General features: G+C 47.6%; 96 protein-coding genes and 1 pseudogene (2 of these 97 cut by a window edge). 46 read left to right on the forward strand and 51 right to left on the reverse strand.

Annotated elements, in window-relative coordinates; all coding sequences use genetic code 11:
- From M0L20_RS10565 to secA, 4 genes are all read right to left on the reverse strand, one after another.
- Positions 1-8 carry the start of a 3-oxoacyl-ACP synthase III family protein gene (locus tag M0L20_RS10565; protein WP_232560868.1) on the reverse strand. 931 nt of this gene lie to the left of the window's left edge, so 8 of the gene's 939 nt are visible here — the first part of the coding sequence; the start codon lies at positions 6-8; the stop codon falls past the left edge of the window.
- A 124-nt stretch (positions 9-132) separates the two neighbouring features.
- On the reverse strand, positions 133-1,281 hold the full coding sequence (locus tag M0L20_RS10570) for a glycosyltransferase (RefSeq protein ID WP_248476887.1): 1,149 nt from the start codon (positions 1,279-1,281) through the stop codon (positions 133-135).
- A 63-nt stretch (positions 1,282-1,344) separates the two neighbouring features.
- Complete coding sequence (locus tag M0L20_RS10575; protein WP_232560870.1) at positions 1,345-2,427, reverse strand: hypothetical protein; 1,083 nt, start codon at positions 2,425-2,427, stop codon at positions 1,345-1,347.
- 102 nt (positions 2,428-2,529) lie between these two features.
- The gene (gene secA / locus M0L20_RS10580; protein WP_248476888.1) at positions 2,530-5,919 is read right to left on the reverse strand and encodes a preprotein translocase subunit SecA; all 3,390 of its coding nucleotides are present in this window, start codon (positions 5,917-5,919) and stop codon (positions 2,530-2,532) included.
- A 218-nt stretch (positions 5,920-6,137) separates the two neighbouring features.
- Here secA and M0L20_RS10585 point away from each other — a divergent pair, with 218 nt between their 5' ends.
- From M0L20_RS10585 to M0L20_RS10610, 6 genes are all read left to right on the forward strand, one after another.
- The gene (locus M0L20_RS10585; RefSeq protein ID WP_248476889.1) at positions 6,138-8,522 is read left to right on the forward strand and encodes an SLBB domain-containing protein; all 2,385 of its coding nucleotides are present in this window, start codon (positions 6,138-6,140) and stop codon (positions 8,520-8,522) included.
- 13 nt (positions 8,523-8,535) lie between these two features.
- Entirely contained in the window at positions 8,536-9,618 is a 1,083-nt protein-coding gene (locus M0L20_RS10590; protein WP_248476890.1) for a Wzz/FepE/Etk N-terminal domain-containing protein, read from the forward strand.
- A 7-nt stretch (positions 9,619-9,625) separates the two neighbouring features.
- A complete protein-coding gene (locus tag M0L20_RS10595) occupies positions 9,626-10,609 on the forward strand; it encodes a GDP-mannose 4,6-dehydratase (RefSeq protein ID WP_248476891.1) in 984 nt (327 codons plus the stop codon).
- Complete coding sequence (locus tag M0L20_RS10600; protein WP_248476892.1) at positions 10,606-11,970, forward strand: oligosaccharide flippase family protein; 1,365 nt, start codon at positions 10,606-10,608, stop codon at positions 11,968-11,970. Before M0L20_RS10595 ends, M0L20_RS10600 begins: the two co-directional genes overlap by 4 nt.
- A 242-nt stretch (positions 11,971-12,212) precedes the next feature.
- Positions 12,213-13,313 carry a glycosyltransferase family 4 protein gene (locus M0L20_RS10605; protein WP_248476894.1) on the forward strand — a complete coding sequence of 367 codons (1,101 nt, stop codon included), beginning with the start codon at positions 12,213-12,215 and terminating at the stop codon, positions 13,311-13,313.
- A gap of 74 nt (positions 13,314-13,387) precedes the next feature.
- Positions 13,388-14,134 (forward strand): glycosyltransferase family 2 protein, encoded by a 747-nt coding sequence (locus tag M0L20_RS10610; protein WP_248476896.1) that lies wholly within the window; start codon positions 13,388-13,390, stop codon positions 14,132-14,134.
- A 993-nt stretch (positions 14,135-15,127) separates the two neighbouring features.
- Here the strand turns inward: M0L20_RS10610 and M0L20_RS30475 are convergent.
- Positions 15,128-15,265 (reverse strand): annotated as a pseudogene (locus M0L20_RS30475) (IS3 family transposase); the annotation flags it as partial.
- Between the two features lie 335 nt (positions 15,266-15,600).
- Here M0L20_RS30475 and M0L20_RS10615 point away from each other — a divergent pair.
- Genes M0L20_RS10615 through M0L20_RS10635 form a run of 5 tightly spaced genes read left to right on the forward strand, consistent with a single transcriptional unit; the run spans position 15,601 to position 20,322 of the window.
- Positions 15,601-16,707: a glycosyltransferase family 4 protein gene (locus M0L20_RS10615; protein ID WP_248476898.1), complete on the forward strand. Its 1,107-nt coding sequence runs from the start codon at positions 15,601-15,603 to the stop codon at positions 16,705-16,707.
- A gap of 9 nt (positions 16,708-16,716) precedes the next feature.
- Entirely contained in the window at positions 16,717-17,439 is a 723-nt protein-coding gene (locus tag M0L20_RS10620; protein ID WP_248476899.1) for a glycosyltransferase family 2 protein, read from the forward strand.
- Positions 17,440-17,461: 22 nt separating this feature from the next.
- A complete protein-coding gene (locus tag M0L20_RS10625) occupies positions 17,462-18,706 on the forward strand; it encodes a hypothetical protein (protein ID WP_248476901.1) in 1,245 nt (414 codons plus the stop codon).
- Positions 18,703-19,407, forward strand: a complete 705-nt coding sequence (locus M0L20_RS10630; protein ID WP_248476903.1) for a glycosyltransferase family 2 protein — start codon at positions 18,703-18,705, stop codon at positions 19,405-19,407. The genes M0L20_RS10625 and M0L20_RS10630 overlap by 4 nt, the downstream gene beginning before the upstream one ends.
- Positions 19,408-19,416: 9 nt before the next feature.
- Positions 19,417-20,322, forward strand: a complete 906-nt coding sequence (locus M0L20_RS10635; RefSeq protein ID WP_248476904.1) for a glycosyltransferase family 2 protein — start codon at positions 19,417-19,419, stop codon at positions 20,320-20,322.
- Between the two features lie 3 nt (positions 20,323-20,325).
- Here M0L20_RS10635 and M0L20_RS10640 read toward each other — a convergent pair whose 3' ends face one another.
- Positions 20,326-21,954: a glycosyl hydrolase family 28-related protein gene (locus M0L20_RS10640; protein ID WP_248476905.1), complete on the reverse strand. Its 1,629-nt coding sequence runs from the start codon at positions 21,952-21,954 to the stop codon at positions 20,326-20,328.
- 345 nt (positions 21,955-22,299) lie between these two features.
- On the opposite strand from M0L20_RS10640, the gene M0L20_RS10645 reads away from it, so the two are divergent.
- Positions 22,300-23,547, forward strand: a complete 1,248-nt coding sequence (locus M0L20_RS10645; protein WP_248476906.1) for an autotransporter outer membrane beta-barrel domain-containing protein — start codon at positions 22,300-22,302, stop codon at positions 23,545-23,547.
- 933 nt (positions 23,548-24,480) lie between these two features.
- On the opposite strand, the gene M0L20_RS10650 is transcribed toward M0L20_RS10645, so the two are convergent.
- A complete protein-coding gene (locus tag M0L20_RS10650) occupies positions 24,481-25,974 on the reverse strand; it encodes a glycosyl hydrolase family 28-related protein (RefSeq protein WP_248476907.1) in 1,494 nt (497 codons plus the stop codon).
- 896 nt (positions 25,975-26,870) lie between these two features.
- On the opposite strand from M0L20_RS10650, the gene M0L20_RS10655 reads away from it, so the two are divergent.
- The 7 genes from M0L20_RS10655 (at position 26,871) to M0L20_RS10685 (ending at position 35,706) form a co-directional block, all read left to right on the forward strand.
- Positions 26,871-27,935: a bZIP transcription factor gene (locus M0L20_RS10655; protein WP_248476908.1), complete on the forward strand. Its 1,065-nt coding sequence runs from the start codon at positions 26,871-26,873 to the stop codon at positions 27,933-27,935.
- 1 nt (position 27,936) lies between these two features.
- Positions 27,937-28,470: a T9SS type A sorting domain-containing protein gene (locus M0L20_RS10660; protein WP_248476909.1), complete on the forward strand. Its 534-nt coding sequence runs from the start codon at positions 27,937-27,939 to the stop codon at positions 28,468-28,470.
- Positions 28,471-28,521: 51 nt separating this feature from the next.
- Positions 28,522-30,174: a capsule assembly Wzi family protein gene (locus tag M0L20_RS10665; protein ID WP_248476910.1), complete on the forward strand. Its 1,653-nt coding sequence runs from the start codon at positions 28,522-28,524 to the stop codon at positions 30,172-30,174.
- Positions 30,175-30,363: 189 nt separating this feature from the next.
- The gene (locus tag M0L20_RS10670; protein WP_248476912.1) at positions 30,364-31,743 is read left to right on the forward strand and encodes a sugar transferase; all 1,380 of its coding nucleotides are present in this window, start codon (positions 30,364-30,366) and stop codon (positions 31,741-31,743) included.
- Between the two features lie 41 nt (positions 31,744-31,784).
- Positions 31,785-33,344, forward strand: coding sequence for a capsule assembly Wzi family protein (locus tag M0L20_RS10675; protein ID WP_248476914.1), 1,560 nt, complete (start codon positions 31,785-31,787; stop codon positions 33,342-33,344).
- Positions 33,345-33,568: 224 nt separating this feature from the next.
- Positions 33,569-34,708 (forward strand): serine hydrolase domain-containing protein, encoded by a 1,140-nt coding sequence (locus M0L20_RS10680; RefSeq protein ID WP_248476916.1) that lies wholly within the window; start codon positions 33,569-33,571, stop codon positions 34,706-34,708.
- Positions 34,709-34,779: 71 nt separating this feature from the next.
- Positions 34,780-35,706, forward strand: a complete 927-nt coding sequence (locus M0L20_RS10685; protein ID WP_248478070.1) for an alpha/beta hydrolase — start codon at positions 34,780-34,782, stop codon at positions 35,704-35,706.
- Between the two features lie 189 nt (positions 35,707-35,895).
- Here M0L20_RS10685 and M0L20_RS10690 read toward each other — a convergent pair whose 3' ends face one another.
- Positions 35,896-36,336: a DUF1573 domain-containing protein gene (locus M0L20_RS10690; protein WP_232560893.1), complete on the reverse strand. Its 441-nt coding sequence runs from the start codon at positions 36,334-36,336 to the stop codon at positions 35,896-35,898.
- A gap of 242 nt (positions 36,337-36,578) precedes the next feature.
- Here M0L20_RS10690 and M0L20_RS10695 point away from each other — a divergent pair, with 242 nt between their 5' ends.
- From M0L20_RS10695 to M0L20_RS10705, 3 genes are read left to right on the forward strand one after another with little or no spacing between them, the layout of a single operon-like run.
- Positions 36,579-38,987, forward strand: coding sequence for an alpha-ketoacid dehydrogenase subunit alpha/beta (locus M0L20_RS10695; RefSeq protein ID WP_248476918.1), 2,409 nt, complete (start codon positions 36,579-36,581; stop codon positions 38,985-38,987).
- 54 nt (positions 38,988-39,041) lie between these two features.
- The gene (locus tag M0L20_RS10700) at positions 39,042-40,781 is read left to right on the forward strand and encodes a 4Fe-4S dicluster domain-containing protein (protein ID WP_248476920.1); all 1,740 of its coding nucleotides are present in this window, start codon (positions 39,042-39,044) and stop codon (positions 40,779-40,781) included.
- 19 nt (positions 40,782-40,800) lie between these two features.
- Positions 40,801-41,358, forward strand: coding sequence for an NADH-quinone oxidoreductase subunit J family protein (locus tag M0L20_RS10705; RefSeq protein ID WP_232560896.1), 558 nt, complete (start codon positions 40,801-40,803; stop codon positions 41,356-41,358).
- On the opposite strand, the gene M0L20_RS10710 is transcribed toward M0L20_RS10705, so the two are convergent.
- From M0L20_RS10710 to M0L20_RS10730, 5 genes are all read right to left on the reverse strand, one after another.
- Positions 41,355-42,212 carry a TPM domain-containing protein gene (locus tag M0L20_RS10710; protein WP_435531827.1) on the reverse strand — a complete coding sequence of 286 codons (858 nt, stop codon included), beginning with the start codon at positions 42,210-42,212 and terminating at the stop codon, positions 41,355-41,357. The genes M0L20_RS10705 and M0L20_RS10710 overlap by 4 nt on opposite strands.
- The gene (locus M0L20_RS10715; RefSeq protein WP_248476922.1) at positions 42,193-42,669 is read right to left on the reverse strand and encodes a TPM domain-containing protein; all 477 of its coding nucleotides are present in this window, start codon (positions 42,667-42,669) and stop codon (positions 42,193-42,195) included. The genes M0L20_RS10710 and M0L20_RS10715 overlap by 20 nt, the downstream gene beginning before the upstream one ends.
- A 23-nt stretch (positions 42,670-42,692) precedes the next feature.
- Positions 42,693-43,274, reverse strand: a complete 582-nt coding sequence (locus tag M0L20_RS10720) for a LemA family protein (RefSeq protein ID WP_248476924.1) — start codon at positions 43,272-43,274, stop codon at positions 42,693-42,695.
- A gap of 74 nt (positions 43,275-43,348) precedes the next feature.
- Positions 43,349-44,806 (reverse strand): DASH family cryptochrome, encoded by a 1,458-nt coding sequence (locus tag M0L20_RS10725; RefSeq protein WP_248476925.1) that lies wholly within the window; start codon positions 44,804-44,806, stop codon positions 43,349-43,351.
- A gap of 82 nt (positions 44,807-44,888) precedes the next feature.
- Positions 44,889-45,695: a DUF547 domain-containing protein gene (locus M0L20_RS10730; RefSeq protein WP_248476926.1), complete on the reverse strand. Its 807-nt coding sequence runs from the start codon at positions 45,693-45,695 to the stop codon at positions 44,889-44,891.
- Between the two features lie 88 nt (positions 45,696-45,783).
- On the opposite strand from M0L20_RS10730, the gene M0L20_RS10735 reads away from it, so the two are divergent.
- Complete coding sequence (locus M0L20_RS10735) at positions 45,784-46,572, forward strand: SDR family oxidoreductase (protein ID WP_248476927.1); 789 nt, start codon at positions 45,784-45,786, stop codon at positions 46,570-46,572.
- Positions 46,573-46,631: 59 nt separating this feature from the next.
- On the opposite strand, the gene M0L20_RS10740 is transcribed toward M0L20_RS10735, so the two are convergent.
- The 13 genes from M0L20_RS10740 to galE all read right to left on the reverse strand — a co-directional run bounded on the left by M0L20_RS10740 (position 46,632) and on the right by galE (position 62,690).
- Positions 46,632-47,291 carry a response regulator transcription factor gene (locus M0L20_RS10740; RefSeq protein ID WP_232560902.1) on the reverse strand — a complete coding sequence of 220 codons (660 nt, stop codon included), beginning with the start codon at positions 47,289-47,291 and terminating at the stop codon, positions 46,632-46,634.
- A 115-nt stretch (positions 47,292-47,406) separates the two neighbouring features.
- A complete protein-coding gene (locus M0L20_RS10745; RefSeq protein ID WP_232560903.1) occupies positions 47,407-48,216 on the reverse strand; it encodes a sensor histidine kinase in 810 nt (269 codons plus the stop codon).
- Between the two features lie 149 nt (positions 48,217-48,365).
- Positions 48,366-49,040, reverse strand: coding sequence for a hypothetical protein (locus tag M0L20_RS10750; protein ID WP_248476928.1), 675 nt, complete (start codon positions 49,038-49,040; stop codon positions 48,366-48,368).
- A 14-nt stretch (positions 49,041-49,054) separates the two neighbouring features.
- Positions 49,055-49,465 carry a hypothetical protein gene (locus M0L20_RS10755; RefSeq protein ID WP_248476929.1) on the reverse strand — a complete coding sequence of 137 codons (411 nt, stop codon included), beginning with the start codon at positions 49,463-49,465 and terminating at the stop codon, positions 49,055-49,057.
- A 371-nt stretch (positions 49,466-49,836) separates the two neighbouring features.
- Entirely contained in the window at positions 49,837-51,831 is a 1,995-nt protein-coding gene (locus M0L20_RS10760; RefSeq protein WP_248476930.1) for a heavy metal translocating P-type ATPase, read from the reverse strand.
- 8 nt (positions 51,832-51,839) lie between these two features.
- Positions 51,840-52,466, reverse strand: coding sequence for a hypothetical protein (locus M0L20_RS10765; protein WP_232560968.1), 627 nt, complete (start codon positions 52,464-52,466; stop codon positions 51,840-51,842).
- Between the two features lie 71 nt (positions 52,467-52,537).
- Positions 52,538-53,803, reverse strand: a complete 1,266-nt coding sequence (locus M0L20_RS10770) for an efflux RND transporter periplasmic adaptor subunit (protein WP_248476932.1) — start codon at positions 53,801-53,803, stop codon at positions 52,538-52,540.
- A 10-nt stretch (positions 53,804-53,813) separates the two neighbouring features.
- The gene (locus tag M0L20_RS10775; RefSeq protein WP_248476934.1) at positions 53,814-58,238 is read right to left on the reverse strand and encodes a CusA/CzcA family heavy metal efflux RND transporter; all 4,425 of its coding nucleotides are present in this window, start codon (positions 58,236-58,238) and stop codon (positions 53,814-53,816) included.
- Between the two features lie 98 nt (positions 58,239-58,336).
- Positions 58,337-58,684: a hypothetical protein gene (locus M0L20_RS10780; protein WP_232560971.1), complete on the reverse strand. Its 348-nt coding sequence runs from the start codon at positions 58,682-58,684 to the stop codon at positions 58,337-58,339.
- Positions 58,685-58,939: 255 nt separating this feature from the next.
- On the reverse strand, positions 58,940-59,236 hold the full coding sequence (locus M0L20_RS10785) for a hypothetical protein (RefSeq protein WP_232560972.1): 297 nt from the start codon (positions 59,234-59,236) through the stop codon (positions 58,940-58,942).
- Between the two features lie 380 nt (positions 59,237-59,616).
- Positions 59,617-60,477: a glucose-1-phosphate thymidylyltransferase RfbA gene (gene rfbA, locus M0L20_RS10790; RefSeq protein WP_248476935.1), complete on the reverse strand. Its 861-nt coding sequence runs from the start codon at positions 60,475-60,477 to the stop codon at positions 59,617-59,619.
- Between the two features lie 57 nt (positions 60,478-60,534).
- A complete protein-coding gene (gene rfbB, locus M0L20_RS10795) occupies positions 60,535-61,596 on the reverse strand; it encodes a dTDP-glucose 4,6-dehydratase (protein ID WP_248476936.1) in 1,062 nt (353 codons plus the stop codon).
- A 62-nt stretch (positions 61,597-61,658) separates the two neighbouring features.
- The gene (gene galE / locus M0L20_RS10800; RefSeq protein WP_232560975.1) at positions 61,659-62,690 is read right to left on the reverse strand and encodes a UDP-glucose 4-epimerase GalE; all 1,032 of its coding nucleotides are present in this window, start codon (positions 62,688-62,690) and stop codon (positions 61,659-61,661) included.
- Between the two features lie 130 nt (positions 62,691-62,820).
- Here galE and M0L20_RS10805 point away from each other — a divergent pair, with 130 nt between their 5' ends.
- Positions 62,821-63,696, forward strand: coding sequence for a transglutaminase-like domain-containing protein (locus M0L20_RS10805; RefSeq protein ID WP_232560976.1), 876 nt, complete (start codon positions 62,821-62,823; stop codon positions 63,694-63,696).
- 4 nt (positions 63,697-63,700) lie between these two features.
- Here M0L20_RS10805 and M0L20_RS10810 read toward each other — a convergent pair whose 3' ends face one another.
- Positions 63,701-64,327: a 4'-phosphopantetheinyl transferase family protein gene (locus M0L20_RS10810; protein WP_435531828.1), complete on the reverse strand. Its 627-nt coding sequence runs from the start codon at positions 64,325-64,327 to the stop codon at positions 63,701-63,703.
- 76 nt (positions 64,328-64,403) lie between these two features.
- Here M0L20_RS10810 and M0L20_RS10815 point away from each other — a divergent pair, with 76 nt between their 5' ends.
- The 3 genes from M0L20_RS10815 (at position 64,404) to folB (ending at position 66,741) form a co-directional block, all read left to right on the forward strand.
- Complete coding sequence (locus tag M0L20_RS10815) at positions 64,404-65,303, forward strand: WD40 repeat domain-containing protein (protein WP_248476937.1); 900 nt, start codon at positions 64,404-64,406, stop codon at positions 65,301-65,303.
- Between the two features lie 119 nt (positions 65,304-65,422).
- Positions 65,423-66,328 carry a DivIVA domain-containing protein gene (locus tag M0L20_RS10820; RefSeq protein WP_248476938.1) on the forward strand — a complete coding sequence of 302 codons (906 nt, stop codon included), beginning with the start codon at positions 65,423-65,425 and terminating at the stop codon, positions 66,326-66,328.
- 62 nt (positions 66,329-66,390) lie between these two features.
- Positions 66,391-66,741: a dihydroneopterin aldolase gene (folB, locus tag M0L20_RS10825; protein ID WP_232560979.1), complete on the forward strand. Its 351-nt coding sequence runs from the start codon at positions 66,391-66,393 to the stop codon at positions 66,739-66,741.
- Between the two features lie 58 nt (positions 66,742-66,799).
- Here folB and ytxJ read toward each other — a convergent pair whose 3' ends face one another.
- The gene (ytxJ, locus tag M0L20_RS10830; RefSeq protein WP_232560980.1) at positions 66,800-67,129 is read right to left on the reverse strand and encodes a bacillithiol system redox-active protein YtxJ; all 330 of its coding nucleotides are present in this window, start codon (positions 67,127-67,129) and stop codon (positions 66,800-66,802) included.
- Between the two features lie 54 nt (positions 67,130-67,183).
- Positions 67,184-67,492 (reverse strand): phosphoribosylpyrophosphate synthetase, encoded by a 309-nt coding sequence (locus tag M0L20_RS10835; RefSeq protein ID WP_248476939.1) that lies wholly within the window; start codon positions 67,490-67,492, stop codon positions 67,184-67,186.
- Positions 67,493-67,555: 63 nt separating this feature from the next.
- Here M0L20_RS10835 and M0L20_RS10840 point away from each other — a divergent pair, with 63 nt between their 5' ends.
- Positions 67,556-68,821 carry a 3-deoxy-D-manno-octulosonic acid transferase gene (locus tag M0L20_RS10840; RefSeq protein ID WP_248476940.1) on the forward strand — a complete coding sequence of 422 codons (1,266 nt, stop codon included), beginning with the start codon at positions 67,556-67,558 and terminating at the stop codon, positions 68,819-68,821.
- A gap of 59 nt (positions 68,822-68,880) precedes the next feature.
- On the forward strand, positions 68,881-69,807 hold the full coding sequence (gene rsgA, locus M0L20_RS10845) for a ribosome small subunit-dependent GTPase A (protein ID WP_248476941.1): 927 nt from the start codon (positions 68,881-68,883) through the stop codon (positions 69,805-69,807).
- Positions 69,808-69,871: 64 nt separating this feature from the next.
- On the opposite strand, the gene M0L20_RS10850 is transcribed toward rsgA, so the two are convergent.
- Entirely contained in the window at positions 69,872-71,248 is a 1,377-nt protein-coding gene (locus M0L20_RS10850; protein WP_248476943.1) for a cystathionine beta-synthase, read from the reverse strand.
- 353 nt (positions 71,249-71,601) lie between these two features.
- On the opposite strand from M0L20_RS10850, the gene M0L20_RS10855 reads away from it, so the two are divergent.
- A complete protein-coding gene (locus M0L20_RS10855) occupies positions 71,602-72,006 on the forward strand; it encodes a hypothetical protein (RefSeq protein WP_248476945.1) in 405 nt (134 codons plus the stop codon).
- A gap of 65 nt (positions 72,007-72,071) precedes the next feature.
- On the opposite strand, the gene M0L20_RS10860 is transcribed toward M0L20_RS10855, so the two are convergent.
- The 6 genes from M0L20_RS10860 to hemC form a co-directional block, all read right to left on the reverse strand.
- Positions 72,072-72,647: a hypothetical protein gene (locus tag M0L20_RS10860; RefSeq protein WP_248476947.1), complete on the reverse strand. Its 576-nt coding sequence runs from the start codon at positions 72,645-72,647 to the stop codon at positions 72,072-72,074.
- Positions 72,644-73,744, reverse strand: a complete 1,101-nt coding sequence (locus M0L20_RS10865) for an AAA family ATPase (RefSeq protein ID WP_248476948.1) — start codon at positions 73,742-73,744, stop codon at positions 72,644-72,646. The genes M0L20_RS10860 and M0L20_RS10865 overlap by 4 nt, the downstream gene beginning before the upstream one ends.
- A gap of 50 nt (positions 73,745-73,794) precedes the next feature.
- Positions 73,795-75,447 (reverse strand): M1 family metallopeptidase, encoded by a 1,653-nt coding sequence (locus tag M0L20_RS10870; protein ID WP_248476949.1) that lies wholly within the window; start codon positions 75,445-75,447, stop codon positions 73,795-73,797.
- Positions 75,448-75,613: 166 nt separating this feature from the next.
- Positions 75,614-76,843 (reverse strand): ABC transporter permease, encoded by a 1,230-nt coding sequence (locus M0L20_RS10875; RefSeq protein WP_248476950.1) that lies wholly within the window; start codon positions 76,841-76,843, stop codon positions 75,614-75,616.
- Positions 76,844-76,903: 60 nt separating this feature from the next.
- The gene (locus M0L20_RS10880; RefSeq protein WP_248476951.1) at positions 76,904-77,344 is read right to left on the reverse strand and encodes a GNAT family N-acetyltransferase; all 441 of its coding nucleotides are present in this window, start codon (positions 77,342-77,344) and stop codon (positions 76,904-76,906) included.
- Positions 77,341-78,267 (reverse strand): hydroxymethylbilane synthase, encoded by a 927-nt coding sequence (hemC, locus tag M0L20_RS10885; RefSeq protein ID WP_232560991.1) that lies wholly within the window; start codon positions 78,265-78,267, stop codon positions 77,341-77,343. Before hemC ends, M0L20_RS10880 begins: the two co-directional genes overlap by 4 nt.
- A gap of 323 nt (positions 78,268-78,590) precedes the next feature.
- Here hemC and M0L20_RS10890 point away from each other — a divergent pair, with 323 nt between their 5' ends.
- Complete coding sequence (locus M0L20_RS10890) at positions 78,591-78,998, forward strand: Hsp20/alpha crystallin family protein (protein ID WP_232560992.1); 408 nt, start codon at positions 78,591-78,593, stop codon at positions 78,996-78,998.
- Positions 78,999-79,365: 367 nt separating this feature from the next.
- A complete protein-coding gene (locus M0L20_RS10895; RefSeq protein ID WP_232560993.1) occupies positions 79,366-80,415 on the forward strand; it encodes a ribonucleotide-diphosphate reductase subunit beta in 1,050 nt (349 codons plus the stop codon).
- A 93-nt stretch (positions 80,416-80,508) separates the two neighbouring features.
- Here M0L20_RS10895 and M0L20_RS10900 read toward each other — a convergent pair whose 3' ends face one another.
- The 4 genes from M0L20_RS10900 to M0L20_RS10915 form a co-directional block, all read right to left on the reverse strand.
- Positions 80,509-80,967 carry a regulatory protein RecX gene (locus M0L20_RS10900; protein ID WP_232560994.1) on the reverse strand — a complete coding sequence of 153 codons (459 nt, stop codon included), beginning with the start codon at positions 80,965-80,967 and terminating at the stop codon, positions 80,509-80,511.
- Positions 80,968-81,128: 161 nt separating this feature from the next.
- Positions 81,129-83,069 carry a hypothetical protein gene (locus M0L20_RS10905; RefSeq protein ID WP_248476952.1) on the reverse strand — a complete coding sequence of 647 codons (1,941 nt, stop codon included), beginning with the start codon at positions 83,067-83,069 and terminating at the stop codon, positions 81,129-81,131.
- A 287-nt stretch (positions 83,070-83,356) separates the two neighbouring features.
- A complete protein-coding gene (locus M0L20_RS10910) occupies positions 83,357-84,289 on the reverse strand; it encodes an RraA family protein (protein WP_232560996.1) in 933 nt (310 codons plus the stop codon).
- Between the two features lie 16 nt (positions 84,290-84,305).
- The gene (locus M0L20_RS10915) at positions 84,306-85,244 is read right to left on the reverse strand and encodes an RraA family protein (RefSeq protein WP_248476953.1); all 939 of its coding nucleotides are present in this window, start codon (positions 85,242-85,244) and stop codon (positions 84,306-84,308) included.
- Positions 85,245-85,474: 230 nt separating this feature from the next.
- Here M0L20_RS10915 and M0L20_RS10920 point away from each other — a divergent pair, with 230 nt between their 5' ends.
- Complete coding sequence (locus M0L20_RS10920) at positions 85,475-86,911, forward strand: mandelate racemase/muconate lactonizing enzyme family protein (RefSeq protein WP_248476955.1); 1,437 nt, start codon at positions 85,475-85,477, stop codon at positions 86,909-86,911.
- A 111-nt stretch (positions 86,912-87,022) separates the two neighbouring features.
- Here M0L20_RS10920 and M0L20_RS10925 read toward each other — a convergent pair whose 3' ends face one another.
- The 6 genes from M0L20_RS10925 to M0L20_RS10950 form a co-directional block, all read right to left on the reverse strand.
- Positions 87,023-87,934, reverse strand: coding sequence for a TIGR01777 family oxidoreductase (locus M0L20_RS10925; protein WP_248476957.1), 912 nt, complete (start codon positions 87,932-87,934; stop codon positions 87,023-87,025).
- Positions 87,935-88,037: 103 nt separating this feature from the next.
- Positions 88,038-88,592, reverse strand: a complete 555-nt coding sequence (locus tag M0L20_RS10930) for a hypothetical protein (protein ID WP_248476959.1) — start codon at positions 88,590-88,592, stop codon at positions 88,038-88,040.
- Between the two features lie 43 nt (positions 88,593-88,635).
- Positions 88,636-89,544, reverse strand: coding sequence for a 30S ribosomal protein S6--L-glutamate ligase (gene rimK, locus M0L20_RS10935; RefSeq protein WP_232561001.1), 909 nt, complete (start codon positions 89,542-89,544; stop codon positions 88,636-88,638).
- Positions 89,545-89,603: 59 nt separating this feature from the next.
- A complete protein-coding gene (locus M0L20_RS10940; protein ID WP_248476961.1) occupies positions 89,604-90,095 on the reverse strand; it encodes an ATP-dependent zinc protease family protein in 492 nt (163 codons plus the stop codon).
- Between the two features lie 69 nt (positions 90,096-90,164).
- A complete protein-coding gene (locus M0L20_RS10945; protein WP_248476963.1) occupies positions 90,165-91,304 on the reverse strand; it encodes a DNA polymerase III subunit in 1,140 nt (379 codons plus the stop codon).
- Positions 91,305-91,363: 59 nt separating this feature from the next.
- On the reverse strand, positions 91,364-92,590 hold the full coding sequence (locus M0L20_RS10950; protein ID WP_248476965.1) for a GlmU family protein: 1,227 nt from the start codon (positions 92,588-92,590) through the stop codon (positions 91,364-91,366).
- A gap of 147 nt (positions 92,591-92,737) precedes the next feature.
- On the opposite strand from M0L20_RS10950, the gene M0L20_RS10955 reads away from it, so the two are divergent.
- Entirely contained in the window at positions 92,738-93,802 is a 1,065-nt protein-coding gene (locus tag M0L20_RS10955) for a hypothetical protein (protein WP_248476966.1), read from the forward strand.
- A gap of 42 nt (positions 93,803-93,844) precedes the next feature.
- On the opposite strand, the gene M0L20_RS10960 is transcribed toward M0L20_RS10955, so the two are convergent.
- On the reverse strand, positions 93,845-94,753 hold the full coding sequence (locus M0L20_RS10960) for a ChaN family lipoprotein (RefSeq protein WP_248476968.1): 909 nt from the start codon (positions 94,751-94,753) through the stop codon (positions 93,845-93,847).
- A 158-nt stretch (positions 94,754-94,911) separates the two neighbouring features.
- On the opposite strand from M0L20_RS10960, the gene M0L20_RS10965 reads away from it, so the two are divergent.
- The 8 genes from M0L20_RS10965 (at position 94,912) to M0L20_RS11000 (ending at position 102,326) form a co-directional block, all read left to right on the forward strand.
- Complete coding sequence (locus tag M0L20_RS10965; RefSeq protein ID WP_248476970.1) at positions 94,912-96,309, forward strand: ATP-binding protein; 1,398 nt, start codon at positions 94,912-94,914, stop codon at positions 96,307-96,309.
- Between the two features lie 42 nt (positions 96,310-96,351).
- Complete coding sequence (locus M0L20_RS10970) at positions 96,352-98,013, forward strand: NAD(P)/FAD-dependent oxidoreductase (RefSeq protein WP_232561008.1); 1,662 nt, start codon at positions 96,352-96,354, stop codon at positions 98,011-98,013.
- A gap of 169 nt (positions 98,014-98,182) precedes the next feature.
- On the forward strand, positions 98,183-98,455 hold the full coding sequence (locus M0L20_RS10975) for a UBP-type zinc finger domain-containing protein (RefSeq protein WP_232561009.1): 273 nt from the start codon (positions 98,183-98,185) through the stop codon (positions 98,453-98,455).
- A gap of 88 nt (positions 98,456-98,543) precedes the next feature.
- On the forward strand, positions 98,544-99,785 hold the full coding sequence (egtB, locus tag M0L20_RS10980; RefSeq protein ID WP_248476972.1) for an ergothioneine biosynthesis protein EgtB: 1,242 nt from the start codon (positions 98,544-98,546) through the stop codon (positions 99,783-99,785).
- Positions 99,752-100,744 (forward strand): L-histidine N(alpha)-methyltransferase, encoded by a 993-nt coding sequence (gene egtD, locus M0L20_RS10985; RefSeq protein ID WP_248476973.1) that lies wholly within the window; start codon positions 99,752-99,754, stop codon positions 100,742-100,744. The genes egtB and egtD overlap by 34 nt, the downstream gene beginning before the upstream one ends.
- Before the next feature lie 205 nt (positions 100,745-100,949).
- Positions 100,950-101,573 (forward strand): RNA polymerase sigma factor, encoded by a 624-nt coding sequence (locus M0L20_RS10990; RefSeq protein ID WP_232561012.1) that lies wholly within the window; start codon positions 100,950-100,952, stop codon positions 101,571-101,573.
- Positions 101,574-101,587: 14 nt separating this feature from the next.
- Positions 101,588-101,908 carry a hypothetical protein gene (locus M0L20_RS10995; protein ID WP_248476975.1) on the forward strand — a complete coding sequence of 107 codons (321 nt, stop codon included), beginning with the start codon at positions 101,588-101,590 and terminating at the stop codon, positions 101,906-101,908.
- 25 nt (positions 101,909-101,933) lie between these two features.
- Positions 101,934-102,326 (forward strand): hypothetical protein, encoded by a 393-nt coding sequence (locus M0L20_RS11000; protein WP_248476977.1) that lies wholly within the window; start codon positions 101,934-101,936, stop codon positions 102,324-102,326.
- A 74-nt stretch (positions 102,327-102,400) separates the two neighbouring features.
- Here M0L20_RS11000 and M0L20_RS11005 read toward each other — a convergent pair whose 3' ends face one another.
- From M0L20_RS11005 to M0L20_RS11020, 4 genes are all read right to left on the reverse strand, one after another.
- Positions 102,401-103,933, reverse strand: coding sequence for a SusD/RagB family nutrient-binding outer membrane lipoprotein (locus M0L20_RS11005; RefSeq protein ID WP_248476979.1), 1,533 nt, complete (start codon positions 103,931-103,933; stop codon positions 102,401-102,403).
- A gap of 45 nt (positions 103,934-103,978) precedes the next feature.
- A complete protein-coding gene (locus M0L20_RS11010; RefSeq protein ID WP_232561016.1) occupies positions 103,979-107,203 on the reverse strand; it encodes a SusC/RagA family TonB-linked outer membrane protein in 3,225 nt (1,074 codons plus the stop codon).
- 232 nt (positions 107,204-107,435) lie between these two features.
- Entirely contained in the window at positions 107,436-109,469 is a 2,034-nt protein-coding gene (locus tag M0L20_RS11015; protein ID WP_248476981.1) for a c-type cytochrome, read from the reverse strand.
- 77 nt (positions 109,470-109,546) lie between these two features.
- Positions 109,547-111,448, reverse strand: a complete 1,902-nt coding sequence (locus M0L20_RS11020) for a 3-keto-alpha-glucoside-1,2-lyase-like domain-containing protein (protein ID WP_248476983.1) — start codon at positions 111,446-111,448, stop codon at positions 109,547-109,549.
- Positions 111,449-111,566: 118 nt separating this feature from the next.
- Between M0L20_RS11020 and M0L20_RS11025 the strand changes: the two genes are divergently transcribed.
- From M0L20_RS11025 to M0L20_RS11040, 4 genes are all read left to right on the forward strand, one after another.
- Positions 111,567-112,373 carry a 3-keto-disaccharide hydrolase gene (locus tag M0L20_RS11025; protein WP_232561019.1) on the forward strand — a complete coding sequence of 269 codons (807 nt, stop codon included), beginning with the start codon at positions 111,567-111,569 and terminating at the stop codon, positions 112,371-112,373.
- A 98-nt stretch (positions 112,374-112,471) separates the two neighbouring features.
- The gene (locus tag M0L20_RS11030; protein WP_248476985.1) at positions 112,472-112,978 is read left to right on the forward strand and encodes a SixA phosphatase family protein; all 507 of its coding nucleotides are present in this window, start codon (positions 112,472-112,474) and stop codon (positions 112,976-112,978) included.
- A 189-nt stretch (positions 112,979-113,167) separates the two neighbouring features.
- Positions 113,168-113,656, forward strand: a complete 489-nt coding sequence (locus M0L20_RS11035) for an FAD-binding oxidoreductase (RefSeq protein ID WP_248476987.1) — start codon at positions 113,168-113,170, stop codon at positions 113,654-113,656.
- 99 nt (positions 113,657-113,755) lie between these two features.
- Positions 113,756-115,343 carry the beginning of a M4 family metallopeptidase gene (locus tag M0L20_RS11040; RefSeq protein WP_248476989.1) on the forward strand. Its footprint extends 1,703 nt past the window's final position, so 1,588 of the gene's 3,291 nt are visible here — the first part of the coding sequence; the start codon lies at positions 113,756-113,758; the stop codon falls past the right edge of the window.

Genomic DNA, 115,343 nt, shown 5'->3' on the forward strand with positions numbered 1-115,343 from the left:
ATATACATCAGGTCAATAAAGTAAGGCTAATCCGAGTAAAACCTGAATTAACGCCGAAAGTTAAATCCTTCCGTGAAAGCGTAGTATCAAACATTGGAACAATACTATAAATAAGTGGAAATGTATAATTATTTATGCCCGAATCTTTGTTTGCTTGCCTTCTCGAAAAACAAGTTCATAAAAGCGTAACAGCTTATGGGCTTCGCTTTTCCAGTTATATTCTGTTTCTACCGCCCGGCGTCCCCGCTGGCTCATGTTGTAGCTTTGCGCTGGGTTCTCGATAAGAAAGGTCAACGCATCAGCCAGTTGTACCGGATCGGTAGGATCAACGCACAAGCCACATTGGTGACGCTCTACAACGTGGCGGTAAAGAGGAAAATTTGAGGTTATGACCGGTAAACCTAAGGCCATGTATTCAAACATCTTGGTTGTGTAGGAGTCGGGGTAGTCACCAACGGCTTTGAGCAAAGCCAGGCCAGCTGTACATTGGGATGTATACGAGAGCGCTTTCTTTTGATCTGCATAGCCGTGAAAATGCAGATTATTTTGAACATACGCAAAACCGGGTAGCTCCTTGAGCTGCTCATCTGTACAAGTCCGTTCCCCGAATAAATGAACCTGGAAAAGAGGGTGGCGTTTTTTCAAAAGAACCAGGCCTGCAACTAACGTGTCGATAGCGCGCTCAAAACTTATCCAGCCGATGTAAAAAAAGATTGGCTCTTGCTGATTGGGTGTGTAGGGACTACGAAAAACATCCAGAAAAGACAACCGCGGATAATTATAAATGATGGTGTATGGTTTCGCCAGGTTTGTATAGGTGTCAAGGTAGCGGTGTTCCGTAAAAATGAGGTGAAACCGGCGTTGCGCCATCGCGTCGAACAAAAAGAACAGCCACATGAAAACAGCCCCCTGATTGGTCGCTTTCTCGTGCTTCTTTTTGTGCAGATTCTCGTGAACTTCGTACAAGACCGGGATACTTAGCGCCAGCTGAATAAGACGGGCTAACGGGAGAAGTTCAGGATCGTATATGTGAAGCAGTTGAGGACGCAGTCGAAAGGCGTACCAAAGCACGAAAGGCTGGCTGACCAGAACGCGGAACAACAGACGCCTAAATTTGGGAAGCCAGCGGTAATCGACTCCGTTTCTGTAGCCTGTTGACACATGAGGTAAGGCCGCCGTTAGGTCGTAGTGCGGTGCCAGACTCGGAATTACCCGGTAGGCTAATCGCGGGTCTTGGCATGGGTGGGCTGTGCTAACGTGCAGAATACGGACTTTGTTCATCCTAAAGAGTGAGAGCTAGATGGATGTGCCTATCAGGTCGCCGGAGGCAGGTTGGCAGCCGATTTATTTCTTTACACCAAAAGCGCGCAGTTCTGCATCTAATTTTTGGTTCCAGCGTTCCTGCGCTGCCTGATTGATTCCGTGATTGGTTTCACTGTCGTACTGCTCCTGCATGTGGTTCATCTCCCGAAAAGATTCGATGAATTTGTACTGAATAATGCTGTTGTAATCCTCCAGCGTCAGGCTGTCCGGCTGAATTTTACGCTTGAACCGCTCGACAATTATTTTGGCAACGTCAAAATGGCGCTGTTCGTGGTTTAAAGCGTAGTCGTTTTTGGCCTCGGGTCTTCCCCAGGAGGAATTTTTAAGCATGTATCCTTTTACTGTCAGGTTGACATTAATAATGCCATCTTTTACGCTGCTCTTGCCCTCGTAGGCAAAACTGGTGAATACTTCCGCGGCATAATGACTACCCCGGCGTGGTTCGGCCCGAAAATCGGCCCATGTTAATTTGCGAGCTGGATTGTAGTGTACCGTGTCATCGTCAGTAATGCGATTGTCATCAATGATCGTAACCTTAAGATCTTTCGCCAGCCTTTCATTTTTACCGCTTTCCCGATTCATATAATCGTTCAAATTACGCAATGAAGCCACAAGCGCTTGCCGAATGGTTGGCTCAACAACAGCAGTCTGGCCGAGCGGTCGGGTGTAGTTCGCGCTGCCCTGATACTCGGTCAATCGGGTGCTCGTCTCAGTTCCCGTATCATCTTTGCCCAATAATTCAAAAGCAGCGCTAAACGTAAAATGACCGGTTACTCGACTGCCACTGGCTGTCTCCGTTATTTTGCACTGGCGGATACGCATCGCAATCGGCCGTAACGACCGATTCTGCTTCATGTTCTGATTGATAAATTGCCGTATGTGCGTAGCAACGCCGTCCTCCAAATCAACAGGTTGCACAGGCTGGTTAAGCACTAGCGCCAGGCGGGCAACGGGACCTCGTTCGGGCCGCTGATCAGTAACGGTCGCTATGTAGAATTCTTTAGGCGTAAAGGGCAGCGATTGAGAACTAAGTCGGATAGGGGTAGCCGGGGGGGCAAACGAGAGCAGCCCAACTAAAATCAATCCAAAGAATACGTTGTTCATTTGCCTTGAAAGGGCTCAGTATTGGTAATAGACGTTTCGTATATCAACAAAAACGCCCCCCGAATATACAAATCGGGGGGCGTTTTGACAAGTATGCTCAGGTTATTCGATGAGCATCGCTTTTCCACTTACGACATCATTTTCAACCGTCTTGAATTTAACGTCGCGTTTGATCGAACCATCGGCATACTGAACGTTAACACGGGCATTCCGGTCCATCTTAGCCACCCGTGCTGGTAGCTGGGGAGGCATTGGCGGAGCGCCTGCTCCCATCGCGTTATTTTCAGCCATCCGACGAGCGTATTCTTCAGGACCGGTCGCCAGATGGTCGTCATCAAAGTCCTCTATGTTTGTGTGCAATTCTGGCTGCGGTTCTGGCCGACGCTGGGCTGGTGCCTGCCGAATTTCCTGCTGTACTTCTTCGGCTTCCTGGGCTGGAATATCTGCTTTGGTCAGGAAGCTGATTGTGTCGAAGTTTACTTTGGTCAGGAATCGCTTAAATAACTCTACCGACTCAAACTTGTACACCAGCAAGGGGTCTTTCTGCTCGAAAACGGCATTTTGCACCGATTGCTTCAGATCGTCCATTTCGCGAAGGTGTTCCTTCCACTCCTGGTCAATGACTGACAGCGTAACCGCTTTTTCCATCTCGGTCACGATTTCACGGCTGTTCGACTCGACCGATTTCTGCAAATCAGCAACGACCGTCAATTCGTGAAGTCCATCGGAGAAAGGCACGACAATATTTTTGATCTGATGACCCTGTTCGTTCCAGACCTGGGTTAATACCGGCAATGCTTTCTCGGCAATAGCTTCGTTTTTCGCCTGATAATGGGCTTCTGCCTCGTCGTACAAACGCCGGGTCAACTCAGGTTTCTTCAACCGGTTAAACTCTTCGTTTGTCACTTCTGGCGTAAAGCCGAGCGTTGTCAGCAGCTGAAGTTTTACCTCTTCAAAATTGCCCTCCGCATTGTTGACGGTTTCTTCGACAACGTCATACATCGTATTGGCAATATCGAGTGGTAAGCGATCGCCGAAGAGCGCGTTCCGACGCCGTTTGTAAATCGCTTCCCGCTGGTAGTTCATCACGTCATCGTATTCCAGCAGCCGTTTCCGAATGCCGAAGTTGTTTTCTTCGACTTTCTTCTGCGCGCGTTCAATCGACTTGGTGATCATGGAATGCTGAATGACTTCACCTTCTTCCAGACCCATACGGTCCATCACTTTGGCGATTCGCTCAGAACCAAACAAACGCATCAGGCTATCTTCGAGCGATACAAAGAACTGCGACGTACCGGGGTCACCCTGACGACCCGAACGACCGCGTAACTGCCGGTCAACCCGGCGCGATTCGTGACGCTCGGTACCAATGATGGCCAGACCACCAGCCGACCGCGATTCGGGCGTCAGTTTAATGTCAGTACCACGACCAGCCATGTTAGTAGCAATCGTCACCGTACCCGGCAGACCCGCAGTCGCAACAATCTCGGCTTCGCGCTGGTGATACTTCGCGTTCAGAACCTGGTGTTGAATCTTACGAAGCGTGAGCAAACGGCTCAGCAGCTCAGAGTTTTCAACCGAAGTTGTACCAACCAGAACAGGACGACCTTTTTCGACCAGACTCGTAATCTCATCGACAACGGCGTTGTACTTCTCGCGTACCGAACGATAAACTTTATCTTCCTCATCTTTCCGGCTGATAGAACGGTTGGTTGGAATAACCACGACGTCCATTTTGTAAATTTGCCAGAATTCAGAGGCCTCCGTTTCAGCGGTACCTGTCATACCCGCCCGCTTGTGGTACATCCGGAAGTAATTCTGTAGCGTAACCGTAGCGTAGGTTTGGGTAGCGTCTTCAACTTTCACGTTTTCTTTCGCTTCCACCGCCTGGTGCAGCCCATCCGACCACCGGCGGCCTTCCATGATACGACCCGTCTGCTCATCCACGATTTTTACCTTGCCGTCCATAATGACGTATTCGGTATCTTTTTCGAACAAGCAATATGCTTTCAGTAACTGATTAACCGTGTTGATGCGCTGCGTTTTGACGGCGTAGTCGCGTACTACAGCTTCTTTATGCAGAATTTTTTCCGGCTCCGAGAAATCACTGTCTTTATCAATCGCATTCAGATCGATCGACAGATCCGGCAGGATAAAGAAGTTTGGATCTTCGCCCGATCCGGTGATAAAATCAATACCTTTTTCGGTTAGATCGATGCTATTGTGCCGCTCGTCGATTGTGAAATACAACGGTGCGTCCGCTTCCGGCATTAATTTCTGGTTCTCGGCCAGATAAATAGACTCCGTTCTTTGTAACAAGGCTTTGTTCCCTGTTTCACTCAAGAACTTGATGAGCGGTTTATGCTTTGGCAAACCACGATAGGCACGGAACAGCGACAAACCGCCTTCCTTTTCGTCGCCAGCCGCAATTTTCTTTTTGGCGTCGTTGAGGTAATCGTAGACCAGTTTCCGTTGGGCTTCAACTACCCGAGATACCCGAGGCTTTAACTCAATATAATCCTGCTCATCACCACGGGGTACAGGTCCGCTAATGATCAGCGGAGTCCGGGCATCGTCAATCAATACTGAGTCCACTTCATCCACCATTGCGTAGTGGTGCTTCCGCTGAACCAGTTCACCCGTTTCACGGGCCATATTGTCACGCAGGTAATCGAAGCCAAATTCGTTATTTGTTCCGTACGTAATGTCGGCCAGATAAGCCTGCTTACGGGCGGGGGAGTTAGGCTGGTGTTTGTCGATGCAATCCACCCGCATTCCATGGAATTCAAAAAGAGGAGCCATCCACTCCGAGTCACGCTTCGCCAGGTAATCGTTGACGGTTACGATGTGTACACCGCGACCGGCCAATCCGTTCAGGAAAGCGGGGAACGTTGCTACAAGCGTTTTACCTTCACCGGTAGCCATCTCCGCGATTTTCCCCTGGTGAAGTACAACACCACCGATAATCTGAACGTTGTAGTGGACCATATCCCACTTAATGGGTGACCCAGCCGCGTCCCAGCGATTAGCCCAGTGAGCTTGTTCGCCATCGATGGTAACGTTCTTTTTGCGGGAAGCAATTTCACGATCGAAATCGGTAACTGTAACCGTTAATTGATCATTTTCGGTAAACCGCCGGGCTGTTTCCTTAACCACCGCAAAGGCGCGGGGAAGAATGTCCATCAGCACCCGTTCCAGTTCAATGTTTCGCTCTGCTTCCAGTTTATCGATCTGGTTGAATAGACGCTCTTTTTCATTAACGTCTACTTCGGGATGGTTTACCGACTCATTGAGTTCCGCAAGCTGGTTATCGATACCGCCAAGTTCATCCGCGATCTGGGCTTTCAATTCAGCTGACACCCGACGCAATTCATCGTTGGACAGGTCTTTTAACCGGGCAAATTCGGCATTCACCTTCTCAACGTAAGGAAGCAACTCCTTGATATCTCGTTGCGACTTAGTGCCGAAGAACTTTGCTATCAGATTAATCATTTCGTTTAGTCGTTACTCGTCCGCTGTCTAAATCAATTCCGCTCTTTAGGAACTAATTACTGATGACGAACGACTTATTTTTCTACAAATTTAGTGCATTAGGATGGGACTACAAGGTAAGTATTACCTATGTTAGGCTCAGCTTAGTATGTGGGAACAATGTTTTAAGAGTATTCTATTACTTTTGCGAATCAAATATTGGCCCAAAGCCACTGTTCATGCGTACCACCGACAAATTGTCACGTTATAGTCAGTTTATAAACCCGTTTTATCTTGGTTTGGTGCTATTGTTGCTAACGGGAATACAGCAAGCTTCAGCTCAGAGACCACGTTCTCGCGTTGATCAATTAAGTGACGAAGATGTACAGAACTTTTATCGGAGAGCTCAGGCCAGCGGTCTCAGTGAAGCCCAAATTGAGCAAGCGGCTATGTCACAAGGCTATACATTAGATGATATAGCTAAGATGCGGAAACGTATTAATGAGATTCGTACATTGACCTCGTTACCGCAAAACCAAACAGCAAACTCAACAGGACGTACGCTTCCCTACGATCTTTCGAGTCGAGTGGATTCTGTACCAGGAAGAAATGTTCGAAAAGATACTAGCCGTGGCTTACCTGTTTTTGGTGCTTCTCTTTTTGAAAACGCCAATCTCTCTTTCGAGCCAAATTTACGTATAGCCACTCCTCGTAATTACGTTGTTGGACCTGACGACGAAATAAGAATTGATATTTCCGGAGCGTCAACTGGCGAGTTTCAGTTAAAAGTAACACCCGATGGTACTGTAAAAGTACCCAACCTACCGCCCATTTTTGTCGCAGGGCTTACGATTGAGCAAGCAGAGCAACGTATTATCGCTCGTTTGCGCCAAGGAGGCTATCAGGGGCTTGGACAAGCGGGCAGTGGTACTACTGCTAACGTCACACTAACCAATATCCGTAGCATCCGTGTTACTCTTGTTGGAGAAGTGGTTCACCCCGGTACGTATACAATATCGTCATTAGGCACTGCCTTCAACGCCCTTTATTTGGCTGGTGGACCGAACCCTGAAACAGGATCATTTCGGAAAATCAATATTATACGAGGTAACCGCGTTATACGTACGATTGACTTGTACGATTTCATTTTACGTGCTGATCAGCGCGATAACATTCGTCTGCAGGATCAGGATGTTATTCGGGTCGCTGATTACGAGACACGGGTTGAATTAACTGGGCAGGTTAGAAGGCCAGCCATCTTTGAAGTGTTACCGGGTGAAACACTCAAGAATGTTCTTGCGTTTGCTGGCGGTTTTGGTGACGATGCCTATCGAGCTTCTATCACGCTTCGACGTAACACAACTCGTGAACGGCGGATTGTTACCATTACAGAAGAGCAAGTAGCTAGCTTTGTGCCACAACGAGGTGACAAATTTATAGTTGGAAAAATCTTAGAGCGTTACGAAAACAGAATCCAGATAGCAGGGGCTGTTATGCGCCCAGGTGATTATGCCCTAGAGCCCGGTCTGGAAACTGTTAAACAACTGATAGCTCGAGCGGATGGGCTGCGCAAAGATGCGTTTACCAATCGGGCTACCATTCTAAGGGAACGGGCTGATATGGATCAAGAGAACCTTTCATTTGATCTAGGTAAACTCATGCGGGGAGAAATTGCCGATATACCTCTTCAGCGCCAAGACAGCTTGACGGTGTTGTCGATACGGGATTTACGTGAGCGGTATTATGTAACTATCGAAGGAGCTGTTAACAATCCTGACACTGTCGATTATATAAATAATATGACGGTAGCTGATTTAATTGCCCAAGCGGGTGGGTTTCAAGAAGGCGCTAAACCAAACTTGGTTGAAGTGGCCCGTCGCATTCGACAGGACTCATCGGGAGTACGCACAACGATACTAGAAACGTATCGTTTTTCAATAGATCGAAATCTTCAGATAACTTCTTTAGAAAGTAATTCGCCCGAGTTTCGGCTTCAACCTTTCGATATAGTTTATGTAAGGACTTCAATTAATTATGAAGCCCAGAAGCAAGTAACTATTCTAGGAGAAATTATGCAACCTGGTAATTACGCTATTTACAGTCGAGAGGAGCGTATTAGCGACTTAATTAAACGAGCGGGAGGGATAAAGCCCGAAGCGTATATTTCTGGAGCCCAGCTTCGACGTCAGGGACAACTGATAGGTAACGACCTAAGGAATGCATTAAACGATCCTAGTGCTGAAGAAAATTTATTGATTCAAAATGGCGACACTCTACTGATTCCTCGTCGGTCTGAAATTGTTACGGTACAAGGTGGAGTCCTAAATCCATCATCTGTTAGCTTTAAATCTGAATACAACTTTAACGATTATATTAGTGAAGCTGGAGGATTTACTGAGAATGCAAGGAAAAACAAGGCATACGTGATCTATCCGAATGGTCGTAAAGACAGAACGCACAAGTTTCTTTTTTTTAATTCAAGACCCCAAGTAGAGCCTGGCTCGACGGTAGTTGTGCCATTCAAACCTTTAGACACAAATCGCTTGACCGCTGCTGAACGGATTGGCATTTTTTCTCTTTTAGCAACGGTGTCTATCGCTTTAGTTAATGTCTTAGTTCGCTAATCTTCTTATGGATATGTCAACTACAGAGAATAGAAGAGAAGTGAGCTTTGAGGATGATCGAATAGAAATTCGGCTAAGCGATATATTGAAGTTTCTAAGAGCTAGTCGACGCTGGATACTATGGGGCGCTTCAATTGGCTTTGTGATAGGTACTTTGTATGCATTCTCTAAGCCTAATATTTATACCTCACAAGTTACAGTGATGCCTGAAATACAAGCTAAAGGTGCAGCAAATTTAGGTGGGTTAGGATCTTTAGCCGGTTTGGCAGGAATTGATATTGGTAGCGCACAAGGATCGGGTATGGATGCAATTCGTCCGGACATTTACCCTGACGTACTAAAGAGTATACCTTTTGCTCTTCATATATTAGATCAGAAAGTCTACTCTGATTTTTTACGAAGAGATACATCATTGCGCACTCTCTTTGAAGAACAAGATAAAAAGTCATTAATAACGAAATTGCTTTCCTCAAAAAATAGTCAAGAAGAGAATTCGTCAACTGTACATAAAAAGGGTTTAAAAGCTTTACAGCTTACTAAGAGGCAAGAAGCAGATGTGAAAGCTGTTCATAATGCTGTTTCATCAGTATATGATAAGAAAACTGGTATTATTACTGTATCAGCTAAGTTATCAGATCCAATAGCAGCCGCTGATGTTGCACGTTTATCCTTAGAATACCTAACAAATTATATAACAAGTTATCGCACTGAAAAGGCGCGCAACCAGGTTCAATTCTTAACTCGTCAAGTAAATGAAGCTAGACGAAGATATCAAGAAACTGAGCTAGCGTTATCTATTTACAAAGACAGGAATCGAGGTGTCTTTTTAAATACCGCTAAAATCGAAGAGCAGAGGTTGCAAGGAGATTTTTTGCTTGCGCAAAGTGTATACAACGATTTATCAAAGCAACTTGAGCAGGCAAAAATCAAAGTGTCAGAAGAGTCACCTATTTTTAAAACACTTGAACCTGCATCCATACCATTGCGTAAAAGCGGACCGAACCGCGCAGCAATCTTGCTAGGATTTATTATTGTCGGTGCTATTAGTGGGAGCGTTATCTATGGAATACGCCTATTGAAATTACACTTAAAATAACTGTTTTGTGAAAAAAGCACTAATATGCGGTGTATCAGGACAAGACGGGTCCTATCTGGCTGATTTTTTACTGAAAAAAGGTTATACAGTATTTGGTGGTTCACGAGATGCTCAGATGACTTCGTCAAAAAACCTTAAGCTATTAGGTATCCAACAGGACGTACAGTTAGTATCTATTAGCATTAATGATTTTCGGAGTGTATTACAAACTCTACTAAAAGTAAAGCCAGACGAGGTATATAATTTAGCGGGACAAAGCTCAGTCGGTTTATCTTTTGATCAACCTGTTGAAACACTTGAAAGTATTAGTGTTGGCACGTTAAACCTGTTGGAGGCAATACGATTTACAAATCTTCCAATTAGGTTTTATAACGCCGGCTCCAGCGAGTGCTTTGGCGATACAGGTAGCTTAGCAGCTGATGAGACTACGCCGTTCAGACCACGAAGTCCATACGGAGTAGCTAAGGCAGCTGCTTTCTGGCAAGTCGCGAACTATCGAGAAGCGTATCAATTATACGCAAGCACGGGTATTTTGTTTAACCACGAATCTCCATTACGGCCAGAGCGTTTTGTTACACAAAAAATTGTAGCCGCTGCTTGTCGTATTGCTAACGGCAGCAAAGAAATATTGTCCTTAGGGAATATAGACATTGCTAGGGATTGGGGTTGGGCGCCTGATTACGTTGAAGCTATGTGGCTTATGCTTCAACAAAATAATGCAGACGATTACGTAATTGCTACGGGTAAGACGCACAAATTGAGTGAATTTATTCGTATCGTTTTCAATACGCTTAACCTTGATTGGCACAATTACGTCCGCACGGATTCTTCTTTTTTTCGTCCAACGGATATAGTAGAAGGGCATGCAAATCCAAGTAAGGCTAAACATCAATTAGGATGGGAAGCCCGTTTTAAAATGGAAGATGTCGGCCGGTTAATGGTTGAAAATCGATTTGAAATCGAGAAAAACATAGCACAAAGTATATTATGAGAGTTAGTTCATTGCATTATTTAAGAGGAAAGATACGAAATATTCACCCACGTACTCGTAAGATTCAACTAAATACTATGGTTGGTCTATTTGTTAGAGGAGTAGGTATGCTTATTTCCTTGGTATTAGTGCCAATGACAATCGATTATTTATCGAATGAAGTATATGGTGCTTGGCTTACAATAAGTTCAATTGTTACAATGATTAGCTTTTTCGATATAGGAATAGGAAACGGATTACGAAATAAACTATCTGAAGCAATCTCCAAGCAAGAGGTAGAATTAGCTCGTACATATATAAGTACGGCATACTTCATATTTGGAATGATACAAATAGGCCTAGTTTTACTCTTCTTCTCAGTATTGCGCTTTTTACCTTGGCAGACTATATTAAACACTAATGTTAATAATGAACAGTTATATTCTATTGTTTTAATAATGGCTGCAGCAGTAGCCATCAAATTAGTACTTGATATACTATCTTATGTTCTTCTTGCAATTCAGGAATCTGGCCAAGTTAGTTTAATAAACTTAATATCTAATGTGCTTATATTATGCGGAACCTATACATTAACTTATTTTACCACTGGAAACTTAGTTTATATAGCATTAGTTACTGCTTTTAGTCCAATAGTTGTTCTCGTAGCTTTTAGCTATGTACTTTACAAATCTAGCTTGAAAATATATACTCCTGCAATTAGATTTATTAACCTTAGATATGCAAAAGAACTATTGTCTCTAGGGTATAAATTCTTTGTGATTCAAATGGCAGTAATAATATTATTCTATACGGATAATATTATCATTAGCCAGTTATTTGGCGCATCTGAGGTGACGACTTACAATATAGCCTTTAAATATTTCAATTCTATAAATATTATATTTACTATTATAATAGCTCCATATTGGTCAGCATTCACAGAAGCATTTGCTAAAAATGATAGTAAGTGGATGAGTGAGACATACCGTAAATTAAAAATTATTTGGATAGGTTTAACTCTTGTGGTTGTCGTTATGGTTACTCTGTCTGATCAGGTATATTCAATCTGGATTGGTCAGCGGGTAATTATACCCCAACGCTTAAGTATTTTTATGGGTATCTTTATTATAATCAGTTCTTGGAATTCAATTACTGTAACTGTCTCTAACGGATTAGGTAAGGTACGACTACAACTATTGTACGCATCATTTTCTGCTATTATAAATATACCTTTAGCTATATTATTTGGTAAAACTATGAATATGGGAAGTGCAGGTGTAATTTTGGCCACAAGCGTCTCATTATTAATTGGTTCTGTGTTAGGGGAAATACAAGCTCAAAGATTGTTGTCTGGTAATAAACAAGGAATTTGGGCTAAATAGTTTGCTTATAGATACGTAAATAGGTTAGTAATATTCGTATCTAATCAGATTGCTGATTTACAGTTTATTACAGCTGCATTAATATACGTATACTCGCGTGTCATAATTTAAGGTATAGAGTAATATTTCAGCATACAAACATAGCTTAAACAACCTAAATAGTATTTGAAGTGCTAACTAAGGTTTGAGAGAAGACAAAAAGATTTGTATAATTGTGATATAAATCTTTAGCTTTATCTACAATGAAAATATTTTTTGATCATCAAACCTTTTCTAACCAGTTATATGGGGGTATATCGAGGTATATATGTGAACTAGTTAATGGTATTAATATTCAAAGTGAACACACAGCTCATTTGTCGGTACTTTGGTCGAATAATATTCACTTAAAAGAGTATAACATAAAAAAGTATTCGTACCCATTCTCAAAAAGACATCGATTGTTAGTGAAATCTAACGAATTATTTAATAAGATAGACTTTAAAATAGGTAATTATAACATTTATCACGCAACATATTTTAGTGATTTTTTAGTAAACTCAGCCGCATCAGTACCAATACCAATTGTGACTACTTTCTATGATATGAATTATGAGTTACTTGCTGATAGGTTCGCAGAACTAGCTAAAGATTCTACCATTACATTAAGAAAAAAGGCAATAGCTCAACGTTCTACCCATATAATAGCAATATCAGAAAGTACGAAAAAAGACTTAGTAAACATATTAGATATAAATCCTAGTAAAATAAGTGTAATTCACTTAGCAAGTTCTTTTAAATTAAATACGGATTCTATTTTAAAAGAAGCTAGACAGCCATATCTATTATATGTCGGGAATAGAGACGGTTACAAAAACTTTGTCCCATTCTTACAATCAATAGCCCATATTCTGAAAAAATATAAAGTAAAGTTAGTTTGTGCGGGAGGAGGGCATTTTAATAGAGCCGAAGCTAGCTTATTAACTTTGTTAGAAATAAAAGATCTAGTAGATTATGCAACGATAAATGACAAATCTCTACAAAATTTATATTATAACGCTACAGCCTTTATCTTCCCCTCTCTATATGAAGGCTTTGGGATACCTGTCTTGGAGGCCTTTGCTTGCGATTGTCCTTGTATCGTTAGCAATCGTAGTTCATTACCAGAAGTAGCTGGCGATGCTGCGTTGTACATTGACCCTGAAGATCCTGAATCCATATCCAGTGCGGTAGAAAAGCTAATTTTAGACGATACATTAAGAGACAATCTTATCGAAAAAGGACGTTTGCGCTTAAAAATGTTCACATGGGAAAAAACTGTGAGGAAAACATTAGACTTGTACTCCGATTTGCTGCAGAATTGAACTAAATTAGTTAATTACTAGTTAGTTTAAGCTCTAGAAAAGTGGGATACTAGCGATTAAAGACAAATTATAAGATGAATTCAGTTCTAGTTTCAATTATTACAGTTTGTTTTAATAGCGAGAAATATATCGAGCAAACAATAAAATCGGTTGTTAGCCAAACATATGGTAATATAGAGTATATAATTGTTGATGGTAAATCAACAGATTCTACATTGGAGATAATAGAAAGGTACTCAAATAAGTATCCGCATGTTATAAAGTATATTTCTGAAGCAGATACGGGAATATATAATGCGATGAACAAAGGTATATCAATGAGTACTGGTGAGCTAATAGGAATTATAAACAGCGACGACTGGTATGAACAAACAGCGATTGAACAAATAATTAATGCATATTGCCTTCATGGTCCTGCTGTATATCATGGGATTCAACGTACATATAGTAATGATATGTTAGTTGAGTTACAGTGTACAAATTCGACTCAACTTGTAGTGAAAATGATTGAGCATCCTACATGTTTTTTACATAAATCTTTGTATTTAGAGTATGGTGTGTTTGATGAATCTTACCACTATGTGGGGGATTACGAATTAATGTTAAGGTTACGGAAGTTTGGGGTACCTTTCATTATAATAGAGAGTGTTATAGCCAATTTTAGGCAAGGAGGAGCTTCTCATACAGCTAAAGCTATATGGGAAAATTATCGCTTATGGCTCGATTTAGGATTACTATCTCGAAGCGATTACGTATATAGGTCAGTAATGGATAGAATTAGGTTGTTTATGAAACGTGGTCAGTATAAAATAAAAAAATAAAAATATTAGTAAAACCGTTTCGGTTAAAGATTGAGGGTCGAACGTTTATTTGTTCTTATTATTAGCTAGATTCAGTTCCGCAGCAACAACTGCAACAGAATTGACCAATTCGAAGAGCGATTAAAATCCATAACCAAAGCCCTCGGTAAACTGTTGCAATGTTGACTTAGTTGAGTCGTTAGGCTCGGGTCTTTATCACTTATTGAACTGTGAGTAGACTTGTAATATTTGTAGCTTGCCATAACAAACGCAAGCTACAAATATTACAAGTCTACTCACAGTTCAATAAAGTCTGTTTACAGACTTATTCATTACTCGCTATCTTACCTATGGGAACGCTATTTCAAATTTCTATTCAAGGCTGAAGTAGCAAATCCAAGCGAGTTGAATCGGCCTATAGGACGTAAATTTGACTGGAGACTGTAGGGAAGTCGACATGGTTGTCTGTTTGGTAAGCTGGCTAAATCTTAGTTTCTTAGCAGCCTACACATAATAGTCGGAGCGATGCACATTTTTTAGGCATTTGTCTCTGATACTGTCATTAAAACACCACGCTGTCGGTCCAGTAACTAAAAGGATCATCTTTGAGTTTACCAAGTGTTGAGAAGTCTAAAATTATCCCGTTGGTATACGCCCGCAGTGGTGGCTGTCCTCTCATAAACTGAGCGATTTTGAGCGGTCTGCTATTACGAATAAACCTATTATTAGTGTCGACCACCGGGCCGGGCGACCCCGTCGAATTCATTTGAGTACAGTCAAATATATAAATGCACAGATGATAGTCTCTTGATTGATTCATTCATTATTGCCACTACGTCTTCCCCTTTCAATGACTAGCCAACATGAATCGCCAGACACTTGCAGCAATAATTAACAATTATTGCTAACCCTTAGATCTTCTGTCTGTCAAATAACTGACCAATAACAAAATCTATGCTGCTATGGCGGGCTGTTCCAGCATTGGTGAATACCAGAGGATTGTTACCCTTATAAGCGATGGGCAGCAGCTCGGTTACGACAAGGACGCTTGCTTCTGAGACACAATCTTTCTTCACAACATACCTTATGTACCCTTTTATGATTGTCAAGCCAGCCTTCTCGTTGTAGTAATATATAAATCAGCTGATAACCTTTCCAAGCCTTTACTTGGGTAATTTCATACGTATCCGTTTCCGGATCAATGGTGGGGTTGCCTGAGCAACCGTCTCGCCGGAGAGACTTATATTGCAAGCAGAATCGACGCAACTAAATAACAGGCATGCACGACGAACACAAATCCGCGGGGTGGCCCATGCCATAGATTGCCATTAAATCTGAGGCCAGTTTTCTTTGCTGAACCGCCGGATGGCCCTATATGATAAGTCTACTTACGGACTGGCAATGTTTGAGCCAACTGCGGATCATGCTTACTTTTTGAAAATTAAACGTAATTTTGTAATTATTAGCTGATAAGGTCCAAACATTATATGAAAATTTTTTTTGACCATCAAACTTTTTCATTACAAGACTATGGTGGTATATCTAGATACTTTGTTGAACTAATAGACGGCATAAACCAGACATCAACCAACGAGGCATACCTATCACTGCTATTTACAGATAATGTATATATATCTGAGAAGCAAGGTAAAAAGAGGTCATTGATAAAAGAATCGGATTTTTATAGAAAGAAATCAATACAATACCGATTAAACAAAATATACTGTTACTATGAATTGGCAAGGACAAAATTTGATGTTTTTCATGCAACATACTATGATCCATATTTCACTGATGTAATTAAGGATAAACCCTTTGTAGTGACATTTCTAGACATGATCCATGAGCGTCTAGCAAATAAATTTGTTGACTTATCAGGTGATAATAAGATTACAAAAAGAAAGAGAAATATAGCTGAAAAAGCTTCGGCTATCATTGCAATATCAGAAAGTACAAAAAATGATATTGTGGAATTATTCGATATTAACCCCAATAAAATATCTGTTATACATTTAGGTAGTTCATTGAAATTAGATAGCTTAGATAACATTGATCATGAAATGCCATATCATAAGGATTTCTTATTATTCGTTGGTAATCGTGGTCATTATAAAAATTTCATATGGTTTCTAAAAGCTGTAACACCAGTTCTAATCAAGTATAAATTAAAGCTTATCTGTGCTGGCGGTGGGCCTTTTTCGTTGCAAGAAAATAAGCTGATAGATTCATTGCGCATCAAGGATTTGGTCTTGCAGCAACCTATTACTGATAGAATACTTATTAATTTATATTATAACGCTACAGCCTTTATCTTCCCCTCTCTATATGAAGGCTTTGGGATACCTGTCTTGGAGGCCTTTGCTTGCGATTGTCCTTGTATCGTTAGCAATCGTAGTTCATTACCAGAAGTAGCTGGCGATGCTGCGTTGTACATTGATCCTGAAGATCCTGAATCACTGATCGACGTATTAGAGAGTATACTAACCGATTCTTTGCTTCGAGAAACATTAGTTATTAAAGGTAGAGAAAGGTTAATGAAGTTTTCTTGGACTAATACCGTACAAGAAACGTTGGATCTTTACAGTAAAATTTGAGTACCCATAATGGAAAAGAATCCACTCGTTAGTATAATTATTGTGACATATAATAGTATAAAATATATACGCAATGCTATCGAAAGCGTAATAAACCAAGACGGTGATTACGAACTGATAGTTATCGATGGGGCAAGTAATGACGGAACACTGCAAATAATAAAGGAGTATGAACCTCGATTAGGGTATTACATAAGCGAACACGATAAGGGTATATATGACGCTATGAACAAAGGTGTCAGAAATGCAAGAGGAGAATGGATCTATTTTTTAGGTTCTGATGACGTATTAATGCCAAATATACTTAGACAAATTCAACCTTTAATGATAAATACCAAATCTGTTTTGCTATATGGTGATGTAGTATATGAAGATGGTCAGTTATTTGTTTCAAAAATGAATTCAAAAATATTACTTCATAATACTATACACCATCAATCCGCATTTTATAAACGGTTTTTATTTGATAAATTTAATTACAATTCTACTTTAAGAATTATTTCTGATTACGAGCTAAACTTGAAAATTTATAGTGAAAAATTATTGTCTGAGAAATTTAATATAAGAGTGGCGAAATGCTTAAAGGGTGGAAGTAGTTATGATATAGATTTATCGTTAACAGAGACAAACCTTGTTAGAGGTAATTATCTAAGTGTAAATGCTAACAAATTTGTTAGCAAATTGTTGTCGATTAAATATTTCATAAGATATGTATTACTACGAAAAATATAACGCTTTTGTTCTATTTCTATCGATGGCAGTTCTTTCAATATCCTTGATATACTTTTTGAGAGACAAAATATCATCTTTAATCGATCCACTACTTATTCATTTGATATGGTGTGCTAGTGGTATGGCGTTACTTATAGGATATTTTTTTACTAATGGGCTTAGCTTAGATGGATTGTCTTTTATTTCAGTATACATAATATACGTCATAGGTCTATTTAGATTTTTGAATAACACTTCACAATCATATGAAACACTAAGAAAGTCTTTGTATGATGATAGAAACTTTAAGCTATTTGTTGTCAGTTTAATATTGAATATTGTAAGCCGCTATGAGTTCTTTACATACGCTATTTCTCACCCAGCTGTTATAGAGTGGTTTTTGTACAAGTTCAAGCAAACAGAAGAACGCAGTTTTGCACAATATATATTACAGATAGGAGCTAGACCTTTTTTTATTTACTACACATTTATTTTGCTGAAGACTAAACCAAAGTGGCGAGTCGTAATCGTAGTTATATTGTTGGGTAATGTGTTGTTGGACGTTTTCGCTGGAGGACGATCAGCTATAATCGGTTTGATAGTTGCATATGGCTATTTTGTTCATAGATTTCGCCCTTTCTTTTCTGAATACAAACTTAAAAAGCTGAACAGATACAGCATAATTTTCATTGCTTCTGCTTTGGTTATTGGATCTGTAGTGACGTCCTTTTACAGTAAAGAAGCGACAATAAAAGAAGGAATGATGAGTATGGTTAATCGGTTGTTAGCCGCAGGAGATGGCTTAGAGATGTATTTGGCTAACAATGCTTCTGAACATATAGAGTCTGGAGTTGGAGAATATATAAAATCGGCTTTCGGAATTTTTATTAAAAGAGTTGTGGATATTCAAACTCAAAGCGTTGGGTGGAAACTCTACGAATTAGAAAATGGTGTAATATCATCTATTGCTGTTGGTCCTAATTATATTTTACCCCTTCAAGCCCTTGTTTTAGGGAAAATATTTATACCAATTTATCCTTTATTAATTAGTTTTATCGTTGCTTTTCTGAGGGGAAACAGGTACTCCAGAAAGCTCTCAATAAGTCAAGATTTATCTTTTGTGTTAGGGCTAATAAGTTTTGAGCCAGCTCTTGACGTAGAGCTATTTGTATTGGTTCTAGCTGCATGTTTAAGTATCTACTTAATTTTTATCTACCCTGTTAGAAAAATTAAGTTTTTATTAGATTGGCATAACATTATATCTTTCCCCAAACATGTAAATGCATGAAAAATGTAAGTGTATGCATGGCTACGTATAATGGAGAAAAGTACATTGGCCGCCAACTGAGATCCATTTTAAATCAATTAAGTTTAGATGACGAAGTTATAATTTCTGATGATCATTCCACGGATAGAACAAAAGAAATTGTTGAGAGTTTTGATGATAATAGGATTGTTTTCGTAGAAAATACAGAAAAAAGAGGTCCTATCGGAAATTTTGAAAATGCGCTAAAACTTTCTACAAAAGAATATATTTTTCTCTCGGATCAAGATGATGTATGGTTACCTAATAAAGTAAGCACAGTTGTTAGTTTACTGGAGAAGTTCGATTTGATACTTAGCGACTGTACAGTCGTTGATAAAGATTTAAATGAATTATACCCGTCTTATTTTTCATTACGTAGAAGTCATAATGGAATTTTAAGGAATATATACAAAAATTCATATATGGGATGTTGTATTGCATTTAGGAGTAGTGTTTTGACTTATGCTTTACCATTTCCTACTAATATTCACATGCATGATTGGTGGTTAGGTCTAATTACAGAAATAAAAGGAACTGTCTTTTTTTACGAAAGTCCCTTAATCTTGTACGTTCGTCATGGAGAAAATGTTTCTCCAACAGGAGAGACATCACATGGTTGGTTTAGTAAAATTTCGAACAGAATTACACTGGTGTTTTCTTTATTAACGCGTGTAATAAGCTAAATTCGCAGTATGGTATCTGTTATTATTCCGACATATAATGCTGCTGATTATATTCCTGTATTACTGAAGAGTATTCGCCAGCAAACACTTACTCATGAGTTGATTATAATTGACTCTGAATCAAATGATGAGACGCGTACTCTTCTCACAGAAAATGGAATTCCTGTTGTTACTATACCTAAAGAAGATTTTAACCATGGAACAACTAGAAACTATGGAGTATCTATAGCAAAATATGATATTGTTATTTTTCTGACCCAAGACGCTTTGCCTGCTCGTCCAGATGCTTTCGAACGATTAGTTGAGGCATTGACAGTCCGTGAAGATATAGCCATAGCCTATGGAAGACAGCTACCGTATCCTGATGCGGATGTACTTAGCCAGTTTGCAAGGACAAGTAATTACCCTAACCAAAGTGTAATTAAGAGTAAGGTAGATATTCCTAGGATGGGAATTAAAACTTGTCACTGTTCAAACTCTTTTGCGGCTTATCGGAAGAAAGACTTTCTTGATGTAGGAGGCTTTCCTTCTGATACTATTCTTGGTGAGGATGTAAGTGTTGCGGCTAGACTAATTTTGGATGGTAAAGCCGTCGCTTATACCGCAGAAGCTGAAGTTTTTCATTCCCATAATTATACCTTAACAGAGGAATTTAAACGATATTTTGATATAGGAGCTTTTCATAAACAGCAACAAAAAGTGCTTCAGCCTTTTACTAAGGCTGAAGCGGAAGGATTAAAATATGTTATAAATGAATGGACTTATTTGAAAAAAACTAAAAATCTTAAGCTGATTCCTAAACAACTAATACGGACGGCTGCCAAATATGTGGGGTATCGAGTAGGTTATTGGCATGAGGTACTACCAATAAGCTTTAAACGCATAATAAGTATGCATCGCTCATTTTGGAAATGATCTCTAAGTCAACGGAAATGGATCGTTAATGAAAAAATCACTTTGGAATTCTACAAAGCCTTCATAATAAACAGGTTCTCCAGTACCATTTCCTAATACTCTTGGTAAAAGAGTAATGCTACCAATGTTATTGGTAAATGTAAGGTTCGCCACTATCCCACTAATACTTAAGTAACTCGGGTCAGTGGAACTCTGATCAAGCGTAATTACAGTACTAGAAAAAGGATCTAAAACTCCATCATATCTTTGATTGACAATAATTTGTGCTTGAAATGATAGAGATGCCGCTTTACCTGAACCATATCCTCCTGCTTTTATAGTGCCATCGATCCAAAATCGGTAGTGTCCACTATTGTTGTTTACATTTGTTAGCCTTGCTTCTCTAAACTGTAAAATACTAGCTGAAGTAATTGACCCTACCGTTCCAAATGAGACACGAGAGTTTGTTAGCTGCCTGATACGCCCACTTCTTTTCTCAAAGGGGATCAACGTATTAAACAAGACGTTGGTTGAGCGCTTAAGCAAATTTGCTGAAATGATAAATTCGTTGCTAGGTACAGCTGAGCATGTAATTTCACTATTTGTTATCGATCCTACAGCTTGTTGAGTGTTGTTCGCGACTGGAGCATGATATATTACGATACGATTACGCTCAGATGAAACTGGTTGAGATACTGATAATCTCAATCCTGACACAAAGCAGTTTGTAACATCTACTAACTCTGTATTTGGGGTTGTAGAATTAGCAACCACTAAGTTTAGATCACAGTTCTCAAGTGCACTATTTAAAACTTGTACAGCTCGCGAAAAAGACTCAATAGTAGCATGTACTCTTAGGTTTGTTGTATAGGTAGCGCATAAAATAGCTGTTTCATTTGATCCACTTCCTGAAGAAAGAAGCCTACTGAGGTAACCTTGAAAGTTTATAGTGTTTGTACCAAGTAGAATCATGGCAGGCAAACGCTTTTCAATGGCTTGCAATGAAGTGCCAGTGATGTCAGTCACTCCCATAGAACCTGTACCACCTAAAAGAGCCTGATAAGAGCTTGATGCCGTGTAGTTGACCCCTATAACAGCAATATTAGATGTATAGCTTAAAATGAGTGGTGCGTTAGCTCTAATGACGCATTCATGAATATAAAATTCTTCGCTACGAATGTTCAATAACCCTATGGAGCCTAGGCCTCCGTTGGCAGACGCATTGTCTGCCATTTGAAAATAACACTTTTTAATGCCACAGTTCAGGCCTCCATTGTTAGTACGTGCAAACTGAACACCTATAGTAGAGGAATTAGATGCATTACCGGCTGGTAAGAAAGTAAAGTTTTCACAGCCTGAGTATGACGAGCCGCTGAAATCAAACATAGGCTGGTTACCTGTAATACCTAAAATAACTGTGTTTAGGTATGAACCGCCATCTCCAACAAGCCAGATTCCAGTTGCGTTTGTTAAATTTATCGGACTACCAACTAAATAATACCCCGCAGGAAAGTATACTGTAGTGAGATACGGTGCATATGGGTTTGCGCTTCTTGTCTTTGCGAAATCAATTGCTTTTTGAATAGCAGCGGCATCGTCTTTCGAGCCGTCACCAACTGCACCAAACTGAGAGTCTTTAACATTAATAGGCATAAAAAGTCATTGGTATGCAGACTAGTGTACTGTATGATTATCTGTCGGGTCCAAATAGTAATATCTTGCTACAAAGGTAGTATTCTGTTCTATATTATAATTAGATCATTTTGCTCTATTGGTAAAGATTTGATAGCTTGTAGGTTATAATTTTGCGAAAAATAATTTAAAGCAGTTGCTCATTAGTATATTTAGAGTAAAAAACGGACTCTGACATCTCATCAGATTAACTCTGTTAGGTCGCAAACCCCAATGTCTGTATCAAAAGCTTGAATGAGCTATGGAATAATAGATTACTTAACTCTATTAGTTTTAGTGCTTAAAGTATAAAATTTCAATTGTAATATGTTGAATCAAAAAGCTTTTTTTGTCGTCCTCATAAGCGTAGTAGTTAGTAAAAGTTGGGCACAAAATAATATTTCTTTTATTAACGGCAATACATTTCTGGGCTATCAGGCAGGCCGCAACAACCAATCGGGCAGTGCCAACGTGTTCATCGGCAGCACCGCTGGTTACAACAACAGCAACGGTATTGCCAACCTTTTCCTGGGACAACGAGCCGGCTACAACAACTCCGTAGGCGCTTACAACACGTTCATCGGCAGCTCCTCGGGCGAAAACAACTCCGTAGGGGCCAACAACAATTTTATCGGTAACGGAGCGGGTCTGGCCAACACAGAAGGCAACTTCAACGTCTTCATTGGCTCGGAGGCAGGAGCCAAAAACAAGCGCGGAGGCTCGAATGTCCACATAGGAAGCTATGCTGGCCGGGAGAATCTGGAGGGTAGCGCTAACACGTTCATTGGCCACAATGCTGGTGTACCGGCTGGTGCCACCTTGAACAACGTGACGGTGCTAGGCTACAACGCCCTGGCCACTGCCAGTAACAGTGTAATTTTGGGCAGCAATGCCAACGTAGGGATTGGTACATCCGCGCCGAATGCCAAGCTGGAGATTACTCAGGGCACTGCGGGTAGCAGCGGTTTACGGTTTACTAATCTAACCTCTTCCTCGACGGCAACAGCGCTCAATCAAACCAAGTTTTTGACGGTCAATGCTCAGGGTGACGTAGTGCTTGGTAGCCTCAGCGGATCGGGCCGTCTGGCAGCTGAAGAAGGGCAGTGGAAGGCGTCAGGCGACAATCTGGTGAACACCAACGCTGGGGGGGTAGTGATCGGTCCTGGCGTAAGCAATACTCCCGCTGGCTACCGGTTGTATGTAGCTGATGGGGTATTGACCGAGAAGGTGAAGGTGGCGGTGAAGAGTACTACCGACTGGTCGGACCGGGTGTTCGAGAGCGGCTACAGGCTGCGGGGCTTGAAAGAGGTGGAGAGGTACATCAACCGGGAGAAGCACTTGCCAGGTGTTCCATCTGCGGAAGAGGTGGTGAAGGAAGGGAATGATTTACATCGGACTGACGCCCTTCTATTAGAGAAGATTGAGGAATTGACTTTGTACACTATTCAGTTGCAGAAGAGCAATGTATCATTGCAAAAAAAAGTATATGATCTTGTTAATGTTCAAAAAAACCAGCGTAAAAAGTTAGCCATGCTAGAGGAGGTGTTATTTAAAAAGCACAATAAAAGACGGTGAGATCCGCTTCGGCTCTGATCCGGAAATTAAGTTATGGCCGTTAATTTGTAGTTGGTGTGTCGGTGCCTATTACGACGCTAGTAAGACTAATTTTTGCTCATTTTTTGTATTTTATAGTTAATAAAGACTTCTTTATTAACTATAAAATAGCTTTGCTCGATTACATATGGGTGACTTAACAATATTGACTTTGGTAGCTTGACTCTCGGTTTGAATGTATTATTGTAATTACCATTTAATTTGTCAGACAAGCTAATGTCAGCCCAGATTGACAATGACTATGTCGTAAACCTTGCTTTTTCGAATTATATGATTTTAAAAGCTTATGACAATTGGCGTTGTTAAAGCTAATAATTACTCCCTTTTGGATAAATTATAGTAAAATTTTCTAACTGGTACGCTTATATGTCATTCAGTAAACTATTATTGACATGGTCGTTCGGTATCGTAATTCAATTACCTTGAGCACGAGCTAATTAGCTGGTATGATGCGTATAAGATGAGAGTTAGTTCCGAGAAGACTAACTAAGAAACTGCTTAGAACAAGTTGTATTTATGCATTGAAATAGCCGCTGCTCGGTTTTGTGACTATTTGTCGATAATGGGTAAAACTGTGGGGGTACAACGGTAGTGCTATTTAATCGGCTCGAAACTGATTAAAATAGGGGGGACTACATCCTGAACTAAGTAACGTTTATTGTGTATTCTTCCCAAACGGCTTGACAGCCGATAATTTGGGAGTTACGAAGGTAAAACTGAGCTAAGTTACTTACGCAATATAAAATTTAGTGCGTACTCCTATTAGACATCAAAGGCAAAAATTAGGTTTATTTGAGTACACATCCTGCACGAAGCGGTTAATGATTAGGTTTCTTTTAAGATGTAGGACAATGGTTTGTTACTCATTGTAAATTGGTCAGGAAAAGTGGCCGCTTACTTTGTACGATTAAGGGTTGGGTTAGCTATTTGCCCTTCGTTGTCAAAGCCTATGATCATATTATCGTATACAAAGTTATTGATTGTACGTTTGTCTGTTAAAAGCATTGGAGTTAGTCCTTTGCCCTTACCAATATGGCGAAATGTGTTACCTGTTATACGGGAGTTGGCTAAACCAGTTGAGTAACAAAAAATAGGGCTATCAGGTACATTGGCCCCTCCCAAGTTAACCTCCTTTGAGTAATCTCCCGAAAGTACATTATTTGTGATGTATATTGTACTAACAGACTGACCTCCCCCAATCTCTATGCTCCGTCCCGAACCATGTCGATGCATATTATTTGATATTAAAACATCTTCAGCATTGTGATTTACGAATACGAGTCTGTTTACATAGTCAAGGTAATTATTACTTATTTGCAGCCCTTTGACGCTTTTCCCGTTAGCGTTTAGAAAGTAAGGTGTATACCGCTGTGCGTTATTGTATACCCTGTTAGTGTTTACAATTAAACCATCTACGTTAATCAGATCTATAGCACCAGCCCGTATGTCATAAAACGTACAACCGACAATACTGGAATTAGTAACAGCATTTGAGGAACTTCCCATCTTTATAGAATGATAAGCGGATACGTCGAAAGTGCAATTTCTTATGTTGATATCATCGCCCCTTAGAAAATTTATACCATATTGCTCAGGCGTCTGAAACCACACGTTATCAATATACGTGCTGTTATTGTTAGCGTTCAAAGCGCCTTCACCGCCGAAGATTAAAGCTACTTCTGCACTTGTAGTAGATGCACTTCCCTTTAGAATACCACCAATAATGTGCACTCCAGAGGAACTACCGTCGTTATCTTTGACAATATGAAATAAGTGTTTACCCGATGCCATTTGCTGAATCCTGGTTCCGCCGTAGCTACTTGCTTGTTCCATAAGAATTGTACAAGATCCTTGAATTAAGATTTCATTAGTAATCTTATAAGATCCATGCGGGATATAAACTGTATTAGAGCCATTGGCTGGACTTGATCCTTTTTTAGCTGCTGGGTTATTGGCTTTACAAGCCGCGTTGATAGCGGCTTGTAAAGACTTTGTATCATCTGTAACTCCATCGCCTTTAGCTGCAAAGTGGTATTGAGCATTTATGGGCCCTTCAAGTAGGCGTTTGTATCGTTTTCCTTGATTCGTAACAATCACTGTACTTCCATTATCCGGCGTTGATTTGTCCTTAGGATCGTAGTAAAATAAGTCGCTTTGACCATCAATTGCCAAGCTTAAGCGATCTGGGCTTGTTTTCAGATTTCGCACTTGAGACACCTTACTGTATGAGTTGGAAGGTTCGACGTCTTTTTTATCGTTTGTAGCAGTTGTCTCTTTTTCAAGAGTTGTTTGTTGGGCTGGCGTTGAACAAGCAGTAAGACATACAATTATACCGATAGTGATCGGCTTCATTCTAATTAATAATGGCAATAGTCTTCTCAGCTTCATATAGTTTCCTTAGTATTTATAGACGCAGCCAAATTAGATTTTAATTCAAGCTTAAACACTTAAAAATATTTGTGGTGGCAAGGCCATAATCTGCTAAACAAGAGACTTTAAAACATGTTTAAAACTGTTGTAATTTGCCTAAAACAGACTTTCTTTGTAAAAAAATATTAAATATGAGAAAGATATTTTACGTACTGATTTCCTTAGCTGCTAGTTCTACTCTTCTGCGCGCACAGACAAATTACGTTTCAACTACGCCTGCTTCAACTACACCTGGATCTGATAATACATTAGTGGGTGTGGGAGCTGGTAATCAGAATATGAGTGGAGCCAGCAACCTAATGGTAGGTAGGGCTGCTGGAGTTTCAAACATGGCTGGTACGCAAAATGTATTTATAGGGGCAAGTGCAGGGAAGAGCAACTCTTCTGGTCAGGGGAATGCCTTCTTAGGATATTCTTCTGGATTTACGAATTCATCAGGTAACAATAACTCTTTTTTCGGGTCTTCGGCGGGTTACTCAAATACAATAGGTTATAATAATTTATTCGCCGGGTACAGATCTGGATACTATAACGTATCAGGCAATAACAACTCTTTTGTTGGTGCAGGCGCTGGCTATGCAAATCAAGCGGGGAATGACAATACATTTCTAGGGTCAGACGCCGGTTCTTCTAACACTAACGGTAACGATAATTTATTCGCTGGATCTTTAGCCGGTTCGGCTAACTCTTCGGGAAATGCTAACATTTTTCTGGGAAGTAGAGCTGGGATATCTAATACAACGAGTTCGCAAAATACTTTCGTAGGATTCGAATCAGGATATGGGTCTATTGGACAAGGCAATACATTTCTGGGCTATCAGGCAGGCCGCAACAACCAATCGGGCAGTGCCAACGTGTTCATCGGCAGCACCGCTGGTTACAACAACAGCAACGGTATTGCCAACCTTTTCCTGGGACAACGAGCCGGCTACAACAACTCCGTAGGCGCTTACAACACGTTCATCGGCAGCTCCTCGGGCGAAAACAACTCCGTAGGGGCCAACAACAATTTTATCGGTAACGGAGCGGGTCTGGCCAACACAGAAGGCAACTTCAACGTCTTCATTGGCTCGGAGGCAGGAGCCAAAAACAAGCGCGGAGGCTCGAATGTCCACATAGGAAGCTATGCTGGCCGGGAGAATCTGGAGGGTAGCGCTAACACGTTCATTGGCCACAATGCTGGTGTACCGGCTGGTGCCACCTTGAACAACGTGACGGTGCTAGGCTACAACGCCCTGGCCACTGCCAGTAACAGTGTAATTTTGGGCAGCAATGCCAACGTAGGGATTGGTACATCCGCGCCGAATGCCAAGCTGGAGATTACTCAGGGCACTGCGGGTAGCAGCGGTTTACGGTTTACTAATCTAACCTCTTCCTCGACGGCAACAGCGCTCAATCAAACCAAGTTTTTGACGGTCAATGCTCAGGGTGACGTAGTGCTTGGTAGCCTCAGCGGATCGGGCCGTCTGGCAGCTGAAGAAGGGCAGTGGAAGGCGTCAGGCGACAATCTGGTGAACACCAACGCTGGGGGGGTAGTGATCGGTCCTGGCGTAAGCAATACTCCCGCTGGCTACCGGTTGTATGTAGCTGATGGGGTATTGACCGAGAAGGTGAAGGTGGCGGTGAAGAGTACTACCGACTGGTCGGACCGGGTGTTCGAGAGCGGCTACAGGCTGCGGGGCTTGAAAGAGGTGGAGAGGTACATCAACCGGGAGAAGCACTTGCCAGGTGTTCCATCTGCGGAAGAGGTGGTGAAGGAAGGTGTCGATGTTGGTCAGATGCAGGCAAAGCTTCTCGAGAAAGTAGAAGAGTTGACTCTCTACGTCATTGAGTTGAAGAAGCAAAATGACGCATTAAAACAGAAAAGCAGCCGATTGGAGAACCGTATTAATAGAATGCAAACCAAAACTCGCAAATAACATGAAAACACTAGCTATAGTAGTGGGTTGCGGTCTGGCATTAAACGGCTTCGCGCAGATTCCTCCCAAAAATCTTCGTGTTCAACTTAGTTATGAACAAGTTGGTAAATATACGCAGCAGGCAGTCGAAACGATTGAAGCTACGAATACAGTAGGAACAGCTAGCGTCGTTGGTTATAAAGCGGGGCGATCTGTTACGCTATTGGCAGGATTCGAAGCGAAGACCGGTAGTACATTTACTGCTGATATTCGGCCCGTGAGCGTTGAAGGGGATATTGCATTAAAGTTAGAGGCTTATCCCAGCCCCTTTGAACATTCTACACGAATCGAATATTATTTACCAGCCGACGGCAACGTAAATCTATGGGTTATAGACGCTCAGGGTAAAGTTGTTGGTCAACTAGTGAAAGATGAGAGCCAATTAGCAGGCAAACATCATGTAGAATGGAAACCGTCTAACCTAGATGCTGGCGTTTACATTCCTATCGTAGAAGCCAATCAACAAAAGGCAACTAATCGCATTATAAAAAAATAATATCTTTTATTAGAGCCTGAATCGTAAGAGAAGGACCTACACAATGAATGTGTGGGTCTTTCTCATTTTTACAATTGTCTTAATCATGCGCAGCCTCAAAAAGAAAGCGTGCTAACAATAAACGTGGACTTAAGGCATTATTATTGCAAATTCATTCTCTACTCTACCCGACAATCAATGTGTGATTGCTTAAAGTCAGGTCTTCTGCTACTTGGTGTTTACATTATTGCTTCTTCTTTGCAAGCACAGTCAATTCATTCGCCTAATCAGTATAGTGCTGAAATCGGAACTTATTTTTCCTCCTCTACCCAAACACCATTTTGGCTAAGAGCTAATCAATACGGAATTGTTCCGAATCAGTCGCCTGTAGTGACCTATCGAGCTGGGGTTTACAGCGATTATGACACCAGCCGTTATGACATTGAACGTAGGCGTAGTAAAAAATATGATTTTGCCTATGGCCTAAATGTCATTTTAAACACTCCGCAGAGCCAATTGCCTTACGAGCGAAACGTGTTACTGCCAGAAGCGTATATTAAAGTAAGGCGGGGAATTTTTGAAGCGTATATCGGGCGGCAGCGCGAAAAATTCGGCTTGGCTGATTCTACATTATCGACAGGATCATATGCCTGGTCGGGTAATGCGATGCCTGTCCCTAAGATACAAATAGCTATTCCCGTTTTTACGCCCATTGGCTTTACAAAAGGATGGGTGTCCGTCCAGGGAACGTTTGCGCATGGTTACTTAGATGGTAAAGGGTATATCCAAAACACAATGCTACATCAAAAATCATTGTATCTACGTTTTGGGCGAGAGCGCGATGTGATACGGGTGTATGCAGGAATTAACCATCAAGCTGTTTGGGGTGGGCGTGCAACCGATACAACAGGTATACCAGGCACGATTCCTGCTGGCGGAAAATTGCCAAGTGGTCTGACGAATTACTTCTATGTGGTTAGCACATTAAATTCAGGTCGTACTGATACACAGCAATATACATACTTTGACTTGACAAACCGGGTAGGGAACCATCTTGGCTCTGTAGACATAGCTACCGAAATAGATCTGGTTCGTCATACACTTTATCTGTATCGGCAGAACATATATGAAGATGGGTCACTGTTTTACTTAATCAACATTGCTGACGGCTTGAATGGAATACGAATTCGACGGAATGATCCAGGGGCGGTGGTTCGAGACATCCTATTTGAGTTTTTGAATACGACAAGTCAGGGTGGCCCTGAGTTCGTTATTGATGATCCTGATCGAAGAGGTAAAGATGATTACTTTAATCATCAGCAGTACCGAGATGGTTGGGCTTACCGCAAACATACCATTGGCACGCCATTTATCGCACCTGCGCTTGGACCACAAGATCAATACCCGTACGGTACGTTTACGGCAAACAATCGAGTCTATGTCTTCCATACGGGGATTGCTGGAAGTTTACCGATTCGAGGGCATGCATTTGAGGGTCCCATATCGTACCAGCTAAAGCTATCTTACAGCCGTAATTTAGGTACATACGATTATCCGTTTCGTTCGATTCGTAACCAGTTTTCTGGTCTTGCTAGTTTCGTTGCTCCAGTAGCAATTTTGGGTGGTATCCAACTTACGGGAAGTATTGCCGTTGACGCCGGAACGTTTTATCAAAACAGCGTAGGGGGGTATATTAGTTTAAAGAAAAATTGGTTGACGCGATAATACGCTATCTAATCTATTAATACTCTCACGGTGACATGTCAGCAAATTGGATAAAAATTGCTACATTGCAAGCAAAGTCCTTAAACCGTAGGATAATTTTAAGAAGTGCTGCTACACCTTGAATGCTATCTTCGTTGTCTAAACAGAGAGTAAGTGTTGTAATGGACTTGCACGGTAAATAAGTATATTATGAGGCATCGCTATTCCATATTACTCTTTCCGCTCCACATTATTGTTGATTTTTTGAGTCTCAATGTAGCCTTTGTTGGAGCATACGGAATTAAGTTTGGAACGATATCTCCCGTCTTCGAACCACCCTATGTAACGTTATGGTGGGTTTTTAATCTGATCTGGTTAGCTGAAATCCTCGTATCCAAGCCTTATATATTTCCCCGGCAACTATTCAAAGCCGATCATCTGATCAAAAAAATGCTTATTTTGATGGCCATACACGTGGCCATTATTGCAATATATTGGGTAGCTGTCAAAGGCTATTATTACTCGCGTGGACATATAGCGATTACATACGGGTTGTTCGCTACTCTAGGAATTGCTTTTCGAATAGGAGGGTTACTATTTTTGAAGGAATACAGATCTAGAGGGTATAATAACAGACGGTATATCATTGTAGGATATGGAAAGTTAGCGACCACGATTCGAGGTTTTTATGACGCTCATCCCGAAATGGGATTTCATTTTAAAGGCTATTTCGATGACCCTACTCCCGATACCGTCGATCAACTGAAAGGCAATTACGACCAATTGGTTGATTACGTCCGTGTTAATCAGATTGACTGTGTTTACTGCTGTATGCCTTATATTGACAACAGTCGGCTAAAGGAAATTGTAGATGATGCGGAAGCTGTTGATTATCAGGTTAAGTTGTTAGTCGATTTTCGGGGATTTCTAGCTCGTGGGGCGTCGGTTGAATACCACGATTTTCTACCCGTGCTAAATCTGTCCTCACAAATGTTAGCTGATTTTCAGGTTAACACCCTTAAGCGAGGATTTGATATTACTTTTTCGTTAGGAGTAATAGTACTTGGGGCTCCCTTCTTTCTTTTGGTGGCGTTAATTACGCGAGTAACATCAAAAGGACCCGTCTTTTATGCGCAAGAACGTATTGGTAGAGGGGGAAAACCCTTTCTAATCTACAAGTTTCGGAGTATGTATGTTAATGCGGAGCAAGGCGGTCCTGTATTGTCAGCAGGTTACCGGGATAGCCGAATCACTCCCTGGGGGTGGTTTATGCGTCAGACCCGCTTGGATGAATTACCGCAGTTTTACAATGTTTTACGGGGAGATATGTCTGTTGTTGGCCCTCGCCCCGAACGTCAGTTTTTTATTGACCAAATTATTGAGGTTGCTCCAGAATATAAAACCTTACTCAAAGTTAAACCTGGCATCACGTCGATCGGCCAAATTAAATTTGGCTATGCGGCCAATATTGAAGAAATGGTACAGCGTTTGCGATATGACTTGTTGTATCCTGAACGCCGGTCTTTCTTGTTTGATATGTGGATTATCGCCCAGACAGTCCGGGTAATGATGCAGGGCCGTGGAAAATGACCCTGATGCCAATTGGGGCAATTGATCTATTCCTTCACTTTATGAGATTTGTCCTTTGCTGCTTTTGTTATCTATGGCTTTTGCTCTTCCCTGTATCTGCCTCTTATAGCCAACGCATTAACCAATACGATGTAGAAGCGGGAGGAATGATTTCTTCTAGTCAGACGCCATTCTGGTTAAGAGCGAATCAATACGGTACAATCCCCTTACAAACGCCCTTGCTCCGTATGAATGTAAGCCTACGCGCCGATTACTTATCAGCGGACAGTACGGGGCATCGACCAAAAGCTGATTGGGGGTATGGCCTGAATCTAGTATCGAACGCAGGTCAAATGAGTCAACTACTGTTAGCTGAAGCATATATTAAGGGGAGATTAGGCGCTTTTGAGATTTATGCGGGTCGTCGGAAAGAAGTTGTTGGTCTAGTTGATACGCTGTTAACTACCGGAGCTTATGCTTGGTCAGGTAATGCGCTTCCCATACCCAAAGTTCAGATTGGCTTACCTGCATTCACATCAATTCCGTTCACAAAAGGCGTCATATCAGTGCTGGGCGCTTGGTCACACGGATGGTTCGAAAATTCAGATCGTTTAGTAAAAGGCTCTTACTTACACCAAAAATACCTGTATCTGCGATTAGGGAAGCCGTCTTGGAAGATTCGTTTTTACGGAGGTTTTAATCACCAAGTAATTTGGGCTGGATATGCTGATCCAAATGTTTTAGGGCCAGTTGTTGCTGTTGATGGGAAATTGCCATCTAGTTTGCGTTACTACCCGAACGTCGTTTTGGGGACGCGGGGCAACGATTACGCAACCGATAACAATCTTACATCCTTTGAAGATAATCGAATCGGTAACCATTTGGGCTCTGTCGACATAGCCGCTGATATTGATCTGGCTAACTGGAATGTGTATGCTTATCGACAATTCTTATACGACGATGGCTCTCTGTTTTACGGCACCAACTTGAAGGATGGATTAAACGGTATTCGTATTAAGAATATGAATCAGCCAACTGGGTCTGCCTTTTTTCTCCGGCAGTTTACGTTCGAGTATCTTTTTACTGGTAGCCAGGGGGGGGCAGAATTTGTTATTGATGACCCGGAGCGTAGAGGTCGAGATAATTATTTTAACCATAGCCAGTTTGTAGATGGATGGACGTACTTTGGACGTACGATAGGAACCCCATTTCTAGCACCAAGGGCTGAAATCAATCCGAATCTGACTAGATTTAGTCCCGCTATTGCTAATAATCGGGTTAGTGCTTTTCATGTTGGTCTTAGTGCTCTGATAGTCGATAAGATCGATTTGACAACACGATTGTCCTATAGTATTAATGCTGGAACGTATGATATTCCATTCATTAGTTTACCTCGTCAGTTTTCAGGATTAATATCGCTGGCCGTTCCCGTAGGCATTCTAGGCGGCTCTACAATAAATGCTTCCGTCGCTGCTGATGTAGGTGAATTGTTGCCGAGAAGCGTTGGTGCTTACCTGGGAATACGTAAAGTTGGATTTTTAGGCCAGAAACCAGCCAACAAGAAGCTATCTTCCGGAGCAGACAAGCGTTCGGATTTTCAAAAGGCTAACCATCGTTGGTAAGTGCGCTGAATAAGTTTTTAAACTCAGTTTTATTTTTTGGGCAAACCTATCCTTGGCATTTGACGAAGGTTTTTATTTTTGTGCGTACAGAGATTAGTCAAGTAAGGGGTAGGATGGCGAGGATGAACAGGATAGTAAGTGTAATAAGCGTATTAGTCTTTCTAAACCTTATTTTTTCTTGCGGGCAAAGCACGCAAAAACAGTTAGATAAGTCAGCAAAAGAATTGCGCAACTGTGCCGACGAGCAGGTTCTCACACCTGAACAACAAGCGGCTGTTCGACAGGAAATCCATGCTGACCAGAAAGCTCAGCAGATTGAACACATCTTTCAGCAGAAAGTACGTGAAGGTCTAAACGGTAACGTTCTGGTAGCACAGAAGGGAATGGTCCTTTACAAGCATTGCTTCGGCTTGGGCCATTTCGAGCGGGGGCAACGGGATACACTAGTCGATGATTCAAAGTTTCAGCTGGCATCGCTGTCAAAAACGTTCACGGCTGTCGGTACACTCAAGCTTATCGAGCTGGGTAAGTTGAAATTTGAAGATACTATTCAAAAATTCTATCCTGATTTTCCTTATCACGGTATTACGATTCGAGAATTGCTGAGCCACCGAAGCGGGTTGCCGAACTATCAGTATGCCTTCGATGATAGCATGAAGGTTAATTTCTACAAAAAAGAAAAACCTTACCCGTCCAATGCAACCATTATGCATTGGTTCGCCACAGTGAAACCTACTCCCAGAGCCTACAACATTCCTGGTCGTGGTTTTAGCTACAGTAATACCAATTACATGGTGCTGGCGTCAATCATCGAAAAAGTGTCGGGTAAAAGCTACGAAGAGTACATACACGCTACAATTTTCGAACCGCTGGGAATGCATCAGACCTTTGTGGCGACGACAAAAAATGAGTTGTTCAATCAGCATAAAACGGCAGGTTATCAATGGAACCGACGAATACCGAAAGATTACTATGATGATGTCGTCGGTGATAAAGGTATTTACTCAACCATCGGCGATTTATTTCGATGGTATCGAGCGCTCAATGGCGATTGTGTCTTACAGAAAAAGACATTGCAGGAAGCCTTTGTGCCGCGGAGCTTCGAGAAAAAAGGAGCAAAGAATTACGGCTACGGCTTCCGAATGATGCTCGGTGAAGATAACCAACCTGAATTTATTTACCATTCAGGCTGGTGGAAAGGGTATAACACCATGTTCTGGTTTAGTCCAAAAGATGAGTACGTCATCATAATGCTAGGCAATAAATACAACAAAACGGTATATCGGGTAAAAGAGCTCATCGATGTTCTCCGAAGTGATTCAAAAAGTACGGACACTGCGGAAGAAACGGAGGCAGAAATATGAGTAGAGCCGACCTGAGTGTCGGCTTTTTCATGCAATTATCATCGGCCCTGTTGCTAACCTTACGCCTTTATATGCGCAATCTATTCGCTACTACACTTTTAACCATGCTCCTAACGCAAACGGCTCATTCGCAGGAAGTAATAAAGTTATGGCCTGATGGAGCCATTCCCAATGCTATTGCTGGGGCACAGATCGAAGAGAAATCAGATCCTGGGAATGACGGGATCATGCGGATCAGTAACGTATCCGTACCGACGCTTACGGCTTACCTGCCCGCCAAGAACAACGCAACGGGGACTGCTGTGATGATCTGCCCAGGTGGCGGGTATTCGATTCTTGCATCAGGCCACGAAGGCGTTGATATTGCCAAGTGGTTTAATGAGATGGGCATAACGGCTTTTGTACTGAAATATCGGCTGCCCAACGAAGCGATCATGACCAATCAACAGGAGGTGCCGCTTCTGGACGCCATGCAGGGAATGACCCTGATTCGGCAAAACGCAACCAAATACAATATTGATCCAAACAAGATAGGGGTTATGGGCTTCTCTGCGGGGGGGCACCTAGCTTCTACGCTGGCAACGCACTACCACCGTGGCCCTAAAGCGAATGAAGTGGCTAAACCAAACTTCGCGATTTTGATGTACCCCGTGATAACCTTGGGAGAGAAAGCCCATACGGGTTCAAGGGATAAATTATTGGGAAAGCTAAATACATCCGCCGAGATGCTGGCGTACTATTCCAACGAGCTACAAGTCTCCAATCAAACGCCACCGACATTCCTTGTTCACTCGGAGGACGACAAAGCGGTACCCGTTGAAAACAGCATTAGCTATTATCTGGCCTGTTTAAAAAACAACGTACCCGTCGAGATGCATCTTTATCCAACTGGTGGGCATGGATACGGACTTCGTACGGCAAAATTTGGCTCGTTGAATACTTGGCCCGCTGCCTGTAAAGCGTGGTTGACTGCCTTGACAGCTACAAAGCAAAATTAGTAAGTCGCTTTTGGCGAAAGATGCCCGTTTCCGCTGCTCATGAACCGTAGATTATCGGTTTATTGGCAGCAGAAACGGGCATTATAGCTGAAAGTGGCGGAAGAGTAACCTTTCTAGTAAGAAGCAAAAAAAAGCATCCGGTAAACAACCAGATGCCTTTCGTGACCACACTATTAACCCTTCAGCGTGTTAGCGTGATTTCTTTTTGTCTTTGCCAGCAGGAGCTGCAGCAGGGCTAGCCGCTGTTTGAGCATCTTTTTGAGCAACGACTTCACCTTTCAGGTAAAGAACAGTTTGACCGGCCTCGGCATTGCTTGTTACCGTAACCGATTTATTGAATGGACCAGCCGCAGCAGCATTAAATGTAGCTGATACCGTACCCGTTTTGCCCGGCATTACTGGTTCGCGCGTCCAATTTGGTTTGGTGCAGCCGCAAGAAGCCGTAGCATCATTGATGACAATAGGATCAGTACCCGAGTTCTTAAATTCGAACACGTACGTTACTGGCTTGCCTTGCTCAACTTTACCGAAGTCGTGAGTCTCTTTAGCAAACTTCAGGACTCCCTTCTGTGCGTAGCCTACTGCGACAAACACAAATAAAGCTACGAAAAGTGAAAAAAACTTTTTCATTGGACTAAACGGAATTATGGTTTGGTTGTTTTACTAGTATACTCAGTAAATCGATTGTAGAGCAAAGAGTCTGCCAAATGCTAACTGCCTGCTGTTGACCTAACAAAGAAACAGAAAAAATCGTTTTTTTGAAAGCTGGGTTGTTTTGCCTTAAATTTACTTTCGCATGACGCTCGAAAGCGGGTATCATTCGCACCCTATGAGAAATTAAATGTTGGACGCTTTCAACCCGTAGCTCCGCTGTGATAGCAAACGAACAACTCCGCTCGACTGATATTTTAACTCGCGAAAAAATCCTATCTGATTACCGAATGGCCTGCGAAAGCCGACAGGTAAGTTTATTAGGTCGGCGCGACGTTATGGGCGGACGCGCGAAATTCGGAATCTTCGGCGATGGCAAAGAATTGGCGCAGATTGCAGCAGCCAGCGCTTTTCGTCGGGGCGATTTTCGTTCGGGGTATTACCGCGACCAAACGTTCGTAGCCGCTTTGGGTGAACTTAGCTGGCAGGAATTTTTTGCCCAGCTGTATGCCCATACCGATCTAGTGGCCGAGCCTAATACGGGGGGGCGGTCCATGAATGGACACTACGCTACTCGCTGGCTCGATGACCAAGGGCTGTGGCTTAATCAAACAGACCTGTTTAATTCTGTCTGCGACATATCACCGACAGCCGGGCAAATCCCGAGAGCGGTTGGATTAGCGTATGCATCGAAGCTTTTTCGAAACAACGAAGCATTGCATGAGATGACCAGCTTCTCTCACAACGGGAACGAGATCGTGTTTGCTACCATTGGCGATGCGTCTACGTCACAAGGCATGTTCTGGGAGGCAATGAATGCCGTTGGGGTCTTACAGGTACCACTGCTGATGTCGATCTGGGATGATGGCTATGGTATTTCGGTGCCCGTTGAGTACCAGACAACGAAAGGGAGTATCTCAAAGGCGTTGGCCGGTTTTCAACGCGATGGACAAGAGGAAAAAGGAATCGAAATTTTTACCGTCAAAGGCTGGGACTACGCAGCGTTGTTGGAAACGTATCAGCAAGCCGCTCGTATCTGCCGGGAAGAGCATGTGCCCGTGCTGGTTCACGTACAAGAACTCACGCAGCCACAGGGCCATTCGACGTCTGGTTCGCACGAACGCTATAAGTCGAAAGAACGACTTGCTTGGGAAGCGGACCGAGACTGTAACCGGATATTTCGCCAATGGATTCTCGAGAATGGCTACGCCACAAGCGATGAGTTAGAAGCTATCGAAGCGGAATCCAAACAAGTTGCTAAGAAGGCTCGGCTTGATGCCTGGCATGCATCCGAAGCGTCGATGAAAGAGGATTTTGAGACTGCGCTGGCTTTACTTCAGCAGACCGCAAGGCATAATTCAAAATCGGCTGCGCTAATGGCACTTCGGGAGGAATTACGTACAACGGTCAATCCCTTGCGCCGAGATGCTGTTTCCACTGTCCGGAAAGCGTTGCGAATACTTCGGAACGACCCAGGGACTGCCCGGCAAAAGCTGAAAGCATGGCTGGAACGAACCAACGAAGCGAATGCTGATCGGTACAACTCACACCTTTATAGCCATTCGCCCGAATCGCCGATGCTGGTAGAGGCTGTGCCCGCGCATTACGCCGACGACGCTGTACAGGTAGACGGCTATGTGCTGATGCAGCGATATTTTGATAGCTTATTTGCCCGAGATGCTCGGGTCGTTGCGCTGGGAGAAGACGTGGGTATGATTGGCGATGTAAACCAGGGGTTTGCTGGTTTGCAGGAAAAATACGGCGAAATCCGAATTACCGATACGGGTATTCGTGAAACAACCATCATTGGACAGGGCATTGGGCTGGCGATGCGGGGCTTGCGGCCGATCGTTGAAATCCAGTACTTCGATTACGTCTATTACGCGTTAGCGACGCTTACCGACGATCTGGCAACGTTGCTTTACCGTACCAAAGGTGGTCAAAAAGCGCCTGTCATCATTCGGACGCGTGGCCATCGACTGGAAGGAATATGGCATTCAGGATCACCACTGAGTGCGATGCTTGGTAGCTTGCGTGGGCTGCACGTACTGGTACCGCGTAACATGACCCAGGCTGCTGGCTTTTACAATACGCTGATCAAAGGAGACGATCCAGCCTTGCTGATCGAATCCTTGAATGGCTACCGGCTTAAAGAAAAGCTTCCCGACAATCTAGCCGAGTTTTGTGTACCGCTTGGGGTGCCGGAAATACTGCGGAGCGGTTCAGACGTAACGGTTGTTACATATGGATCAATGTGCCGATTTGTTATGGAGGCCGCTAGCCAGCTGGCCGATCTGGGCATAAGCGTCGAGGTTATCGATGTTCAGTCGTTGTTGCCGTTTGACGTCCATCATTCCATTGTTGAGTCCATAAAAAAAACAAATCGCGTTATCTTCGCCGACGAAGATGTTCCCGGTGGTGCGTCGGCGTACATGATGCAGCAGGTAGTAGAAGGTCAAAACGCCTATCGCTACCTGGACTCCGTTCCTAAAACAATCTCGGCTAAGGCCCATCGTCCACCGTATGGATCAGACGGGGATTATTTTTCGAAGCCAAGCGTTGATGATGTGATCGACACGGTGTACTCACTGATGAGTGAGTGCGAACCCGACCGATTTCCCGCTATATAATCACTGATCGATTGAAAAGTCGAACGGCATTCAATCGATCGGTCCTCTTTTGCCATGTCTTACTTTGACGATATACAGTCCGGTATTCGGACTACACTCAAGGGATTAAGTCTGACGTTGCAACACATACGCAATGCAACGCATCGCCGGACGCCCGAAGGAATTGCCGACGCCAATTATTTTGATCAGCAAAATGGGCTGGTCACGCTTCAATACCCGCACGAGCAGCTTCCTATTCCCGACAATGGTCGTTATCGGCTTCGTAATGAAATTGAGGATTGCATCGTTTGCGATAAATGCGCTAAAGTATGCCCAGTCGATTGCATTACTATCGACGCTATTAAAGCCACAGAAGAAGTCGGACGGGCTTCTGATGGGTCTCCAATTCGATTGTACGCGGCCAAGTTCGACATCGATATGGCTAAGTGCTGCTATTGCGGTCTGTGCACAGCCGTTTGTCCAACTGAGTGTCTGACGATGGACAAGAAGTTCGACTACAGCGAGTTCGAGCTTGGAAAATTAACGTATGAGTTCTCGAACCTGACGGCTGAACAAGCGGACGAAAAACGATCCCTGTACGAGCAATTTCTTCGCGAAAAAGAAGAGCAGAAAGCCGCTCAGGTAGCCGCCAAAGCCGCAGCCCAACCAACCGCTGAAAGCGCACCTGTTGCCAAGCCCAAACCGGCATTCCGGCCCACCGCCAAGCCAGCCGCAACTCCGCCACCTGCTGAACCCGCTAACTCGGAGGGTTCATCTATTGAGCACCCATTAACGGACGCTACGCCGGACGAAATGCAGCAGATTGCCCAGGGCGGTCTGGAAACGACGAAACGGCCTGTATTCCGCCCAACGAAAAAACCAGCGAATCCGCCTACTGAGGTTCCAAACGAAGCGAGAACTGACGATGTTACTAATGAACTGGTGACAGGGGAGAAGCCTGCCGAAGCCCCACCAAAACCGAAAGCGCCAGGTGGATTCCGGCCAACGATGAAACCGCCAAAACCAGCTGACGAAAAACCAGCTGAGCAACCTGATCCTTCAGCAGCGGAAGAAACGCCCAAGCCGAAAGCGCCAGGTGGATTCCGGCCAACGATGAAGCCACCCAAACCGGTCGCTAACGACCTACCAGCGGATTCAGAAGCACAGCTGACCAACGAAGAAAGTAAACCAGAGCCGAAAGCGCGTCCGGCGTTCCGGCCCACGATGAAACCGAAATCGGCTCAAACAGACGAAACTGCGCTCCGTGGTGAGGATGAAAAGACAGAGGCTGTTGAGAACGTAAGCAAGGAAAGCTCATCGGCATCCGAAGATGAGAATGCCAAGCCGAAGCCTGCGGGTGGGTTCAGACCGACCATGAAGCCAAAAGTAGCTGCACCTCCCAGTGAACCAGCGAACGACGTATCATCGGAAAAGTCGATTGGTCAGGATGCAGAAGAGGCAGCTATTGAAGAGCCTAAGCCAAAACCCGCCTTTCGGCCAACGATGAAGCCGAAGGCAAGTGAACCTGTGCCAACGCCGGCTGAACCACAAAGCAGCGAAACGGATAACGTAATCTCAGAAAAACCAGAAGAGGAAAGCGATAAGCCTAAACCGGTTTTTCGCCCGACGATGAAGCCGAAGGGTACACCGGTTTCTGAACCAGAAAAAGGGCTGTCGTCGGAAGGTACTGTTGCCCAGAGCTCAGCAACTCAGCCGGAGGAAGCGCCCAAGCCTAAAGCCGCTTTTCGGCCAACGATGAAGCCCAAAGTAGCTCCTCCAAAACCGGCGTCGGATGACGAAACGGCATCAGAATAACTAGACAAACGGAAGATCTGTGGTTCAACTCGCTTTTTATGGATTTGCTGCCCTGACGATAGGCGGAGCACTAGCCGTGTTACTAACCCGAAACGTACTGTATGCGGCCTTTTTCCTGTTGTTGACGCTGCTTGGTGTGGCAGGACTGTTCGTGCTGGCGAGCGCTGATTTTCTGGCAGTGGCCCAAATCATGATCTACGTTGGCGGGGTGCTGGTGCTGGTTATTTTCGGCGTGATGCTTACTCAAAAGAACGCATCATCAAACGCAGATAGTCAGTCGCCTAACCGCATTCCTGCCTTGAACCGTGCCGGAACGTACTCCTGGTTGCTCGCTTTGTGCGTAGCAGGTGGATTGTTTGTTGCTTTGTATACGTTGTTGGCGCGGGCTAATTTTTCGCTCTTAACTCGTCCAGTCGGCTGGAAAACAACGGTCGGTACTATTGGCAAGCAACTGATGACCGAATACGTCGTCCCGTTTGAGATCGTTGGTATTTTGCTATTGGCGTCCTTAGTTGGCGCAACGTATCTAGCGGCACCACTAACCCAAAATCGTAATTCCGGTCGTAACGGCGTTTAATAATCACCACCCGCGCCACCACCGCCGAAGCTCCCACCGCCAAAGCCGCCAAAGTCGCTGCCACCACCGCCACCGCTCCAGCCACCTCCGCGTGAACCGCCCCAGCCGGAATACGTCGAGGTAGGGAAAAAGACGGGCGGAAAGAAACCTCCACCCCGGTTGCTTCCATTGCCTCCCCCTCGGTTGCGCCGGGAGATGATGAAGATGATAACGAAGATGATGACAATCCAGATCAGGAAACCCGCCCCATCGCCATCTGACTGCTCCTTCGGATCCGCTTTGTACTCACCACTGGCACGCTGAATAATTTCAGTAGTTGCCTTGTCTAAGCCTTGATAGTACTGCTCCTGCTTGAATGCTGGTACAATGGTGTTGCTGATAATGCGTTTGGCAATGGCGTCGGGAATGGCTCCCTCGAGGCCGTAGCCAGTAGCAATAAAAACTTTCCGCGTCTGCGTTGCCCAGGCAAGGACTAAGCCGTTGTTCTTGCCCTGCTGTCCAACCCCCCACTTTCTACCGACTTGAAAGGCAAAATCGCCGATGGGGTAAGGCTCCGTGGTTTTTACGATAACAACAGTGATCTGTGTCGATGTGGAATCGTTATAGGCACGGAGTTTTTGCTCCAACTGATTGCGCTCGCTACCGCTCAAGATACCCGCAAAGTCGTTCACCAAACGCGGTGGATTCGGTTTGTCAGGGATGACAGCGTTAGGAGTGCCCGTTGATGAATCCTGCGCCAGCAGATGGTTTGGTAATGCCATAAAAAACAACAGCATGACCAGACTAATCGTGTGGGCGGTTCGGTATAGGAAGGTGGATACGTTCACGAAGTTATCAATCAAACGAAATTTCATCGGCGAGTTCGTTGGTATCGGTTTCGCCATCATACGGGAAATAATGCCGCAGTTGTTGTCCGGCTTTTTCGATGCCTCGGCTTAATCCTTCGGTGTATTGACCCGCTGCAAAGTGGCTGCGCATTAACTCTTTTGTGCTTGCCCAAAAATCGGCGGGTACTTTCGAGTTGATACCTTTATCGCCGACTAAAGCAAACTTGCGGTCAACATGCGCCAGATAAAACAGCACACCGTTCTGTTCTTTTGTCTGGCGCATACCGAGCTGATCGAATACGGCGATAGCGCGTTGGACAGGATCTGAAGTCGGGCAATGTTGCTCAACATGCACCCGAATTTCTCCAGACGTGGCTTTCTCAGCCTGTCGGATGGCATCTACAATGCGTTGCTGATCTTCGGGAGTAAATGGATTGTTCATGGCCGGGGCAACAATCTGCGCACCCGTGAGCCTGTTGTGCATAGCTCACGGGTGCGGAAACTGGTTTAGAACTGCACGGTCGGTGCGCTTTGAGCTGCCTGCGACGCTTCAAAGAAGCCTTTTACGGGGAAGCCAAAAATACCGGCGAAAATATTGTTCGGGAATGACCGCACGGACTGATTGTAGGTTTTAACCGATCCATTGAAGTCGTTACGTGCCACAGCGATACGGTTTTCGGTTCCTTCCAACTGGGCTTGCAACTCCGAGAAATTCTGATTTGCTTTCAGATTTGGATAGTTCTCCGCTACTGCTAACAACCGCGATAAAGAACCACTAAGCTGATCCTGAGCAGCCTGGAATTTCTGAATGTTTTCCGGTGTCAGTTGATCCGCGTTCAGGTTGATCCCAGTTGCGTTAGCTCGGGCCTGTATTACAGCCGTCAGTGTACTTTTCTCAAAATTAGCGGCTCCCTGTACCGTTCGTACGAGGTTCGGAATAAGGTCGGCCCGACGTTGATATTGCGTTTGTACAAGCGACCATTTTTCCTGTACCTCGGTATCACTCTGGACAAGGCCGTTATAGGAGCTACAACCGTACATGCCCAAAATCAGGGCGACAACGATCACAATAATTAATGTTCTTGACATGGTTTTTTAGGATGGTACTGTGTTATTGAGTCAAAGTTGAACAAAACTTGTTAGGATGTAAACTTAAAACTGGGTCAACGGTTTTTTTCCGCTGTTGCCCACCGGTTTGGGTTGATGATTGGTAGGGGATATGTGTCGCCCAGCGTAACCCCATATTGTGCCTGATCGGCAACCGATAAGTTGTAAACAGAATGAATTTTTTCTGCCGGAACAGCCGCTAATTCCGGAAGCCAGCGCTTAACGTATTCTCCTGCTTCGTCGAAACGCACCGCCTGATCATACACGTTGATTGTGCGGTTTTCGTGGGGATCATTGCTTACATCGGCGACGTAGTTCCAGCTACCCCAGTTTGTACAAGGATCGTAATCGACAAGCAAGCTTTCGAAGTAAGACGCACCCCATGTCCAGATAACGCCCAGGTCATTAGCGAGAAAACGGCTGACGGTCTGCCGACCCCGGTTAGACATAAAGCCTGTCGCGTTTAACTCCCGCATGTTTGCGTCAATAAAGGGAATTCCCGTTTTCCCCTCAGCCCACTGTTCGAAGAGAGTTTTGTCACGAAGCCATGGCTTATTCAAATTTTGCTGTATTCCGCTTGGTTTGAAAAGTCTTGATCCGTACCGGAGAGCGGTAAACCGAAAAAAGTCGCGCCAAATCAGGTCCGATAGAATACGCTCGGTCGAGTCGTTTCTGGCGCGGTCGGCCTGATAGCGTATAACTTCCTGATAAATCAGTCGAGGAGACAAACAACCCAGCGCTAGCCATGCCGAAAACTTCGATGGATAATCGTCGCTGGGTAGTCCGTTTCTGGCGTCCTCGTACGTTTTAACGAGTTCATTTTCCCAGATGTACTGATGCAGCCGCTGAACTCCCGTCGTCTCTCCGCCCGCGTACCGACTAGTTGTATTTTCGTTGATTTGGTATGCCTCATCCACGTCCGAAAAACCAAACGAAGCTAGTGAAGGTAGCTCCTGCGTTGGAATTCCCGGAACGAGCCGGACCGTTTGGGGCTCGGCGATTGGTTTCCGTACGGCGGTATAGGGTTCAACGGAGTTATGGAATTCCGTAAAGCTTTTGGGCAGTCGTGAAACCCAGAACGGTAAATCGCGAACGTGGTACAGCGTCGATACCCAGAACAGATCAATGTCAATGTTGATTGGCTTGAGCAGCTTGCTTAGATCCGATTCCGTATCCGTCTCTTCTTCGGCAACTTCTTTGCTGGCGTAGATGGCTTCCGCGTCAATTTCTTCCGCCAGCTGAGCCAGTATTTTGGCCGAGTGGCCGACGCGTATGATTAGATCGGCGCCTTTGGCCTGGAGTGATCTACGCAGGTCCGCTACCGCTTCAATCATGAACTTGGCGCGGTAAATCCCGGTTCGGCGAAAACCAAGCTCAGATAATTCGTCGAACCAGCGTGGTTCGAAAACATACACCGGAAGAACCTCGTCCGCCATTTCGACGGCGCGGGCAAACCCTTCATTATCGTGAAGGCGCAGATCGTTTCGGAACCAATATAAAATTCGTTTAGGCATAATTGTGTACAGTAACCGAGCTTGCAGTAAGCAGAAACAATATCGAAAGGCTACAGTTCCACCTGGCCTTGTTAGCGTCTGGTTATTGCTCGTTCAACCCCCAGTTGTAATCCAGATAAGAGATTGGCGTATCCCGATTGATTTTTGCTGACGAGTAGCGATTTACCCAGTAATCAACCGATTTATTACTTTTCTGCCAATCGCTTTTGTACCAGTCAAAAATTTTTGAAAGACTCGCTCTTTGTGGACTAATGGCATTTTTGGCCGGATTGTTTAGAAAGTCGCTGCCTTGCTCGTCTAACTGAGTGCTAAGTTTGTCGGGTTGGTACGCTTCATTCCGTAGGCGAGGACCTGACGTGGCTGCGGGTACCAACGCGAAGTGAATACGTGGTTCGTTGAATTGCTTGCGCAGCACACTGCGCTCGATATGGTCAAGGCTCATGTCTTTACCCCCGATTTTAAAGAATTTGCTCGCCCAGGGCGTTGTTACAAACGGTATCTGAACTTTAGAACCGATGTCTTTAATACTCGCGACCGGGTAATGATTCAAAATCAACTGGATGGTATAGGCATTATACGCATTGATCCAGTAAGCCATCTGCTCATTTCTGGACCACTTATCCGCTGGTGGATTGTTGCTAAGCATGTCCAGATACTTTGTCAGCTCTTTCTGGTCATGTTTAAAACCTCTGTAATTGACAAGACCCTTTTCGTTGACGTACTTTTTTAGCAACCTGTCGTAGAGAGTATGGTTAACTGGAGCACCCGTTGTAGAGGCATTTCTTGCCGTAGTGACCCCTACTGAGAAAGGTATAACAAAGGCCGTCAGACTTATGAACAGACAGCTGACAATGCCGGTGATTGCTATTTTTAGCAAGGAAGGTGTCATTAAAATTTGTTTGTTTACGATTATGGGCGCAAATAAGCGTCAAAAATTGAAACCTCAGCCGTTTGGCTGACGTAACGAATCGAACGCAATGAATCTTGATTTAACTGGAAAAACCGCTCTTGTTGGGGGGAGCACCCAAGGGATTGGCCGTGCTTCGGCTATTGAATTAGCGCTGTTGGGTGCTAACATTGTGCTTATGGCCCGGAATGAAGAAACGCTCAAGACCACACTGGCTGACTTGGACACGACAAAAGGGCAACTACATCGATACCTGGTCATTGATTTTAGCCAGCCGGGAGCCGTTGCAACAGCGGTCGCGAATCATTTGGCCCAGTTTCCAGACGTACACATCCTCGTTAACAACACGGGCGGTCCGGCAGGGGGACCTATCATCGACGCCACACCGGAAGAGTTTACGCATACATTTCACAACCACTTGCTCAATAATCAGACCTTAGTTCAGGCGGTGGTGCCTGCTATGAAGCAAGCCGGTTATGGCCGGATCGTGAATATCATTTCTACGTCAGTCAAACAACCCATTGTGGGGCTGGGCGTGTCGAATACCATCCGGGGAGCGGTGGCTCAGTGGGCTAAAACGTTGTCGCTGGAGATCGCGCGTTTTGGCATTACGGTGAATAACGTCTTGCCCGGTTATACGCGTACGGCCCGTCTGGACTCCGTGTTGGCCATGCGCGCCAAAGCATCGGGTAAAACGGAAGACGAAGTGTCGGCTCAGATGGAAAGCGAAATTCCTACGGGTCGGTTTTCAACCGCTGAAGAGGTAGCAGCCGCCGTCGCGTTTTTGTGTACGCCCGCAGCCGCGTCGATCAATGGGATCAACGTTCCGGTGGATGGCGGTAAGACGGGAAGCTTATAAACGAGTCGTTGGTTCTTGTGGTGCCGGGTAGGAGTACCCGACACCACAATGACCATACGTTACACGAGGCTGTTTTTAAACGCGTAGGCTACCATACCTGCCGTATTTTTGGTGCCCGTTTTTTCCAGAATGCGTAGCCGGTGCCCTTCAACGGTACGCGGGCTGAGAAAGATTTTTTCGCTGATTTCATTCGTTGACAGCCCTTCGCAAATCAGCGTTAGTACTTCCTTCTCCCGTTCGGAAAGGAGAATTTTACTGTTATAAAACGAGTTGGCTGGTTTGTTAACCGTGGTTTTATTAGTCATTTTGCGAAGCATCGCTCTGGAAACGAATTCGTTCAAATAAACGCCTTCGTCCATAACCTTCCGAATCGCCTTTTCCACTTCACCCGCTTCGGCATCTTTCAGCAGATACCCGCTAACTCCTTTTTCGAGCAGGTGCAGCACCATCCGGTCTTCATCGTGCATAGTGAGCACGACAATCTTGACCAGGGGGTAATTCTCACGGAGATAATCAGCCGTTGCTGTACCGTCCAGCACCGGCATTTGCAGGTCCAGTAGAACGACATCCGGCGTTTTTCGGGGAATTTTATCGATGAGATCTTGTCCGTTTCCTGCTTCGAGAATTAGTTCGAAGTCATGAATCTGGCCCAGGATAGTAGCCATACCGACTCGGAATAGCGTGTGGTCGTCGCAGAGTGCCAGTTTAATTTTTCGCATGAGCGTAGAGGTAAGGTTCTATTAGTAATTTGTTGGTCGTATTTGTCAGCTGCCGGGAAAACAGCTTGACACAAAAAAGTAAGCAAACAAACGAACAACTAAACAGACAAGCAAATCAACCTAGTAATGGGGCGGGTTGGGCAACTTGCAAGCGTATTTGGACATGAATTTGCGAGCCGCGACCGGGAGCAACGTCGAAGGTGGCATGGCCGTCAACTACGCTCAGGCGGCTTTCAATATTTCGTAGACCCAGACCGCCTTGTTTGCTTTCCGTGACAGCGTCGAAGTCAAAGCCTATGCCGTCGTCTAGTACGGACAAACGCACGATGTCGGAAAGGCATTGCAACTGAATAACAATATGCTTGGCCCGCGCATGACGGATGGCATTGTTGACAAGCTCCTGCGCGATGCGGTACAGCATCAGGTCAATAGCTGATGATAACTGATTGATTGTTTCAGGATAGTCCAGCTGCACATCCAGTTCACTGTCACTGGCGCGGTCGGCCAGTTCTTCCAGCGCGGGCAGCAAACCAAACCGGTCGAGGGTTGTCGGAACCAGATCACGGCTGATACGACGGACATTGGTCATCATATCGTCAATGATGGAGCGGGTTTTTTCGATCTGTAAACTGGCCCGGATGTTATCTTCGTTAAGTTGGCGCTCCAGTTGATTCAGGCTCATTTTGGTCACGGAGAGCATGGTGCCAATACCGTCGTGCAAATCTTCGGCCAGCCGTCTTCGCTCTTCTTCCTGCCCCCGAAAGGTAGCCGTCATCAGTTCGCGTCGGTGCTGCTCCTGTAATTCTTTAAGGGCTAGTTGCTGCTTTGCCTGTTTTTGTTGGTAATAAGCCACGAAGATGATGATGAACACCGCCATCATCAGCAACACAACTGTACCAACGGCAATAACAAAACCAGAATCCATTGATGAAATCAATTATGACCAAAGCCAAATAAAGTAAAGTTGGCCAATTTGATCTGAACGTCAAAAAAATGAAATTACGATTGAGTGAGTGGTAGAAGACGTAATAGGCTGATTAGCATTAGCAGCGGTAAGGTATTAGCGGCAATTAGTTATAGCAGATTTCCCTTTTCGTACTTACTAAACCAAATCCCAATTGATGAAAACGTAACCAAGAAAAGAAAGAGGATATTGTTTATATTCCAGTACGTATCAAATAATTCATCGCTAACCAGCGATGGGTTGAAAATGATTTTGCTGAAAATTGAAATAAAGAAAGTACCCGTCGCGTAAATAATTATGCCTGAGCTTATCCAGAATAAATTGTGAATGAGAATATTCCGAATGCGCATGTCTGATAAGATTTTATTAAAATAAAGCAGCGCCAGAATGATAATGTATAGTCTGTACGTTATTGAGCCTATAGGATCAGCTTCGAGACGTTTGATATTGACCAGACAGATAAGAAAAGAAAGTACAGCTAGCCCCGTGATTATACGTTTGGTCAATACGCTGTCGAAAGCTGAAAAATAAACAGTAGTCAGGAGTAAAATGCCGCCTAAGGGATATAGATTTAAGATAAAAAGATTATTTTTTGATTCCAGACCGAGCCAAATCATCCATGTATCACCAAGGAGATACATGCCAAAAAATAACAGAATTAGTTTAGATGATTTGCTTAAAACTTTATAGTTAGCGAGCCCTATCAGAATAGGGAAAATACTGCTAATATCTGAGATAAAATCTAACGGATATTTGCCTGATAATAGCAGTAATCTTTCCAGCATACGTTCAACCGTTTTTAGTTATCTTCATCTCCACCACAGTGCCTTGGGCATGGCAGACCATCGCCAAGTGTAGCTGCGTTTTGGTTCATGTCTTTCAAGCCGGCACTGCCACTGTTGACGCCTATGTTCTTGCCTTTTGCATTAACGGCAGTCAACAAAACGCGTGGCTTAAGCTGTCCGACTCCAACTTCGGTAGGATTTCCATCGGTATCCTCCCAACGCTTGGCATGGTGTACCCGAAGCCCGACGCAATCTGGATGGTTGAGAAGTTCTTTTATCTGATTGATTCCAAAATACTCGGAACGAACATAATCATCTGTCGACAGACCAACGGCTAGCTTACGATCACGATAAGCTTCTTTCATTGATTTGGTTTCAGAAGAATTTAAAAAACGTCCGGCGTTTTCACTAAACGGAGTAGTCATGTGCGTTTATAAAGAATAGTGATGGGTGGAAAGCTATTAGTAAACCGTAGACTTTTCAATCGAAGGTACGCGTTTTGACGCGAATACTGCCTTTAGGTCTGCTTAATCAGGTAGTTCTACGTAGTGAATTAGGGGCTTCTCCTTAATTGTAAGCGCTGATAAAAAATCAGGGTTTTTGCTCTTACGCAGTCGGGTGTTGACCCGTTACCTTTGTATCGTAGCTGATGGGCAACCAGGCGACGTTATTTCTCATCTCATAGGTTAGGTTAAAGGAAACCCTGTCAACATTATGATTGACAGGGCTTTTTGTTGTACCATGTTTTCTGGCCGATCTGCTTCTTGCGAAAAAGGCTTGGTAAACTGACAGGGCGTTAGCGAAATTTGAGATTCTGTACCCGCACCGCATTGAGAATCGCCAGCATTGCCACGCCAACATCGGCGAAGACCGCTTCCCACATCGTGGCAATACCTCCTGCACCCAGCAGAAGCACAATCGCTTTGACGATGAGTGATAGACTGATGTTTTGCCAGACAATCCGACGAGTGGCTTGACCGATAGCAACGGCAGTTGCAATTTTAGCCGGTTCGTCATTCTGAATGATTACGTCAGCCGTCTCGATGGTGGCGTCTGAACCCAGACCGCCCATCGCTATTCCAACGTCGGCCAGCGCAACGACAGGGGCATCGTTGACGCCATCACCGACGAAGGCTAACTTCGCTTTTGTATCACCAGTATACGCAGCTTTAAGGTGCTCAACCTGAGCGACTTTATCTTCAGGAAGTAAATCGCCGTGCCATTCATCGACGCCAAGCTGTTGGGCAACTGCGTCAACCACCGCTGATTTATCACCCGATAACATCACGGTATGAATGCCATTTTCCTTAAGACGCAGAATCGCGTCGGCTGCGTCGGGTTTGAGTTCATCCGCAATCGTAAAATAACCAGCGAACTGCCCGTCGAGGGCCGTCATAACAATGGTGTAGGGTATGTTAAGCAATGATTCATCGAATACTACGCCGAACTTTCGCAGTAGCTTGGCGTTTCCGGCCAGCATAGTCCTACTGGCTACCTTGCCTTTTAAGCCGTGACCGGGAATTTCTTCGACATTTTCTACTGAAACGGATTCGTATCCTGTTCCGGCATAGGCAATAAGTGCCGTAGCTACCGGATGCGTTGATTTACTTTCCAATGCCGCTGTTAATTTGGCTAGTTCATTGGCATCAATGCCTATGGATGTGGCATCCTGAACCTTGAAGACTCCTTTTGTCAGAGTACCCGTTTTGTCCATGACGACCGTTTTAAGCTGGGTCATCAAATCGAGAAATACGGAGCCTTTGAACAAAATACCATGTTTGGACCCCGCACCGATACCACCAAAATACCCGAGCGGAATCGAGATGACCAATGCGCATGGACAACCAATCACGAGAAAGACCAACCCCCGGTAAAGCCAGTCGTGAAATTGGTAATCAGCCACGAAAAAATAAGGCACGAGCGTAATCAGCAACGCTAGCCCACAGATGGCTGGCGTGTAGATTCGGGCAAAGCGGGCTATAAATTCCTGAGTCTGTGCTTTACGACCTGTTGCCTGCTGAACGAGCTTAAGAATGCGGGATAACTTAGAATCCTGATAAGGCGTTGTTACGTCCATCTCGACCAGCGATTGCCGGTTAATCATTCCGGCCAGCACAACGTCGCCCTGGCGAATGGTACGGGGAACGCTTTCTCCGGTTAAGGCCGCCGTGTCGAAACTGCCGCTTTCTGATCGCATAGTGCCGTCGAGGCCGACTTTCTCACCGGGCTTTACCTGGACAACGTCGCCAACGGCTACTGTGGCTGCTTGAACCGGCATTGCTTGTCCATTCCGGATAACCGTTACCTGATCGGGTCTAACATCTAGCAGCGCTTTGATTGACCGACGGGCGCGCAACACAGCCGCATCCTGAAACAGTTCGCCGATGGTGTAAAACAGCATGACCGTAACCCCTTCGGGATATTCGCCGATGCCAAAAGCGCCTACCGTGGCAACACCCATCAGAAAAAATTCCGTGAACACATCCCGGTGGAGAATCCGGCTCCAGGCGCGGTGCAGGACTGGCCATCCGACAGGTAAATAAGCGATCAGGTACCAGAGAAAGCGAATCGGGTTCTGAAACCAGTCGGCAGCGTAATGGTCTAGAGCAATACCAGCTAGCAGCAAAACCAAGCTACTGATGGCCGGTGCGTAGGTGCGCCAGGTCTGCTCCGGACCTTTCTTCGCCGGTGCTGCATCAGCCGCTGGGGTTGTACCTGTTTCTATCAGGGCCACGTCCTCGTGGTCGTGATCGTCGTCATCGTCATGGGTATGATTGTGGTCGTGTGCCATAGCGTCCGTTAGAATTCGATGTAAAAATTAAGTATAGCCAGCCCGATCAGTGTCAAACTAGTTATCAGATTTTCATTGTGTTCAAACCAATGAGCGTTGACCCGGCGCAACCCATGCCGCCCCAGCGTAACCATGACCAGCATTCCCGATAACGTGATCACATTATAGATCAGGACGACCAGGGCAACGGCCTGCCAACCCTGAGCGCCCGCGCTCAAGAAGTAAGCTTCAATTTCCAGACAGGGTGAAAGAAACATAGCCAGTCCCAACGATAGGAGTAACGCACTGAACGAGCGTGTCTGCCGGACTGCTTTCGTGTCGATATGGTTGTGAAGGTGCCGGTGCTGGATGTGCTGCATCAAATACCAAAGCCCCAGCGCAAGGAGCAGTAAAGGAATGGCTCGCTCCGAAAGATCGTGGTAGTTCTCGGCCAGTTGCCATCCCGCCAAACTCACCAGTATACCTAACAAACTGGTACTGATTGTGTGCGCCAGTCCAACAACTACGGTAACAAAAATCAACTGCCGGTACGACCAGCGTTCGGTCTGGCCAATGGTCACGAGGGGTAACCAATGGCTGGGGATCAGAGCGTGAAGTAGGCTCAGCGTTAGACTACCCGTGATAAGTGCGTTCATTGAATTGAGTATAAACGGTTTGGCGACATATCTCCAACATAAGCAACCAGCATAAACCAAGGTTCCTTTCGTCAATGAGCATGACCTTCCTCGTGTCCACCTGCGGCCTGAAGCTGTGATAGTACCGCATAAGCGCCGTTGGTCACCACTTTAGTCGTAGCCAGATCGATTGTAGATGGTAGTGTAATTTGTGAATAACCACCTTCGGTTACTCCCCGACGAACCTGAATCTGTTTAAAGCCTGTACCATGCTGTTCGGCTTCGTCTGGCTGGTGATTCGCTTCGCTTTTTTCTTCATGTTCATGGTGTTCGGGGGCTTGCTCGTTGGTGACTACAAAAATGTAATCCTTTCCCTCGGCGGATACAATAGCACCTTCCGGTAACGCCGTCACTCGACTGTTGCCCAGATCAAGGCTTGCTTTTAGGAAGGTGTTAGGTGTCAAGTGAGCGGCTGGTTGGTCAAGCTGGGCGACCACGCGAACGGAACGGTCGGCATCAATGGATTGATTGATGTGTTTGATGCGTCCGTAGCGTTCACGCCCGTTTTCGTTTGTCAGTCGGATAACTACCCGCTGACCCTCCCGAAGCTGTGGCAGGTCCTTTTCAAAGACAGTAAGTTCAGCGTACAGCCCATGACTGCTGGTCAGTTGAGCAATTACGTCGCTGGGTTGTACGTATTGTCCGGCTGTGGTCGATAGACTCGTTACAACACCAGCCACGGGTGCGGTCAGGACATACATACTGCTAAACTTACCGTCTAGGGCTGCCTGCGTCGATAAGCCAACTAGCCGCATCCGGTGAGCCATTCCCGCTAAACGGGCGCGTGTTGCCTTTAGGTCGGCGCTGGTCTGCTGAAATACTTTCAAGGCGCTTACATTTTGCTCGCTGAGCTCTTTCTGACGAGCAAATTCGGTTTCTAAAAACGTTAGTCGGCTATACGTTTCGGCGTAATCCTGCTGTAGCTGAATCAAATCGGGGTTTTCGATGCGGGCCAGTACCTGACCTTTCGTGACAGGCTGACCGGGCAACAACGGTATTGTTCGGATGAATCCACCCAGTAACGCCGATACATTGACCTGACTTTGAGCCGGAACGGCTAATCGACCATTGACGGTCAACTGCTGACTTAAATTGCGGTAGTCGATTTTTCCTAAACGGATGCCACCAATGCGGATCTGATCATCCGTCAGTTCGACAATGTCGGCCGGTTCTTCGTTGTGCGTATGCGTTGTTTCTGCTTTCGTTTCACGCTCGTTGGTTGCCTGTTGCTTGCAGCCCGCAAGACTGAACAGGGCAACTAGCAGGGCAATCAGATAGCGATTTAGTAAGGTCAACATAGGGATGGGATTAAGGCAGACCAAGTAATTGCTCCAGAGCGATGACCGCCTGATTGTATTGATTGATGGTGTCTACGTAGCCAGTGCGGGTTTGGTAAGCCTGGGTAAGCGCCTGAGAGAGTTGCAGATACGCGATTTCGCCCGCCCGAAACGCCCGATTTGCCTGATCGGTCAACAAGCGAGCCGTAGGTAGCCCGGTTTGATCGTAGTAGTTGAGGCTACTTTGCAGTTTGCGAATCGATTGAACCAGAATGCTTAACTCGCCTTGCAGATTCCGTTGCGTCAAACTCAGACTGGCTTCGCTTAATTGCTGTCCTAGTCGGGCCGCTTCGACGCGCGCGCGTTGCGGACGAGTAAACAAAGGCACGGCGACTCCCGCTATGAAGCCTTGAAACCGTTTTCCGCCACCATAACTAACTTCCTGATTGTTGACCGTATACGTTCCAATGAGCGATTGGTTGAAATAACCCAGCGAAAAAGAAGGGAGCAGACGCGCTTGTTCGACCGCCGTTTGCTGAGCGGCTACTTCGGTTTGTTGGCGCAGTAAAGCCAGTTCAGGCGTTTGGGCCAGCGTGATCGAATCCGTTACAGTCGGTAAGTTGCGACGGGTCAGGCTGTTCTCCGAGAGTTGAATCGGTCGATTGGTGTTTAGCAACGTTTGCAAACGGCTCTGGGCAATCTGCTGATCGGCTTCATTTTGGGCCAGTAGATTTTGCAGTTCACCCAATTGATTGCTAGCCGTCGCCACTTCAACGGTTGTACCCTCACCTGTTTTCAGCCGAAGTTCGGTAGCCGCCCGAAATGAAATCAACAGGCTATCCTGAGACCGTAAAAGCTTATTTCGTTCCACCAGATAAAGCAGATCGTAATAAGCGGCTTTTACCTGCGCCCTCAAACCATTCTGCGTTAACTTGGCCTGTACTTCACTGCTGGCGATAGCCGCATCAGCCAGACGTCCCAATTGCTTAATGAGTTTAGGGTTAGGCAAGCTTTGCTGAAGCGTGACGTTATTATCGAAGTTGACGCCGTTGTATTGCCCCCCCATCCAGGATAAATTCGTCGCTCCAATGTCACGGGCCGACCGACGACCAGTCTGCTGAATGGCCGTATTGAGCGTACTGACGCGAGTACTTCCGTTGTTTGTAACAGCCTGTTGTAAAGCCGCATCAAGCGAGAGTGACGTTGTCGTCAGTTGTGGAACTTGAGCCTGCACCGAGTGGTCAATACCGCCTAGTAGCCCCAGCACAAGTAAACTGGTCAGCGCTTTACCAATCGCCGTTGGTGCACCGCTGGATGGGTGCCTGACGCCAAAGTTGTTTCTTTGCTGAATGGTTTGTTCCCACCAGTAAAGGCATGGCAGCACCAGGAGCGTTAATAGCGTGGCCGATAGCAATCCGCCGATGACTACCGTAGCCAGAGGTCGTTGGACCTCCGCGCCTGCCGTTTTGGCCAAAGCCATTGGCAGAAAGCCCAACGAAGCCACAAGTGCGGTCATCATAACCGGACGCAGTCGGCTAGCAGTTCCCTGGAGAATCCGCTCGCGTAAACTGAGTTCAGTTTCGGTCTTAAGGTGGTTGAATTCACCAATCAGAACGATACCGTTTAAAACTGCCACGCCAAAAAGGGCAATAAAGCCGACGCCCGCCGAAATACTAAACGGCATATCTCGAATCCAAAGGGCGAAGATGCCCCCAATGGCTGACAAGGGAATGGCCGAAAAAACTAGCAGACTCTGCCGAATCGATCTAAACGTAAAAAAGAGCAGGGTAAAAATTAAACCCAAAGCGGCCGGTACAGCGATGCTAAGCCGATCTTTTGCTTCTTCCAGGTTTTGAAATTGACCGCCATACGTCAGATAATAGCCCGGAGAAAGTTTGAGTTGCTGGTCTAGCGTCTGTTGTAACTCGCGGACAACGCTTTCTACGTCGCGTTCGCGCACATTGAAGGCCACCGTGATTCGCCGTTGCGCATTTTCGCGCTGTACCTGATTGGTGCTGTTTTGAAACGATACATCAGCAAGTTGACTCAGCGGAATCGCTTGACCGTCTACGGATGTCACCAGCAGATTCTGCACATCTTCGAGTCGTTGGCGGCTTTGCTGTTGCAGCCGAACCACCAGATCGTACCGTCGCTCGCCTTCGTAAACCAAACCTGCCGAAGCACCGGCAAAAGCAGCTTGCAGGTACCGGTTGGCTTCTTCAACCGACAACCCGAAGCGAGCCAGTGCGTCGCGGTCAAAACGAACCACGATCTGCGGTAAACCGGAAACCTGTTCGACGTACAGATCTTTCACGCCTTGTACCGTAGTCGCTATCCGACCGATGCGGGCGGCATATTCGGCCAGTAATTTCAGGTCTTCGCCATAAAGTTTGATCGCCACATCCTGCTTAACGCCCGAAATCAGTTCGCTAAACCGCATCTGGATGGGTTGCAGAAAACCAAAACTTACGCCCGGAATCTGGTTGAGCTTATCCTGCATTTTATCCGCTAGCTCCTCCCGACTGTCCGCCGAAGTCCATTCGCTACGGTCCTTGAGGATAACCATCAAATCGGTGGCTTCTATCGGCATCGGATCAGTCGGAATTTCGCTGGTACCGGTCTTGCCAACCACTTCAATTACTTCCGGAAAGGTCTCTTTCAAGATACGGCCTGCCTGTAAGGATGCTTCACTGGACTGAGCGAGCGAAGAGCCAGTCATGACGCGCGTTTCGACGGCAAAATCACCTTCGTCTAGTTGTGGAATGAACTCACCCCCCAATCGACTAAAAACCAATAGGCTACCGGCGAAGAGTATCAGTGAGAAACCAACGACCATACCTTTATGATTGAGCGTCCACGTTATCGCTGGTGTATAGAGCCGGTGGAAAAAAGCCATGATCCGGTCAGAGATGGTTCGTGATCCTTCGCGGACAGGTTTCTTACTCAGGAGCAGAGCCGAAACCATAGGAACGTACGTTAGCGAGAGGATAAAAGCGCCAACAATGGCAAAAACGACGGTCTGGGCCATCGGGCGAAACATTTTGCCTTCGATACCGACCAACGCGAGAATAGGCAGGTACACAATCAGGATAATAATCTCGCCAAAGGCAGCCGATGAGCGTATCCGGCTGGCGGATTCAAAAACTTCTTCGTCCATCTCTGCCTGCGACAGGTTACGCCGGAAACGTTTCAGCATCAGATGGTGCAAGGTCGCTTCTACGATAATCACCGCACCGTCGACAATCAGCCCAAAGTCAATAGCGCCTAAACTCATCAGATTGCCCGATACACCGAAGAAGTTCATGAGCGAGACCGCAAACAGCATTGACAAGGGAATCACCGAGGCTACAACCAGTCCGGCACGCCAGTTGCCCAGGAGTAAAATCAACACAAACAAGACAATCAACGCTCCTTCGATCAGGTTACGCTCGACCGTTCCGATAGCCCGATCAACCAGCTTTGTCCGGTCCAGAAACGCGTGAATTTCTACACCTTCGGGCAGCGATTTTTTGATTTGCTCGATGCGCTCTTTGACGTTACCGATTACCTCGGACGAGTTGGCCCCTTTGAGCATCATGACAATAGCGCCCACCACTTCGCCCTCGCCGTTGCGAGTCATGGCTCCGTAGCGCACCGCATGACCAAACTGAACCTGAGCCACGTCGCGCACCAATACAGGAATACCCGCCGGAGTTCGGTGTACCTCGATTTTGCCAATGTCGGCCAGCGAACCGATAAGACCTTCTGAACGGATAAAGTACGCATTTGGTCGGCGGTCGATGTAGGCTCCGCCCGCGTTCTGGTTATTGCGTTGCAAAGCCGTAAACAACTCATCCATCGTAACCCCCGAGGCTCTAAGCCGCTGTGGATCAATTGCTACTTCGTACTGTTTAAGGTAACCGCCAAAACTACTGACATCTGCTACGCCTTTCGTGCCCAGCAACTGCCGCCTGACAATCCAGTCCTGTATGGAGCGCAGTTCCATGGCCGGGTAGCGTTTTTCGTAACCAGGTTTGGCCCGTAGGACGTATTGGTAAATTTCGCCGAGGCCGGTAGTCACTGGCGATAATTCGGGAACACCCGCATCCGCCGGGATTTGCGAACGAGCCGCCTGCAATCGCTCAAAAACCTGTTGGCGAGCCAGATAAACATCGACTTTATCTGAGAAGACAATCGTGATCACCGACAGGCCAAAGCGGGAAATTGAACGGACTTCCTCCAGGTCGGGTAGGGTTGCCATCGTCTGCTCAATTGGAAAGCTGATGAGTCGCTCAACATCCAGCGCCGACAAGGTTGGACTTTGCGTAATGACCTGCACCTGGTTATTCGTGATGTCGGGCAGCGCATCAATAGGAAGTCTGGACAGCGAGTAACTTCCCCAGATGACGAGTGCGAGCGTAAAGAGCCCGATAATCAGTTTGTTCTGTATAGAAAAACGAATGATGCGATCCAGCATAATTGAATCTGAACAAGTGGATACAAAAAGATGCTGCGTACGAATCAACTGCATACGCTGATGAAGCATACGGGGTCAATCGTAAACGCAAGAGGTGTTCAGATTACTAATTTGGGAGGCTGCCAGATCGCCGAAAGTGGATCAGCCCATTGGAGAAGCGTATACTGAAAATCCGTCGTTGCAACTAAGGCAACTTCGACGAGATAAGCCGGGGAGTAATGAAACTGTGGAGCGACTGTAATTGTGGCCGCACAACAGGCACAGCTACAGAATGGTGTACAATGGTCTTGGTGGTCATGAGAGGCTTCTGACGAAGCGGTCTTCGCCGAAATAAACGCGCCCTGGTTGCCTTGCCCAATTATGGATAAGGCTTCATCTGCGCACGGCCACAGGGAAAGGCCAGTCAGATAAAGAGCCAGTATGGTTGTCAACCACTTCACGGCCATAAAAGTACGGTGAAACTTCGTGCAACAGGTAGTCAAAAAGCCGCCTACTGTACAAAATTCAGCTTAACGCATGGCTTTTAACGGAAATGATCACCAACTGACTGTACCAAATTTGGGGTAATTGCCATGTCTTGCTGAATTTGGTAAAACAGCAGGACATGGCTGGCTCAAAAAAACACGGTGGTATGTGAAGACCGCAGGAATGCCAGACTAACACCCCAACTAAACTTAGTTCATGCGGTTGTGGTACCGCAACTAATCAAAATCTTTGTCTTCCAGAATGCGCACAACGTCAATCAGCGACTCTGCATCTAAATCGCTCCAGCTAAAGAATTCGACAAGTTCTTCGTTTACAATGTAAGCCAGGCCATGTTCGGTCAGTGCGTTGAACGGCTGACCCACGTATTCCCATTCTTCCGCGAGATAGATCTGGGGAATGACCTTGCCTTTGTGATCTTTGACATTTGTACGGTATAACTGGGTAATTATTTTCGTAACCTTGGTTTGAAAGAAGTCAAGCTCCGTTGTGAGCGTGTCAACATAGTGCATCATGCTTTCTTAGGTATTTTTTAAGTACGGTTAACTGTGGAAACAAGGTGTAATCCTGAGTTGATTTCCCTAGCTTACGCTATGTGACGGTAGTTAAGTGAAATAGTCTCAATGTGTCTTATTTATGTATATAGGTATATTTAAGCGTATTTGTCTTTTACAATCAAGGGTACAGCGTTTATTTATTATAGCTAATGTACTGATAAAGAAGTATTTAATAAATTCCTTATTTTCTGCCGTTTATTGTCATAGCTTAATTTGTTAGCTGCTTGCTACACTCTTTATTTACTAAGCGGTTAGTTGTTGCTCAAAAAGCATAAAAAAAACGCCAAGGAATTCCTTGACGTTTCTAACCAATACAAACGCTACAACTAAGGTTACGTTTATTTGAGAATGTTCAATAAATACTGACCATAACCACTTTTTACCAGCGGTTTGGCAATGGCTGTCAATTGTTCTGCATTGATGAATTTCATGCGATACGCAATCTCTTCAATGCAGCCGATTTTTAGTCCCTGGCGTTCTTCAATCACCTGCACGAACTGACCCGCCTGCATCAACGACGCAAACGTACCTGTGTCGAGCCAGGCCGTTCCCCGGTCCAGTACACCCACCTTCAGCTTACCGCGTTCGAGGTAGACCCGGTTGATATCGGTGATTTCTAGCTCGCCCCTGGGAGATGGTTTAATGTTCTTTGCAATCTCTACGACCTCATTGTCATAGAAATAAAGCCCTGGAACAGCGAAGTGAGACTTGGGCTGCTCAGGTTTTTCCTCGATAGAAAGTACGTTGAACGAATCATCAAACTCCACGACGCCATAACGCTCAGGGTCATGTACCTGGTAAGCGTACACGACTCCACCCTCTGGATCATTGTTAGCCTGAAGCAGTTTCGACAACCCTGAACCGTAAAAAATATTGTCACCAAGAACGAGTGCTACCTTATCATCACCGATAAACTCTTCGCCAATAATAAACGCCTGTGCCAGTCCATCCGGGCTAGGCTGAACGGCGTAGCTGAAGCGGCACCCGATCCGTTCCCCATCGCCGAGAAGTTTCTCAAAGTGAGGCAGATCGTGTGGTGTCGAGATGATTAAAATGTCACGAATACCCGCCAGCATCAAAATAGACAGGGGGTAATAAATCATCGGCTTGTCATAAACGGGCATAAGCTGTTTACTGACTGCCAGTGTAAGCGGATGAAGACGGGTGCCGGAGCCCCCGGCCAGTATAATTCCTTTCATAGTAGAGCGCAGAGCCGGAGCCGAGAATTTATTTACTCCCGGCTCCATGCTTTGCTTTTAACGATTTGCGTACATTCCCTGATAATAAGTCTGATAAGTGCCCGACGTAACGTTGTCCAGCCACTGCTGATTAGTCAGGAACCAATCTACCGTTTTTTCGAGACCTTCTTCGAATTGCAACGAGGGTTGCCAGCCAAGTTCATTCATGATCTTGTGAGCGTCAATAGCGTAACGGAGATCATGTCCGGCCCGGTCGGTTACGTACGTGATCAGCTGCGCCGATGTGCCTTCTGGCCGTCCAAGCTTGCGATCCATAATGGAGCACAGCAAATGAACCAGATCAATATTTTTCCACTCGTTAAAGCCGCCAATGTTATACGTTTCGCCTAGTTCGCCTTTGTGGAAAACGGTATCAATCGCCCGTGCGTGGTCCACTACATACAGCCAGTCACGGATGTTTTCTCCTTTTCCATAGACCGGTAAAGGCTTGTTAGTCTGAATATTATGAATCATCAACGGAATGAGTTTTTCCGGAAAATGATTCGGGCCGTAGTTGTTCGAACAGTTTGTCAACACGACCGGCAGCTTGTAAGTATTACCATAAGCCCGTACAAAATGGTCGGATGCTGCTTTGGAAGCGGAATAAGGCGATTGAGGATCGTAAGCGGTTTCTTCGGTGAAGAAATCTTCGGGATTGTGAAGCGATCCGTATACTTCGTCGGTCGAGACATGGTAGAATCGTTTTCCTTCGAAGCCCGATTCGCTTGCCTGCCAGCTATTTTTTGCTGCGTTCAGCAGGTTGACAGTACCCACGACGTTCGTCATGACAAACGCCATCGGGTCGGTGATCGAACGGTCAACGTGCGATTCGGCCGCGAGGTGAATAACGCCATCGAACAGCAGTTCGGTGAACATATCATCTATGAACTTCGCGTCTGTAATATCGCCCTTGATGAACGTGTAGTTCGGCGCATTTTCGATATCCGACAGGTTTGCCAGATTACCGGCATAGGTCAGCTTATCGAGGTTATAAATTTGATACTCCGGGTACTTTGTGACGAATAATCGAACAACATGCGATCCAATAAATCCGGCTCCGCCCGTGATAAGAATTTTCATTGTTAATAAGTTTTCAGTATACGGTATGTAGTTAACTTTATAGATAGCTAATATCGCCTAAGTTAACTGATTTTCTGCTGCCACCGCCAAGCATCCCGCAAAGATTCTGCCAGTGAACGACGTGCCTGCCAGTCGAGTGCCTGATTGGCTTTGGTGACATCGGCATAGACCTGCTCTACATCGCCCGCACGACGGGGTCCGATGGTGTAATTAAGCTTAACGCCGGTTTCCTGTTCGAACGTCTTGATGATATTCAGGACCGTTTCTCCCCGGCCTGTGCCGATGTTGATGACATCGTAGCTCGCTTCGTCGCTGGACTCACTTAGTTTCCGCAGGGCTTGTACGTGCGCTTCGGCCAGATCAACGACATGAATATAATCGCGGACGCAGGTACCGTCGGATGTGTTGTAGTCATCGCCGTAAACGGTGAGGCTCTGGCGGATACCGGCGGCTGTTTGCGTGATGAACGGAATCAGATTGGCCGGAACACCGAGCGGCAATTCACCGATTTCGGCTGACGGATGTGCTCCAACCGGATTAAAATAGCGCAGCGCTAATGCTTTAATGGGTACTTGAGCGTTTACCGTATCACGGATGATGTCTTCGCTGATGGCTTTTGTATTACCATACGGCGACTGGGCCGGTAGGCGTGGTGTTTGCTCCGTAACAGGTAGTTGCTCCGGTTGGCCGTACACGGTACAGGACGATGAAAATACCAGGTTAGACACCTTATACTTTGGCATCAGTTCTAACAGCAGCAGCAGCGAATCCAGATTGTTCCGGTAATACTTCAGCGGCTTTTGAACCGATTCACCCACCGCTTTGTAGGCGGCAAAATGAATGACACCGCTAAAGCCTTCTTTCTGAAAGATAGCTGCCATTTCGGCGGCATCGTTACAGTTGGCCGAATAGCACGTTACATCGCGGCCCAGTATGGTCCGCAGACCGTCGAGCACGGACCGTTCGGAGTTGGAAAAGTCGTCGACAATGACCGGCTCAAAACCGGCTTCAACCAGGGAAACAACTGTGTGCGAACCAATAAAGCCAGCACCGCCGGTTACCAGAATCTTTGGGGAATTACCTGTAGGAGTCAAACCGTTTTTTATAAAAATTTTGTTGTTATTTTAGGATACTGGCCCGTTAAACCAGACAAAAGTAGTATATTCAGGAGGTTTCCGAAAGTAGTTTTTATCTTGGGGCTACCTTAAAACGTTACAAAAAAGCATGAGCGACAACGAATTAAAAGCGCTGATCTCCTTGTTGGACGACGAAGATATGGAGGTAGTTGAACATGTTGAACAGCAAATACGACAAATAGGCGGGCAAATGATTCCGCTGCTGGAAACCGAATGGGAGGGAAGTTTTAATCCAGCCCTTCAAAAGCGAATCGAAGAAATCATCCACGATTTGCAGTACGAATCCGTGCTGGATCGGATGCGCGATTGGAAAAACGGTGGCGCCATGGACCTCTTGGAAGGCCTCTGGATTGTTTCGACCTACCAATACCCGGATCTGTCGCTCGACAAGTTAAAGCGTGATATTGAGCAATTGTATTACGATGTCTGGATTGATATCAAGCCAGACATGCACCCAGACGAGCAGGTTCGGGCTATGAACAATGCTTTCTTCACGAAGCTGAAATTTGCCCCGAATACCAAGCATTTTCACTCGCCGTCTAACTCGATGATCAATCAGGTGCTGGAAACACGGCGGGGGAATCCGATCACGCTTTGTGTGCTTTACATGCTGATCGCCAAGCGCCTGAACCTGCCCGTTTATGGCGTAAACCTGCCCAACTTGTTCGTTCTGACGTATAAGAATGACAACGGGGTTCAGTTTTATATCAATGTTTTCAATCGGGGGCTAGTATTTACGAAGAAAGACATCGACCAGTATATCGACCAATTGAATCTAAAGCGTCTGGATACGTTCTATCAACCCTGCACAAACGTTGATATCGTTCGTCGGGTGCTTCGAAACCTGACCCTTGCCTTCGAAAAAAATGGCGATACGGACCGGGTTCAGGAGGTTGAACGAATCCTGGATATGGTTAAAGACGATGGGGATGGTTTGCCCTTGTCGGATTACACCCAACGATAGCCTACTAAAAAGCAAGTGCCAACAGGCCGGGCCCGACCTGAAAACAACGAATCGTTAGTTGTGCTTCGTGGTCGGGTAGCCGGACATGACCAACCAGATGGTCGTCGCCATCCGCAAACGGTTCAACGTGCAAATGATCACGGAAGGTAAGCTGGCGTTTGCCGTAGAGTTTGTACAGCGCTTCTTTCGCGCACCAGTAGACGGCCAGCCGATTTGGCTCTCCGGCTGCGTGGCTGATTTCATCTTCCGATAAAACCCGTGGCACAACGCGCCGAAACTGTTCCCGAATGGGTTCGATATCGATACCAACCGGACGGGTCCGGTGCAATACCGCAGCCGCCCAGCCGCCCGTGTGCGAAAGGGAAATGTGCCAGGGTGCCCCAATCAGGTGTGGTTTTCCATATTCGTCTTTCTGTAGTCCGGCGTATGCTAACCCTTGCGCTTCAACCAAGCTTTTGACGGCCACCCGGCAGGCCAGCCATTCGACGCGTTGGGCCGGATGGTTGATACCGGCTAGATCCTCCTGTTCGGGTGCGGTCAGTGTTAGATCAGCCCGGAGTGTTGGCTCGTCCTCGGTGATAGACCGGAGCACAGCCACGCAATCATTCGTTATTTCTAATTCGATAGTCACGAATCAAAAATCGGAAGTCGTTCGAGAAAAAGAAAGGTTTACCGACCTTTGATGCTCGACTTTTGGTTTATAAGGCGTGATAATTGAAAAAATTGATACGTTTGGCGGTCATCGTGACTGTGTGTATGCACTCGAACACGGACCGCAACCCCATCAGCTCTTTTCTGCCGGAGCAGACGGCTTGGTGGTGCGCTGGCATCTGGATCGGCCTGATCTGGGAGAACTGGTTGCAAAAGTTCCGGCTTCCGTATACGCGCTCGCTTTACACACCACGAGCGGGCTTTTATGGGTAGGGCAGAATTACGAAGGAGTGCATCTTATCGACGTTTCCAGTAAACAAGAAGTTAACTCGTTAAAACTGACTACGGCGGCCATTTTTGACATAAAATTTTACAAAAATGACGCAATTATTGCGCTTTCGGATGGGGTAGTGATCGTCGTTGACGCCGAACAGCTGGCTATCAAAAAACACTTGAAGGCGTCCGATCAGTCGGCGCGGTGTATAGCCGTTAATCCCGTCGAGCGAGAGGTAGCCATCGGTTATAGCGATAATACTGTCCGGATTTTCGACCTGACTACCTACGCGCTTAAACGGATGATTCCAGCCCACGCTAATTCTGTCTTTACGGTGGCCTATTCGCCTGATTTTCGATTTTTGCTAACAGCAGGACGCGATGCTCACCTAAAAGTATGGCAGGTCGAAAATGAGTACACGTTGCACGAGGATATCGTTGCGCATATGTTTGCCATCAATCATCTTGTCTACAATCCGGCTGGGACGTTGCTGGCAACGGCGAGTATGGACAAATCAATCAAATTGTGGGATGCTGAAACGTTCCGTCTGTTGAAGGTTGTTGATCGCGCCCGCCATGCCGGACATGGTACATCTGTTAATAAATTGTTGTGGACTAATTACAAGAATCAGTTGCTTTCGGCAAGCGACGACCGCACGGTTTCGGTCTGGAAAGTAGCCTAACGCACAGTTTTCAGACCGAACAAGCGGATTTCACTTGCCATTTATTGATAAATCCATATTATAGGTGTTACTTCACCCTCAGCAGGTATGACAATAATTACCTTAACCGAAGTGTACCGATGAAAATTACGCCCATTGAGATCCGGCAGCACACGTTCGAACGGGGGCTGCGTGGGTATAAATCCGAAGATGTTGATGCTTTTCTAGTTTCACTTTCTCAAGAATGGGAGCGTGTCACCGGTGAACATAAAATGCTGAAAATGCAGCTTGAGTTAGCCGAGAAAGAATTGGGTAAACTCAAAGAAGTAGAAATGACCCTGTTTCGGACGCTGAAGACCGCCGAGGATACGAGTACACAAATTACTGATCAGGCCACAAAAGCAGCAGAGCAGTATATGGCCGAAGCCCGCCAGCGCGCCGATGACATGCTGGCCGAAGCCCGTAAGAAATCGACATTGATGGTGCAGGACGCCGAAAATCAGTCGCGCTTTCTGAAAGAAAATATCCTTAATGACCTGAAAGTGATTGAACATGATTTCAAGGCGCTGGAGGGATACAAGGAAAATCTGGCTACTCAGATACGCTCGCTTGCCAGCGGGGCTATTGATAGCGTTGATCGGTTCGAGAAGAAGTTCTTGAAGCAGGACCTGAAGGGGAAAATAGATGAAGTGTCCACTCAGATCAATGGTGAACTGAAAAAGGCTGACGAGGAGCAAAGTGTGCGTGCGTTACCGATGCCCTCCGAGCCAGCAACGCCTGTCGATGAACTCCCTGAATTGGTTGAGCGCGAAACGGCCATTCCCGAAGCAATACCCATTGACGAACCGGTTATAGCCAGACTCGATGACGCCGTTCATGAGGAAATGCAGCCAGAAAACGCATCATTACCGGTGGCTCAGCCAGAACCCGCCTTTGAGAAGACAGCCCCAGAGTCTACCTTAGCCGAAGTAAATACAGCAGAGCCAGCGATAGTCGTTGAAGAGACGCAACCAAAGAAGGGAGGGTCTTTTTTCGACCAGATCTAAACGCGTTGTGGTTCGCTGACATAACGCGCAGTACTTTTAGCGGGTATGCACCCGCCTTGTAAATGGGAACAATTGCATTAGAAGGACTTGAATTTTTCTCCTACCACGGTTTTTACGACGAGGAGCAAAAAATAGGTAACAAGTATTCGGTCGATATTGTGGTAACCGCCGATTTCTCGGAAGCCGCCCGACGCGACCGATTGAGCGCCACCGTTAACTACGAAGATCTTTATCAGATTACGGCTGCCGTGATGAAGCAGCCAGCGCGATTGCTGGAACACATTGCTCACCGCATCATTCAGGAAATCCGACTGAAGTATTCCGATTTGCTGGCCGTGGAAGTGAGCGTCTCCAAATTCAACCCGCCGATTGGGGGTGTTTGCCATCGGGCGAAAATCACGTTGAAAGAATAAGAAAAAGGGGCGGAAGAAATGGTTTCTTCCGCCCCTTTTTACGAGCATACATTCTTTGCTAGACAGCCTGCTGTAAACCCGCAAACGAGATCGACATGTGCGAGGCATCATAAACGCACTTGCCGTTCCGAATCAGCAATACCTGTGGTGATTCGTGTACTACGCCGAATACATTCTCAATTTTATTGGAAATAGGCCGGTTTGCCAGCAAATCCAAGTAGTAAGGTTTCACGCCAAGCTGATCGCTCCAGTTGCGTTCCATCCGGCTGAGCGCCATGGCGCTTATCGAGCAAGTCGTGCTGTGTTTGAAAATCAGCACCGGTTGCTTCGCAGACTCCTCCTTAATTTCGTCGAGTTGAGCGTCGCTCGTTAGTTTATTCCAGTTCATTGTAACAACACGTATTCTGTTGAAGCAGAATGATTTTTTTGCTTTAAAAGTTCGTCATTCTTCGGGCGTATAACGCAGTTTTTCCGCCATTTCCGGGGATACTGCCTGCGCGTAGGCTCCGTACGCATCTACCAATGTGCCTCGGTTGCCTTCTTTGTCTTCAACGGCATACAGAACGCTTGAATCGTCAGGGTCAGTCATGCCTTCGAAGCGATAAACCTGTACAATATCAAAATCGGTGGGGTGGAGCTGAATATCCGTTTGCTGACAGTGCAGGGCGTCGCTTTTCAGGTTGTAGTCGAGCGTGAAGCCTTGTTGGCGTAGGCCGTCCAGTGCTTCGGTGAGTGTGTCGTAGGTTTGCATCGTTTTGGGAATGGTTTGGGCAGCAGTGATTAGCTTTGTAAATATAACCAACCGTATATTCGCTTGTTCTCGGGATTCTACAACACCGGTATTTTTGTCTTCCAGAGCCTATTGCGGCTAGTAGCTCCGTTCAACCCCAAAGCTAAAAAATGGGTCGATGGTCGGCGTGACTGGCGCAGTAGTCTGACCAACAAATTGGCTTCGAACAAGAGTCCGGTAGCCTGGTTCCATGCAGCTTCGTTGGGTGAGTTTGAACAGGGGCGTCCGGTTATAGAAGCCTATCGGGAGCAGTACCCTGACCACAAAATCCTGCTGACGTTTTTTTCGCCATCGGGATACGAAGTGCGTAAAGACTACGACGGTGCCCATTTTGTAGTATACCTGCCCGCTGATACACCCGTCAACGCCCGCGATTTTGTAGCGATTGTAAAACCACGAATTGCTTTTTTTATCAAATACGAATTCTGGTACAATTACCTTCACGAGCTAAAAGCCGCAGGGGTTCCTACCCTATCTTTCTCCGCTATTTTTCGACCGAACCAGCTTTTCTTTAAACCCTACGGAGGGTTTTACCGGAACATGCTTCGTTATTTCGACCATATTTTGGTGCAGAATGACGAATCGGTTCGGTTACTGAAAAGCATTGGTCTTTCAACGGTGACGCTGACGGGTGATACCCGTTTTGATCGGGTGGCTCAGGTCGCAGCGGCCAAAAAAGATATTCCGGTTGCCCGCACGTTTAAAAAGGGTGCGCCGATGCTGGTAGTAGGCAGCGCGTGGAAAGAAGACATGGACGTGCTAATCCCGTTCCTGAATCAGTTCGACAAACCGTTGAAAGTGATTATCGCTCCGCACGAAATCCACGACGAGGAAATCCAAAGATGGCGTGGTGAATTGAGAATGCCGTCCGTTCGCTTTTCTGAAACGCAATCGCCAACGTTCGATCAATCGACGCTCGAATCATTCGCGGTCCTGTTTATCGACAATGTCGGTATGTTAACGTCGCTTTATCAGTATGGTGAATTTGCGTTTATCGGAGGGGCGTTTAAGCAGGGGCTTCATAACATCCTGGAAGCGGCCACGTTTGGAATGCCCCTTTTTTTCGGCCCCAGCTACGACAAATTTCAGGAGGCCGTTGATCTGGTACAGGAGGGGGCCGCTTTTCCGATCGATAGTACCGTATCTTTAAACGTTGCGTTTGCAAAACAATACGCCGACCGCTCTAAAGCCGCTCAGGTGAGCCGGAATTATGTGCTGCGGAACATTGGCGCAACGGCGCAGGTTATGGAGGTTGTACAACAACTAATGGGCGAAAGAACGATTGGATAAAGAACAGAAAAGTCGGTATTACAGTCTTTCGCTTACTCACTCTTTTTGCGCACGAAGCATTGAAACAAGGGTTAATTATACGCTCCACAGGGTCCTGGTACGATGTTCGCGACGAGGATGGTCATATATTTCAGGGTAGACTGAAAGGCAAGTTCAAGATCAAAGGGCTGAAAGTCACCAATCCCATTGCCGTGGGCGACCACGTGACGTTTGCCGTTGAAGATGAAGCCGAAAACACGGCAATTATTACGGAAATTGCTCCCCGCGAGAATTACATTATCCGGCAGTCGGTGCACAAAACGGCCCACGGGCATATTCTGGCGGCTAATCTCGATCAGGCGGTGTTGCTGGCAACGCTAACCCTGCCGCGCACGTCGCTTGGTTTTATCGACCGGTTTCTGGTTTCGGCCGAGTCATTTCGCATTTCAACGACCATCGTTTTCAACAAAACAGATATCCTGAACGACGAAGGGCTGGCCTATCAGCAGGAAATCATGGCTATGTACGAAAACATCGGTTACCAATGCATGGCTACTTCCGCAACGGAAGGGGAGGGTGTGGACGCTTTTCGACACTTGCTGGACCATAAGGTGACGCTGTTATCGGGCCATTCGGGGGTAGGAAAATCGTCGTTGGTTAATGCGATCGCACCCGACCTGAATTTACGGACCAACGAGGTGTCTACTTTTGCTAACAAAGGTGTTCATACGACTACCTTCGCCGAGATGTTTGAACTGGCTCCCGATACGTATATCATCGATACACCGGGTATTAAAGAACTGGGATTGATCGATACAGCTAAGGAGGAAATCAGCCATTACTTTCCCGAAATGCGCGACCGGCTGAACCAGTGTCGCTTTCATAACTGTCTGCACATCAACGAGCCCGGCTGTGCGATAAAAGACGCCGTCGCCGAAGGTGACATCGCCGAAAGTCGCTATATGAGTTACCTAAGCATGGTTGAAGGCGGAGATAACCGGCGGTAATGTAATGAATGATGTAGGGTGCATGAGGTATGTTTGCTAACTAGTCATACACCCTACATCAATCTTAGTTTGTCATGGCGGCCAGCAAGTCGGCCTGCGTAATGATGTGTATCTGTTCTTTTTCGTCGCGAACAAGCAGGGCTTTGTTTTCCCGGTCAATCAGCGAGGACAACGAATCGATCGTGTTGTCCAGACCGACGAATTTAAACGGTTTGTCCATTACATCGCTGACCGGTTTCTCTTTTACGGTCGGGTCTTCGATCAGTTTGTTCAAAATAGTTGAATCGGTAATGCTGCCCACAATTTGACCGGATTCGTCAACGATTGGAATCTGCGAAATGCTGTGCCGGTTCAACACGTGAATCGCTTGCCCGACCGAAACGCCGGAACCAATGGTGGTTAACTGTGAATGCCCGTTCTTACTGTGGATAATGTCGCGTGCTGTTTTAAACGCTCTGTCTTCCAGAAAGCCGTGGTCTTTCATCCAGGTATCGTTGTAAATCTTGGCGAGGTAGCGCGTGCCGTGGTCGGGTAGGAGAATCACCAGCACGTCGTCATCGGTGAGGTGATCTTTAGCCCATTCCAATGCCCCATGCACCGCCGTACCACACGACCAGCCCACAAATAATCCTTCCTCGCGCGACAGCCGCCGTGCCATAACAGCCGCGTCTTTATCCGTCACCTTTATAAACTGGTCGATAACGCTAAAGTCAACGTTTTGCGGCAATATGTCTTCACCGATGCCTTCGGTCAGATACGGATAAATTTCCCGTTCATCGAACTGGCCGGTTTCCTTGTACTTCTTGAAGACAGAACCATACGTGTCCATTCCTATCGAAACGATAGCCGGATTCTGCTCTTTAAGGTATTTTGACGTGCCGCAGATGGTTCCGCCCGTACCAACGCCAGCCGCAAAGTGGGTGATTTTACCATCTGTATCGCGCCAGATTTCGGGACCGGTGGTTTCATAGTGCGCTGCGGTATTGGCCGGGTTATCGTACTGGTTTGGATACAGCGAGTTTGGAATATCGCGGTTGAGCTTCTTGGCGACGGAGTAATACGAACGCGGATCGTCGGGAGCTACGTTCGTTGGACATACGACAACCTCTGCACCTACTGCCCGCAAGATGTCGATCTTTTCTTTCGACTGCTTATCGGCCATCGTGAAAATACACTTGTACCCTTTGCTGATAGCCGCCAGCGCCAGACCCATGCCGGTGTTACCGCTGGTTCCCTCGATGATGGTTCCGCCGGGTTTCAGCACACCGCGTGCTTCGGCGTCTTCGATCATGCGAATGGCAATGCGGTCTTTGACGGAGTTGCCGGGATTGAAATATTCGACTTTCGCCAGAACGGTGCCCCGGATACCTTTCGTGACTTTATTGAGCTTCACCAGGGGCGTGTTGCCGATGGTATCTATGATGGAGTTATAGTAATGCATAATAATCAACGTCGGTTGGCCCAACTATGGTTTTGTCTTTAGAAAACCATTAACCAGCAAGTTCGTTTAGCCAATTTTGTTTACCGCCCTCTGCGAGTCTACTATCAGTTCTTAGCGCCGTGGTGTCGGTGGTGTCGGTTTCTTAAAACCGACACCACCGACACCACGGCGCAGCTCATAAATCTATATCCGAGATGCCGATGTATCATTAACGCACTGTACACCTGATAAGACGATTTCTACTGTTCAGTTGCTGTTTGATGCAATTCGCGCAAGTGTCTGTTCACAAGGATTTTAAACAGCTATACCTTTGACTCACTCTTTTAGCCAAAACAACAAATACGAACAGAATTATGAAAACTATTGCTCAATCATTCGCTATGGCCCTGCTGCTAAGCACAGCTGCGTTCGCTGACAACATCGTTATAACATCAACCAAATCGGTTAGTCCGATGGTAACAACGAATTCGTACAAAGTGGCTGTTTTCCCATCATCGACAAATGGGTCTAAGCTCCACGTTATCGTAGAGCGGCAGCCGGGCCAATCGATGACCATTTTCCTGAAAGATGCGCGTGGTAATGCACTCGGTCAGCAGCGAGTTGGTAAAAGTCAGGGAACGTTTCGGTTTCAGTTCGATCTGGCTGAATTGCAAGATGGTAACTACCGGGTTGAAGTGGTGAGTGGTAACGACGTTGCGCTGTATCCAGTCACGCTAAAAACGCAGCCTTCCGTAGCGCGCACGCTGATAGTAAACTAATAGATAAAGGGTAAGATTGGGTCAGAAAGCCACGGTACTATTGCTGTGGCTTTTTTGTGGTTCAGCTATTGTTGGCTGACAAAGGCTTTGACCTGCTGATGAAAGTGCTTGAAACTGTTAGAACGCTGTTCGAGCCAGTCAACATCGAGATTAACCAAAAGTTTATTAGCTAATTCGAGCTGCTTATCGACTTTGAGCTTACCGCCATACACTCGTTGCTTGGCTTCGATTCGCATGATTTGTTCAAACGATTCATTCTTTGTTGAGGTAGGATTGGTTTTGTGCCACTGCAAATAAAGAAGCCAGTGTTCAATACACTGAACCGGCATCATAAACACAACTTTGGGATGACCAGAGCAAAGCGAAGATAGCTTAGACTTCAACACATCAATTTTCTTGCTATCGGTCGAGTCGGTATCGCGTCCAATAAAAAGCAGATCTAAACCATAATTTGTAAACCCTTTCCGGGTTGCGTCAGGGATCGAATCTTCTACTTCACGAGCGTTACTTGCTCTAATTGCCCAACCGAATGGCTGGCTTTCTTCAAAAAGACCAGGATGACACTGACCGAGATAATACTCGATAAAGTTTCTGTGGGCGCGATCTTCACACAGAATTCCGTAACGAATGGTTTTACTCATTTTGGTACACCGCCCAAAAATCCAACTTTCCAAGCCTGACCTAAGCCGTTCAGGTATCGAGGAGGATCAATGCCTAAACGAGTACTTTCTTCGGTTTCCGGCTCTATAATGTCTTTCTGCAAATTCTTGACGTGAGTGGCCCCTTCATCATCTTTATCGAAAATAAATACGGACTCAGGCATGTCTTTAAACATATCGACAACGGCTGGGCTGTGCGTTGTCATAATCACCTGTACGTCCTTCTCATCGGCTAAACCAAAGATAAAGTTAATTACTTCTTCGATCCGGCGCGGGTGGATGCCTTTTTCAGGTTCTTCGAGAAGCAAGAGTTTGGGTGGATTAGGCTGATTAATGATACAAAGAAGAGCAATAAAATAAAGCGTTCCCTCCGAGAGTTCGTCAGCCCAGTAAATTGTCTTTTGCTTACCGTTTGTTAAACCAATGCGCTTAAAGGTTTTATCACCAAACTGTTTTACCAGTTCGTCCGTAGAAGGAACATTCTGAAAGTTGATTTCTGTAAATTCGGGAACGCACTTAGCCAAATCCGCTTTTATCTGCGCAAAAGATTCTGGATACTCGTCTCTGATTCGGTCAAAGAAAGCAATCAAATTAGAAGCATCCGCAGCGACTGAATCGTCACCTAATCCCACAGGTGCTGGTTTATCAAGTTTGTTCGGATCAGGTTTGTAAACAGAGCTTATACTAAAGAAGTCTTGCATACTGTCACGCATTGAAGGGAACTCAGTGTGCTGAATCTCCGATATTAGACTGTCACTAATGCCGTAATAAAGTTTATACTCATCAGTAAAATTTTCTGACAAGTATCTATAAATCAAATGGGTAAAGTTACCTTGTATTTCTTCAAAAGGCTTTTCGTTAAATATTAAGCGTAAAGACAAATTCTGGCTAGGTTTTTTTCGAAACATGTCCTCTGTACCAACGCTGCCACCTTTGACTAGATCATTACACTTGGTAAGTGCCTTTAGAAAATTTGTTTTACCGGAGTTGTTGGGGCCGATTAACAGATTGACTTTTTGAAGGTCGAGCGTGACGTCTTTCAGGCTCTTGAAGTTCTGGATCGAAACGCGCTTGAGCATGGTCGTAAAGAGTTTGAGGCCGCTGAAGGACTGTCGTACAAGGTAACCAATTATTTCCCCATCTGAACAGCCCGCATCAGGACCGTATTGTCGGGGTCGATGACTATCGAAGCCGGTTGAGCCGACACCGGAACCGTAAAGGTCTGGTTTGTATTCGTCAGGTTCAGGCGGGCCGTACGGCTAATCTCACGACCACGGGCATCGCGGAGGCTGAACGTAAGCGGGAGCGTGAAAACCACACCCGTGCGTTGCGCCTGACGGACATCGATCACCAATGCTTTCTTCGCTGCGTCGTAGCTGCTTCCCCAGACGAGTTCGGGATAGCCGGGTTCGTAGAGCCATTGCCTGAAAAACGTCTCTAGTTTCTTTCCCGACACGCTTTCCATGACCGCCTGAAAATCGCTGGTGTGGGCGTTGGCATTGCGGTATTTCTGGTAATATGCCCGGATGCCTTTCCAGAATACGTCGTCGCCGAGTTCGTGGCGAAGCATGTGCAATACCCAGCCGCCTTTCTGATACGAATTTGGGTTCAGCAGATCCATCAGATTCGTAGTGGTCGAGTCAACGATGGTGCTTTTGGGATTGAGGGCCGTATAGCGCAGAATTTGCCCTTTGTTCTGGTTGAGTACGGCGTTGAGCGTGTCTTTTCCGTAGGCGTGTTCGAGGTAGAGCGCGGAGAAATACGTCGCAAACCCTTCGCTTAGCCAAAGCTGCGACCAATCGGCTTCGGTAGCCGAATTACCAAACCACTGGTGGGCAATCTCGTGAGCCAGCAACGCTTCAACGTCCGAATCCTTATGACCAACAATCACTTTCTCGTTGTAGAAAATGCAGCTGGCGTTTTCCATACCGCCGAAAATGGTGGTCGATTCGACGTTAGCCAGCTTCTCGTAGGAATACGGACCAACCTTGTCGATAAAGTATTGCAGGATTTCTTTGGCCGGACGGTAATCGACAAATCCTTTCTGACTGTCTTTGGGATACAGCCAGCTTTGCACCGGCACACCGCTTACCGAACCGACTTCATCAACCGCAAACCGAGCGGCTCCAATCACCATCACCTTTGTTGGGATGGGGGTGTTTTCCTGCCAGCGGGTTACTTTTCTCCCGTTGGACAGATTATTTTCACCGACGAACTTGCCGTTCGCAATGACGCGGTACGAAGCCGGTGCGTTTACCGAAAAGGCGCAGGTCGCTTTGTCGGAGGGGTGATCGACTACGGGCAGGTAGTTTCGGGCATTGTTGGGCCAATTGTCGCCGAAAAAGGTGCGTTCGCCAAACTTATTCCGACTGATGATCAGGCCCCGTGCCGGAGTACCCTCGTAACGAATAAATACCTCCGTTGATTGGCCGGGTTGTGCAGCCGGAAGATTGATAAACACCCGATCGTTGCGGTGCGTAAACGGAGCTGTTTTACCGTCGGACAGGCGTACTTCCCGTACCTGCATACCGGTTCCTGTCGAGTCGCTTTTTCCTCCGATCAGATCAAACCAGACGGTCTGCCGATCATCGGCGCGGGTAAAACGAATGGTGGTTTCGCCCTTGATCTGGTTGGTAGAATCGCTAAGGGTTAATGAGAAGGCATAATGTTGAACGTCAACACCGGGTTGTGTGTAACGAGCCGTATTGCCCGGCAACTGAGCAAATGAAGCGGTCGCCAGAAGTAGGAAAAGAACGCAGAATTTTAATTGCAATTGAGTCATTGATAATCCAGTAATTGAGGGAGTTAAACCGTGGCGGTGTGGTGTCGTCGGAGCCGTGGTGTCGGTTTTGAGAAACCGACACCACATCACGCCTTTCACGGATTCCGGGCAATAACGGTTCGAAAACCTGACATCACCTACCGCCACGGTTTGTTTTCGTCTCTAGTTAATCTTCGGCCAGAGTTCGCGAAATGTTCATGCGATACACTCCCAGGGCAGGCAACGCAGCGGCCAGCAAACCAATCAAAACGGCGACGCCTAACAAAATCCATTCTTCGGGTAAGATGCCAAAAGCAGCCAGGTTATAATGATACTCTGACGACACACTGTTCGAAAACAGCCACAACCCGACGCGGCTTAATAGAATGCCTAATCCAAAACCAATCAGCGCCAGTACCAGTCCTTCGAGCAGCAACATGCCAAACAACTGCGCCCGTGTTGCGCCCATCGAAAGCATCAGGGCCATCTCGTAGCGACGCTCTTTTAACGAATTATACAGCGACACAAATACACTGATACCCGAAATGAGCATAATCACAACGGCTAATCCGCGCAAGGTTTCCACCCCAACACCAAGCAGCGAAAACAGCCGGTTGATCTCAATGTTAGGCAAAGCTGCCTGTAGCTTGGAGTTTGTATTGATGCCGCGAGCGATCATCATACCGAGCGGGTTGCGGAACTGGATAAGCATGCTCGTGATTTCGCGGGGAGCCTCCTCGTGTTCTTCGTGCTCATGGGCTTCGCCCTCTTCGTGTTCGTGCTCTTCGCCGTGTTCATCGTGGTGCTCGTGAATGGCCCAAACGCTTGACAACGGAGTCAGAATGAGCTGATCGACAACCGTATTGCTGGGGCTCAGAATACCAACAACTTTATATTTGGTATCGGCGTGTACGTCGCCTTCGGCATCAAGTCCGTGCGATCCAGAGAATGTATCGCCCAGTTTCAAACCCGCTACGTCGGCCACACGCGACCCAATTACCGTTTCCAGGTCCTGCTGAAACAATCGTCCTTGACCCACGCTTGCGTCAAAATGATCGATGTATTTTTTGTTGGTACCGACGATCCGAAACGAGCGGTAGTTATCGCCCATCGACAGCGGAATGGCCGTTTTGATCATCGGGTTGCGCGTTAGCTTTTCGGCTTCTTCGAGCGGAATATTACCCGTCGGCGAATCAATCTGGTAGATGCTGGACAGAATCAACTGCAAAGGGCTGCCTTTTGCGCCCAGCACCATGTCTATACCTTTGATATTTTTCCGGAACTGGTCGTCTAACTGCTTGTTAAGCAGCAGCAGCAACGATATAATCGTGATGCCGAAGGTCATCAGCAGACCGCTCAGAAAGCTGCTTAGTGGTTTGTCTTTTAGGTTGCTCCAACTAATTCGGAATAAATTCATGGTTGCAGATGAACACAGATTGATCAGAAAAAGGCAAACGCAAATTACCGATTTGCAACGTTATTGCAAATCCAGTTTGAAGTGATGACTGACGATATTAAACCGTTTGTTCAGATACAGTCGATGCGCGTCGTAACGAGCGGGATTCTGACCCGAATCCAGTGAAACGCATTGGCAACCAGTCTGCCGAGCCTGTTCAACGATAAAATCGACCAGAGCGCCGGCATAGCCTTTTCCACGGGCTTCTGGCAGCGTCGACAGATCATCGATGTACAACGTTTTGCCGCTGTACAATAAATGCATGATGCGGTAACCCGTAACGGCAGGAGCGGGTCTTGACGGATCACCTTCGTCGACGAAAGCTAATACGAACCGTTCATTTTCCTGTTGAAACCGAATTTGTTCAAAAGCCTGCTCTTCGGTCAGATGCGGGCGCAGGGCCAGCATGGCGGGCAAACAACGACGAATCTCGGCGTCGGTCTGGGCAATCGTTATAGTCATAGATGAGCGCGAATCTCGGTTAATAATACGTCACCACCACGTCCTAAAATCGTTTCGGCCAGCTCGTGGCCTAGCATTGTCGCTTGTTCAGGTGTACCCGTAAAGGTTTCGCGCAGGAGTTGGCTACCGTCTAGGCTAACCAGTCCGCCGGACAGGCTAATCGTCTGCTCCTTCGTCCACTGTGCCAGCGCAAAGGACGGAATACTACAGCCGCCTTCCAGCCGGGCCAGGAAAGCCCGCTCAGCGCGTAAACACGATTCGGTCAGGGAGTGATTCGTCAATTGACGGATGGCATTGGTTTTATCAATAGCCAGTGTTTCGGCGGCTTCGATGGCAATGCTGCCTTGTCCAACGGCGGGCGTAAAATCAGCGATTGGTAGATGCTCGACAATCAGATCGTCGTATCCCATCCGATGCACACCCGCGTAGGCCAGCAACAGCGCATCACATTGCCCTTCATCGAGCTTACGCAGACGCGTTTGTAAGTTTCCCCGCATATCCACGGTCGTGACGTGTGGACAGAAATGCTTCAGCATAGCGACCCGACGTGTAGACGAAGTGCCAATCGTGAACTCCCGACCATTGGTAAGCGACAGACTCTTGTCGCGACTAATCAATACGTCGTTCGTTAGTTCCCGTTCGGTGAAAGAGATAATCGACAATCCCGTTGGCAGACTTGACGGTAGATCTTTGGCGCTGTGAACGGCAATATCAATCGACCCGGCCCAAAGCTGCTCTTCCAGTTCCTGGGTAAAAACGCCTTTGCTGCCAATCTTCGATAGCGAGCGATCCAGCACTTTATCGCCTTTCGTATCGATGAGTACCAGTTCGGAGGTTAGTCCACCGGCTTGCAATAGTGCTTGTATATGTTCGGCCTGCCACAAGGCCAGGCGGCTCGTGCGGGTTCCAATTCGAATATGCATGTGAAGTTCTAAACTGCTTCTAAAGTGCAAAGGTACGGCTTAGACGCCACCAAAACAGGCTCTTTTCGTGGTAAATACGCTGATCGGTTCTGTAGAAGAGAAACCACACCATACCACAACGGCTACGACCATAATTCCCCAATCGAGCGAATTGGTCGATATGGCATAAAAAGATAAAAATAACCCTCAGATACGTCAAAACGGCATTAATTGCGCTCAATGAAGCATAAATGGCTGACAGCTTGGCGTAAATAAAGACTCTTAAACCCTTAGGCACGAGGTTTGTCTATATAACAGTACTTGGACAGTAAACAGCAACTCCTATGAAAGCGATAGAGAATGTATTTCAGGGAACGGGCGGTCAAGTTGATTTGCTCAACACCCTATACGGTGGTTCGAGCCAAACGACAATGAAAGTTGAACGGGAGGACGAGCGGCTTATTATTAAATTATCAGCTCCGGGTGTCAGTGCCAATTCATTCAATGTATTGATCGAAGGAAGTAAACTTGTTTTATATACACTACTCGTTAGCACTTCATCACGCAAGGACGACGAAGGCAACAGCCAGCGGTTGGCAGTGCCAATGTTCTTACGCGTGCTCGACATTCCTTCTTTTGTGAATGCCGACCAGATTGAAGCTGTTCACGAACACGGTCAGGTTATGGTGATGCTACCTTTCAAGGATGAAGAACACCTACACCGGCGGATCGACATTAAGGATCTTTTTTAAGTGAACTTATCTCCCTATCCGGGGCTCCAAGCAGCCCTGTAGCCTATAGATTAGAATGCGGGTCGTTTCTACGGAAGCGACCTTTTTTGTGCCGTTCAGTTTCAGCGTAGTAACTAATTTTACGTAATTAATAGACTGAAAATCAGGGAAGCATGTTTTGGTAGAACTATTTCAAGAACTTGCAGAAAGGTCAGTAACTCAACATGCTGATTGCGTTCCGTTTACCAAAATAGATTAATTGTTCATTCCAGAAACTAGGTTGTAGAAGTGGCCTAAACGGTTAATTTTGTTGGAGCGATTGAATACACCGAGTCTTTCATGCACCAGCTTGAACAACTGGTAAAAACACATAAACTGCAACCCCGTTATGGTACAAAACGAAGTAATCGAACCGATTTTAGAGGAAGACAAAGGCCGATTTGTGCTGTTCCCAATCAAGCACTGGGATATTTGGGAGTTCTACAAAACCCACGAAGCATCGTTCTGGACCGCCGAAGAAATCGACCTTGGGCAGGACATGAAAGACTGGAATAGTCTGAATGATAGCGAACGGCATTTTATCTCGCACGTACTGGCGTTCTTTGCCGCTTCTGACGGAATCGTTAACGAGAACCTCGCCGTCAATTTCCTGTCCGAAGTTCAGTACGCCGAAGCCAAGTGCTTCTACGGCTTTCAGGTGATGATGGAGAACATTCACTCCGAAACCTATTCGTTGCTGATCGATACGTATATCAAAGACGCAGCCGAGAAAGATCACCTGCTGAACGCCATCGATACGATTCCGTGCGTTCAGAAGAAGGCGGAATGGGCACTGCGCTGGATCGAGAACGGCAGCTTCGCCGAACGCCTGATTGCGTTTGCGGCTGTAGAAGGTATTTTCTTCTCGGGTTCGTTCTGTTCAATCTTCTGGCTTAAGAAGCGTGGACTCATGCCGGGCCTGACGTTCTCCAACGAGCTGATCTCCCGTGACGAAGGGCTGCACCGCGATTTTGCGTGTCTGCTGTATACCGATCACATCAAGCACAAGCTGCCTGAATCGCAGATCTACGATATCATTCGGAACGCGGTAGAAATTGAGCAGGAGTTCGTTTCCGACGCGCTGCCGGTGTCGCTGATCGGTATGAACGCTGATCTGATGAAACAGTACATCGCCTTCGTTGCCGATCACCTGCTGACTACCTTAGGATTGCGCAAGCTTTACAACGTATCGAATCCATTCGATTTCATGGATATGATTTCGCTACAGGGCAAGACCAACTTCTTCGAGAAGCGGGTTGGTGAATACCAGCGTGGCGAGGTTATGGCGAAGTTTAAAGCGGCCAAAGCGGCATCGACGCAGCCGCAGGATGCCGCCAATCCAACGCCTGCTCCCGTTGTCGAGGAGTCGAACAGCATCACCTTCGACGCTGATTTCTAGAAATTAATTTGTGCGTTTAGAAAAGCAAAACCACGACATCCTGAGGATGTCGTGGTTTTGCTTTTCTAAACGTTCTTGAATTAAATCCTGTTTTCATTCGCTGTCACCCAGTACTTGCCAGACCAAATCGGATTCGTAGCCTTTGCTGAGTGCGTACCGAACCAGCTTTTGCTTCACGACGAGCGGATTATCATCCCGAATGCTTCGACGCTTTTTATCCAATAGTTCGCTAAGCGTCGTCCGATAGTCGTCCGGGGCAATCTCTTTCATCGCCTGATCGAGATTATAACCGGTAATGCCCCGTTGTTGCAGGTGCTGTTTGATTTTGCGCTTACCCCAGCCTTTTACCCGGAACTTGCCCCCCGCAAAACTTTTGGCGAAGCGTTCTTCGTTCAGATAGTTCTGCTGAATCAACTCGGCGATCAGTTCTTCCGTATCATCCCCAAAGACACCCCACTCTTTGAGCTTGTCGCGAACTTCCTGTTGCGTTCGTTCCTGATAAGCGCAAAACATAGCTGCTTTGCGAAGCGCGTCCTTCAAGTAATCGGTCATACAGAAAAAACAGCGTGGACGCTCGAGAGGTTCGTGTATAATCCCAAGTAGTTTCTACATTTTGTAAACCTTACTTTGGGAAGCTTTTACGCCGAGAACTTCACTCTCAAATTTAGTCAATGGTAAGCACAGACCTTGCCACCGACTATACCTGGAGTTGCTTACCAAGTCATGCGAGCGAGCTTGAAATATACCGCTTGAGGGTATCGCATAGCTTTAGATTGTCCTGCCGATTGCAGAGATGTTCTCAAGGGAACGTACGCTTCGTTACGACTTCGATTAAATACTACGAATGGCTGATTCGGTAGTGAGTAACCATTCAACAGCGCAAAATCGCGAACCAATACTGTTCCCGACTGGGTGTCGAGCCAATACAACATAGGAGCGGTATTGAACGGATTCGTTTCCATCTGTTCCTGCTGTTTAGCCTCAGTTGACTGACGATCAAGGCCCAATGCATTACGGGTCGCAGCAGCTCGGTCAGCTAGCCGGCCGAGTCCACCAATGAAACCACCTGCTTCTGATAAAGGTGAACTAGCCGGCCTGATTCCATTTGTCGTGCGATTAGCCAGGACGCTTGGTTGTCCGTTGCTGCCACCTACGCTGTTTGATAAACCTCCCGACTGTAATTCGTTATCAAGTAGTGAGAAAGCACTAAACTGAGAAGCTTGCGCGTTACGGGCTTCGTTGACCCACAGCATAACACGCCCATCGGGTTGACTAAATACACGGAGCGTTGGCAAAGGGGCGTCCAATGCAGCCGGTGTTGTGGCTTTGATACCATAATAACGAGTTAGATCTCCTCCTGCCGATAGGTGTAAGGCTCCATAGCCAATAAGCGCACTGGTGCCTTTCGAAGAAGCTTGATTGGCATCATAGCTTATCACTAGGCTTTCTCCATTGGGTAAGTTTACCAGATGCCTCGAGTCACTAAACGCTTTGAAAATGCCATTGCCTCCATTGACACGAACAATCTGGGCCGCATTCTTTTTATCCCAGATCCGCTGGAAGACCACGCCTTTGGCGTTAATTTTGGCGTAAGCTACTTCATATTTAAGCAAGCCTTTACCCATCGTGACATTGACCAAGGCGTCGGTAGCATTACTAATAATGGCTGCCTGAGTCATTCCATAATCTTCGTGTGAGACAGTGAAGCTATGACGAAAGACAAGCTTGCCCTGGGCATCAGTGCGAATCAGGACAAGCTCAGGATTTTTAGCTTTGTTTTCGTCAGGCCCAAAAAGCCAGTCTGCCCCGACCCGTTGTTGTAATTCACCCGCTGTAACAATGGCTGCGGTATTCTCGTCGACAACATCCGTTATGGCCCAGACTCGCTTGCCACTTAAACCATCCAACGCTAACGAATGCACGGTCCGTCCCAGCGTGTCAAGTGTGATCAGCTGGTTGGCTTGAGGCTGGTGATAGGTCATAGTACCCTGGTTCGCAAATACTATGTGAGTAGGACTCTGACGGGTGTCTAGTGGATAAGTACGGCTGGTCGGCTGGCCTACGGGAAGATAACGATTCGAATAAGGAACGTATTGGTAGGGCGTTTTTTGTACGACAAAATTGTTATTCTGAACAGCTGCTGAGGTTAGATTGGTAACATCTCCCCGATAGCCTAACGCTGAGGTCTGCTCTTGTAGCAATCGGGCATAATCTGTAGCAGTAACGTTGTCTGTGAGATCCTTAGTTTCAGTTTGTACACCACCGGTCAGTCCGATGATCGTCTGAAAGTGGTAGGAGAACGGTTTTTTCAATCCGCTAGTGAGACTGACGAATTGTTCACCTAAAGGTTGAAGATGGCCTTCTTGATAGCCTAGCCGAAATAGTGCAGGAATTGTATTAGGGCCATTTTTAACACCGTAGCCCTTTTCCGCAGAAAGATAACCCACATGCTGACGAAAGACGCTTACATCGACATGACCGTCTTCATGGGCTTTAAACTGGCTTATAAAGCCTTTTGCGCGAAGCAGCCCTTTCCCCTGGCTGTACTGATCTTCAGCTATTGAAAAAATGGCCACTGAATCGACGCTGACACGGGGCTGAGCGCTGGCCGAAATGGTTAATAAAAGCCCAATGGTAGTGTAAAAGTTACGCATGCATTAAATTTTAAGAGATCTTGCGTTAAAGATAGCCAACGGGAGAATGTAAGTATGTATGTTCTGTGAAACATATGAATTAAGAAGTTATGTAGACGCTTTTAAATAGTCTTTATGGGTTTAAGTAAACCTCGTAGCTCAGTAAGGACTATGACAAAAAAAGCCTTATTAACCCCCGTAGAAGGAAGATTAATAAGGCTTAACGTACTGTACAGTTTACAGCCGAGTGCGGCAGAAAAATAGAAGACTTCTGGTAAGCAAACAGGCTGGGGTTAGTTACTCCAAACTTACCAAGTTCGTTTGCTCATCACTTTGTCTAGTTCCGCCTTGGTCATAGTGCCTAATTCGGGATGCTTGCCGAGCCATTTCAGAAATTCCGTCTTGATATCGTCGGGCCACTGACTGTCAATTTGGCCTGTGGTGTAGCGACCCGATTTGACCATTTCGAAGCCAAACTGATCTTTACGAGTTACAAATTCGGCGGTACTAACGACCTGTTCGGCCATGTGCGCAGGAACGAATAAAACGCCTTCGCGCTGAGCGATGACCAGATCGCCCGGCAAAACCATTGCGTTACCCATCCGAATCGGTGCGTTCAAGCCCATGAGTACCATTTCTTCTAGGAAGGATGGGTGAAAATCGCGGACAAAGGCGTTGAAACCTTTGAGATTCTGCAATTCCTGAAGGTCGCGCGCGGCCCCGTTGAACACAACGCCGTTGCCCGTTTTGCTGAAAATAGCGTTGCCCAAGGTGGCACCCATGAGGGTTCCTCCGCCGATCTTACCAAACGCGTCGGCTACGTACACATCGCCTTTCGTTAACACTTCAATCGGCCAGGCGTTGGTGTTTCCCTTTCGGCCCTGTTTGGTAGTACCGCGCTCTTTAATGTTTTTTTCGACATCGGGTCGGCTGGGCATAAACATCGCCGTTACGGCCCGTCCGGTAACGGGTACGTCTTCCTTGATCAGTTTCCAGCCGCCTTCAAACTGGTTGGTGTAGCCTTCATTTTTTAGCACCGTCCAGGCGTCATCAATGCCGATGTGCTTTGCCCGTTCCACCAGATCATCGGAAATTTTCGGACGGCCATCGGGAAACCGTTCACCTTTCCATTCCGACGTTAGAAAGACAAGTTCGTCTTTGGGAATAGTCTGGGCAGACAACGAATGAGAAAGGCAAGAAACCGCGATGAAGGGTACTAGCGCTGCAATTTTAAAGTTCATTGGTCAAGCGGGTAAATTAATGGCCTTCTTTGGCGAGATAGGCTTCTATATCTTTTTGGGTGATGGCTAATTTCTTTGGGTATTTGCCTACCCAGGTTCTAAACTCACCTTTAATCTTCTCCGACCAGTCGCCGTGAATTTCGCCGGATGGGTACTTGCTTTGTTGAAGAAGCACCCGCTCAAACTCGTCGCGCAGGGCGGTCATTTCGGAAGCCGACACCAGTTCTTCGACAAGATGAGCCGGAATAAACACAGTTCCGTACTCATTTGCAAATACGACATCGCCCGGCAGCACCGTGACCTCGCCGATGCGGATCGGCGCGTTGATGGAGGTAGGGGTCATATCTTTGATGTACGATGGATCGTGACCTTTGATCCAGGCGTTAAAGCCCTTCGTGTCTTTCAGTTCCTGCATGTCTCTGATCGACCCGTAGAAGATGACGCCTTTACCCGTTTTTCCGTAAATCGCGTTGCCCAGGCTTGACCCAATCAGGGTGCCATCTTTCACCTTACCGTACCCGTCAGCCACGTACACATCGCCTTTGGTCAGCACATCAATCGGCCAGATGTTGATGCCCCCTTTCTGTGAACGTCCTTCGGCTTTACCCTGTGCTCTTACCAAGCTGTCGAGGTCGGGGCGTGTTGGCATGAACTGAGCCGTTACGACGCGTCCGGTCATGGTTTCGCCTGGCTTGAGAATGATCCAGTCTTTTTCGACCTGATTTCGGTACCCTTTTTTGCCCAGATAGCCCCATACCTGTTCCAACGTACAATTCTGAAGACGCTCGAGAACCAGATCCGGTACTTTGGGACGACCATCGGGTAGTCGTTCGCCTTTCCAGTTTGCCGTTAATGCCGTGACGTATTCGGGGGAGGAGCCCAACCGTTGAGCATGGGCTAGAAAGCCGCCTGATAAGGTGAGGGCGGTCAGAATCGCTACTGTTCTCTTTATCATTGGTTTGGTTCGGGTTAACAGAGTAAGGATGTATTAAGTGTGTATGTTTTTGCGAGATTTCTTAATCAGTGCAGCTGGCTCGTGCGGCAAACGAATCGTCTGGCTTGCGAAGCCTTTCATTTGTCTGTCAGATACCTAAGATAATCATAGTTAAAAAGACAAATGAATAAGTAAAATACTGGCATTATCTCATTTTATGAATGATTAGCCGTAAACCAAAACCCTCTATCATGAAAAACATATTGTCCCGATTGTCCTTATCCGACAAATCATCGGACCGCCGTGACTTTTTGCGCAATGCTAGCCTAAGCGGACTATCGCTGGGCTTGATGTTTGATAACAAAGGTCCACGCTCGGCGGAGCAGGAAATGGAGTTCATTACCCAGAAAGTAAGCCGTGATTCCAAACCATCGGAGTTAAAGATCACAGACATGCGGGTGGCTACGCTGGTAGGTGTTCCCTTTAGCAGCCCGATTATCCGTATCGATACCAACCAGGGATTGGTTGGCTGGGGAGAAGTGCGCGACGGCGCCAGTGCCAATTACGCGCTCACCCTCAAAAGTCGAATCTTGGGAAAAAATCCGTGTAACGTTGAGCAGATCTTCAAGCAAATCAAGCAGTTTGGCGGACAGAGCCGGGCGGCTGGTGGCGTCTGTGGCGTTGAGATGGCCCTGTGGGATCTGGCCGGTAAAGCCTATAACGTACCCGCTTACCAATTGCTGGGTGGCAAATACCGTGATTTTATCCGACTCTACGCTGATACGCCCGAAGCTGATACCTACGATGGGTTCGCCAAAAATATGCAAAAGCGCCGGGATCAGGGGTATACATTCCTGAAAATGGATTTTGGCATCGGGATGCTGGCCGATAAACCCGGTATGCTGGTCAATGCCAACAACTGGAGTGTAAAGCGGCAGTGGGACGATAGAGAAATGGGTAAACTGGGCAATTACGCCAATACAAAACACCCGTTCACCCGTATTCAGGTTACCAAAAAAGGACTGGATGCCTTGGTTGATCACGTCGGTAAAGTCCGCGAAATTGTTGGGTACGACATGCCGCTGGCTGCCGACCACTTCGGCCATTTCGATGTGAACACTGCCATTCAGATTGGTAAAGCAATGGAACCGTTCCGGCTGGCCTGGCTAGAAGACCTTGTTCCCTGGATGTACACCGATCAGTGGAAGCAGATCTCCGATGCCATCGATACGCCAACGTTGACCGGTGAGGATATCTACCTCAAAGAAGGCTTTATCAAGCTCATCGACGCAAAAGCGATCGACATGATTCATCCGGATCTAGCCTCGTCGGGTGGACTGCTGGAAACAAAGAAAATTGGCGATTACGCCGAGGAAAAAGGCATTCCAATGGCCATGCACTTCGCTGGTTCGCCCATTTCGATGATGGCCAACGTACACTGCGCAGCCGCTACGGAAAACTTTGTGGCGCTCGAACATCACGGTGTAGACGTACCCGGTTGGGAGGATCTGGTGACGGGCATAAAACCAATCGTGGAAAAAGGCTTTGTGAGGGTTCCTGACAGACCCGGACTCGGTGTCGAACTGAATGAGGAAGTTGCCAAAAAGTACCTCAAAAAAGGAACGAACTGGTTTGCACCGACCGATGCGTGGAATACCCGCGATTCGGCTGACCGCGAATGGAGTTAAAATGTAATGCAGATTGTATAGGCGGCCCTGATCCCATCCTTAGAGCCGAAGTAGTAAAAATCTTTATGCTTCGACTCTGCGGATAAGGTCGGGTCGCCCGTGCGATTCGCGCTACGTGAGTAAGTTACTCAGGGCATTCGTCAGATCGGCGTACTGATAGCGGAATGTTGTTTCGTCGGCGATGCGCTTGTTCAGTACGTAATTACCGCCGATGACCGTGACCGCCATTTCGCCAAACATTAGTTTGATAGCGAAACCCGGAATATTGGGCAGAATCATAGGCCGGTGCAGCACGCTGGCGATGGCCCTTGTCAGGGTTTCATTGGTAACAGGCGTGGGGGCCACGGCATTGTAAACGCCCTGCCACGACTCATCGGTAAGCGCCTGAATAAACATCCGGCAAAGATCGTCGAGGTGAATCCACGAAATATATTGCTGCCCCGAACCAATAGGAGCACCCGCACCAAGTCGGACGGGCTGCGCTAATTTTGGCAAGGCACCTCCCTCCGCCGATAACACAACGCCGATTCGAAGCTTGACAGTCCGGATCCCGAGTGCCGCAACTGAATCTTCGGAGCGTTCCCAGGCTCGAACTACTTGGGCTAAAAAATCCGAACCGCCCTGACTCGTTTCGGTAAGAGGCCGGTCGGCAGTGTCGCCACCGTAGAATCCTATCGCCGACGCGCCGATAAAGGCTTTAACCTTATGCGTATTCTTAGCCAGCGCCTGAGCCAGTAGCTCGGTAGACTGCGTGCGGCTGTTTAAAATTTCATCTTTGCGGGCATCGGTCCAGCGTTCGTCGGCAACGCCCGCTCCCGCCAGGTGAATGATGTAATCAGCGGTCTGAATCGCTTTGGGGTCGATGTGCCCTTTCGCAATATTCCATTGATAGACGGTTACGCCCTCAATCGATTTATGGTCGCGGCTCAGTAAGGAAATCTGATAGCCTTGTTGACGAAGCAGTTGGGTCAGCCGGCGACCAATGGTGCCGGTACCACCCGTGATAAGAACAGTTTCAGCCATGTCAGTAGAATAGGTTAGTTAAGGTATAACCCGCCGAAAGCAATCGAAGTTTTTGTCGATTGCCGTACCCGCTGAATGTCTGCTCGTTATCAAAATCATTGGCTTATACCTCCCACTCCTTCGGTAAGCCCAGCTGCCGGGCGTAGTGCGCCGGGGCGGCATAATTCACCCAGCTAAGCAGCTTGTTAATTTCGTCGGCGAACTCGATGTGATAGTCCGGGTCAAGCTTTGCTACTTTCTTCAGGAGTTGATCCGTGCGCTTTGCGATGTAGTCGGCAGCCTTATCCGTACGGGAATTGTATTTCTGAAGCAGATGAGCATTATGCTCGTAAAGCGTATTGAGCATGTACAGCATCAGGTCTACCTCGCCGTATTTATCCTTGGTAACCTTCAGGTGACGGCTGACATAACCGCTGATTGTCCGCATGTCCATCATCAGCCAGCCCGCCGAATCCTGATTTAATTGCGCCGTCCGGCGAATGAACTCACGAATGAGCTCCCGCCGTTCGTCGAGCGTTGTACTATGTTCGACTAGTTCAAACTGGAGTTTTTCGGTCAATACAGCGTCTTTGGCAATGAGCCGAAGCAGTAGCTTGTCTTTCTCGTTGCTCGGCATCCGAACAATGGCTTTCTTGAGGTCTGGGTCAATAGCAGGCATAAGCGATGGTCAATTGTAACGGCTAAGTTACGGCATCCGTACGCTATACACCGACCATATCGCCTTCGTCGGCCCGAATTTTATCTTCGATATAAGCAATGATCTGGTCGGCCACGTTGATACCGGTAGCCGTTTCGATGCCCTCCAGTCCCGGTGACGAGTTGACTTCCAGCACCAGCGGCCCCCGCTCGGAGGGAAGCATATCGACCCCCGCTACTTTCAGGCCAAGCGCACGGGCGGCTTCAATAGCGGTCTGCTCTTCGTCGGGCGTAAGGTCTACCGAAAACGCATTGCCGCCCCGGTGAATGTTCGAGCGAAACTCACCTTCCAGTCCCTGCCGCTTCATGGCACCGATGACCCGGCCCCCGACGACAAAAGCCCGCAGATCAGAGCCTTTGGCTTCGGCAACGAACTCCTGCACCAGCACATGTTTTTTTAACCCATAAAAAGCTTCGATGGTTGATTTGGCGGCTTTAGCGGTTTCAGCCAGTACCACGCCGATTCCCTGCGTGCCTTCCAGCAGTTTGATCACAACGGGTGGACCGCCCACCAATTCAATGAGTTGGGTAACATTGCCGTTCTTGGGGTGATTAGCAAAAACCGTTTTAGGAAGACCAACGCCTGCTTTGGAAAGAACCTGTAGGCTCCGCAGCTTATTTCGGGACCGGGTGATGGCTTGAGACTTAGCGGTGGTAAACACTTTCATCATCTCAAACTGACGGACAATCGCACAGCCGTAATCCGTGACCGAAGCCCCAATGCGTGGTACAATAGCGTCGAACGGGTCCAGCTCGCGGCCTTCGTAGAGAACGGACGGTTTGCCGCCTTCAATCATAACCTGACAGTTCAGGTGATTGACCACAACGCCTTCGTGACCGCGCTGATGAACGGCCTCAAGCAGTCGTTGGGTAGAATATAGATTCGGATTAGCCGATAAAATGGCAATACGCATTGATGTAGTGTTTTGAACAGAATGATTGGCTGTTGAGCGATTTGTTCGGATTGGCGTTACTACTTCTGAAGATCGCTGACCTTTTTCATCGCTTTCTGGCGTGGCGTGGCTTTGGCTTCGTAAGACAGGTTTTTTACCGAAACGTCAACGACGAATCGATTTCGGAGCAGTTTGCGGCCCAGGAGAATCGGGTTTTTAAGTTGTTCGCGGTCGGCAAGGGTAAACTCCGCGCGGATGGAACGCCCGAACAGCGTGATACGGGTTTTTATGACATAGCGCTTTTCGGCCACGCCGAACGAGTTTCGAATCATGCGCTGGCTGAATTCGTCGCTGTAATACCGGATCGTTTCGTCTCCGGTTTTATCAATCAATTCAAAACTCAATTGTACTTTGTTGCCCGATCTGACCAAGCAAACGTCTTTGCAGTGCAATGACGATGTGTAAGCGCCTGTATCAACTTTGGCCTGTACATCGAAAAGTCCCAAATCCGGAAAATCGACAAGATCAGTCATGCCAATAACCTGCTTTGGCCTGGTTACTCCAGCTTTCATCTTTGTTAGACCGTTAGGCGTGTGTACTGGTGGCGAATGATGAGGTCATAACGGCTGGCTTGTAGGCTATCATCGGATCAGCCGGCTAAAAGTAAGTGACATGTCGAGCATAATCATTTTAGCGCGGGCGTTTCGTTCGAGATGATAAGCCGCTTCATTCAAGTCTTGGACAATCCGTTCGATGTGATTAATCGTCAGTATTTTAGAGAAATTCTTGACGAATGCCATTTCGTCGTCGGGCAATCGGAGCAACGCGCCAGCACCCTGCTGCCACAAAAATAAATCGCGGTAGATTCGAATGCTGTATTCCAGCAGCCCTTTTTGTTTCTCTTTACTGAAACCGTCGAATTGGTCCGCTTGTTTGACCAGGGTTATTAAATCCTGACGGTAACAGGTGCGCATCCAGTCGGCAAACCAGGTGTGTCGGTCTGTCGTGGCCGATTGATCGGATTCGCTGCGACTTAGGCCAAGCGCCATCGCCAGATTGCCGTCGGCCAGATAAGCCGTTCGACGCGCCGTGGTTTCGTCCAGGTTAAGGTGCTGCCGGAGGTAGGTAGCAACTTCCTCATCCGTAAACGCCCGCACCGCCACGCGCTGCGTCCGCGACAAAATAGTGATCAGCAGTTTATCGGGCTGGTTGGTCACCAATAGAAACAACGTCTGGGCGGGGGGTTCTTCCAGTACTTTCAGCAGCGCGTTAGCCGAGGTTACGTTCATCAGCTCCGGTAGCCAGATCAGCATGATTTTGTAAGCTCCCTCGTAGGACTTCAGCGACAGCTTTTGCAGAATATTACGGGCTTCTTCCGCCGAGATATTGCCTTGTTTATTGTCGGCCCCCGTTGTTTCCAGCCATTCAGATAGCGTACGGTATGGCTGATCGAGGACAAACTTGCGCCAGCTGGTCAGGTACGCTTCGGATGTTTTTCCTTTGGCGAGATTGGCAACCGGAAAAACCATGTGCAGATCGGGGTGAACGAGTTTCTGCATTTTAATGCACGACGCGCACCGACCGCAGGAATCCAGAGCAAATTCGCCAGCATGCTGCTTGTCCTCGCAGTTGACGTATTGAGCCAGCGCCAGCGCCAGCGCGAGGTTCGCGCTACCCGTTGGACCGTCAAACAGGAGCGCGTGGGCAAGGTGGTTCGTCTGAACAGCCCGCAAAAGCAGCTCTTTCGTTTCGGTGTGGCCTATAATTTCAGAGAATTGCATAATCTATTGACCGAACAGAGTCGTCGGTAAGGAGCGCTTTGTCAAGTCGTAGGGGTAAGCTATAATGGATCGAATAGGTTGAATGGGCTATTGGACGGACCCATCCGTTCTATGTTAAAAATTTCGCGCAAGATACTTTCTTCCTGCTCATCAAACGCACGGTTGCGCCGTTTAAATGCCTCCGTTGCGACCTGAATGGCTTTTTCGAGCCGGTACGTCATAAACCCATCAATGGCACCACCCCACGAGAACGAAGGAATGTGCTTAGGTGGGAGACCGCTACCGAACAGATTGACGTTGACACCCACAACGGTTCCGGTATTGAACATCGTACCGATGCCGGCTTTGGTAAAATCGCCCATGAACAGCCCACAAAACATTCGGCCCGTATCGACCAGACCTTTGTGCGCGTAGCTGTAGAGCTTAACGGTCGAGTAATCGTTTTTAAGATTCGACGTGTTGCTACTAGCACCCAGATTACACCATTCGCCAACCACCGAATCACCCAAATAGCCTTCGTGGCCCTTGCCGCTGTTGGCATATAGGATTGAGTTACCGATTTCGCCACCAATCTTACAGTAAGGGCCCGCACTGGTATTTTTTCGCATTTTGCTGTTGTAGTGGACCATTGTGCCTTCGCCGAAGGAACAGGGGCCAATTAATACGCTGCCTTCACTGATGTGAACATTTTTGCCAATGTAAATGGGTCCATCTTCAGCATTCAGGATTGCCGCCCGTATTTTTGCGCCTTCTTCGATAAAGACGTTTTCGGGAGCGTAGCAACGTGTAAATGGATCGGTGATCGGCTGCGACTGACGACTAGCTGTTATAAGGCTGAAATCCGAAATAATCTGGTCGCCGTTTGCGGCAATCAAACTCCAGAGGTGACGAATCGTTGGGATAGGTGCATCGAACGTTTCGGTATGCTGCGGCAGTTCAGTTAGCAAAGCCGCGTCGTCTACCGCACGGTCCGTACGGATTGCCAGCAACAGACCATTGGGGGCCAGCAGGCTTTCGCCGGTCGATAACGTTTTTAGCCGATCAATCAGTGCGTCGGTCGGGCACAAGGCTCCGTTGACGTACAGATTGTCGGTTGTCGTCTGTTGCGGATATTTGTGAGCAAGATACGGCTGGGTCAAAAAGGAGGGCGTTGTATCCAACCGTCTGGCCCACTTTTCGGCAATAGTCAGAATACCAACCCGCATGTCAGCTACGGGCCGGGTGAAAGTAAATGGAAGAAGCGCTGGTCGTATGACCGGATCATCAAATAAAACGAAGTTGGACATGCATTCTAGCGATTGCGGGCGCAAATATTCAACCTTAATTTCGAAAAAAAGAATGGATTAACAGTTACCTTTTTATCATTTTGACGCAATGGTACCATCCTTTTTTGCGATAGCTGAAAAAGATCAGCAGGAACATTTACACCCAGTATGACAGTGTTAACTACGGAGTATAGCGTACAAAAACTTGCCCACTTGCAGGATGCGACGGGTTTATTTCCGGCTTTCCGTAGTAACGCAACGATTTTTTACCGGCGGCCAGATACCAACGTTTTCTTTACCGCCATTACTGTGTTTACGCTACAGTCGTTGCGTTCGGTGGTTTCGTCGGCGACCCAACGGGTGATTGATCAAATAGCGCAGAAAGCGCAGCGGGCTTATCCGCTCTTTCAAAACAAAGACGGCCTGGATACGTATAATTTCTGGCCAACGCGCCCTTCCCGTCATTTTCCGAACGGCTATATCTTTCGCCACTTCGAGCATTTTCGTATTCCCGACGATATTGACGACACGGCAATGGTGTACCTGACCCAGACAACCGTGCCTTCGCCCGACAAACTAATCTGGCTGAAAGCGAAACTAAGCCAGCACGCCAACGGAAGCCAGCGGCACCAAATCCGGAATACCTATACCGATTACCGACACCTTCGCGCGTATTCAACGTGGTTCGGTAAAAACATGGGTATCGACTTTGACGCCTGCGCGTTGAGCAACATGCTGTATTGCCTTTATCATTTCGACCTAGCGCCTAACCAGCACGACACGGATTCGCTAACGTATCTGCGGTCCATCGTTGAATCCGGGCGCTATGTCGCTGAGCCTTTTCAATGCGCCCCGCATTACGCCCGTACGTCGCTGATCATTTACCACCTGGCAAGGCTTATGGCAGGTTTCTCCATCGTAGAGCTGGAACCGATACGTTCGCGGTTGATTGCTGATGCAGAACGAGCGTTGAGCCGAACCCACAACCGCATCGAGCAAATCGTGCTGGCTACCTCGCTCATACGCCTGGGCGAGGTGGTTCCTGAGATCGACACCCGCGGGATTGAGCGTGACTTTGAAGGTTTCAATTTCTTTATTGCCGGTTTGCTGACCGCTTACGAACAGCCCTGGCTCCGCCGATTTGCCAACCGACCACTGATGCAGATGCGTTGGCAATGTGAAGCGCACTGCTGGGCGCTGGTAGCTGAGTACAGTAGTTTGGCTGGCCGTTAAAGGCTTGTGTCGCCGGTTGCAAAAATTCTCTAACCGAACCAGTTAATAGGTCTTCGTCATATCCGACGGAATAGCAATAATGAAGTTAGCGAGATCCGGACTTTCTACCGCAGGCTTGTCGGGGTCAGGCACTTCGACAGATGATAGCGTCACGATTTTAAGATTGGGTCGTTGCTGACGCAGATACCAGACAATACCGTCAAAATTCTTGGAATGATAGTCACCGTTAAAATGCAGGAATGTCTGCCCCGATTTGAGGTTCTGTAGAATGAAATGGGCCATCGTCGCGTCTTTGATCGCCTGCGCGCGGGCAAAATTGGCCGCTGGACTTTCGGCTGGCTTACCGCTTTTGCTCGTGTGCGGATTTGCCTGAGTTCCTCCGCCGTGATCGGCCATCATGTCAAGCATGGCTTTGTAACCTGGTAGGTTCAGGTCAACCGTCAGGGGCAAAGGAGCCATCTGGCTCTTAGCTTCTGCCGATAGCGTGTCCAGCGCAGCCAATCCTTTACGGGCTACCAGGCTGGCGTATTTTCGGGGGACGTTGGTAGCGATAAACGGAATTTTCTGCTCGCGGGCGAACGTGGCGATGGGTTTATAATCCGTGTTGAAGTTTTGCCAGAGCCGCGCCTGGGTCGCCAGTTCTTTGTCGGTAGTGCGGCCCTGTACGTAATCGGTGAGCGCCGTTTGGTTATCGGCTTCGAACATTTCCGCGCCCAGCACCAATGCGCCTTTTTTGGCCGATTGCAAATCTTTCGTTAGTTGAAGCTCAAGCCAGTGACAGATGGGGTTGTTATGCAGTTCACCAAACAGGACCACGTCAGCGTCAGCAGCTTCCCGTACCAGTTTGGTGTAGGATTGTGATTTCAAGCCAGCGTTGTACAAGCGGTAAGCCGGTTTGTCGGGCCGGAAAGCAAACGCCATCAGGCAAAGCAGAAGCAGAACAGAGCGCATAAGAAGGGATAAAACCGGAAAAGCCGTATGTCGAAAAAAACGTTTATTTTGAGGAATCAATGCCTGCCAAGTGGTTCAAAGGTAAGCCCCGTGGCTTGTTCGTAACCAATCAATACCAGAATTAGTGTCACCTTTGTTTATCAACGACTTTTTTGCTCATGGCACTGTTAGATACACTTCGCCAGTTTCCTGCTTTTGCGTCTGTTCCCGACGATCAGTTACAGTGGTTTATTGACCGAGCCGAGGAGGTGGCGTTTCCTGCCGAGCACGTTCTGGTGCAGCCCGGCGAACCCGTCGATTACCTTATCCTGCTGCTCGATGGGCAGATTCGCGTTGATACCGGGGCTAATGGCTCAAGCGACGAACTGGTGATTTACGACAAACACGCTATTTTGGGCGTGCTGCCGTATTCGCGGATGAAAACGATTCCCAACCGAATCATCACCGATAAGCCTTCGCAGCTGGTGCGCTTGCACCGCGATCATTTGCGCGAGCTGGCCCAGAGCCAGTACGAGCTGACCGAAGTTTTTGTTCATGAGATGACTACACGGGTCCGGGATTTTACAAAACTGACCCAGCAGAACGAGAAAATGGCTTCGTTGGGGCGGTTGTCGGCGGGCCTGGCACATGAACTAAATAATCCGGTATCGGCGGTTGTTCGTTCGGGGGATACGCTCAAGACGCACCTGCGCGCTACACCGGAAGCCTTTAAGACCGTGATGAATTTAAATCTGAACGACGAGCAGGTCGATACGGTGGGCGAGGCTTTTTTCAAGCGGGTAGATCAGGAACTGCCGAGCTTAAGCCTGCTCGAACGAAGCAGTCGCGAAGACGAACTAACGGACTGGCTTGACGACAACGGCGTTGACGACAGCATGGACCTGGCCGGGCCGCTGGTTGAATTTGGCTTTACGGTCGATGATCTGGACTGGATTCTGGAACGTGTCGGTGATGCGAATCTGGCCGGAATCGTTAACTGGCTGGTCAATAACCTGGTGACCGAAAAACTGGTTAAAGAGATTAGCGACGCATCAAAACGAATCGCTACGCTGATCAATTCAATCAAAGAGTACACCCGCATGGATCGGGGCGCGGGCAAGGAACAAGTTGAACTGGCAAACGGCATTCGGAGTACGTTGACGTTGCTCGACCATAAGATTCGTAATAAGCACATTGCTGTAACACTGAACATTCCGGACGATTTGCCTGCTATTTGCGGATGGCCAGGTGAGTTGAATCAAATATGGACCAACCTGATCGACAACGCAATTGACGCGCTACCTGATGGCGGTACGTTAGAAATCACCAGCGAGCCCGATCGACAGGCTAACGGATTAGAATTCGTATTGACCAAAGTGATCGACAACGGGTCAGGCATTCCGGCTGACATTCAGGATAAAATATTCGAACCTTTTTTTACGACGAAAGGAATCGGTAAAGGCACGGGGCTTGGCCTCGACATTGTGTGTGGCATTGTGAAGCATCACAACGGTTCGATCAAGGTTCATTCTGAGCCGGGCCATACTGAATTCAGCGTTTGCATACCCGTTGACTAAACCAAATTTCGTTTGACAGCGCCTACCTCAACCAACTAACTCATGCGCCTTCCTATTATTATTTCCATTGATGATGATCCACAGGTACTGAAAGCGATTCAGTATGATTTGCGTCAGAAGTACCGAAAACAATACCGTATTCTCTGTACAGAGTCTGCTCGTGAAGCGCTTGATTCGTTGACAGAACTGAAAAAGAAAGGCGAAGAAGTGGCGTTGTTTCTATCCGATCAGCGGATGCCCGATATGACCGGCGTTGAGTTCTTGATGCAGGCCCGTAAGGTGTTCCCCAATGCGAAACGAGCGTTGCTGACGGCTTATTCCGACATTGACGCGGCTGTACGAGCTATCAACGAGGTTCAACTGGATTATTACATCGCCAAACCGTGGGACCCGCCCGAAGAAAAATTGTACCCCGTTCTCGACGATTTGCTGGGGGACTGGCTTTCCGATTATCGACCCGCTTTTCAGGGACTCAAACTGGTTGGCTACCAATTTTCGCCCCGGTCGCACGAGTTAAAAGATTTTCTGGCGGGTAACCTTTTCCCGTACCAGTGGCTTGATATTGACATTGACCCGCAGGCGCAGGAACTGCTTGATTTGCACGGCATCGACCGAAAGGACTTACCGGCTGTTGTGCTCGAAGATGCCTCCGTGCTGAAACATCCAACGATTGGCGATTTAGGCGAAAAACTCGGATTACAGCCGAAAGCATCCCAAAGTCTGTACGATCTGGCAATTATTGGTGCGGGTCCGGCTGGACTAGCGGCTGCTGTTTACGGTGGCTCGGAAGGGCTACGAACCATTCTGGTTGATAAACGGGCTCCCGGCGGTCAGGCGGGAACCAGCTCACGCATCGAAAATTATTTAGGCTTTCCCAATGGGTTGAGCGGGGCCGATCTAACCCGACGGGCTATCTCGCAGGCACAGCGTTTTGGGGTTGAGTTTCTGGCTCCGCAGGAAGTGGTTGCCATCACGTCGCAGGGGCAGTACAAGCACATCAAGATGTCGGATGACAGCGAGATCATTGCGAAGGCTATTGTCCTTAGCACGGGTGTTGCCTATCATAAGCTGGAAAACGAGAGTCTGGACAAGTTCACCGGAGCGGGCGTATACTACGGTGCGGCAACTACCGAAGCCTACGCTTTTAAGGGGCAGCCGGTCTACATCGTTGGTGGCGGAAACTCAGCCGGACAGGGTGCGATGTACCTGTCGCGGACGGCTTCGGAAGTGTTTATCTGCGTGCGTCGCCCGGATTTGAGCGAAACAATGTCGCAGTACCTGATCGATCAGATTGACAAAACGCCAAATATCAAGGTACTGGGCTGCACCGAAGTGGTCGAAGCGTTGGGGAACGAGCGATTGGAGTGTCTGGTCCTGGAGAACATGGATTCCAAAGAACGCCAGACCGTAAACGCGGCTGGCCTATTCGTCTTCATCGGCACCAAACCCCTTACCGACTGGATCGAAATGAACATCATCAAAGACGAGAAAGGGTTTATTGCTACCGGGCGGGATCTGGCCAAGTATGCTGACTTCAAAGGAATCTGGAAGCATGACCGGGAGCCTTATCTGCTTGAAACGTGCAGTCCGGGAATTTTTGCGGCTGGCGATGTGCGGGCGGGTGCCATGAACCGGGTTGCATCGGCGGTTGGTGAAGGCGCAATGGCCGTAAGTTTTGTGCACAAATACCTGGCTGAAAACTAAAAAAAGCTGAGGCTAAGTCGATGGATGTTGGACCTATTGAAGTTGGATTGTTGAAGCAGGTCGATATATCTTGGAGATACGGCGTATCAACCTGCTTCAACAATCCGGCTCCAGTACTAGCGATTTTCGCCCTCTGTTAACAAATACATAAGCTCTTTCTTCGAATCCAATGACTAATCAATCAATTTGCGAGCATATTTCGGCGCTGACCGAAATTCGTAGTGCCCAGGCGTACGTATGTGAAGAGTGTATCAAAACCGGAAGTTCGTGGGTGCATTTGCGTACGTGTCAGACCTGTGGTCAAACGCACTGCTGCGACTCCTCGCCTAACAAGCACGCTACCAAGCACTTCCATCGGAGTGGACACCCCGTTGTGTCCTCTGCCGAACCGGGCGAACGGTGGGTCTGGTGTTATCAGGACGAACAGATGATTGGTTATTAAACAAGGATTGTGATTTGTGGTTATAACCTAGAGTTGTCTATAGGCTTTTGACGCTATTACCGCACAAACAACGAATCACTACCTTTACATGATTGCTGAACAAACGCTCACGGAGCAATACCTTCGTGTCCGAGCGCACTCGGAGGCTATTTGCCGGGGGCTGGAAACGGAAGACTACGTGGTGCAACCCATCGCAGATGTCAGCCCGCCGAAGTGGCATCTGGGCCATACAACCTGGTTTTGGGAAACCTTTGTCTTACAGCCCAATGCGCCGGGCTACCGCATTTTTCACGAAGATTTCAGCTACGTCTTCAATAGCTATTACGAAACGGTTGGCAAACGCGTTCTGCGCACTGATCGGGGCAACCTGAGCCGTCCGACTGTAACCGGCGTATATACCTACCGCGCTTATGTGGACGAACACATGAGCCGCTTTCTGGATACCGACGATTTATCGCCCGACTTATATGCGATTATTCAGCTTGGTCTGAACCACGAGCAGCAGCACCAGGAACTGCTCATTACGGACATCAAATATAGTTTGGGGCATAATCCGCTGTTGCCGAGCATCGAAATGCCGATTAACTATCCCCCGCCGTCTAAAGCAGCGGAGAAAAAGCACATCGGTACTTCGGCACTTCCTGCTCAGAATGGGAGAGGAGCTACGGGGGAGAGCAAGGGCATAACCATTTCCGAAGGAATTTACGCCATTGGGCACCCTCATACCAATCAGGCAATTGACTCCTTTTATTTCGACAATGAGATAAGCCGTCACAAGGTATATCTAAACGAAACTACCCTGGCAAGTAGCCTGACCACCAACGCCGAATACCTAGCTTTTATCGAAGCGGGGGGCTATCAAAACTTTAGACATTGGCTGTCCGACGGATGGGCGTGGGTCAAGGCGAATCACATCCAGGCTCCGCTGTACTGGCATAACATTGACGGCGAGTGGTGGAACTACACGTTCGAAGGGCTGGTCCCCATCGCTCTGGATGAACCGGTCTGTCACGTAAGTCAGTACGAAGCCGACGCGTATGCCCGCTGGCGGGGACAGCGTTTGCCAACTGAATTTGAGTGGGAAGCCGCTGCTGATCAACTCAACTGGGGCACGCGCTGGGAGTGGACGAATTCGGCTTATTTGCCGTATCCGGGCTTCATAACCGCCGAAGGAGCCGTAGGCGAATACAATGGTAAATTTATGAGTGGGCAAATCGTCCTCCGTGGTGCTTCGGTAGCTACTCCCGAAGGCCATTCGCGACCAACTTACCGCAATTTTTTTCAACCTGACAAACGATGGCAGTTCACGGGAATACGCTTAGCGAAGTAATTGAAAGTGACGTTGATTCAGCCTTAGTCGAGGAGGTACGAACCGGGCTCGTAAAGATGCCCAAGCGACTGTCATCCCGTTTTTTCTACGACGCGGAAGGAAGCCGGATCTTTCAGGAGATCATGCATTCTCCAGACTATTACCTGACCCGTTCGGAATACGAAATTCTGGAAACGTACAAGTCAGAGCTTTTGCACTTGTTTGCCGCCGAACAACGCCCGTTTGATCTGGTCGAATTGGGCGCAGGTGATGGGCTGAAAACAAAGGTTCTGTTAGGCTTTTTCAGGGAGAAAGGGGCTGAGTTTGCGTATGCGCCGGTCGATATTTCAGCCGATGCACTCGAGGGTTTGGTGTCCGACGTACGCCAGCAGTGGCCCGATTTGCAACTCAAACCGCAGCACGATGATTATTTCAACTCGCTGCAACAGCTTTCTGCGGAGTCGGACGCCCGGCGGATCGTCTTATTCCTAGGATCGAACATCGGCAATTTCGCTCCCGACGAAGCCATCGATTTTTATCGTCAGCTAAACGATAAACTTCAACCCGGCGACATTGTGCTGACAGGTTTCGACTTACAAAAGAACCCGGCTTTGATTCACGCGGCTTATAACGACCGGGATGACCTGACGAAGGCTTTTAACCTAAACCTGCTCCGCCGAATCAACCGCGAACTCGACGCTGATTTTGATCTGGATGCCTTTGATCATTACGAAACGTATAATCCTGAAACGGGCGAGGCTCGTTCGTATCTGGTAAGCCAGAAAACGCAAACGGTCAGAATCCAGGCCATCGATATGACGGTTCCGTTTGCGAACGGAGAAATCATTCACACGGAGATTTCGCGCAAATTTACCCGCGCTCAGATTGAACAACTCGCGGAGCAGACTGGCTTTATGGTAAATGGCTGGTTCACCGATTTCAAGGGGTATTTTGCCGACGTGGTATTCGTTAAGAAATAAGCGATTTACGACGAAAAGCGAGACGGGAGGTGTCGGATTTTAGAATCCGACACCTCCCGTCTCGCTTTTCGTTTATACCTGAGCCGTTTATCGCGTGTTTCGGCCACCTGTCCTTTTCTTTTCCTGTTTTTTTACTTGCCGTAAAATATTTTGTTTCTGATTCCGACTACCCTCTTGTAAGCCATCGGTAAGCGGCTATCAGAACGTGAATACATCCCTTGTCAACATACCCGCGTCAACCGTCAACATGACTGAGCGTGAGAGCAAAACGTCCCAGCCACTTGGCGAAACGGTCCGTAAGGAACGCGGACGGCTACTGGCGTTCATCCGCCGACGACTGCCTGATCCCGACGAGGCCGAAGATGTGCTCCAGGATGTGTTCGTGGAACTGACCGAAGCGTACCGACTGGCTAAGCCCATCGAACGCGTTGCGTCGTGGCTGTTTTCCGTTGCTCGAAACAAGATCAGTGATTGGTACCGCAAAAGTCAGCCAAACGGTGCGCGTACTGTGTCACTGAACTCGCCCGGCGCTATCGATGATGATGAAGCGCCGGTATTGGGAGAGTGGCTAGCCGTGGCTGATGATACGGGGCCGGAAAGCACGTTTTTCCGCGAAACGTTCATGGACGCATTGACCGACGCGCTTGCCGAACTGCCCGATGATCAACGCGACGTGTTTATTCAGCACGAACTGGAAGGCCGGAGTTTCAAAGAAATGGCGGCTGCGTGGCATGTACCGATTAATACGCTTCTGTCGCGCAAGCGATACGCCGTGCTACACCTTCGCGAGCGACTGCGCGATTTATACGATGATTTTATAAACGACTAAAAACAGTAAACACGATGATTATTCTAAAAGGAATTGGCTTTGCCTTGTTGGGTATCGGGTTGTTTTTGTTGGCAACCTACGTTGTGATGCGACTGTGGAACTGGCTGGTGCCGTCGCTGTTCAATGGTCCCCGATTACGCTTTGTTCAGGCATTGGGGCTGTTTTTTCTGGCCCGGCTGTTGTTTGGATTTGGGTTCGGTCGGTTTGGGCATTATAGCTATGGGCGGCCCTACTGGCATCATGGTCGGCACCACCACGACGGTCATAAACCAAACGGACAGCAACCGCATAATCAGTTAAAACCTGTTGTTCCTGCGCCTGTACCGGAGCAGTAGTCAGAAACGCTTAAATAAAGTAACAATGAGACGCTTTTGGTTTCGTCGGGGATTACGCTTCCTCGGTTTTGCAATACTTTTTGTCGGGCTGGCCGGACTGGTCGTTATGGCCCTCTGGAATGCTTTGTTACCTGCCATTTTTGGCATAACGACCATCAACTGGTTACAGGCATTAGGCTTATTAGTACTTAGCCGGATTTTATTCGGTGGCCCCCGTGGCTTTGGGGGCGGTGGATTTGGGCCTGGTCGTCACGAGTGGCGGCAAAAAATGGCTGATCGCTGGAAAAACATGACGCCTGAGCAGCAGGAAGAGATGCGTCAGCAATGGCGTAATCGTTGCGGGCGCTGGGGACGCGGTCGGTGGGAAAGAGAGCAGTCTGAAAAAGCTAACGAGACAAATTCGACAACGGCGCTATAACGTAGCCGTTCTATACTAAACAAGCCCGGCTGCTAGCAACAGCCGGGCTTGTTTATTGATTGGCATCGTATTGATTACTGTTTGTCCCACCAAACGCGCGTGTCCAGATTGTCAGGTCCCTGCCGCGAAATGGCTTCGTTGACCTTTGCCTGATTGATCGAAATCTCAGCATCGGGGTAGCTCAAGCGATTAATGAAGTTCCCCTTGATCTCCTTACCCGGATACGGATTTGGCGTCAGCGTTGGATAACCACTGCGACGGAAGTTGGCAAACGCTTCGGGACCGTTCAGGAACGAAGCAACCCAGTACTGCGTATTGATGAGTTCGAGCCCACGAGTCGCTACGTATGGATTCTTTTGCAGATAAGCCGCAATATTGGCGTCTGAAACCAGGGACGTAGCGTCGTAATCGCCCAGTTGCTTCATGTGCGCCGTTATCCCCGCGTTGTAAAAATCGGCGGCATTACCCGTTGTCCAGCCACGCTGGGCGGCTTCGGCCAAGAGTAACTGCGTTTGCGCGTAAGTTACCAGATACGTGGGTACATCGAAGCGCCCCATCCGGGTCCGGTCCAACTGCGAGTAATCGTAAAAACTGCTAAGCCCATCTGCCGTTGCCCGAGCCGGAATAGTGCCGTTATCGTAGCCAAGTGGCATACCAATCTGCACGGACGGATCACGATTTGCGCGGGCCGATGTCTGTTCAGGACCGCTTTTCGCCCCGACGTACCGAACCGCGATGGAAGCCAGCCGAGGGTCGGCGTTCGTCTTCAGATAATCGACGAACGTTTTTGTGAGGTAATAGTTGGCGGCTTCCGTCGAGTTGAGCGTCGTTCCAACGGGATTCTGGTAATTCGCGTTGTTGCGAACGGCGGCATTATCGGCATTCGACTGCATAACACCACCCGCCACGGCTTTCTGAACGGTTGACTGAGCCAGCGTTGGGTTGATTTTCGACAACCGCATACCCGCCCGGAGCATCACCGAATAGCCGAATCGTTTCCATTTGGTGATATCACCACCAAATTCAATCTCTCCGGCTTCGGTCGGTTTCGTTGCGTCGAGCGCTGCGGTGGCTTCGGTAAGCTCTTTCAAAATATCGTTGTAGATGCTTTCCTGCGTGTCGTATTTAGGGGTAACGTTACTGCTTAGATAACCCTGTCCGGCCTCGGTGTACGGAATGTCGCCGTAGCTATCGGTCAGCACCATAAACGAGTAGGCTTTCCAAAGACGAGCCATGTTGTACAGATTACTCCGGCTCGCATCGGATTTGGTTTTGGCAATCACGTCCACCAGATACCGGATGTTATCGCGGTAATAGCGCTGCCAAAGCTGGGCATTCGCACCCGCCGATCCCCGGTTATCGATGTTGTAATTACCTCCCGACACAATGCCTGAGTTGGGAGTAAACATCTGTTGCACAATTGGTTCTTCGAAAATCAGCATGCCACCTGGAAACGAAGCGTTGATGATGGCATTGTTGAACGTAAAAACCGGGTTGAGTGCCGTTGCTGCCGTGGGGTTGGTATTTAACTGGTCGAACCCGTTCTCGCAGCTGCTCAGGCTGGTCATCAGGGCGATCAGAGGTATATACAAAAATCTTTTTTTCATGGTTGTCAATCGTTTACAAGGAGAGAAAGGAATCGGTCACCTTCTCTAGAATCGCACATTAAGATTAAAGCCAATGCTACGTGTGGTGGGCAAACCCGTTGATTCGAGACCGACGAGGTTATCCGAGCTAAAGCCAAATTGTTCCGGATCGATGTTTGGTACCCACTTTTTCAGGATGGCCACGTTATTGGCTACCGCGTTCAGACGGATGCCTTTGATGAACAGCGTTTTGGGTAAAAACTTGGTGAAGTCATAGCCCACGCTGATCTGACGCAGTTTCCAGAAGCCCGCATCGTATAAAACCTGCTCGCCGAGGCTTTTCGAGCGACCAACGGAGTAGTAATCCTGCACAAACGCCCGAACGGCATTTGTCTCCCCGTTAGCGTTCACCCCAACGCCGACCATTTTGTTATCGGCATCACCCCGGCCAACCAACGTTTCCTTTTGCAGGCCATGCCGGAAGGCATTCAGGTTGGTTCCCGAAATCATTTTACCGCCCAGTTTGAAATCGATCAGGAACGATAGGCTGACACCTTTGTAATTAAACGAGTTGGTAATGCCGCCAATGTACTTGGGTAAAGCCGAGCCAAACGAAACGGGCGTTGCGGTCCGGTTTGCTAAGCCATCGCCCCCGTGAATAATACGTCCCTGAGCGTCCCGCGCGTAACCATAGGTGTACAACTGGCCCAGTTCTTTACCAACAACCTGCCGCAGTTCACCCACGTAAATGCCCGTACCAACAACAATCTGTTCGGGCAGTTTATCATTATTGTAATCTTTTTCGGGCGTTCCGTCATCATCAGTCAGCAATCTCAGCAATTTAGTCTTGTTGTAAGAGCCGTTCAAAGTGACATCCCACGAAAAATTCTTGGTCCGAACGGGAGCCAGATTCAGCAATACCTCAACGCCCCGGTTCCGGCTCTGACCGCTGTTGATCAAAGAACTCGTATACCCCGATGCGTCAGACACCTGCACCGAAACGATCTGGTCGCTGGTCACTTTATTGTAGTACGCAAAATCAAGACCGACCCGGTTGTTGAACAGCTTTAATTCCAGTCCCACTTCGGCTTCGTTTACCCGGCTTGGGCGGAGGCTGGCGCTTGGTACCGTGTTCGACGTAATGGTACCGACCGGTTGACCCTGGCCCGATGGATTGGGGAACAGGTTGGCCGCAACGGCGTAAAACAAGTTGTTCGAGTAAGGAGCTACGTCACCGTCGCTGCCGACCTGCGCGTAAGCGGCCCGGACTTTACCGAAGTTCAGCCAGGCGGGTAAGTTGTTGAAAGCTTGGGAGAAAACAAAGCTTCCGGTCAACGATGGGTAGAGAATACTGCGGTTGCCCGGAGCAAGCGTCGAGAACCAGTCGTTCCGGAGTGTCCCGTTGAGGAAAAGCACGTCTTTGTACGATATTTCGGCGGCACCGTACAGCGAGTTAACTTTTCGTTCGCTCAGACCGTACAGCGGATCTTTTACGCGCCCGTTCTGCGGAACGTACAGCCCGCGAACGATGAAATCCGTTGCCAGCACACTGTTCAGGTCACTCCGGCGGTAGAGTTGGTTACCGCCCACCGTGAGATCAACACCGATAGCACCGAATTTGCGATTGGCACCGATCAGGAAATCGGCGTTGATCTCACGGAATCGGCGTGATTCCTGAACGTAGTTCCCGTTAACAAATCCGGCTGGAGCGGCTGCCAGCGATGCCTGACCCGTTGGAAAGTTGTAATCCTGATCACGCGACCAGTAATCCTGTCCAACCCGTCCTTGTAGATACAGCCAGTCCGTAAAGTTGTAGCGGGCCGCAATGTTGCCGAACAGACGATCCCGGCGAATGTTCTCGAACTTGTAGTTCATTACGAAGTACGGATTCGTCCGGTTCATAAACCGCGACCAAACGAACTCGTTGCCGGTAGAGGGGTTGATCTGATTGGCTTCCAGTACGTCCAGCGGCATGGAGTTGGCTACGGTGTAAATGACCGTTGGTGTGCTGTTATCCTGCTGGGCAATCTGGGGCGGGTTTTTGTTGTACTCGTTCGAGTAGTTGATCGTGCCCGTAACGCTCAGCTTTGGCGAGAGATTATAGCTAAAGCCGAGGTTGATGGTTTTGCGATTGTACGTGTTATTTCGGGTAATGCCTTTATTGTCCAGATTAGATACCGACAGGTTGAGCCCACCGCGTTCGGTACCGGTCGATATAGAAATGGAATTTGTCCAGCTCGAACCGTCGCGGTAAAACGTGTTGATGCGGTTGCGTACCGGTTCGTAAGGGACCGTAAGACCGCCAAAAAGTACCTGTGTCATGCCGGGTTGAAACTTCTCCCCGAAACTCCATACGCCCGATGTCGGGTTAGGAGCCGTTGGCCGAACGCCGTATTCGCCCTGACCGTATTCGTATTGATAATCAGTATAGTCGAGCGGGTGGTCCGTCGTGAAGTTAGTGTTGTACGTCACTCCGATCCCCTGTCCGGTTCCTTTGGTTTTGGTCGTGATCAGAATGGCACCATCTTTGGCCCGCGATCCGTAAAGAGCAGCCGCCGTACCACCTTTCAGTACCGTCATCCCTTCAATATCGTCCGGGTTGATGGACGAAAGCCCGTCGCCACCATCCGAATAGTTGGCACCCCGGTTGCCGACGGAATTGTCACTACCCGCGTTCCCGTTATTCTGACCAAAGTTCGTATTGTCGATAGGCACCCCGTTAACGACGATGAGCGGACTATTTTGGCCCGAAAAGGACGATTGGCCACGAATACGGATTTTACTCGTTCCTGCCGCACCCGTACCGAGACTGGAAATATTGACCCCCGCTATTTTACCCTGCAAGGCGTTCATGAAGTTAACCGTGCGGTTGGTCGTAACCTGTTCGGGAGTGACAACCGCGGTTGCGTAGCCTAGCCGTTTCGCTTCTTTCTTGATACCCAGGGCCGTGACCACAACCTCGTTTAGACTCTGCTCCGCTTCCTGGAGCGTTATAGTCAACTGCGTCTGGTTGCCAACCGCAATTTCCCGACTTGTGAACCCAATGGCGCTGATTACCAGGGTGGCATTGGGGGGCGTATTTAGTGAGAAATTTCCATCCGCATCTGACGTTGTTCCTATCTGCGTGTTCTTGACGAGAACATTGACACCCGGAATTGTTTGCTGATCCTTACTGGATACGACCCGGCCCGTGACCCGGCGATCCTGCGCCAAAGCGGCATGAGTGAAGAGAAAAGCCGCCCAAAGCAAGAGACCAAGCGCATGACTTTTCGATTGTATAAGCTGTTTCATTGAGGAGGGGATATTAGGCTTAATTGATGCTATAAGACAAGTTAATCTATCCTTATTAATAATCGTTTAAAGTGCCTCCACCGCCTTTCCTACTGTCTTTTATGAGTACTTATTACTATACAGGTATTAATTTATAGCAACTTTTACTTGGATTAACGCAAAAAGCCGGATCATATGACCCGGCTTTTTGTAAGCTGACAATTATGTATAAATCGCCTGATTGAGCAATTCTTTACGGCTTGGGTTCCGTTGCCGATTCGCTCTTTGTTGCGGCCAACGAGTTGATCCAGGCTGCAATCTTAAGTGCGTCCGCTTTGGGAACTTGGGGCATGGGTGGCATCTCCGTTGCATAATCCGGCCAGTTCTGCGGCTTAGGATTATAGATGAGTTCGACAATCTGGTCGTTGGTGTATTTGCGCTTGGCAACATCAGCAAAAGCCGGTCCTACCTGACGCTTATCGGCCTGATGGCAGGCTGCGCAGGTGTGACGCGTCAGCAACCCTTTTATCTCGCTGTAGGTCGGTGCTTTAGCCATCGTTACGGCCTGACCTTCTACCAGTTTCGGTTTGCCTCCCAGCGTGGATGCGCCCGGCGTGGATGCGCCAGTAGTGATCTTTTTCGTTGGCGTCGCTTTTTTGCCCGTTGCAGGCGCAGCGGCAGGCGTTGCAGCCGGTGCGAGAGCTGAATTTTTCGTGCTGACCTCGCTCATAGCTAGCTTCTGCCCATCCGGAATGTTGTTGAGCGTGTAATAAGCAATTGGATGTACCAGTGAGTACGATCCTTCAACACCCCGAACACCGTCGAGCGTAAGCTGGTGGATGTAGTATTTCCGCAAATTATCAACGATCAAGCGGGCTTTCAGGCCGTCGGCTGACACCTTCACGCCTTTAATGGGCAGCGCTTCTTTGTTGACCGTTGGGCTACCGTAGACGGAGTGGTATTTGTACAGAAAACTTTCGACCCGGTATGAAGCAATATCTTCTGCCGATTTGCGGTCTACGGGTTTGGTGAACTCCACTTCGAATCCATCGGGCATGGCTTTGACCGCCAGCATTTCAAACGGAACGTTGCCATTCCAGGCTAGCCGCTGTAGTCCTTCGTTGGCTTCCCCGGCTGAACCCCAGCCCCGGTTTGTTTCACCGACAAATAAAGAACCGTCTTTCGCCCAGGCCATCCGCAGTACCCCCGACCGGAAGCCATTCCGAAACTCGATAGCTCCGCCCTGGTATTCGCCGTTCACTTTTTCCATGAACACGCGCGAGATTTTGCTCATTCCCTGATCGCCAACCAGCAACTGTCCGGCAAATGGGCCAAATGAACTCTGCGGAATCTCTAAAATCTCCGAATTGGAAATACCCAGAATACCGTGCGGCAACCAAACAGCGGGCGTCTGGAAATCGGCAGTTGGGAACTGGTCTTTCATCGTGTAGAGCAGCGTGGGCGTTTCGTTAACGATGTTTTCGGGTTTGATCGCGCGGCCGTTCTCGTCCCGGCGACGGCGCTCGTCGATTTTTGCGTAGAACTGCTCAGGCGTAAGCTTAACCGGTGAATTAGGCTGATTGGACCAACGCAAACCCGCAGGGTGACCCACAAACCCACCTTTCTTGACATGAACGATTCCTCCCGATCCCATCCAGTCGCCCTGGTTATCGGCGTAGAATAGCTGACCGTCATAAATGCCCAGTCCGCAGGGCGAACGCATACCGGTTGCCCACGGCTGCATGGTGCCGTTTTCGGTGATGTTCATTGTCCAGCCCCGCCAGGGTACGCGACTTTCACCGCGCCACCATTCTTCATCACCGAAGGCTACGTTGCCCGTTACGAAAAACGAACCGTCCGGCGCAATTTTTGGCCCGAAGCTGTATTCGTGGTAATGTCCTGATAAGGGCCAGGCGTATACGGTTTCGAAGACATCGGCTTTGCCGTCTTTGTTGGTATCGACCAGCTTGGTCAGTTCACCCCGTTGAGCGCAGTAAAGAGCCCCATCTCGGGAGGTAAGACCCAGCACTTCGTGCAAACCCGACGCGAACTTGCGGAAGTACGGTTTACGGCTGGTTGGGTTCTCGACAATCCAGATGTCGCCCCGGCGGGTTGCTACGCCCAGGCTACCATCTGGTAACACCGTCAGACCGCCTACTTCCAGCAGGGTACCCTCCGGCGCCGTTACTTTCAGGATCTTAAAATAATCTTCCTCTTTTGGCGATTCCTGCGCCTGTACCGCTGTCAGACTCGCTGCGGCCAAGAGGGTTGCAAATAGTTTTTTCATACTGTAAGGTGTTCTTCGATTGAGGCAGCGCAAAGGGTTTAGCCAACGTGAAGCCTGAACCGAATACCGTCAACTGGTTAAAACAAGATCGAATAGGTCAGTTTTTCCTTAACAGGTACCAGTAGCTCCTTCTGGCCTCCCGCTTCCCGAACGATAGGCTTTGCCCCACCGGCGTCGTCGATGCGTACGTATTCCTGATCATCGATAAGGTACATGCCATTGTCAAGCGGGCTGATGCTGCTACCACTGGCCAACCGCGCGTAAAGATTGCTCGCCGGATTGCTGACCGTCAGTTCGCGTCGGATACCTTGTCCGGCTTCCAGCACCCGAATTTTGTCTTCGATTGAATGGCCGTTGCTTTGATAGCGGAACGTGGGTCGGTCGCTGCCGTCCAGCACGTAGCCTTTCGGACGATACGCCGAACCCGTTGTGTCAGTCGGCCAGGCCGCTTGTGGCGAAGCCAGCTTAGTCAGGAAAAGTACCGGTGTACCCATCCGTTGTACCATCCCGAGCGGACGTGAAGAGCCATCGCCCCGGTCGTGCCACATCGGCGTAGCATCCAGAAACATCCCGCGCCATATCTGTATAACCGCACCTTTGTCCAGATCGTAGGTGTAATGGACCTGCTCGGGGCTACCCACCGAGATAGCGTGCGTTACGCGAACGGGCTTGCCCTGTGTGCTTTTGTCAGCGGGCAAATCCATGAAGCTGCGAAGAAGCGTATTTGTTGACGCATCGATAAGAATCGGATCAACATCGTCGCTGTTTGTTCCGGCGGCATCGCTGATCAGGTATTCGCGAATGCCCGGTCCGGCTACGTTCAGGGCGAGGGCGGGCTGGAACCAGCCAACGGATTTCGCGTAGAACAGTTCAAACGGCAGATCACCTTTAGGCAAGGTAGCTTTTCCTTTATTACTGCTGCTGTTGGGCGGAACGACCAGTTGGTTGTTGATCTTCAACATACCGTTCCCACCGGCCACACCCAGGTTGAAGCTATATTCGCCGGGTTCGTTGACCCGGAAGGTACCCGTGTAGCGAATCAGAAAATCATTCGCGATGCGGCTTACCGATGACGACAGTTTGGGCGATGCACCTTCCGATTCGGGAGCCGTCTTATCGTATTCCGGCTCTTTTTCGTATTTGCCTTTGTAAACCGCGTATTTCAAATTAAGCAGTTCGGGGCGGGGTTTGTCGTAAGTCGTGTACCGAATATTGCGAAAGGCTACGGCTCCGTGATCGCCCTGAAGCATGAGCGGACCCATTGGCTTTTCATCGTTGAACGCAGCCGCCAGGGTAGGACCACTCAGTTCAACATCTTCGTGGATCACAACGCCGTTCAGTTCAACGCGAATCATGCGGGCGTTGTCTGTTTTTTGTCCGTTAGTGTTGAAACGGGGGGCTTGAAAAGAAATTTTCAGGTGTTGCCACAAACCGGGTGCACGGCTGGCATTCTGGCGCGCGGGGTGACCATCGTAGTTCTGCTGACCTTCAGGGCGTCTGGCGTCTGAACGCTCGTAGATCGAACCGTTGTCTACCGTTCGTGGGCTTTGCAATCCCCAGCCCACGTTGTCCCAACTGTCGAACAGTTGAATTTCGTAACGGCCTTGCAGGTACACACCCGAGTTGGATTTGGAGGCCATCATATAATCCAGTTCCAGGTCAAGATCACCGTGTTCGATAGTCGTGAACAGGTTATACTTGTACGGGTTTTTGGGATCAGCCGGGGCTTTATCCAGCGGAATACTTGCCAGTATGCCCGTGCCTTTTTCCGTGACAAGTACATTTGGTTTGCCCAGTTCAGCACGGACGTTTCCGACGATTCGCCAGTTCGGCGTTGCTGGTTTAAACGCGCTTAAATCGTTGAGCTGAATAGGATTACCAGGAGTGGGAGCCGGTTGGGCCAGAGCCAGCCCGACGCCAACGATCCAGCTAATGCCCAACAGCCAGCAAAAGCGAGCTGTAGTCGTAGGTTTTAACATGAAGGATGGAAAATTTTGGCTCGAAATTTACCATTTTTTCCCTACAAAAGGATGCAATCCGGCAATTGCCCTATCTTTGGGTGTTTTATAACGAATCTGTTAACCTGTTTACATTTCCATGAAGATCGCTCCGCTATCGCTCGCTTTTTGCGTTGGTATCGTTGGTTTAGCCCTCTCTCAATCAGCTACGGCCCAGCCCGAACCGAATAAGCAAACGCCACAATCCACCGAAATTTGGGAACCTGTGCCACCGGTTATAACACCTGGTACAACGTCCGCTGCTACTAGCGGTACAACGCCCCCGTCGGACGCTATCGTACTTTTTGACGGTAAAAACACGGACCAGTGGGTCGCTATCAAAGGCTATTCACCCGAAAGTTGGGAGAAAACAAACGAAGGTCCGTTGAAGTGGCCCGTTCAGGATGGGGTAATGTATTCGACAAAAGGGTTTTCGGCTCGCTCGAAAAAAGAATTTAATGATTTTCAGCTTCACCTTGAGTTCAAAACACCCGAAAAAGTAGAGGGTAACGGACAGGGACGCGGCAACAGCGGTGTCTTCCTGCAAGGTCGCTACGAGCTTCAGGTTCTCGACAACTACAACAACCCAACCTACGTTGACGGGATGGTCGGTTCGATTTACAAACAAGCTATTCCGTTGGTAAACCCTAGCCGGAAACCCGGTGAGTGGCAAACCTACGACGTAATTTATCAGGCTCCCCGCTTCAACAAAGCCGGCATGATGCTGGATTACGCGTACGTAACGGTATTGCTCAACGGTATCCTTGTGCAGAACCACGCAGCCATTCGGGGAACGACCGAGTACATCGGCTACCCGAAAGTACAACCCCACGGTGCGGGTCCGATTCTGTTGCAGGACCACGGCAACCCGGTTGGTTTCCGTAACATTTGGGTTCGGGAATTGTAAGGCAGCACTGCTACCACAAAAATACTTGACAATGAAGCCTCTGGTCGATAAGCCGGAGGCTTTTTTTGTATACTTGCGGCTTCACTTGACCAATCGCTATGCGTACCTCTTTGCTTCTCGTTGCCCTGCTTACGCTGCTGAGCAGCTGCTCGAAGACCGTTATCTACATCGTTCGTCACGGCGAAAAAGTGGGTGAGGCAGACACTACGAATCTGAGTCCGGCTGGCTTTGCGCGGGCGGCTGCGTTGGCCGACACGTTGGCGGGCAAAGGTATCGACTCGATTTTCTCGACTCCTTTCCGACGTACCCGACAAACCGCCGAACCCTTAGCGAAGCGTACAGGCTTACGCATTGTGGACTACCCGGCTAAACCCACGGAGGCTATTGTTCGACGGTTAGGAAAGATTCGGGGTAAAACCGTGCTCGTCGTCGGACACAGCAATACTATTCTGGAGATTGCCAAAGGGTTAGGCACGCAGCCGACTATGAGTACCATTGAATCGGGTGATTTCGACAATCTGTTTCGGGTCCAGATCATTCGTGGACCGTTTGTTCATTCTACCACACTGCTACAAAGAACGTACGGCCAGATAACCCCTCCTTAGGGTTGAGGCTGATACTTTTCCCCAAAACTACCGTCAGACGGGAGCCACCCGTATGGACTCGCCCACGGTTGGTGGGCATTATATGACGGTTCATCATACCTCTTTATCAGATCACGCAAGGCTGTGTAGAGAATGCGGGTAGCGACTCTCTACTTTTGTGCATGTTCGGAGTTAAACGAATGCTATCAGATGAATCGACTGGTTTTTAGTATAGTAAACAAACTTGTGCTTGTAAGCGCGTTTATAGGGACATCGCAGGCTCAGTCGATTCAAGCGGCTGCTCCCAAAACGCATCAAGTGGTGACGCCCGCTACTTATAAAGGTAAGCAGATCGTCGTCGGTAGTGGGGGTGGATTTACCGGCTTCTCGACAACGTATTACTTACTGGATAACGGTCAGATTTACGGCAAACGCAATCGTGATACCACGTTCACGCTTATCGGTAAACAAACGGTGGCTAATACAAAACGGGCCTTTACTGTTATCGAGACCAAATGTCAGATCAAAACCACCCAGTTCAACAATCCCGGCAATACGTATCAGTTCGTTCAGTGGCGACAGGGAGGACAGCGCTACAAGGTAGCCTGGGGCGAACCGGGAAAGACCGTACCGCCTGATTACCCACGATTCTTCGATTCATTCATGGCCATGATTCCGGCCACTTTGCAAGTGAAATAGCCTATTTCTTTTCTGCTGGATAGCTTCTGTTTTACCGAAGCTGGCTATGTCGCGCCCTAAAAAAATCCGCAGCAACCAACCAGTAAACAACAACTACTCATGAAACGATATGTACTGATGCTTCCGCTGCTGGTGGCTACAGCCTCGCTGGCCCAGCAACCGAATGGCGGCTTTAGCCGAAAGATGAAAACGTCCTTACCAACCCCCGGACTGGCTGAGCGATTGAAGGCCGACGTGAAAGAGTCACCTGGAACGCCGGGTGCCCGCCAGGCACAAACGGACAACCTTGGTTTGACGCTCGAACCCCTGCGATTGCGGGTTGTACACGACGAAACGACGAAGCTCCCAATCTTCATTGAACGGAAGATAGATCTGAGTGCTAAAAAGAAGGCCGCAAAAAACGGAGGAGCCCGGTTGTCGGCCGCTACGGCTGCGTCAACAACGTTTCAGTTTATGAATCAGGTACGTGGCCTGTTGAAACTCGAAAATCCAGAAGTAAAATTCAAGGTTGCCAGCACCGACTATGACGAGATTGGACAAACCCACGTTCGGCTGACGCACATGCACCGGGGCGTGAAGGTGTACGGTTCCGAACTGGTCGCGCACCTGACCGATGGCGATGTGACGCTCATAAATGGGCGCTATAAGCCCGTGCCCGACGAACTGTCTACTACGCCCAAACTGACCCTTTCGCAAGCCTCGGCATTGGCGCTTACGGATGTTCAGAAGGCGTCTGACGTTCGCTCGTTCGGCGATAACCTGCTTCGCAAGAAACAGCCAGCGGGCGAGCTGGTTATTGTTCAGCCCAAAAAAGGAGGGGCACGACTAGCGTATCAACTAACCGTACGACCCAACCTGATCGAACGCTGGGAATACACGGTCGACGCCCAGACCGGCGAGGTCATCAACAAATACAATCACACCTGTACATTCACCGGACCTGCGAAGGGATCGGCGAAGGATCTGAACGGTCAAACGCGCACGGTTAATACGTATCAGGTCGGTAACAATTATTACCTGATCGATGCGTCGCGTCCTATGTTCAACGCGGCTGCATCGTCTATGCCAGAAGCGCCGGTAGGAGCCATCGTGACGGTAGATGCGAAAAATGGTAAGGAAAATGATCGACCGATCAAAAAGTACCTAATCTCGTCGACCACCAATAAAGACTGGAATGCGACCGCTGTATCCGCTCACTATAACGCAAGCCTGGCTTACGAATATTACAAAAACACGTTTAAACGCGAAGGGCTGGATGGTGCAGGTACCACGATTGTCTCGGTCATCAACATTACCGACACGAAAGGCAAACCCATGGATAATGCCTTCTGGAACGGGGATATTATGGGGTATGGCAACGGGAACCGCTTAAAACCGCTGGCTGGTGGCCTGGATGTGGCTGGTCATGAAATGACGCACGGGGTTATTGAAAAAACGGCTGATCTGGAATACATGGGGCAGTCTGGGGCTATGAACGAGTCGTTTGCCGACATATTTGGGGCGATGATCGACCGGACAAACTGGACGTTGGGCGAGAGTGTCGTAACACCGACTACTTACCCGTCGGGTGCTATGCGAAATTTATCGAACCCCAATCAGGGCGGTAAAGCGAAAGACCCGAACGGGTACCAGCCCGCGACGATGGACCAGTTCGAAAACCTGGAACCGGATGACGACAATGGGGGTG

Source organism: Spirosoma liriopis (genome assembly GCF_023196085.1).
Classification (GTDB): domain Bacteria; phylum Bacteroidota; class Bacteroidia; order Cytophagales; family Spirosomataceae; genus Spirosoma; species Spirosoma oryzicola.

Excerpts from the sequence above, each read along its gene's own strand:
- M0L20_RS10725 (WP_248476925.1), bottom strand. The coding sequence starts at position 44,806 with ATGCCTAAACGAATTTTATATTGGTTCCGAAACGATCTGCGCCTTCAC.
- M0L20_RS10820 (WP_248476938.1), top strand. The coding sequence starts at position 65,423 with ATGAAAATTACGCCCATTGAGATCCGGCAGCACACGTTCGAACGGGGG.
- M0L20_RS11035 (WP_248476987.1), top strand. The coding sequence starts at position 113,168 with ATGAATCGACTGGTTTTTAGTATAGTAAACAAACTTGTGCTTGTAAGC.
- M0L20_RS10740 (WP_232560902.1), bottom strand. The coding sequence starts at position 47,291 with ATGCGAAAAATTAAACTGGCACTCTGCGACGACCACACGCTATTCCGA.
- M0L20_RS10710 (WP_435531827.1), bottom strand. The coding sequence starts at position 42,212 with ATGAAATTTCGTTTGATTGATAACTTCGTGAACGTATCCACCTTCCTA.
- M0L20_RS10960 (WP_248476968.1), bottom strand. The coding sequence starts at position 94,753 with ATGCGCTCTGTTCTGCTTCTGCTTTGCCTGATGGCGTTTGCTTTCCGG.
- M0L20_RS10870 (WP_248476949.1), bottom strand. The coding sequence starts at position 75,447 with ATGACTCAATTGCAATTAAAATTCTGCGTTCTTTTCCTACTTCTGGCG.
- M0L20_RS10930 (WP_248476959.1), bottom strand. The coding sequence starts at position 88,592 with ATGCCTGCTATTGACCCAGACCTCAAGAAAGCCATTGTTCGGATGCCG.
- M0L20_RS10675 (WP_248476914.1), top strand. The coding sequence starts at position 31,785 with ATGAGATTTGTCCTTTGCTGCTTTTGTTATCTATGGCTTTTGCTCTTC.
- M0L20_RS10630 (WP_248476903.1), top strand. The coding sequence starts at position 18,703 with ATGAAAAATGTAAGTGTATGCATGGCTACGTATAATGGAGAAAAGTAC.
- M0L20_RS10735 (WP_248476927.1), top strand. The coding sequence starts at position 45,784 with ATGAATCTTGATTTAACTGGAAAAACCGCTCTTGTTGGGGGGAGCACC.
- M0L20_RS10970 (WP_232561008.1), top strand. The coding sequence starts at position 96,352 with ATGCGCCTTCCTATTATTATTTCCATTGATGATGATCCACAGGTACTG.
- rfbB (WP_248476936.1), bottom strand. The coding sequence starts at position 61,596 with ATGAAAATTCTTATCACGGGCGGAGCCGGATTTATTGGATCGCATGTT.
- M0L20_RS11030 (WP_248476985.1), top strand. The coding sequence starts at position 112,472 with ATGCGTACCTCTTTGCTTCTCGTTGCCCTGCTTACGCTGCTGAGCAGC.
- M0L20_RS10600 (WP_248476892.1), top strand. The coding sequence starts at position 10,606 with ATGAGAGTTAGTTCATTGCATTATTTAAGAGGAAAGATACGAAATATT.
- M0L20_RS10625 (WP_248476901.1), top strand. The coding sequence starts at position 17,462 with ATGGCAGTTCTTTCAATATCCTTGATATACTTTTTGAGAGACAAAATA.
- M0L20_RS10905 (WP_248476952.1), bottom strand. The coding sequence starts at position 83,069 with ATGCGTAACTTTTACACTACCATTGGGCTTTTATTAACCATTTCGGCC.
- M0L20_RS10610 (WP_248476896.1), top strand. The coding sequence starts at position 13,388 with ATGAATTCAGTTCTAGTTTCAATTATTACAGTTTGTTTTAATAGCGAG.
- M0L20_RS10760 (WP_248476930.1), bottom strand. The coding sequence starts at position 51,831 with ATGGCACACGACCACAATCATACCCATGACGATGACGACGATCACGAC.
- rimK (WP_232561001.1), bottom strand. The coding sequence starts at position 89,544 with ATGCGTATTGCCATTTTATCGGCTAATCCGAATCTATATTCTACCCAA.
- M0L20_RS10835 (WP_248476939.1), bottom strand. The coding sequence starts at position 67,492 with ATGCAAACCTACGACACACTCACCGAAGCACTGGACGGCCTACGCCAA.
- M0L20_RS10925 (WP_248476957.1), bottom strand. The coding sequence starts at position 87,934 with ATGGCTGAAACTGTTCTTATCACGGGTGGTACCGGCACCATTGGTCGC.
- M0L20_RS10890 (WP_232560992.1), top strand. The coding sequence starts at position 78,591 with ATGAAAGCGATAGAGAATGTATTTCAGGGAACGGGCGGTCAAGTTGAT.
- M0L20_RS10770 (WP_248476932.1), bottom strand. The coding sequence starts at position 53,803 with ATGTTGACCTTACTAAATCGCTATCTGATTGCCCTGCTAGTTGCCCTG.
- folB (WP_232560979.1), top strand. The coding sequence starts at position 66,391 with ATGGGAACAATTGCATTAGAAGGACTTGAATTTTTCTCCTACCACGGT.
- rfbA (WP_248476935.1), bottom strand. The coding sequence starts at position 60,477 with ATGAAAGGAATTATACTGGCCGGGGGCTCCGGCACCCGTCTTCATCCG.
- M0L20_RS10920 (WP_248476955.1), top strand. The coding sequence starts at position 85,475 with ATGAAAAACATATTGTCCCGATTGTCCTTATCCGACAAATCATCGGAC.
- M0L20_RS10915 (WP_248476953.1), bottom strand. The coding sequence starts at position 85,244 with ATGATAAAGAGAACAGTAGCGATTCTGACCGCCCTCACCTTATCAGGC.
- M0L20_RS10945 (WP_248476963.1), bottom strand. The coding sequence starts at position 91,304 with ATGCAATTCTCTGAAATTATAGGCCACACCGAAACGAAAGAGCTGCTT.
- M0L20_RS10670 (WP_248476912.1), top strand. The coding sequence starts at position 30,364 with ATGAGGCATCGCTATTCCATATTACTCTTTCCGCTCCACATTATTGTT.
- M0L20_RS11005 (WP_248476979.1), bottom strand. The coding sequence starts at position 103,933 with ATGAAAAAAAGATTTTTGTATATACCTCTGATCGCCCTGATGACCAGC.
- M0L20_RS10605 (WP_248476894.1), top strand. The coding sequence starts at position 12,213 with ATGAAAATATTTTTTGATCATCAAACCTTTTCTAACCAGTTATATGGG.
- M0L20_RS10765 (WP_232560968.1), bottom strand. The coding sequence starts at position 52,466 with ATGAACGCACTTATCACGGGTAGTCTAACGCTGAGCCTACTTCACGCT.
- egtD (WP_248476973.1), top strand. The coding sequence starts at position 99,752 with ATGGCAGTTCACGGGAATACGCTTAGCGAAGTAATTGAAAGTGACGTT.
- M0L20_RS10590 (WP_248476890.1), top strand. The coding sequence starts at position 8,536 with ATGTCAACTACAGAGAATAGAAGAGAAGTGAGCTTTGAGGATGATCGA.
- M0L20_RS10615 (WP_248476898.1), top strand. The coding sequence starts at position 15,601 with ATGAAAATTTTTTTTGACCATCAAACTTTTTCATTACAAGACTATGGT.
- M0L20_RS10745 (WP_232560903.1), bottom strand. The coding sequence starts at position 48,216 with ATGGATTCTGGTTTTGTTATTGCCGTTGGTACAGTTGTGTTGCTGATG.
- ytxJ (WP_232560980.1), bottom strand. The coding sequence starts at position 67,129 with ATGAACTGGAATAAACTAACGAGCGACGCTCAACTCGACGAAATTAAG.
- M0L20_RS10880 (WP_248476951.1), bottom strand. The coding sequence starts at position 77,344 with ATGACTATAACGATTGCCCAGACCGACGCCGAGATTCGTCGTTGTTTG.
- M0L20_RS10785 (WP_232560972.1), bottom strand. The coding sequence starts at position 59,236 with ATGATGCACTATGTTGACACGCTCACAACGGAGCTTGACTTCTTTCAA.
- M0L20_RS10715 (WP_248476922.1), bottom strand. The coding sequence starts at position 42,669 with ATGCACAACAGGCTCACGGGTGCGCAGATTGTTGCCCCGGCCATGAAC.
- M0L20_RS10875 (WP_248476950.1), bottom strand. The coding sequence starts at position 76,843 with ATGAATTTATTCCGAATTAGTTGGAGCAACCTAAAAGACAAACCACTA.
- M0L20_RS10955 (WP_248476966.1), top strand. The coding sequence starts at position 92,738 with ATGACAGTGTTAACTACGGAGTATAGCGTACAAAAACTTGCCCACTTG.
- M0L20_RS10900 (WP_232560994.1), bottom strand. The coding sequence starts at position 80,967 with ATGACCGATTACTTGAAGGACGCGCTTCGCAAAGCAGCTATGTTTTGC.
- M0L20_RS10690 (WP_232560893.1), bottom strand. The coding sequence starts at position 36,336 with ATGAAAAAGTTTTTTTCACTTTTCGTAGCTTTATTTGTGTTTGTCGCA.
- M0L20_RS10575 (WP_232560870.1), bottom strand. The coding sequence starts at position 2,427 with ATGAACAACGTATTCTTTGGATTGATTTTAGTTGGGCTGCTCTCGTTT.
- M0L20_RS10730 (WP_248476926.1), bottom strand. The coding sequence starts at position 45,695 with ATGACACCTTCCTTGCTAAAAATAGCAATCACCGGCATTGTCAGCTGT.
- M0L20_RS10650 (WP_248476907.1), bottom strand. The coding sequence starts at position 25,974 with ATGAAGCTGAGAAGACTATTGCCATTATTAATTAGAATGAAGCCGATC.
- M0L20_RS10865 (WP_248476948.1), bottom strand. The coding sequence starts at position 73,744 with ATGCTCAAGCGCGTTTCGATCCAGAACTTCAAGAGCCTGAAAGACGTC.
- M0L20_RS11000 (WP_248476977.1), top strand. The coding sequence starts at position 101,934 with ATGAGACGCTTTTGGTTTCGTCGGGGATTACGCTTCCTCGGTTTTGCA.
- M0L20_RS10860 (WP_248476947.1), bottom strand. The coding sequence starts at position 72,647 with ATGAGTAAAACCATTCGTTACGGAATTCTGTGTGAAGATCGCGCCCAC.
- M0L20_RS11015 (WP_248476981.1), bottom strand. The coding sequence starts at position 109,469 with ATGAAAAAACTATTTGCAACCCTCTTGGCCGCAGCGAGTCTGACAGCG.
- M0L20_RS10855 (WP_248476945.1), top strand. The coding sequence starts at position 71,602 with ATGAAAACTATTGCTCAATCATTCGCTATGGCCCTGCTGCTAAGCACA.
- hemC (WP_232560991.1), bottom strand. The coding sequence starts at position 78,267 with ATGCATATTCGAATTGGAACCCGCACGAGCCGCCTGGCCTTGTGGCAG.
- M0L20_RS10895 (WP_232560993.1), top strand. The coding sequence starts at position 79,366 with ATGGTACAAAACGAAGTAATCGAACCGATTTTAGAGGAAGACAAAGGC.
- secA (WP_248476888.1), bottom strand. The coding sequence starts at position 5,919 with ATGATTAATCTGATAGCAAAGTTCTTCGGCACTAAGTCGCAACGAGAT.
- M0L20_RS10775 (WP_248476934.1), bottom strand. The coding sequence starts at position 58,238 with ATGCTGGATCGCATCATTCGTTTTTCTATACAGAACAAACTGATTATC.
- M0L20_RS10645 (WP_248476906.1), top strand. The coding sequence starts at position 22,300 with ATGTTGAATCAAAAAGCTTTTTTTGTCGTCCTCATAAGCGTAGTAGTT.
- M0L20_RS10965 (WP_248476970.1), top strand. The coding sequence starts at position 94,912 with ATGGCACTGTTAGATACACTTCGCCAGTTTCCTGCTTTTGCGTCTGTT.
- M0L20_RS10585 (WP_248476889.1), top strand. The coding sequence starts at position 6,138 with ATGCGTACCACCGACAAATTGTCACGTTATAGTCAGTTTATAAACCCG.
- M0L20_RS11010 (WP_232561016.1), bottom strand. The coding sequence starts at position 107,203 with ATGAAACAGCTTATACAATCGAAAAGTCATGCGCTTGGTCTCTTGCTT.
- M0L20_RS10640 (WP_248476905.1), bottom strand. The coding sequence starts at position 21,954 with ATGCCTATTAATGTTAAAGACTCTCAGTTTGGTGCAGTTGGTGACGGC.
- egtB (WP_248476972.1), top strand. The coding sequence starts at position 98,544 with ATGATTGCTGAACAAACGCTCACGGAGCAATACCTTCGTGTCCGAGCG.
- M0L20_RS11025 (WP_232561019.1), top strand. The coding sequence starts at position 111,567 with ATGAAGATCGCTCCGCTATCGCTCGCTTTTTGCGTTGGTATCGTTGGT.
- M0L20_RS10570 (WP_248476887.1), bottom strand. The coding sequence starts at position 1,281 with ATGAACAAAGTCCGTATTCTGCACGTTAGCACAGCCCACCCATGCCAA.
- M0L20_RS10940 (WP_248476961.1), bottom strand. The coding sequence starts at position 90,095 with ATGAAAGCTGGAGTAACCAGGCCAAAGCAGGTTATTGGCATGACTGAT.
- M0L20_RS10910 (WP_232560996.1), bottom strand. The coding sequence starts at position 84,289 with ATGAACTTTAAAATTGCAGCGCTAGTACCCTTCATCGCGGTTTCTTGC.
- M0L20_RS10950 (WP_248476965.1), bottom strand. The coding sequence starts at position 92,590 with ATGTCCAACTTCGTTTTATTTGATGATCCGGTCATACGACCAGCGCTT.
- M0L20_RS10750 (WP_248476928.1), bottom strand. The coding sequence starts at position 49,040 with ATGCTGGAAAGATTACTGCTATTATCAGGCAAATATCCGTTAGATTTT.
- M0L20_RS10755 (WP_248476929.1), bottom strand. The coding sequence starts at position 49,465 with ATGACTACTCCGTTTAGTGAAAACGCCGGACGTTTTTTAAATTCTTCT.
- M0L20_RS10720 (WP_248476924.1), bottom strand. The coding sequence starts at position 43,274 with ATGTCAAGAACATTAATTATTGTGATCGTTGTCGCCCTGATTTTGGGC.
- M0L20_RS10635 (WP_248476904.1), top strand. The coding sequence starts at position 19,417 with ATGGTATCTGTTATTATTCCGACATATAATGCTGCTGATTATATTCCT.
- M0L20_RS10975 (WP_232561009.1), top strand. The coding sequence starts at position 98,183 with ATGACTAATCAATCAATTTGCGAGCATATTTCGGCGCTGACCGAAATT.
- M0L20_RS10850 (WP_248476943.1), bottom strand. The coding sequence starts at position 71,248 with ATGCATTACTATAACTCCATCATAGATACCATCGGCAACACGCCCCTG.
- M0L20_RS10685 (WP_248478070.1), top strand. The coding sequence starts at position 34,780 with ATGCGCAATCTATTCGCTACTACACTTTTAACCATGCTCCTAACGCAA.
- M0L20_RS10780 (WP_232560971.1), bottom strand. The coding sequence starts at position 58,684 with ATGGCCGTGAAGTGGTTGACAACCATACTGGCTCTTTATCTGACTGGC.
- M0L20_RS10620 (WP_248476899.1), top strand. The coding sequence starts at position 16,717 with ATGGAAAAGAATCCACTCGTTAGTATAATTATTGTGACATATAATAGT.
- M0L20_RS10700 (WP_248476920.1), top strand. The coding sequence starts at position 39,042 with ATGTCTTACTTTGACGATATACAGTCCGGTATTCGGACTACACTCAAG.
- M0L20_RS10805 (WP_232560976.1), top strand. The coding sequence starts at position 62,821 with ATGAGCGACAACGAATTAAAAGCGCTGATCTCCTTGTTGGACGACGAA.
- M0L20_RS10995 (WP_248476975.1), top strand. The coding sequence starts at position 101,588 with ATGATTATTCTAAAAGGAATTGGCTTTGCCTTGTTGGGTATCGGGTTG.
- M0L20_RS10660 (WP_248476909.1), top strand. The coding sequence starts at position 27,937 with ATGAAAACACTAGCTATAGTAGTGGGTTGCGGTCTGGCATTAAACGGC.
- M0L20_RS11020 (WP_248476983.1), bottom strand. The coding sequence starts at position 111,448 with ATGTTAAAACCTACGACTACAGCTCGCTTTTGCTGGCTGTTGGGCATT.